The 113,728-nt window shown below is 72.2% G+C and carries 105 protein-coding genes, 2 tRNA genes, 1 other RNA gene and 3 pseudogenes (1 of these 111 cut by a window edge); 72 read left to right on the top strand and 39 right to left on the bottom strand.

Going from position 1 to position 113,728, the window contains the following annotated elements; translation table 11 throughout:
• Positions 1-597: the 3' portion of a response regulator transcription factor gene (locus P0Y31_RS17955; RefSeq protein ID WP_275871917.1), read on the top strand. It extends 120 nt beyond the left edge of the window; only the last 597 of its 717 coding nucleotides appear in the window; its start codon lies off the left edge, out of view; it ends in the stop codon at positions 595-597.
• A gap of 80 nt (positions 598-677) precedes the next feature.
• On the top strand, positions 678-2,051 hold the full coding sequence (locus tag P0Y31_RS17950) for a potassium transporter TrkG (protein ID WP_275871915.1): 1,374 nt from the start codon (positions 678-680) through the stop codon (positions 2,049-2,051).
• A 49-nt stretch (positions 2,052-2,100) separates the two neighbouring features.
• On the opposite strand, the gene P0Y31_RS17945 is transcribed toward P0Y31_RS17950, so the two are convergent.
• Positions 2,101-2,457, bottom strand: a complete 357-nt coding sequence (locus tag P0Y31_RS17945; RefSeq protein ID WP_275871913.1) for a metalloregulator ArsR/SmtB family transcription factor — start codon at positions 2,455-2,457, stop codon at positions 2,101-2,103.
• Positions 2,458-2,599: 142 nt separating this feature from the next.
• On the opposite strand from P0Y31_RS17945, the gene arsB reads away from it, so the two are divergent.
• Positions 2,600-3,694: an ACR3 family arsenite efflux transporter gene (gene arsB / locus P0Y31_RS17940; protein WP_275871912.1), complete on the top strand. Its 1,095-nt coding sequence runs from the start codon at positions 2,600-2,602 to the stop codon at positions 3,692-3,694.
• 29 nt (positions 3,695-3,723) lie between these two features.
• Positions 3,724-4,137: an arsenate reductase ArsC gene (locus P0Y31_RS17935; protein WP_275871910.1), complete on the top strand. Its 414-nt coding sequence runs from the start codon at positions 3,724-3,726 to the stop codon at positions 4,135-4,137.
• 20 nt (positions 4,138-4,157) lie between these two features.
• Here the strand turns inward: P0Y31_RS17935 and P0Y31_RS17930 are convergent, their stop codons facing one another.
• Together P0Y31_RS17930 and P0Y31_RS17925 are read right to left on the bottom strand one after the other, a co-directional pair.
• Positions 4,158-5,237, bottom strand: a complete 1,080-nt coding sequence (locus tag P0Y31_RS17930) for an ArsO family NAD(P)H-dependent flavin-containing monooxygenase (RefSeq protein ID WP_275871908.1) — start codon at positions 5,235-5,237, stop codon at positions 4,158-4,160.
• A complete protein-coding gene (locus P0Y31_RS17925) occupies positions 5,234-5,596 on the bottom strand; it encodes a metalloregulator ArsR/SmtB family transcription factor (RefSeq protein ID WP_275871906.1) in 363 nt (120 codons plus the stop codon). Before P0Y31_RS17925 ends, P0Y31_RS17930 begins: the two co-directional genes overlap by 4 nt.
• 164 nt (positions 5,597-5,760) lie before the next feature.
• Between P0Y31_RS17925 and P0Y31_RS17920 the strand changes: the two genes are divergently transcribed.
• The 3 genes from P0Y31_RS17920 to P0Y31_RS17910 are packed head-to-tail and all read left to right on the top strand — an operon-like array spanning position 5,761 to position 8,925.
• Positions 5,761-7,245 carry an FAD-dependent oxidoreductase gene (locus P0Y31_RS17920; protein ID WP_275871904.1) on the top strand — a complete coding sequence of 495 codons (1,485 nt, stop codon included), beginning with the start codon at positions 5,761-5,763 and terminating at the stop codon, positions 7,243-7,245.
• Positions 7,242-8,555 (top strand): MFS transporter, encoded by a 1,314-nt coding sequence (locus P0Y31_RS17915; RefSeq protein ID WP_275871902.1) that lies wholly within the window; start codon positions 7,242-7,244, stop codon positions 8,553-8,555. The genes P0Y31_RS17920 and P0Y31_RS17915 overlap by 4 nt, the downstream gene beginning before the upstream one ends.
• A 34-nt stretch (positions 8,556-8,589) precedes the next feature.
• On the top strand, positions 8,590-8,925 hold the full coding sequence (locus tag P0Y31_RS17910; RefSeq protein ID WP_275871900.1) for a DUF3703 domain-containing protein: 336 nt from the start codon (positions 8,590-8,592) through the stop codon (positions 8,923-8,925).
• 26 nt (positions 8,926-8,951) lie between these two features.
• Here P0Y31_RS17910 and P0Y31_RS17905 read toward each other — a convergent pair whose 3' ends face one another.
• Both P0Y31_RS17905 and P0Y31_RS17900 read right to left on the bottom strand, forming a co-directional pair.
• A complete protein-coding gene (locus P0Y31_RS17905; RefSeq protein WP_275871899.1) occupies positions 8,952-10,181 on the bottom strand; it encodes a hypothetical protein in 1,230 nt (409 codons plus the stop codon).
• A gap of 155 nt (positions 10,182-10,336) precedes the next feature.
• The gene (locus P0Y31_RS17900; RefSeq protein WP_275871897.1) at positions 10,337-11,836 is read right to left on the bottom strand and encodes a carboxylesterase/lipase family protein; all 1,500 of its coding nucleotides are present in this window, start codon (positions 11,834-11,836) and stop codon (positions 10,337-10,339) included.
• 100 nt (positions 11,837-11,936) lie between these two features.
• Here P0Y31_RS17900 and P0Y31_RS17895 point away from each other — a divergent pair, with 100 nt between their 5' ends.
• Entirely contained in the window at positions 11,937-12,896 is a 960-nt protein-coding gene (locus tag P0Y31_RS17895) for a DUF389 domain-containing protein (protein ID WP_275871895.1), read from the top strand.
• Between the two features lie 79 nt (positions 12,897-12,975).
• On the opposite strand, the gene P0Y31_RS17890 is transcribed toward P0Y31_RS17895, so the two are convergent.
• The 4 genes and pseudogenes from P0Y31_RS17890 to P0Y31_RS17875 form a co-directional block, all read right to left on the bottom strand.
• Positions 12,976-13,599 carry an antibiotic biosynthesis monooxygenase gene (locus P0Y31_RS17890; protein WP_275871893.1) on the bottom strand — a complete coding sequence of 208 codons (624 nt, stop codon included), beginning with the start codon at positions 13,597-13,599 and terminating at the stop codon, positions 12,976-12,978.
• Between the two features lie 149 nt (positions 13,600-13,748).
• A complete protein-coding gene (locus P0Y31_RS17885; RefSeq protein WP_275871891.1) occupies positions 13,749-16,136 on the bottom strand; it encodes an excinuclease ABC subunit UvrA in 2,388 nt (795 codons plus the stop codon).
• 161 nt (positions 16,137-16,297) lie between these two features.
• Positions 16,298-16,399: pseudogene (locus P0Y31_RS17880) on the bottom strand (VOC family protein); the annotation flags it as partial.
• Between the two features lie 3 nt (positions 16,400-16,402).
• A pseudogene (locus tag P0Y31_RS17875) lies at positions 16,403-16,559 on the bottom strand (AraC family transcriptional regulator); the annotation flags it as partial.
• 84 nt (positions 16,560-16,643) lie between these two features.
• Between P0Y31_RS17875 and P0Y31_RS17870 the strand changes: the two are divergent.
• A complete protein-coding gene (locus P0Y31_RS17870; RefSeq protein WP_275871952.1) occupies positions 16,644-17,636 on the top strand; it encodes a hypothetical protein in 993 nt (330 codons plus the stop codon).
• Between the two features lies 1 nt (position 17,637).
• Here P0Y31_RS17870 and P0Y31_RS17865 read toward each other — a convergent pair whose 3' ends face one another.
• On the bottom strand, positions 17,638-17,859 hold the full coding sequence (locus tag P0Y31_RS17865) for a hypothetical protein (protein WP_275871888.1): 222 nt from the start codon (positions 17,857-17,859) through the stop codon (positions 17,638-17,640).
• 415 nt (positions 17,860-18,274) lie between these two features.
• Between P0Y31_RS17865 and P0Y31_RS17860 the strand changes: the two genes are divergently transcribed.
• Positions 18,275-19,141, top strand: coding sequence for a DUF1996 domain-containing protein (locus P0Y31_RS17860; RefSeq protein WP_275871886.1), 867 nt, complete (start codon positions 18,275-18,277; stop codon positions 19,139-19,141).
• 115 nt (positions 19,142-19,256) lie between these two features.
• Here P0Y31_RS17860 and P0Y31_RS17855 read toward each other — a convergent pair whose 3' ends face one another.
• Both P0Y31_RS17855 and P0Y31_RS17850 read right to left on the bottom strand, forming a co-directional pair.
• On the bottom strand, positions 19,257-19,967 hold the full coding sequence (locus tag P0Y31_RS17855; protein ID WP_275871884.1) for a DUF2625 family protein: 711 nt from the start codon (positions 19,965-19,967) through the stop codon (positions 19,257-19,259).
• A 54-nt stretch (positions 19,968-20,021) separates the two neighbouring features.
• On the bottom strand, positions 20,022-22,049 hold the full coding sequence (locus tag P0Y31_RS17850) for an adenylate/guanylate cyclase domain-containing protein (protein ID WP_275871882.1): 2,028 nt from the start codon (positions 22,047-22,049) through the stop codon (positions 20,022-20,024).
• A gap of 648 nt (positions 22,050-22,697) precedes the next feature.
• On the opposite strand from P0Y31_RS17850, the gene P0Y31_RS17845 reads away from it, so the two are divergent.
• The 3 genes from P0Y31_RS17845 (at position 22,698) to P0Y31_RS17835 (ending at position 24,465) form a co-directional block, all read left to right on the top strand.
• Positions 22,698-23,444: a hypothetical protein gene (locus tag P0Y31_RS17845; RefSeq protein ID WP_275871880.1), complete on the top strand. Its 747-nt coding sequence runs from the start codon at positions 22,698-22,700 to the stop codon at positions 23,442-23,444.
• Between the two features lie 77 nt (positions 23,445-23,521).
• Complete coding sequence (locus tag P0Y31_RS17840; protein ID WP_275871878.1) at positions 23,522-23,812, top strand: hypothetical protein; 291 nt, start codon at positions 23,522-23,524, stop codon at positions 23,810-23,812.
• Between the two features lie 173 nt (positions 23,813-23,985).
• A complete protein-coding gene (locus tag P0Y31_RS17835) occupies positions 23,986-24,465 on the top strand; it encodes a DUF4265 domain-containing protein (RefSeq protein WP_275871876.1) in 480 nt (159 codons plus the stop codon).
• Positions 24,466-25,244: 779 nt separating this feature from the next.
• Here P0Y31_RS17835 and P0Y31_RS17830 read toward each other — a convergent pair.
• Positions 25,245-25,321: transfer RNA gene (locus P0Y31_RS17830), tRNA-Ile, on the bottom strand.
• A 283-nt stretch (positions 25,322-25,604) separates the two neighbouring features.
• Between P0Y31_RS17830 and P0Y31_RS17825 the strand changes: the two genes are divergently transcribed.
• Together P0Y31_RS17825 and P0Y31_RS17820 are read left to right on the top strand one after the other, a co-directional pair.
• Positions 25,605-26,120, top strand: coding sequence for a DUF3145 domain-containing protein (locus P0Y31_RS17825; protein ID WP_275871874.1), 516 nt, complete (start codon positions 25,605-25,607; stop codon positions 26,118-26,120).
• Positions 26,121-26,217: 97 nt separating this feature from the next.
• Positions 26,218-27,132 carry a hypothetical protein gene (locus P0Y31_RS17820; RefSeq protein WP_275871872.1) on the top strand — a complete coding sequence of 305 codons (915 nt, stop codon included), beginning with the start codon at positions 26,218-26,220 and terminating at the stop codon, positions 27,130-27,132.
• A 20-nt stretch (positions 27,133-27,152) separates the two neighbouring features.
• Here the strand turns inward: P0Y31_RS17820 and P0Y31_RS17815 are convergent, their stop codons facing one another.
• The 8 genes from P0Y31_RS17815 to aceE all read right to left on the bottom strand — a co-directional run bounded on the left by P0Y31_RS17815 (position 27,153) and on the right by aceE (position 36,629).
• The gene (locus P0Y31_RS17815) at positions 27,153-27,719 is read right to left on the bottom strand and encodes a hypothetical protein (RefSeq protein ID WP_275871870.1); all 567 of its coding nucleotides are present in this window, start codon (positions 27,717-27,719) and stop codon (positions 27,153-27,155) included.
• 125 nt (positions 27,720-27,844) lie between these two features.
• Positions 27,845-29,089, bottom strand: a complete 1,245-nt coding sequence (fabF, locus tag P0Y31_RS17810; protein WP_275871868.1) for a beta-ketoacyl-ACP synthase II — start codon at positions 29,087-29,089, stop codon at positions 27,845-27,847.
• 90 nt (positions 29,090-29,179) lie between these two features.
• A complete protein-coding gene (locus P0Y31_RS17805; RefSeq protein WP_275871866.1) occupies positions 29,180-29,428 on the bottom strand; it encodes an acyl carrier protein in 249 nt (82 codons plus the stop codon).
• An 81-nt stretch (positions 29,429-29,509) separates the two neighbouring features.
• Positions 29,510-30,529 (bottom strand): beta-ketoacyl-ACP synthase III, encoded by a 1,020-nt coding sequence (locus tag P0Y31_RS17800; RefSeq protein ID WP_275871864.1) that lies wholly within the window; start codon positions 30,527-30,529, stop codon positions 29,510-29,512.
• A 3-nt stretch (positions 30,530-30,532) separates the two neighbouring features.
• Positions 30,533-31,495 (bottom strand): ACP S-malonyltransferase, encoded by a 963-nt coding sequence (locus tag P0Y31_RS17795; protein ID WP_275871862.1) that lies wholly within the window; start codon positions 31,493-31,495, stop codon positions 30,533-30,535.
• 78 nt (positions 31,496-31,573) lie between these two features.
• Positions 31,574-32,806: a helix-turn-helix domain-containing protein gene (locus tag P0Y31_RS17790; protein ID WP_275871860.1), complete on the bottom strand. Its 1,233-nt coding sequence runs from the start codon at positions 32,804-32,806 to the stop codon at positions 31,574-31,576.
• A gap of 48 nt (positions 32,807-32,854) precedes the next feature.
• On the bottom strand, positions 32,855-33,736 hold the full coding sequence (locus P0Y31_RS17785) for an NAD(P)-dependent oxidoreductase (RefSeq protein WP_275871858.1): 882 nt from the start codon (positions 33,734-33,736) through the stop codon (positions 32,855-32,857).
• 127 nt (positions 33,737-33,863) lie between these two features.
• Positions 33,864-36,629 carry a pyruvate dehydrogenase (acetyl-transferring), homodimeric type gene (gene aceE, locus P0Y31_RS17780; RefSeq protein ID WP_275871855.1) on the bottom strand — a complete coding sequence of 922 codons (2,766 nt, stop codon included), beginning with the start codon at positions 36,627-36,629 and terminating at the stop codon, positions 33,864-33,866.
• Positions 36,630-36,855: 226 nt separating this feature from the next.
• Between aceE and P0Y31_RS17775 the strand changes: the two genes are divergently transcribed.
• Positions 36,856-38,970: an acyltransferase family protein gene (locus P0Y31_RS17775; protein ID WP_275871853.1), complete on the top strand. Its 2,115-nt coding sequence runs from the start codon at positions 36,856-36,858 to the stop codon at positions 38,968-38,970.
• A gap of 20 nt (positions 38,971-38,990) precedes the next feature.
• Here the strand turns inward: P0Y31_RS17775 and fdhD are convergent, their stop codons facing one another.
• A complete protein-coding gene (fdhD, locus tag P0Y31_RS17770; protein ID WP_275871851.1) occupies positions 38,991-39,833 on the bottom strand; it encodes a formate dehydrogenase accessory sulfurtransferase FdhD in 843 nt (280 codons plus the stop codon).
• Positions 39,834-39,879: 46 nt separating this feature from the next.
• On the opposite strand from fdhD, the gene P0Y31_RS17765 reads away from it, so the two are divergent.
• From P0Y31_RS17765 to P0Y31_RS17730, 8 genes are all read left to right on the top strand, one after another.
• Positions 39,880-40,401, top strand: a complete 522-nt coding sequence (locus P0Y31_RS17765; RefSeq protein WP_275871849.1) for a PH domain-containing protein — start codon at positions 39,880-39,882, stop codon at positions 40,399-40,401.
• Positions 40,398-41,813, top strand: a complete 1,416-nt coding sequence (locus tag P0Y31_RS17760; protein WP_275871847.1) for a PH domain-containing protein — start codon at positions 40,398-40,400, stop codon at positions 41,811-41,813. The genes P0Y31_RS17765 and P0Y31_RS17760 overlap by 4 nt, the downstream gene beginning before the upstream one ends.
• Before the next feature lie 118 nt (positions 41,814-41,931).
• Positions 41,932-42,360 (top strand): DUF3052 domain-containing protein, encoded by a 429-nt coding sequence (locus P0Y31_RS17755; RefSeq protein ID WP_275808477.1) that lies wholly within the window; start codon positions 41,932-41,934, stop codon positions 42,358-42,360.
• Between the two features lie 22 nt (positions 42,361-42,382).
• On the top strand, positions 42,383-42,865 hold the full coding sequence (locus tag P0Y31_RS17750; RefSeq protein ID WP_275871845.1) for a peroxiredoxin: 483 nt from the start codon (positions 42,383-42,385) through the stop codon (positions 42,863-42,865).
• A gap of 59 nt (positions 42,866-42,924) precedes the next feature.
• A tRNA-Val gene (locus P0Y31_RS17745) sits at positions 42,925-42,997 on the top strand.
• A gap of 1 nt (position 42,998) precedes the next feature.
• Complete coding sequence (locus P0Y31_RS17740; RefSeq protein WP_275871843.1) at positions 42,999-43,859, top strand: Nif3-like dinuclear metal center hexameric protein; 861 nt, start codon at positions 42,999-43,001, stop codon at positions 43,857-43,859.
• Positions 43,814-44,596, top strand: coding sequence for a C4-type zinc ribbon domain-containing protein (locus P0Y31_RS17735; RefSeq protein WP_345803650.1), 783 nt, complete (start codon positions 43,814-43,816; stop codon positions 44,594-44,596). The genes P0Y31_RS17740 and P0Y31_RS17735 overlap by 46 nt, the downstream gene beginning before the upstream one ends.
• A 5-nt stretch (positions 44,597-44,601) precedes the next feature.
• Positions 44,602-45,756 carry a bifunctional RNase H/acid phosphatase gene (locus P0Y31_RS17730; RefSeq protein WP_275871841.1) on the top strand — a complete coding sequence of 385 codons (1,155 nt, stop codon included), beginning with the start codon at positions 44,602-44,604 and terminating at the stop codon, positions 45,754-45,756.
• Between the two features lie 19 nt (positions 45,757-45,775).
• Here the strand turns inward: P0Y31_RS17730 and P0Y31_RS17725 are convergent, their stop codons facing one another.
• Positions 45,776-46,879, bottom strand: a complete 1,104-nt coding sequence (locus tag P0Y31_RS17725; RefSeq protein WP_275871839.1) for a sulfite oxidase — start codon at positions 46,877-46,879, stop codon at positions 45,776-45,778.
• Between the two features lie 119 nt (positions 46,880-46,998).
• On the opposite strand from P0Y31_RS17725, the gene P0Y31_RS17720 reads away from it, so the two are divergent.
• Positions 46,999-47,418: a rhodanese-like domain-containing protein gene (locus tag P0Y31_RS17720; protein WP_275871837.1), complete on the top strand. Its 420-nt coding sequence runs from the start codon at positions 46,999-47,001 to the stop codon at positions 47,416-47,418.
• Positions 47,415-48,590, top strand: coding sequence for an O-succinylhomoserine sulfhydrylase (locus P0Y31_RS17715; protein ID WP_275871948.1), 1,176 nt, complete (start codon positions 47,415-47,417; stop codon positions 48,588-48,590). Before P0Y31_RS17720 ends, P0Y31_RS17715 begins: the two co-directional genes overlap by 4 nt.
• 79 nt (positions 48,591-48,669) lie before the next feature.
• Here P0Y31_RS17715 and P0Y31_RS17710 read toward each other — a convergent pair whose 3' ends face one another.
• Positions 48,670-49,416 (bottom strand): peroxide stress protein YaaA, encoded by a 747-nt coding sequence (locus tag P0Y31_RS17710; protein ID WP_275871835.1) that lies wholly within the window; start codon positions 49,414-49,416, stop codon positions 48,670-48,672.
• Positions 49,417-49,534: 118 nt separating this feature from the next.
• Between P0Y31_RS17710 and P0Y31_RS17705 the strand changes: the two genes are divergently transcribed.
• On the top strand, positions 49,535-50,986 hold the full coding sequence (locus P0Y31_RS17705; RefSeq protein WP_275871832.1) for an RNB domain-containing ribonuclease: 1,452 nt from the start codon (positions 49,535-49,537) through the stop codon (positions 50,984-50,986).
• Between the two features lie 133 nt (positions 50,987-51,119).
• Positions 51,120-53,039 carry a glycoside hydrolase family 15 protein gene (locus tag P0Y31_RS17700; RefSeq protein ID WP_275871829.1) on the top strand — a complete coding sequence of 640 codons (1,920 nt, stop codon included), beginning with the start codon at positions 51,120-51,122 and terminating at the stop codon, positions 53,037-53,039.
• Positions 53,040-53,089: 50 nt separating this feature from the next.
• Here P0Y31_RS17700 and P0Y31_RS17695 read toward each other — a convergent pair whose 3' ends face one another.
• From P0Y31_RS17695 to P0Y31_RS17685, 3 genes are all read right to left on the bottom strand, one after another.
• The gene (locus tag P0Y31_RS17695) at positions 53,090-53,566 is read right to left on the bottom strand and encodes an RDD family protein (protein ID WP_275871826.1); all 477 of its coding nucleotides are present in this window, start codon (positions 53,564-53,566) and stop codon (positions 53,090-53,092) included.
• A gap of 5 nt (positions 53,567-53,571) precedes the next feature.
• Positions 53,572-54,810 carry a hypothetical protein gene (locus P0Y31_RS17690; RefSeq protein WP_275871824.1) on the bottom strand — a complete coding sequence of 413 codons (1,239 nt, stop codon included), beginning with the start codon at positions 54,808-54,810 and terminating at the stop codon, positions 53,572-53,574.
• Between the two features lie 113 nt (positions 54,811-54,923).
• Positions 54,924-55,766: a class II glutamine amidotransferase gene (locus P0Y31_RS17685; RefSeq protein ID WP_275871822.1), complete on the bottom strand. Its 843-nt coding sequence runs from the start codon at positions 55,764-55,766 to the stop codon at positions 54,924-54,926.
• A gap of 139 nt (positions 55,767-55,905) precedes the next feature.
• Between P0Y31_RS17685 and rnpB the strand changes: the two genes are divergently transcribed.
• Positions 55,906-56,303, top strand: an RNA gene (rnpB, locus tag P0Y31_RS17680) — RNase P RNA component class A.
• Positions 56,304-56,363: 60 nt separating this feature from the next.
• Here rnpB and P0Y31_RS17675 read toward each other — a convergent pair.
• The 3 genes from P0Y31_RS17675 to P0Y31_RS17665 all read right to left on the bottom strand — a co-directional run bounded on the left by P0Y31_RS17675 (position 56,364) and on the right by P0Y31_RS17665 (position 58,986).
• A complete protein-coding gene (locus P0Y31_RS17675; protein ID WP_275871819.1) occupies positions 56,364-56,735 on the bottom strand; it encodes a VOC family protein in 372 nt (123 codons plus the stop codon).
• A gap of 101 nt (positions 56,736-56,836) precedes the next feature.
• Entirely contained in the window at positions 56,837-58,540 is a 1,704-nt protein-coding gene (locus tag P0Y31_RS17670) for a DUF5671 domain-containing protein (RefSeq protein ID WP_275871817.1), read from the bottom strand.
• Positions 58,537-58,986 (bottom strand): hypothetical protein, encoded by a 450-nt coding sequence (locus P0Y31_RS17665; protein ID WP_275871815.1) that lies wholly within the window; start codon positions 58,984-58,986, stop codon positions 58,537-58,539. The genes P0Y31_RS17670 and P0Y31_RS17665 overlap by 4 nt, the downstream gene beginning before the upstream one ends.
• 329 nt (positions 58,987-59,315) lie before the next feature.
• Between P0Y31_RS17665 and P0Y31_RS17660 the strand changes: the two genes are divergently transcribed.
• A complete protein-coding gene (locus P0Y31_RS17660; RefSeq protein ID WP_275871812.1) occupies positions 59,316-60,428 on the top strand; it encodes a hypothetical protein in 1,113 nt (370 codons plus the stop codon).
• A 64-nt stretch (positions 60,429-60,492) separates the two neighbouring features.
• Here the strand turns inward: P0Y31_RS17660 and P0Y31_RS17655 are convergent, their stop codons facing one another.
• Complete coding sequence (locus P0Y31_RS17655; protein ID WP_275871810.1) at positions 60,493-60,990, bottom strand: hemerythrin domain-containing protein; 498 nt, start codon at positions 60,988-60,990, stop codon at positions 60,493-60,495.
• 59 nt (positions 60,991-61,049) lie between these two features.
• The gene (locus tag P0Y31_RS17650) at positions 61,050-62,291 is read right to left on the bottom strand and encodes an amino acid permease (protein ID WP_275871808.1); all 1,242 of its coding nucleotides are present in this window, start codon (positions 62,289-62,291) and stop codon (positions 61,050-61,052) included.
• Positions 62,292-62,354: 63 nt separating this feature from the next.
• Between P0Y31_RS17650 and P0Y31_RS17645 the strand changes: the two genes are divergently transcribed.
• The 4 genes from P0Y31_RS17645 to P0Y31_RS17630 all read left to right on the top strand — a co-directional run bounded on the left by P0Y31_RS17645 (position 62,355) and on the right by P0Y31_RS17630 (position 65,663).
• Positions 62,355-63,011: an MBL fold metallo-hydrolase gene (locus P0Y31_RS17645; RefSeq protein WP_275871806.1), complete on the top strand. Its 657-nt coding sequence runs from the start codon at positions 62,355-62,357 to the stop codon at positions 63,009-63,011.
• A 72-nt stretch (positions 63,012-63,083) separates the two neighbouring features.
• Positions 63,084-63,263, top strand: a complete 180-nt coding sequence (locus P0Y31_RS17640) for a hypothetical protein (protein ID WP_275871804.1) — start codon at positions 63,084-63,086, stop codon at positions 63,261-63,263.
• 58 nt (positions 63,264-63,321) lie between these two features.
• A complete protein-coding gene (locus tag P0Y31_RS17635) occupies positions 63,322-64,113 on the top strand; it encodes an ABC transporter ATP-binding protein (protein ID WP_275871802.1) in 792 nt (263 codons plus the stop codon).
• The gene (locus tag P0Y31_RS17630; RefSeq protein ID WP_275871799.1) at positions 64,089-65,663 is read left to right on the top strand and encodes a hypothetical protein; all 1,575 of its coding nucleotides are present in this window, start codon (positions 64,089-64,091) and stop codon (positions 65,661-65,663) included. Before P0Y31_RS17635 ends, P0Y31_RS17630 begins: the two co-directional genes overlap by 25 nt.
• A 28-nt stretch (positions 65,664-65,691) precedes the next feature.
• Here the strand turns inward: P0Y31_RS17630 and P0Y31_RS17625 are convergent, their stop codons facing one another.
• On the bottom strand, positions 65,692-66,453 hold the full coding sequence (locus P0Y31_RS17625) for a polyphosphate--glucose phosphotransferase (protein ID WP_275871797.1): 762 nt from the start codon (positions 66,451-66,453) through the stop codon (positions 65,692-65,694).
• Positions 66,454-66,537: 84 nt separating this feature from the next.
• On the opposite strand from P0Y31_RS17625, the pseudogene P0Y31_RS17620 reads away from it, so the two are divergent.
• Positions 66,538-66,753 (top strand): annotated as a pseudogene (locus P0Y31_RS17620) (DUF3224 domain-containing protein); the annotation flags it as partial.
• A 28-nt stretch (positions 66,754-66,781) separates the two neighbouring features.
• Here P0Y31_RS17620 and map read toward each other — a convergent pair.
• A complete protein-coding gene (gene map / locus P0Y31_RS17615; protein ID WP_275871794.1) occupies positions 66,782-67,645 on the bottom strand; it encodes a type I methionyl aminopeptidase in 864 nt (287 codons plus the stop codon).
• A 52-nt stretch (positions 67,646-67,697) separates the two neighbouring features.
• Here map and P0Y31_RS17610 point away from each other — a divergent pair, with 52 nt between their 5' ends.
• Complete coding sequence (locus tag P0Y31_RS17610; protein ID WP_275871791.1) at positions 67,698-67,886, top strand: methionine aminopeptidase; 189 nt, start codon at positions 67,698-67,700, stop codon at positions 67,884-67,886.
• Positions 67,887-67,910: 24 nt separating this feature from the next.
• Here P0Y31_RS17610 and P0Y31_RS17605 read toward each other — a convergent pair whose 3' ends face one another.
• Both P0Y31_RS17605 and P0Y31_RS17600 read right to left on the bottom strand, forming a co-directional pair.
• On the bottom strand, positions 67,911-68,558 hold the full coding sequence (locus P0Y31_RS17605) for a class I SAM-dependent methyltransferase (protein WP_275871789.1): 648 nt from the start codon (positions 68,556-68,558) through the stop codon (positions 67,911-67,913).
• Between the two features lie 19 nt (positions 68,559-68,577).
• Positions 68,578-69,609: a TIGR03557 family F420-dependent LLM class oxidoreductase gene (locus P0Y31_RS17600; protein WP_275871787.1), complete on the bottom strand. Its 1,032-nt coding sequence runs from the start codon at positions 69,607-69,609 to the stop codon at positions 68,578-68,580.
• Between the two features lie 46 nt (positions 69,610-69,655).
• On the opposite strand from P0Y31_RS17600, the gene P0Y31_RS17595 reads away from it, so the two are divergent.
• The gene (locus P0Y31_RS17595) at positions 69,656-70,990 is read left to right on the top strand and encodes an ArgE/DapE family deacylase (RefSeq protein ID WP_275871785.1); all 1,335 of its coding nucleotides are present in this window, start codon (positions 69,656-69,658) and stop codon (positions 70,988-70,990) included.
• 13 nt (positions 70,991-71,003) lie between these two features.
• Here the strand turns inward: P0Y31_RS17595 and panB are convergent, their stop codons facing one another.
• The gene (gene panB / locus P0Y31_RS17590; protein WP_275871783.1) at positions 71,004-71,891 is read right to left on the bottom strand and encodes a 3-methyl-2-oxobutanoate hydroxymethyltransferase; all 888 of its coding nucleotides are present in this window, start codon (positions 71,889-71,891) and stop codon (positions 71,004-71,006) included.
• A gap of 22 nt (positions 71,892-71,913) precedes the next feature.
• Entirely contained in the window at positions 71,914-73,656 is a 1,743-nt protein-coding gene (locus P0Y31_RS17585; protein WP_275871781.1) for an NAD+ synthase, read from the bottom strand.
• A 213-nt stretch (positions 73,657-73,869) separates the two neighbouring features.
• On the opposite strand from P0Y31_RS17585, the gene P0Y31_RS17580 reads away from it, so the two are divergent.
• The 16 genes from P0Y31_RS17580 to P0Y31_RS17505 all read left to right on the top strand — a co-directional run bounded on the left by P0Y31_RS17580 (position 73,870) and on the right by P0Y31_RS17505 (position 93,524).
• Positions 73,870-76,095 (top strand): immune inhibitor A domain-containing protein, encoded by a 2,226-nt coding sequence (locus tag P0Y31_RS17580; RefSeq protein ID WP_275871779.1) that lies wholly within the window; start codon positions 73,870-73,872, stop codon positions 76,093-76,095.
• A gap of 149 nt (positions 76,096-76,244) precedes the next feature.
• Positions 76,245-77,792, top strand: a complete 1,548-nt coding sequence (locus tag P0Y31_RS17575; protein ID WP_275871776.1) for an NAD(P)/FAD-dependent oxidoreductase — start codon at positions 76,245-76,247, stop codon at positions 77,790-77,792.
• Between the two features lie 55 nt (positions 77,793-77,847).
• Positions 77,848-79,185: a type I glutamate--ammonia ligase gene (gene glnA / locus P0Y31_RS17570; protein ID WP_275871774.1), complete on the top strand. Its 1,338-nt coding sequence runs from the start codon at positions 77,848-77,850 to the stop codon at positions 79,183-79,185.
• Between the two features lie 43 nt (positions 79,186-79,228).
• Positions 79,229-82,258, top strand: a complete 3,030-nt coding sequence (locus tag P0Y31_RS17565) for a bifunctional [glutamine synthetase] adenylyltransferase/[glutamine synthetase]-adenylyl-L-tyrosine phosphorylase (protein ID WP_275871772.1) — start codon at positions 79,229-79,231, stop codon at positions 82,256-82,258.
• A 47-nt stretch (positions 82,259-82,305) separates the two neighbouring features.
• Complete coding sequence (locus P0Y31_RS17560; RefSeq protein ID WP_275871770.1) at positions 82,306-83,562, top strand: MFS transporter; 1,257 nt, start codon at positions 82,306-82,308, stop codon at positions 83,560-83,562.
• A 96-nt stretch (positions 83,563-83,658) separates the two neighbouring features.
• On the top strand, positions 83,659-84,990 hold the full coding sequence (gene hisD / locus P0Y31_RS17555; protein WP_275871767.1) for a histidinol dehydrogenase: 1,332 nt from the start codon (positions 83,659-83,661) through the stop codon (positions 84,988-84,990).
• Entirely contained in the window at positions 84,987-86,183 is a 1,197-nt protein-coding gene (locus tag P0Y31_RS17550) for a histidinol-phosphate transaminase (RefSeq protein ID WP_275871765.1), read from the top strand. The genes hisD and P0Y31_RS17550 overlap by 4 nt, the downstream gene beginning before the upstream one ends.
• A complete protein-coding gene (gene hisB, locus P0Y31_RS17545) occupies positions 86,180-86,788 on the top strand; it encodes an imidazoleglycerol-phosphate dehydratase HisB (protein WP_275871763.1) in 609 nt (202 codons plus the stop codon). Before P0Y31_RS17550 ends, hisB begins: the two co-directional genes overlap by 4 nt.
• Before the next feature lie 3 nt (positions 86,789-86,791).
• Positions 86,792-87,430: a hypothetical protein gene (locus P0Y31_RS17540; protein ID WP_275871761.1), complete on the top strand. Its 639-nt coding sequence runs from the start codon at positions 86,792-86,794 to the stop codon at positions 87,428-87,430.
• Positions 87,427-88,071, top strand: coding sequence for an imidazole glycerol phosphate synthase subunit HisH (gene hisH / locus P0Y31_RS17535; RefSeq protein WP_275871759.1), 645 nt, complete (start codon positions 87,427-87,429; stop codon positions 88,069-88,071). The genes P0Y31_RS17540 and hisH overlap by 4 nt, the downstream gene beginning before the upstream one ends.
• Before the next feature lie 84 nt (positions 88,072-88,155).
• Positions 88,156-88,893, top strand: coding sequence for a bifunctional 1-(5-phosphoribosyl)-5-((5-phosphoribosylamino)methylideneamino)imidazole-4-carboxamide isomerase/phosphoribosylanthranilate isomerase PriA (gene priA / locus P0Y31_RS17530; RefSeq protein ID WP_275871757.1), 738 nt, complete (start codon positions 88,156-88,158; stop codon positions 88,891-88,893).
• Complete coding sequence (locus P0Y31_RS17525) at positions 88,890-89,312, top strand: Rid family hydrolase (RefSeq protein WP_275871755.1); 423 nt, start codon at positions 88,890-88,892, stop codon at positions 89,310-89,312. Before priA ends, P0Y31_RS17525 begins: the two co-directional genes overlap by 4 nt.
• Positions 89,309-90,037, top strand: coding sequence for an SseB family protein (locus P0Y31_RS17520; RefSeq protein ID WP_275871753.1), 729 nt, complete (start codon positions 89,309-89,311; stop codon positions 90,035-90,037). Before P0Y31_RS17525 ends, P0Y31_RS17520 begins: the two co-directional genes overlap by 4 nt.
• A gap of 32 nt (positions 90,038-90,069) precedes the next feature.
• Positions 90,070-91,317: an MFS transporter gene (locus P0Y31_RS17515; protein ID WP_275871750.1), complete on the top strand. Its 1,248-nt coding sequence runs from the start codon at positions 90,070-90,072 to the stop codon at positions 91,315-91,317.
• Positions 91,318-91,413: 96 nt separating this feature from the next.
• Positions 91,414-93,027, top strand: coding sequence for an NAD(P)/FAD-dependent oxidoreductase (locus tag P0Y31_RS17510; protein ID WP_275871748.1), 1,614 nt, complete (start codon positions 91,414-91,416; stop codon positions 93,025-93,027).
• Positions 93,024-93,524, top strand: a complete 501-nt coding sequence (locus P0Y31_RS17505) for an SRPBCC family protein (RefSeq protein ID WP_275871746.1) — start codon at positions 93,024-93,026, stop codon at positions 93,522-93,524. The genes P0Y31_RS17510 and P0Y31_RS17505 overlap by 4 nt, the downstream gene beginning before the upstream one ends.
• A 12-nt stretch (positions 93,525-93,536) precedes the next feature.
• On the opposite strand, the gene P0Y31_RS17500 is transcribed toward P0Y31_RS17505, so the two are convergent.
• A complete protein-coding gene (locus P0Y31_RS17500; protein WP_275871744.1) occupies positions 93,537-93,914 on the bottom strand; it encodes a DUF1844 domain-containing protein in 378 nt (125 codons plus the stop codon).
• Positions 93,915-94,188: 274 nt separating this feature from the next.
• On the opposite strand from P0Y31_RS17500, the gene infC reads away from it, so the two are divergent.
• From infC to tyrS, 19 genes are all read left to right on the top strand, one after another.
• A complete protein-coding gene (infC, locus tag P0Y31_RS17495; protein ID WP_275871946.1) occupies positions 94,189-94,818 on the top strand; it encodes a translation initiation factor IF-3 in 630 nt (209 codons plus the stop codon).
• A gap of 52 nt (positions 94,819-94,870) precedes the next feature.
• A complete protein-coding gene (rpmI, locus tag P0Y31_RS17490; RefSeq protein WP_275808318.1) occupies positions 94,871-95,065 on the top strand; it encodes a 50S ribosomal protein L35 in 195 nt (64 codons plus the stop codon).
• Positions 95,066-95,146: 81 nt separating this feature from the next.
• Positions 95,147-95,524, top strand: coding sequence for a 50S ribosomal protein L20 (gene rplT / locus P0Y31_RS17485; RefSeq protein WP_275808316.1), 378 nt, complete (start codon positions 95,147-95,149; stop codon positions 95,522-95,524).
• Positions 95,525-95,557: 33 nt separating this feature from the next.
• A complete protein-coding gene (locus tag P0Y31_RS17480) occupies positions 95,558-96,376 on the top strand; it encodes an RNA methyltransferase (RefSeq protein WP_275871742.1) in 819 nt (272 codons plus the stop codon).
• 10 nt (positions 96,377-96,386) lie between these two features.
• Positions 96,387-97,499: an ATP-binding protein gene (locus P0Y31_RS17475; protein ID WP_275871740.1), complete on the top strand. Its 1,113-nt coding sequence runs from the start codon at positions 96,387-96,389 to the stop codon at positions 97,497-97,499.
• Positions 97,500-97,814: 315 nt separating this feature from the next.
• Complete coding sequence (gene pheS / locus P0Y31_RS17470; protein ID WP_275871738.1) at positions 97,815-98,909, top strand: phenylalanine--tRNA ligase subunit alpha; 1,095 nt, start codon at positions 97,815-97,817, stop codon at positions 98,907-98,909.
• The gene (gene pheT, locus P0Y31_RS17465) at positions 98,909-101,482 is read left to right on the top strand and encodes a phenylalanine--tRNA ligase subunit beta (RefSeq protein ID WP_275871736.1); all 2,574 of its coding nucleotides are present in this window, start codon (positions 98,909-98,911) and stop codon (positions 101,480-101,482) included. The genes pheS and pheT overlap by 1 nt, the downstream gene beginning before the upstream one ends.
• Entirely contained in the window at positions 101,479-102,216 is a 738-nt protein-coding gene (locus tag P0Y31_RS17460) for an SDR family oxidoreductase (protein ID WP_275871734.1), read from the top strand. The genes pheT and P0Y31_RS17460 overlap by 4 nt, the downstream gene beginning before the upstream one ends.
• A gap of 45 nt (positions 102,217-102,261) precedes the next feature.
• Positions 102,262-103,311, top strand: coding sequence for an N-acetyl-gamma-glutamyl-phosphate reductase (gene argC, locus P0Y31_RS17455; RefSeq protein ID WP_275871732.1), 1,050 nt, complete (start codon positions 102,262-102,264; stop codon positions 103,309-103,311).
• On the top strand, positions 103,308-103,718 hold the full coding sequence (locus P0Y31_RS17450; RefSeq protein WP_275871730.1) for an ACT domain-containing protein: 411 nt from the start codon (positions 103,308-103,310) through the stop codon (positions 103,716-103,718). Before argC ends, P0Y31_RS17450 begins: the two co-directional genes overlap by 4 nt.
• Positions 103,715-104,866: a bifunctional glutamate N-acetyltransferase/amino-acid acetyltransferase ArgJ gene (gene argJ, locus P0Y31_RS17445; protein ID WP_275871728.1), complete on the top strand. Its 1,152-nt coding sequence runs from the start codon at positions 103,715-103,717 to the stop codon at positions 104,864-104,866. The genes P0Y31_RS17450 and argJ overlap by 4 nt, the downstream gene beginning before the upstream one ends.
• Positions 104,863-105,864 carry an acetylglutamate kinase gene (gene argB / locus P0Y31_RS17440; RefSeq protein WP_275871727.1) on the top strand — a complete coding sequence of 334 codons (1,002 nt, stop codon included), beginning with the start codon at positions 104,863-104,865 and terminating at the stop codon, positions 105,862-105,864. The genes argJ and argB overlap by 4 nt, the downstream gene beginning before the upstream one ends.
• Positions 105,864-107,075 carry an acetylornithine transaminase gene (locus tag P0Y31_RS17435; RefSeq protein ID WP_275871725.1) on the top strand — a complete coding sequence of 404 codons (1,212 nt, stop codon included), beginning with the start codon at positions 105,864-105,866 and terminating at the stop codon, positions 107,073-107,075. Before argB ends, P0Y31_RS17435 begins: the two co-directional genes overlap by 1 nt.
• Complete coding sequence (argF, locus tag P0Y31_RS17430; RefSeq protein WP_275871723.1) at positions 107,072-108,007, top strand: ornithine carbamoyltransferase; 936 nt, start codon at positions 107,072-107,074, stop codon at positions 108,005-108,007. The genes P0Y31_RS17435 and argF overlap by 4 nt, the downstream gene beginning before the upstream one ends.
• Complete coding sequence (locus P0Y31_RS17425) at positions 108,004-108,504, top strand: arginine repressor (protein WP_275808281.1); 501 nt, start codon at positions 108,004-108,006, stop codon at positions 108,502-108,504. Before argF ends, P0Y31_RS17425 begins: the two co-directional genes overlap by 4 nt.
• Positions 108,505-108,559: 55 nt before the next feature.
• A complete protein-coding gene (locus tag P0Y31_RS17420; RefSeq protein ID WP_275871721.1) occupies positions 108,560-109,765 on the top strand; it encodes an argininosuccinate synthase in 1,206 nt (401 codons plus the stop codon).
• Positions 109,766-109,796: 31 nt separating this feature from the next.
• A complete protein-coding gene (gene argH, locus P0Y31_RS17415) occupies positions 109,797-111,239 on the top strand; it encodes an argininosuccinate lyase (protein ID WP_275871719.1) in 1,443 nt (480 codons plus the stop codon).
• A 1-nt stretch (position 111,240) separates the two neighbouring features.
• A complete protein-coding gene (locus P0Y31_RS17410) occupies positions 111,241-111,873 on the top strand; it encodes a DNA-3-methyladenine glycosylase (RefSeq protein ID WP_275871717.1) in 633 nt (210 codons plus the stop codon).
• 60 nt (positions 111,874-111,933) lie between these two features.
• The gene (gene tyrS, locus P0Y31_RS17405; RefSeq protein ID WP_275871714.1) at positions 111,934-113,196 is read left to right on the top strand and encodes a tyrosine--tRNA ligase; all 1,263 of its coding nucleotides are present in this window, start codon (positions 111,934-111,936) and stop codon (positions 113,194-113,196) included.
• Positions 113,197-113,728 lie beyond the last annotated feature (532 nt).

Here is a 113,728-nt window from a genome sequence, read left to right as displayed (position 1 = left end):
TTCCACGAGGAACGTCCTGACCTCGTGGTGCTGGACCTGGGCCTGCCGGACCTCGACGGTGTCGAGGTCCTCCGCCGCCTCCGTCAGGTGGCCGACGTGCCCGTGATCGTGCTGTCTGCCCGAACCGACTCGGTCGACAAGGTCGAGGCACTCGACGAGGGCGCTGACGACTACGTCACCAAGCCGTTCGGGATGGAGGAGCTCCTCGCGAGAGTGAGGGTCGCACTGCGGCGGCAGGGGGAGACGTCGGAGGCGGTGCAGCCGCCCTTCGTCACCGACTACTTCGCACTGGACTTCACCGAGCGGCGTGCCGTGGTCGGGCGGGAGGTGGTGCGCCTCACCCCGACCGAGTGGCGGCTGCTGGCGGTGCTGGCCCGCACTCCCGGGCACCTGGTCGCTCAGCAGGAGCTGCTGCGAGAGGTGTGGGGTCCGGCATACGGCAGGGAGTCGAACTACCTTCGCGTGTATGCGAACCAGCTCCGGCGCAAGCTGGAGCCCGACCCGGCCCGGCCGCGGTACCTGCTGACCGAGCCCGGCCACGGCTACCGCCTCGTGGGAGCCGTCCCCACACGACCGCAGCGTCCGACACCGGCGTGAGAGCGGAGGGCGTGGAATCTTGACGCGTTTCTAACGTCCACAGCTTCGGCGGGGCGCCGCTCCTGCGCGAACCTCGTGACGTGACCCTCGAGACCACCGACTCAGGGCGCTGGTCCGGGCTCCTGGGCTTCCTCACGCACCCGGTGCGCGTGGTGGCCTCAGGGTTCGCTGCGGCCATCGCCGTCGGCACGACCCTGCTGATGCTGCCCGTCGCGACGGAGGGCGAGCGTGCCACGGGGCTGGTCACGGCCCTGTTCACGTCGACGTCGGCCGTCTGCGTGACCGGCCTCGTGGTCGTCGACACCCAGACCCACTGGTCCGCCTTCGGGGAGGTGGTCATCCTCGGGCTGATCCAGGTCGGGGGCTTCGGGGTCATGACGCTCGGCTCGCTGCTCGTACTGCTGGTGGGGCGGCGCCTGAGGGCGCGCGCCGGGATGCTCACCGAGACCGAGGTGCACCATGACGGGGGCGGCCTCGACACACGCTCGGTGGTGCTCGGGGTGGCCCGCACCAGCCTCCTCGTGGAGGCGGTGGTGGCGGTCCTGCTGGCGACGCGCTTCGCCGTCGGCTACGGCGAGCCCCCGTCACGGGCGCTCTACCTCGGGGTCTTCCATGCCGTCTCCGCGTTCAACAACGCCGGGTTCGCGCTCTGGAGCACGAGCCTGGAGCGGTTCGCGACCGACGTGTGGATCTGCCTGCCCATCGCCGGCGCGATCGTCCTCGGGGGACTGGGTTTCCCCGTGCTGGTGGAGCTGCGGCGGAACCTGCGCCACCCGTGGGCATGGACGCTGCACACGCGCCTGACCCTGTCGACGACGCTGGTGCTCCTGGTGGCCGGCTCGGCGGTCTTCACGGCGGTGGAGTGGGACAACGACGGCACGCTCGGGCGGCTGCCGGAGGGGGCGCGGTTCCTGGCCGGGGCCTTCCACGCGGTGAACACCCGCACCGCCGGATTCAACAGCGTGCCCACCGGAGAGCTGCGCACTGAGAGCCTGCTGGCGAGTGACGTGCTGATGTTCATCGGCGGGGGTAGCGCCGGCACGGCAGGCGGGATCAAGGTGACGACGTTCGCGCTGCTCGCCTACGTCATCTGGGCCGAGCTGCGCGGTGACCGTCGGGTCGCGGCGTGGGGCAGGGGCGTGCCAGCGGCGTCGCAGAGGCAGGCGGTCACCGTGGCGCTGCTGGGAGTCGCCGCGGTCGTGGGCGGCACCTGGTGCCTGCTCGCGATGTCCAGCCTCTCCCTCGACGTGCTGCTGTTCGAGGCCACCTCGGCCTTCGCGACCGTCGGACTCTCCACGGGCGCGACGGGGGAGCTGCCGGTGACCGGGCAGGTGCTGCTGGCCGTCCTGATGTTCATCGGTCGGCTCGGCCCGTTGACGATGGGGGCCGTGCTGACGCTGCGCTCCCGTCCGCGCTCGTTCGAGTTCCCGGAGGAGCGTCCGATCGTCGGCTGACGGTGCCACACCCTGTGGGTTGCAGCTGTGTGTCGCAGCCCGGCCCGGGTCAGTCCAGGAAGCTCGAGATCTCCGACAGCTGGTCCGGCACGAGCGTGTACCAGGCCCAGGTTCCGCGACGTTCCCGCGTGAGCACGCCTGCGTCGACGAGGACCTTCAGGTGGTGGCTCACCGTGGGTTGCGAGAGCCCGACCGCATCGGCCATGTCGCACACGCACGCCTCCCCGGACTCGGAGGCTCGGACGATGGACAGCAGCTGCAGCCGTGCCGGGTCGGCCACCGCCTTGAGCAGGGTGGCCCGCCGCTCGGCCTCGCCCCGGGCGATGGGGGCAGGTGCCGTTGCCCCGCACTGGGATGCCGTGCCCGTCACGGCATGTGGCGTGGTGGTCAGCGTCGTGAGACCCATCTCAGGGCTCCTCTCTTCCATCCACGAGTCTCTATGTTGACAGGTGTCTATGCAATTGGGAGGCTCAGGCATCGACACAAATCGATCCAGTGGCTGCGCGACGTCACGTCCCGGCCGATGACCCTGGAAGGGCCACCACTTCGTGAGCACCGGCACCACCGACCCCCTTGCAGCCCCACGACACCAGCCCGTCGCGGCCCGGCTGTCGACCCTCGACCGCTTCCTGCCCCTGTGGATCGGCCTGGCCATGCTCGCCGGACTGCTGCTCGGCCGGCTGGTCCCAGGGCTGGGCGACGGGCTCTCGGCCGTCGAGGTCGACGGTGTCTCGCTCCCCATCGCGCTGGGGCTGCTGGTGATGATGTACCCGGTGCTGGCGAAGGTCCGCTACGACCGGCTCGACGCCGTGACGTCCGACCGCCGGCTCATGGCGGGGTCCCTGCTGCTCAACTGGGTCGTGGGGCCGCTGTTGATGTTCGCGCTCGCCTGGGTCTTCCTCCCGGACCTTCCGGCGTACCGCACCGGCCTGATCATCGTCGGCCTGGCCCGGTGCATCGCCATGGTGATCATCTGGAACGACCTGGCGTGCGGTGACCGGGAGGCGGCGGCGGTGCTCGTCGCGCTCAACTCGGTGTTCCAGGTCTTCGCCTTCGCGGCGCTGGGCTGGTTCTACCTCCAGGCGCTGCCCGGCTGGCTCGGCCTCGAGCAGACCGCCCTCGACGTATCGGCGTGGGACATCGCCCGCTCGGTGCTGATCTTCCTCGGGATCCCGCTGGTCGCCGGTTACCTCAGCCGCCGGCTGGGGGAGAGGGCCAAGGGGCGCGCCTGGTACGAGCAGCAGTTCCTTCCCAGCATCGGGCCGTGGGCGCTGTACGGGCTGCTCTTCACCATCGTCATCCTGTTCGCGCTCCAGGGCGAGGCGATCACCTCCAACCCCCTCGACGTCGCCCGCATCGCGGTGCCGCTGCTGGTCTACTTCGCGCTGATGTGGGGAGGTGGCTTCGCGCTGGGAGCCGGGATGAAGCTGGGCTACGAGCGCACCGCCACGCTCGCCTTCACCGGGGCCGGCAACAACTTCGAGCTTGCCATCGCGGTCGCCATCGCCACCTTCGGCGCGACGTCCGGGCAGGCGCTCGCCGGGGTCGTCGGGCCGCTCATCGAGGTTCCCGCGCTCGTGGCCCTGGTGTACGTGAGCCTCGCCCTGCGCCGGAAGTTCGCAGGCCATCGCACCATGTCCTGACCCGCTCCCTTGAAGAAAGGCTCCACGTCATGAGCGACAAGCCCAGCGTCCTGTTCGTCTGCGTCCACAACGCCGGCCGCTCCCAGATGGCGGCCGCCTACCTGCAGCACCTCTCCGGTGGTGCAGTGGAGGTGCGCTCGGCCGGGTCGGCCCCGGCCGACCAGGTCAACCCCTCGGCCGTCGAGGCGATGGCGGAGGAGGGCATCGACATCACGGCGGAGACGCCGAAGATCCTCACGACCGAGGCCGTGAAGGACTCCGACGTGGTCATCACCATGGGCTGCGGCGACACCTGCCCGATCTTCCCCGGAAAGCGCTACGAGGACTGGGAGCTCGAGGACCCGGCCGGCAAGGGCGTCGAGGCCGTGCGGCCCATCCGTGACGAGATCAAACGCCGGATCCTCACCCTCCTCGAAGAGCTCGACGTCCCCGCACGCGCCTGAGGCGCGGGAAGCGGCCTCCGTCAGCGCAGTGCCGCGGTGATCTCGGCGACCGCTTCGCGCGCCGTGCGGCCCACCCCGATCAGGGTGGCCGAACCGGGTCCGGTCCAGTCGCCGTACCCGAGCAGGTGCAGGCGCGGCTCGGCGAGCGCGCGTGCGCCCGCGACCTCGATGCGCCCGTCGGGACCGCGCAGGCCCAGCGGGGCGAGGTGACCGAGGTCGGGGCGGAAGCCGGTGCACCAGAGGACCACGTCGGCGGGCTGCTCGGTGCCGTCCGCCCAGGCGACGCCGCCCTCCGTGAGCCGCTCGAACATCGGCAGCGCGACCAGGGCACCCCGGTCGCGGGCCGCCCTGACGGGCGGGACCATGACGACGTCGCCGAGCGAGGCCACTCCGCCCGGGTCCGCGTCTCCGGCGTCGAGGGCGCGGCGCCGCGCGGTCGCCACGGCGAACAGCGCGCGACCGTCGACGTCGTCGGGCAGGAAACGCGGTGGCCGCAGGGTCACCCACGTGGTGGTGGCGACCTCGGAGAGCTCGGCCAGCAGCTGGGCGCCGGTGTTGCCGCCGCCGACGACGACCACCCGCCGGCCCGCGAAGCCCTGCGGGCCCCGGTATGCCGCGCTGTGCAGCTGGTGGCCACGGAACCGTTCGACCCCGGGGTAGTGGGGCACGAAGGGACGCCCCCAGGTGCCGGTGGCGCTCACCACGGCACGCGCGGCCCAGGCGCCGTCGGCGGTGCGCAACACGAGGGGGCCACGCGGCTCGGTGTCGGCGCGGCACACCTCGAGCACCCGGGTGCCGTGGTGCACCGGCAGCTCGTAACGCTCCTCGTAGCGGGTCAGGTAGTCGACCACGTGCTCGGCCGGTGGAAAGCCGGCCCCGCTCGGCGTGGGCATGAGCCACCCCGGCAGTGACGAGTACTCCGCGGGCGAGAACAGCCGCAGCGAGGGCCACAGGTGCTGCCACGCACCGCCCGGGGCAGGGTTTGCGTCGAGCACGACGTAGCCGGTCCCGGGCTCCAGTCCTGCCCGGCGCAGGTAGTAGGCGGTGGCCAGCCCGGCCTGACCGGCGCCGATGACCGCGACGTCGACCGGGTGCGTCACCGGCCGATGCTGAGGGCGTCGACGACGGCCGCGAGCCGCCCCGGCACGGCACGGTAGTAGACCCAGGTGCCGCGCTTCTCGCTGATGGCCAGGCCTGCGTCCCGGAGGATCTTCAGGTGGTGGCTGGCGGTGGCCGCACTCTTGCCGATGCCCTCGGAGATGTCGCAGGCGCAGACCTCCTCGGCCGTGAGGAGCATCGCCATGATCTTCACCCGGGCAGGGTCGGCCAGCGCCTTGAACATGTCGGCCAGGGCCTGGGCGTTCTCGTCGGCCACAGCTGCCTGTGCGGGCGCGCAGCACGCGGTCAGCACCGTGAGCTGGGCGCGCGAGGACTCTGCGGGACTCGTTGTCGTGGCCACGGCTGGAGCCTACCTTCGTCGAGGGGATTCTTCGAAAAACTTCGAAGGAATGGTTCCACGTCTGTCGAAGTTCTGATTTGATGAACGTCGAAACAGTCGTGGCTGTTCCACCGGGCGGTCCGCCCGCCGGAACCCCGTCGGAGCCAACCCAGAAGGAGACCAGCATGGCCCTCACTCCCACCGCCGAGGCCCTCGAGGTCCTGACATCCGCCGCCGATGAGGCAGACCTGCCCGTCGTCGTCATCGGGGCCGGCCCCGTGGGACTGGCTGCCGCAGCACATCTGGTCGCCCGTGACCTGCCGGTGCTCGTCCTCGAGGCCGGCGAGGCCGTCGGCGCGGCGATGCGTGAGTGGGGCCACATCCGCACCTTCACGCCCTGGCAGTACATCGTCGACCCGACGGCGGAGAGGCTGCTCGCCGACGCCGGCTGGACGCGCCCCGTGGGGCGCCAGTCGCCGACCGGCGCCGAGATCGTCGAGCAGTACCTCGTGCCCCTGGCCGATGTCCTGGGCCCCCGGGTCCGCACCGGCACGCGGGTGCTGGCGGTCTCGCGCAGGGGGCTGGACCGGTCGCGCACGGTGGGCCGCGCCGAGAGGCCCTTCGTCGTCAGGGTCGCCAATCTCGACGGCACGGTCGAGGACCTGTCTGCTCGCGCGGTGATCGACGCCTCCGGCACCTGGCACCAGCACAACCCCCTCGGGGCCTCGGGGCTGCCGGCGCTGGGGGAGGAGCAGGCGCGCGAGGCGGGGTTCCTCGTCGGCCCGCTGCCCGACGTGCTCGGGGCCGAGCGTGAGCGCTTCGCAGGCCGCTCGACACTCGTGGTGGGCATGGGCCACTCGGCAGCCAACACCCTCGTGGCCCTGGCCCAGCTGGCTCGCGAGGTGCCCGGCACCCGCGTCGTCTGGGCCATCCGCGGCACCAGCGCCAGGCGGGCCTTCGGTGGCGGGTCCTCCGACCAGCTGCCCGACCGCGGCAGGCTGGGGTCCGACCTCGCCGACCTCGTCGCGGGCGGGGCGGTGGAGTTCCTCACCGGTTTCTCCACGCGCGAGCTGCGCGTCGACGAGGAGACGGGGACGCTGACCGTCGTGGGCGACACCGCAGCGGGAGGGCAGGAGGTCCCGGGCCTGCACAACGTCGCCGCCGCGACCGGGTTCCGGCCCGACCTCGACATGGTGTCCGAGCTCCAGCTCGACCTCGACCCCGGGCTGCAGTCGCCCCGGGTTCTCGGGCCGCTCGTCGACCCGCAGGCACACTCGTGCGGCACGGTCGCGCCGCACGGCTGGCGCGAGCTCGCCCACGACAACGAGCCGGGCTTCTTCGTCGTGGGCATGAAGTCCTACGGACGGGCGCCGACCTTCCTCATCACCACGGGGAACGAGCAGGTGCGCTCCATCGCCGCACACCTCGCCGGTGACGACGCCGCGGCCGACGAGCTGCAGCTCGTCCTGCCCGAGACGGGGGTCTGCTCGTCCACCAACGCGCTCTCGGACGCGGAACTTGCGGCCACGGTGCCCCTGGAGGCGGTCCGGCTCGGCTTCGCCACGGCCGTGCCGGGCGGTCGGGCCGGCGACGCGCTGGCGCAGGGCCACGGCAAGCCACTCGCCCTGGCAGATGTGTCGCCGGGCCGGGCCGGCGGCTGCTGCGGGTGAGCAACGCCGCCTCCCGTGCCCTCGCCGGGCCGATCATCCGGACGGGGGCGCGAGGCAGGAAGGGGCGCCGGGTCTTCCACGGGTGGCGCATCGTCGGCGTGCTGGCGGTCACCGAGACCGTCAGCTGGGGCATCCTGTACTACGCCTTTGCCGTCTTCCAGGTGCCGATGGCGGCCGAGCTCGGGTTCACCTCCGCCGAGCTCGGCGGGGCCTTCTCGGTGGCGGTCCTGCTCACCGGGGTCGCCTCGGTGCCGGTCGGCCGCTGGCTGGATGCGCGGGGCCCGCGCGGGCTCATGACTGCGGGGGCCCTCGTGTGCGCCGCGCTCGTCGTGGCGTGGTCGCGCGTGCACACCGTGGCGGGCCTCTACCTGGTGATGGCCGGCATCGGGCTGGCCAGGGCCTGCGTGCTCTACGAGCCGGCCTTCGCCGTGGTCGTGCGCTGGTTCCACGTCAGGCGGTCCGCCGCCCTGCTCGCGGTCACGGTCGTGGCCGGTTTCGCGTCCACCGTGGCCCTGCCCACGTCCAGTGCCCTCATCGCGGCCCTCGGCTGGCGTGACGCCCTGCTCGTCCTCGCCGTGGTGCTTGCGGTGGTGACCGCCGGGCCCCACTGGCTCGTGCTCCGCACCGAGCCGGCGGACCTCGGCCTCCACCCCGACGGGGCGGCCACACCACCGGATCGGCCCGCAGGGACGGCGGAACCGCAGCGGCCCGGGCTGCGCGCGACGGCCGCGTGGGCCGCCCGCCAGCCGGAGCTCCGTTGGTATGCCGCGGGATTCGCCGCGCAGGCCACGGCCGTCATCGTCGTCGCCGTGCACCTCGTGCCCTTCCTGCTGGAGCAGGGACACTCGGCCGGCTTCGCCGCAGCGGCGACTGGCGCGCTGGGGGCACTCTCCGTCTCGGGGCGGCTGGTGCTGACCGGCATGGCCCGTCGCCGATCGGCCGCAGCAGTGACGGCTGCGATGTTCCTCGTGCAGGGTGCCGGGGTCGTGGTGCTCCTGCTTGCCGGTGACTCGGTGCTCGGCGCGGTGGCGTTCGTCGCCCTGTTCGGGCTGGGCTTCGGTGCCGGCACGATCGCCCGACCGGTCCTGCTGGCGAGCAGTCACGGCTTGGCGCGCTACGCCTCGCTCGCCGGCCTGATGGCCCTCATCATCACCCTCGCCACCACCGCAGGACCCCTGCTCGCAGGCCTGGCGCGCACGGCATACGGCTCCTATGAGCCCGTGCTGGTCGCGGTGCTGGGACTGTGCGCGGCAGGGGCCGCCAGCCTGCGGATGGCCGGACGGGGTGCTGCAGGCGCCCAGAACCCGTGAAGACCCAGAGAAAGGACCCACCATGCACGGTCGCATGCCCGCGCACATCAGAGCCGCGTTCCACGACGAGCTCGTCACGGCCAGGCGCGCTGCCACCACCCGTGAGCGGTGGGCGGCCCTCGAGCGGGCCCACATCATCTCCCAGCCGTGGCCGTGGCCCCACACCCGTGCACACGCCGTCATGCTCCAGGTCGCCTGGCGCGAACGCGACCGGCGCGAGGCCGTCGGACAGGTCGTCCGCCTCCTGGTCGCGGCGCCGGGCTCGGCCCTGGGGCGCTACCCCGAGGGCAACACCGGCCGCGCGACGGTCCCGCTGACCCAGCCCATGCCCCTGCCGCAGGACCTCGCCGAGCTGCTGGCCCGGCGCTGAGCGACCGGCCGGGCGTGGACGAGCGCCTAGCCTGACGACGCCAGCAGGGCGCTCACCAGCCTCGCGGCCTGCTCGTTGGTGGCGTGGTTCTGGTGCAGCTCGTAGACCTGCATGTCGCCGAGGTGGCGCTCGAGCATGCCCGACAGCCGCTGTCGCAGCAGCAGGTCGCTCAGGTCGAAGAGGGGGAGCAGGGCGTCCTCGCCCTTGGCGTCGAGCCCGACGTAGCACTCCGACAGCAGGCTGGCGGCGTGCTCGACGCTGCCCGGGACGAGCCGGGGCTCGGTGAGCTCGAGGTCGAAGACGGGCACCAGCAGCAGGTGCAGGGGAGCGATGGCCGTGATCGAGGTCTGCAGGAGGTGGCTCAGCTCGCTGGGGAGGATGAGGATCTTCTCCTTCCGAGTCCTCAGCTGCTCCGGGGTGTTCGACGCCGCGATGCGGTGCACCTCGTCAGCGCTGGGCGTGGCGAAGAAGGGGTGTTCCTCGCTGGCCACCCAGTCGAGCAGAGGCGGAAGCACCGCAGCGGTGCCGATGCGCACTCCGGCCTTGCCGGGAAGCCCGCAGACCTCCAGGTGCGCGCCCGTCTCCCGGAGCAGGAACTTGTCGATCGCGACCAGGTCGCAGCCACTCCTCGCGAGGAGGTTGAGCAGGGTGCTCGTCTTGCCCGAGGCCTTTCCTCCCGCGATGCAGACGGCCCGACCTGTGTGGGCGACGCAGGCGGAGTGCATGGGGACCCAGCCCCGCTCCAGGAGCAGCCACTTGGTGAGCGCGCGTACCGTCTGCATCGCCTCCTCCCTGCGCACCTCAGGCCTCCCGGTGGTGACCAGGACGACCCTGCGCTGCTCGGCGAACAGCAGCGTGAAGACGTCTTCCTGCGACGACACCTTGGTCGCCCTCGTGCGGACCAGCGTGACCCCGTCGTCGACCGAGACGGTGGTGTGGTCCTTCCTCCCCGAGGCCGAGGCCGAGGCCGAAGCCGCACCCGGTTCCGCACCCGCACCTGGTGACTGGGACGCCCAGCGCCCCAGCGCGCGGTACAGCCGTGGGTCCTCGGTGGCGAAGAGCGTGGCATCGGGTCGGTCGCCGTGCGAGGGGCGGAAGTACCCCTCGAAGAACGTCGACATCCACGCGCCGCTTGCGGCCTCGTCGCTGTGGTAGGCGGTGGACACGCCGGCGTAGGCCAGCTCGAGGTGGTGGCCGCGCGCCAGCAGGCCGGCGACGACCTGTTCCCCTGCCTCCACGATGTCCTGCGCTGTCATGGCGAGTCCTTGGGTCCGGGGCCCTCCCGCCCCGCACTCCTGCCCGGGGCCGCCTTCCGGGCGAGCTGTGCGGAGTGCGGGCGTGGATCCAGTGTGCAGCGAGGTCGGGCGTTGCGACAGGGCCGCGCGGGAGTGCCGGCCCGTGACGAGTCGGGTCAGCGGATGCCGTGCCAGAGGTCCCTCTCCCACGCACGGGGGTCGTCGACGACCAGGGGGTCGGTGTCGAACCGCATGGTCGCCCGCCGGTCCGGGCCGTAGCGTGGCCATCCTGGGTCTCCCGTGGTGGCGAACGAGATCCAGGCACGGTGCATGGTGTCGGCGAGTCCCTGCGGCGCGGTGTCGCCGACCAGTGGCCCGAAGAGCGGGGCGTCGGCCCCGAGGGTGTCGAAGACGAACGGGATCTCCAACCCGTGGACCGCACCGAGTCCCGGTGCAGGCCAGGCGAACTCGTACATGTAGGTGCCTGACCGCTGGTTGACGTGCGCCTCGGCCAGCCGGATGGCCGGGACCCGGGTCCACCAGTCGGTCTGCACGGCCGCGAGCAGCTCACCCGGGGCGGCACCGGGATGGTGGGCCCGGTACGCGGCGAGCCCCTTCTCGACCGGAAGGCCGTATGCAGCCAGGGTGCGGAACCCGTGTAGGCCGACGGGCCCTGTCAGATGTTCCTCGGTGATCCGGGCGATCTCTCCGGTGATGGCCAGGAAGAGTCGCCACTCGTCGGTGTTGGTGCCTGCCAGTACGTCGACCTGGGCTGCCGACCCGCCTGCGATCAGCTCGATGGGCGTGCCGGGAAGGGTTCTCCCATCGATGACCGGCTGCCACGGCAGCATGCTGGCGACGACGTCGCCTCCCCACAGGTCGGGGTCAGGGTGCGCCAGGAGCTCGGCCTTGAGCTCCGCCTGCGCCTGCAGGAGCCGTTCGACGGGGAGGGCGGCGATGGCGTCCCGACGGGGCGGCACTCCCAGCCGGTCCACCAGGGAGCGCCCGACCCGTGCAGCCGTCTCGGCAGAGAGGGCCTGGTGGGCGGCTCCGCTCTGCAGGACCGCCCGACGGAACAGGCCCCTGGCGGCCGGCATGGCGAGCATCACCCCGATGCTCATGGCCCCGGCGGACTCTCCGAAGACCGTGACGTTGTCCGGGTCGCCACCGAAGGCGGCGATGTTGTCCCGCACCCACTCCAAGGCGGCCACCTGGTCGAGCAGCCCCAGGTTCGCGACGCCGTCGTCGAGGTAGAGGAACCCGTCCGCCCCGACGCGCCAGTTGATGACGACGCAGACGACTCCGTCACGCGCGAAGTGCCTGCCGTCGTAGGCAGCCGTGGCCCCGAACTCGAACATCCCACCCTGGACCCACACCATGACGGGCAGCCCGGCGGCCCCCGGGTCCGGCGTCCAGACGTTCAGGGTCAGGCAGTCGTCGCCGATCGCCTCGGTGTCCCAGCCGGACCCGCCGCCCTCGGGAGGGGCCACCTGTGGCGGTGACGGCCCGATCTCGGTCGCCTCGCGGACGCCGCTCCACGGCTCGACCGGTTGCGGTTTGCGCAGGCGGTGTGGGCCGACGGGCGGGGCCGCGAACGGCACTCCGAGGAAGGCGTGGACCCCGTCGACCTGCGTGCCGTGCAGATGACCCGCTGCGACCTTCACCGTGGAGCCCATGGCCACCAGCCTCAGACCGGGACAGGGGGCTCAGCAGAGCCGAAGGTCCCGGAGCGGTGCGGGGCCCTGCACAGAGGGAAGAGCGGGCACACTGTGCCGCATGCTGCACGTGCGTATCGCCTCGCCTGCGTCCTTGACCGAGGAGGTGCTGGGGATGTTGTCGGAGGACCCGGCGGTCAGCAGCCTCTCGGCCGTCCGGGGCGCCTCGCTGCGACCTCCGGGTGACCTGGTGTACGCGGACGTCGCGCGCGAGGCTGCGAACGACGTCGTGGACCGGCTCCGCGGGATGGGAATCCAGCACGAGGGGAGCGTGCACCTCGAGCCGGTGCGGGCCTGGTTCTCCCAACGAGGCTACGACGCCGAGCGGCGGGCGCCGGGCAGCAGCGCCGACTCCGTCGTCTGGGCCGATGTCACCCAGCGCGCGTACGAGGAGTCGGAGCTCAACTGGACCTACACGAGCTTCATGGTGCTCGCCACGCTGATCGCCGGGATCGCCATCGTCCTCGACTCGCAGATCCTCGTGATCGGGGCGATGGTCCTCGGCCCGGAGTTCGGCGCGGTCGCTGCGCTGGGCGTCGCGCTGGTCCGTCGGCGCGGGTCGCTGCTGCGCCTCGCGGCCCGCACCCTGCTCATGGGCTTCGTCGTGGCCATTCTCGCGACCACCCTGGCCACGCTGGTGGGGAAGTCGTTCGGGTGGGTAACCCTCGACGACGTCACGGGGTCACGGCCCGAGACCGCCTTCATCTACACGCCTGACAGGTGGTCCTTCATCGTGGCCGTCATCGCCGCCGCAGCCGGTGTGCTGTCGCTGACGTCGGCGAGGGTTGGTGGGCTCTCGGGCGTCTTCATCTCGGTGACCACGGTGCCCGCAGCCGGGAATGTGGCGTTGGGTCTGGCGTTCGGGGCGTGGCACGAGGTGTGGGGCAGCTCGCTCCAACTCGCGCTCAACCTCTCTGGGATGGCGCTGGCGGGCTGGGCGACCCTGGCCCTTCAGCAGGCCGTCTGGGCGCGCGTCTCCGCGCACCGGGCGCGGCTCGTCGGACGGCTTCGGCGGCGCTGAGCGAAGGGGAGCAACTACCGGCGGTGACCGTGGCCCCTTCCGTGTGTCGGTGGTCGTGAAACGGGGCGCGCCGTGGGCGTCACACCATCTCAGGGATGTGGAGGTGGGCGAACGCGAGCTCCATCTCGGCCACGTCGTCAATGGTGGCGCCGAGCTCCCGTGCGGCTGCCTCCCGAAGTCCGCGCGCGGCGTCGCGGCTGGCCTCGAGCTGCTCGCGGGTCTCGAACGTCGCCGTCCCCACCGCCCGTCCGGTCTCCCGGTTGATCATGAAGCTGGCGCTGCAGAAGCCCTCGAGCTCCTGGAGCCGGGGGAGGACCCCCATCTTGTAGAAGTCGACGGCCCGCTCGGCCGTCTCAGGGACGCCGCTCAGCCACGTGACACGGGCGCAGGCGCCGTCGGGCGCGGCGTGGTCGCGGTGGACGACGGCGATCTCCCAGACGTCGACCTCACTCGTGTCGCTCCCCAGGGCCTCGATCGCCCCGGCACGGAGCGAGAGCACCTTGTCGGCGGAGTCGCGCACCGCGGCTTCCGACTCCCAGGCGGTGGTGGCGATGCACCGGCCGGACGTGCGGTCCGCCAGCAGCGACATGCCGATGCAGCCACTCATCGCACTGACCGCCGGGAACACCTCGTCACGGACGTAGGCGATGCCTGCGTCGATCTTGTCGATGTCGGCCTGAATCGTGGTGGTGCGTGCGAGCATCGTGGGCTCCTGTTCTCGGGGCAGCGCCCCGGTGGCGCCGCGCTCCCATCAACGCTGCTCGCGGCGAACCCCCGGGGCAATAGTCACCTCGGGCCCCGGGGGAAGGCAGACCTCGGAAACCTCGCAAAACCACCGCAGGGGGCCCTCGCTCAGGTGCCGACGTAGTCCGCGAGGTGCGCGCCGGTGAGGGTGGCGCGGGCGCCGACGAGGTCGGTGGGTGTGCCCTCGAAGACGACCCGGCCGCCGTCGTGACCGGCGCCGGGACCGAGGTCGATGATCCAGTCGGCGTGCGCCATCACAGCCTGGTGGTGCTCGATGACGACGACGGACCTGCCGGAGTCGACGAGCCGGTCGAGGAGGCCGAGCAGGTTCTCGACGTCGGCGAGGTGGAGGCCGGTGGTGGGCTCGTCGAGGACGTAGACCTCACCCTTCTCCGCCATCTGGGCGGCGAGCTTGAGACGCTGCCGCTCGCCGCCCGACAGCGTCGTGAGCGGCTGTCCGAGCGTGAGGTAGCCGAGCCCGACGTCGGCGAGGCGGTCGAGGATCGTGTGGGCGGCCGGGGTGCGTGCCTCGCCGTGGTCGAAGAACTCCTCGGCCTCGTTCACCGACATCGCGAGCACGTCGGCGATGTTCCTGCCCCCCAGCGTGTACTCCAGCACCGATGCCTGGAACCGCTTCCCCTCACACTCCTCGCAGGTGGACTCGACGGTGGCCATGACACCGAGGTCGGTGTAGATGACGCCGGCCCCGTTGCAGGTGGGGCAGGCGCCCTCGGAGTTGGAGCTGAAGAGCGCCGGCTTCACGCCGTTGGCCTTCGCGAACGCCTTGCGGATCGGGTCGAGCAGCCCGGTGTAGGTCGCCGGGTTGCTCCGGCGCGAACCACGGATGGCGCCCTGGTCGATCACGACCACGCCGTCACGGCCTGCGACCGAGCCATGGATCAGGGAGCTCTTGCCCGACCCCGCGACGCCGGTCACGACCACGAGCACGCCGAGCGGGATGTCGACGTCGACGTCGCGCAGGTTGTTGGTGCTCGCGCCCCGCACCTCCATCACCGCGGCGGGCGTGCGCACCGATGGCTTCAGGGAGGCTCGGTCGTCGAGGTGCTTGCCGGTGAGCGTGCCGCTGGCGCGCAGCCCCTCGACCGTGCCCTCGAAGACCACCTCGCCACCCTCGGTCCCGGCGCCCGGACCGAGGTCGACGACGTGGTCGGCGATGGCGATGCTCTCCGGCTTGTGCTCGACGACCAGCACGGTGTTGCCCTTGTCGCGCAGCTGCAGCAGAAGGTCGTTCATCCGCCGGATGTCATGGGGGTGCAGCCCGATGGTGGGCTCGTCGAACACGTAGGTGACGTCGGTGAGCGAGGAGCCGAGGTGCCGGATCATCTTGGTGCGCTGCGCCTCTCCGCCGGACAGGGTGCCCGACGGCCGGTCGAGCGAGAGGTAGCCCAACCCGATCTCGGCGAACGCGTCGAGGAGGTGCTGCAGGCCGGCCAGCAGGGGTGCCACGGACGGCTCGTGGAGCCGCCGCACCCACTCGGCGAGGTCGCTGATCTGCATGGCGCACAGGTCGGCGATGTTCCTCCCCTCGATCTTCGACGACCGGGCCTCCTTGCTGATCCGGGTGCCGTCGCACTCGGGGCAGGTGGTGAAGGTGATGGCCCGCTCCACGAAGGCGCGGATGTGCGGCTGCATCGCCTCCGGGTCCTTGGAGAGCATGGACTTCTGGATCTTGGGGACCAGGCCCTCGTACGTGAGGTTGATGCCCTCGACCTTGATCTTGGTGGGCTCCTTGTAGAGGAGGTCGTGCAGCTCCCGCTTGGTGTACCTGCGGATCGGCTTGTCCATGTCGAAGAAGCCGGAGCCGCTGAAGATGCGCCCGTACCAGCCGTCCATGCTGTAGCCGGGGATCGTGAGCGCGCCCTCGGCGAGCGACTTGGTGTCGTCGTAGAGCGCGGACAGGTCGAAGTCGGTGACCGAGCCCATGCCCTCGCAGCGCGGGCACATGCCGCCCACACGGGTGAAGGTCACCTTCTCGGCCTGCGTCTTGCCGGCCCCACGCTCGACGGTGATCGCACCGCTGGCCCGGACCGAGGGGATGTTGAACGAGTACGCGTTGGGCGAGCCGATGTGCGGCCTCCCGAGCCTGCTGAAGAGGATGCGCAGCATCGCGTTGGCGTCGGTGGCGGTGCCGACCGTGGAGCGCGGGTTGGAGCCCATCCGCTCCTGGTCGACGATGATCGCGGTCGTCAGCCCTTCGAGCAGGTCGACCTCGGGCCGTGACAGCGTCGGCATGAAGCCCTGCACGAAGGCGCTGTAGGTCTCGTTGATCAGCCGCTGCGACTCCGCGGCGATCGTGGAGAACACCAGCGAGCTCTTGCCCGAGCCGGAGACGCCGGTGAAGACCGTGAGCCGGCGCTTCGGGAGCTCGACGTCGATGTCCTTGAGGTTGTTCTCGCGCGCGCCGTGGACGCGGATCAGGTCGTGGCTGTCGGCAACGTGGGGTGCAGGCGACTGCGTGCCGGTCCTCGTGGCCATGGTCTGGTTCTCCCTCCGTCCGGCGCGCGGCCGCCCCTCGGTCCCGGCCGGCGTGGTATGCCGTGGTCAGGCTAGCCCGAGGAGGGGCGCGGCACGTCGGGTGGGCGCAGGGAAGGGAGCGTGCGCGACTGCGCCTTCCGTGACCCCGCAGGCAACCACGTGCGCTGGTCCTCGGTGATGCCCGGCTCGGGGTCCGGAGGGTGCAGGACGGTGGAGGTTTCGGGCTGCCCGATGGGGCCGACGGTGTTCCAGCGCATCCCGCCGTTGATCGGTCTGGTGACCTGTTTGGGTCACGCATGACGGCATCCCGACCGCCGCCTGCGGGGCGGCGCGGCGGTAGGCGCTGGGCGGCATACCCACGAGCTCGGTGAAGCGCGTGCTGAAGGTCCCCAGGGACGAGCAGCCGACCGTGAAGCACACCTCGGGCGTTTCCAAGGCAGCCGTTCCGGCAGCACGACGTCCGGAAGGCGTCCTACCCTGTCTCGCGTGGCTGACAACGCGCCGGACATGAACGCCGCGACGCCGCACGTGACGTCGCCCCGACAGGTCGAGTGGTTGGTCGAGGCGGACCCGGCGATCCGGTGGCAGGTCATGCGCGACCTGACCGACGCACCGGCTGACGCCATCACCGCGGAGCGAGCCCGCGTGGCGACCGAAGGCTGGGGCGCCCGCCTGCTGGCCGCTCGTGACCCGGACGGTCAGTGGATGGGCGGTGCGTGCTTCCCGGGGCGCGGCGACCCGCCGGAGGACGGCAGCCAGCCGTGGACGTCGACGCTGCCGGCCATGATGGAGCTCTACGACTACGGGCTCGACCCCGCCACCGACACCGCTCGGGAGATGACCGCGCTGGTCGCTGCGAACTGCCGCTGGGAGTATGACGAGCAGCCCTTCTTCGACGGTGAGGTCGAGCCGTGCATCAACGGCCGAACGGTGACCCTGGGCGCCTACTTCGGCGCCGATGTCGACGGCATCGTCACTCGCCTGCTCGCCGACCAGCTCGCGGACGGGGGCTGGAACTGCTGGGTCGAGCACGGCGCGACCGTGTCGTCGTTCGACTCGACGATCTGCGTGCTCGAGGGCCTGCTGGAGTACGAGGGTGCAACCGGCGGATCGGTGCAGCTCGCCGCTGCCCGCCGGCGCGGTGAGCAGTACCTGCTGGAACGTTCGTTGTTCCGCCGCAAGAGCACGGGGGAGGTGCCGGTCGACGCCTGGCTGCAGTTCTCGTTCCCGACCCGGTGGCACTATGACGTGCTGCGTGGGCTGGAGTACTTCCGCAGGGCCGACGTCCCGGATCCGCGGCTCGGGGAGGCGATTGAGCTCGTCCGCTCCAAGCGTCAGGGAGACGGCACCTGGCTGCTCGAGAACACCCACCCCGGCGCAGTCCACTTCGCGCTGGAGGACGGCGACGGCCGCCCGAGCCGGTGGAACACCCTGCGGGCGTCCCGCGTCCTCGACTGGTGGGACGCGAGGGGTGCCGCGACCGATGGACCCCGGGAGTGAGTCACGACCAGTGCCTGCGTATCCGTGACCATGTCAGGCGTGCGAGGTCGTGCACCAGCGCGAGGGCCGCGACGCCGGCGAGCACCGCCGGGATGGCATTGAGGGTTTCGCCGTCGAGCCAGGGCCACGTGAGGAACAGGATGACCCCGACGGCAAACAGGATCGCCCGCCACAGGGGAGGGTCCTGCAGCTCGCGCCATTCGTCTCGCCAGATCTCGAACATACGTCCTCGTGGGTGTGGTCGCTGTTTGCGCGGTGTTGCGCGGCCAGCATTCTGCCCGTCGCGTGGCGGGAGTGGTGGCCGTTTGCAGACGTCGGCGGCCTCGGAGCGCACGCCCGCGGGCCAGGCGGCCGCGATGAACGGGACTGCGCGCCTACGCAGAGATGTGGGGGCTCTTCTGCTGACCGCAGTTACGGACCTTGGTGGAGGTGCGACCCCCACCCGTCGGGCACCATGGTCCTGCCTTCCCTCGGCGCTCGCCACCCTTGGTCCGCCGAGCGGCGGGGTGTGACAGCCACAGGCAAGAGGGGCCTACGGCCTCATCCGAGACCGCCGAAACTGGGCGCAGGAGTGGGGGGGGCCGATGGCCGGTCAGGAACAGCCGGGTCGACGCCACCGCGGGAGAAGTCGCACACGGATGGCGCTTCCCGCGTTCGCCGCCATCCTGAGCAGCTTCGTCGCGGCGACGGTGCTCTTCCCGACGACCGCGAGCGGGCTGGCGAAGATCCAGTGCAAGCAGACCACTGGAACAGCAGCCGTCGATCCGATCGTCTACCACAACCTGAAGGTCGGCTCTGGTCACGTGCACCAGTTCTTCGGCAACAACGCGTTCCTGTCGCTGGCCAACCCCAATGCTGCGAACTACACCGACCTGGTCGGCAAGGGCACCAACTGTGAGGACCCCGCGGACACGGCGGGCTACTGGACTCCCACGCTGCACAACATGAAGACCGGTGCGGCCGTGCCAGTCGCGGCGTTCACGGCCTACTACAGGAGCTGGAACTCACGGACGACCGGCGAAGGCGTGCCCTACCCGGCCGATGCCCGGCTGATCGCGAGCCGGATGGACTGGACCTGTGGGCAGCGGGAGCGTGTCAAGCCATCCCCGTCCATCCCCGACTGCTCCATGGCCGACGGAAAGAGCGGCTCACGCCTCACCGCGCACATCGACTTCCCCTCCTGCTGGACTGGGGTCCTTCCGCGCCACTGGAGCACCCAGGTGGGCAACACCAACGACAACGCACTGTTCGCCTACCGGCTGGACAGCGAGAACTGCCCGCCCGGCTTCCCGGTCAAGACCGTTGAGCTGCGCATGACGATCCAGTTCCAGTACACCGGAACGGGAACGGACCTGATGCTCTCCTCCGACCACATGGCGAACACCACGGACGGCCGATCACTTCATGCCGACTTCTGGAACACCTGGGTCCAGACGGGCTTCCAGACCATGGTGCGCAACTGCATCAACCCTGGCCTGAACCGCACGACTGCCCTCTGCAGGTGACCGAGGACGACCTTCCCGCCAACGACGTGGTCGCGAGCGCACACCGAACTGTCCAAGAAGGCTCGGACGTTGTCGCCCATCCGCTGGAACGACGCCCCGGCGGCGGCTGCATCGCTCAGTCCGTCACCCGGAACTCGATTGGTCCGTCGTGGTCTCCGAGGGTTGCGGCGAGTTCCTGATGGAAGCCCACCAGTTCCGTGAAGGGGACTGCCATCTTGGAGACGGCCGCGAGGTCTCTGCCCTGTTCCGTCGACGGTGGCGGATAGAGGGACAGTCCCTGGTCGAGTCCGAGGCGGGAGGTCTCGTGCTGCCAATCAGGCCATCTGAGGTCCGTGTAGAAGTCTTCTGTGCCGCCGGTGAGGGCCCATGCCACCAGGTCGCCGTGTCCCGCGATGCCCAGTGGGGTCCACTCAAGGAGGTCAGGCCCCCAGTAGCAGATCTCCCCGAGCTCGCCAGTCAGGCCGCCGCCGTTGACCGCGAAGATCCCACCAAGGACATCGTGGGCCACGACGAGATGAGCCGGCGGGCCCTGATGGGCGGTGGGGTCCGAGAGGTCGTTCGCCGTGGCAAGGTCGACCAGCTCGCTGGTTCCTCCGCCGAGGATCCGCAACCAGCCGTGGTCGACGACGAGCCCGCCGCAGGCGTATGCCAGCGCCCCGGTGGGGGAGCGCGTGGTCACCTGCAGTCGGAACAGCGTCTGCGCTGCTCGGTTGGGCTCCCGCTCGAGGATCTGGGTCCGGCCCCCGTCCTGCGCCCACTCGACGATCTGCGGCCACGCCGGTTCTTCGACGTCGGCCAGCTCCTGGACGCTTCGGATGATCCCCATGGGCGCCCACTGTGCCACGCGCGTCTGCTCAGTGGTCGCCCACGAGGAGGCACGTCACCGCCAGCCGATGGACGCGACTTCGACGGGTTCGCTGAAGCCCTTGAGCTTGACCGACCGACGATCGACCGCCACGTCGCGGCGCCGCGACGACTGCAGCGTTGCAGCGCTCACCAGCACCTCGGAACCCGCGGCGGCCGCACCGATGCGCGCGGCGAGGTTGACGCCGCCACCGATGTAGTCGAGGCCGGTCCGGCTCGCCTCCGCCCTGTGGACACCGATGCGCACGTGGGGTGCGAACCCGTACTCACGTCGTTGGTCGTCCAGCCGTCGTTGGATCGCGAGCGCCGCGTCGATGGCTTGGTCCACATCGTCGAAGGCGAGGAAGAACCCGTCGCCCGTCGCCTTGATCTCCTCGCCTCCGTGCTCGGCGACGACACCGCGCAGCGCCTTGTCGTGCCAGTCGAGGACCCGGGACCACGACTCGTCGCCAAGCAGCTCGGTCAGTTTCGTCGAGTCGACGATGTCGGTGAAGACGAATGCCCGCACGACCCGCTGTGTGCCGGCCACACCCCGTGCGCTGTCCCCGGCACCCCCGCGGGCACGCGGGTCGGTCGCGGCCTCGAGCGTGACCAGCAAGCGTGTGGTCCGTTCCACGTCAGGGGTCGCGCCGAGGTGCTCGAACCCCGCCCGGGCAGCTCTCGCCTCGACGATGGCCGCATCCGGCTCACCGGCGGCTGCGTGGACCTCGGCCAGTCCACGCCGCGCGACGGCGAGCTCATAGGGCGCGTCGGCCGCTGAGTACAGCTCGGCGGCGCGCTGCAGGTCCCGCCGCGCCGCGTCGAGCGCACCCTCACTCGCCTCGACCGCACCCATCGCGGCAGCCGCGGCGGCCGCAGGCACCCGCGTCCCGAACTGGTCCGCGATGTGCCCGATCTCCTCGGCAGCCGTCCGCGCCGTCGCGCTGTCGGACCCGGCCAAGGCGATCTCGACCTGCGCCTCGAGCAGTGGCAGCCGGTAGAGACCCGTATCGGGCGTCGCCCTCCAGGCCGGCGTACGCGCAGGGCCGTCGAGCGCTCGGCGGATCTCCATGGCGGCCACGGCGACCTTTCCCTCGGCGAGCCGCAGCAGGGACAGCGCAGGCTCGGGGTCGGTTCCCAAGGCGTGCGCCTCGACGAGGATGGCCTCGGCACCGGGTAGGTCACCGCGCCGCAGCCGGATGTCACCGATCTGGTACAGGGCGGTGCCCACCGCCGCCGGCACGTAACCGCGCAGCTCCACCGATGCCTGCCGGGCCTCCGCCTCGGCCTCGAGCCAGGCACCCCGACGACGCTTGATCTCGGAGCGGAACACCCGACACATCCCCGGGTAGCCGTTGATGCCCTCGCGCCGGCACCACCGGTCCTGCGCCTCTGTCCACTCCGCCGCCCGCGTCCACTCCCCGAGCGCGCTGCAGGTCTCGATCGTCGTGCAACACACACCCCCGGCAACGGCCGGCTCGAGCTCGCCCGAGATGGCGGCGACCGTGGCCTCGTCGACCAGGTCGAGCCCCTCCGCCACCCTGCCGGTCGACACCAGTGCCGCACCGCGCTCGGCCAACGCGAACGACTCGAGGTTGCGGTCCTGGAGGCGTCGCCCGATCTCGAGCGCACGGGTCGCGTTGGCAAGCGCCCCCTCGTCGTCACCGACCACCGCGTCGTGGAAGGACTGTGTTGCGGCCAGCCACCCGTGCCCGATGCCCTCGTCCGCGTGCTCCAGGATGCGCTCCGCTCGGCGTAGCCACGCGTTGGCGACGGGCCCGGCGTTCCGGAACAGGTGGTTCCGGGCCAGCATGACCGCGAGCATGGCGGCGGCCTCGTTGTCGTGTGCCCTGGTCGCGGCGGCATACGCGCGCTCGAGGGCGTCGATCGCGACGGGCAGCCGCCCGACCCACCAGGCCGCCTGGGCCAACAGCCCCAGCTCCGCAGGAGCCAACCTGCCCGCCTCGTCCTCGCCGTTGAGCAGGTCGAACGCCTCACGCCACGAGTGGCGCGCCAGCGCCTCCTGGGCGCGTTCAACGGGTGAGGCCTCGACCACGTCCGACATTGGACTCCTTCAGCCAGCGCTTCATTCTCGCACCGGACAGCACGGTCGTCGGCAGATCCGTGCATCTCGCGGTCGAAGCGGATGCGCGTTCGCCCGCTCGAGTAGGGGGATCAGCTTCGGCGCGATTCGAGCGGGACGCGGCAGATCCGCACTTCCCCACGTCAGTCGGGATCGATCACGAACTGCACTCGGGTTGGGAACTGCCCATCGTCGACAAGAACGACGAGCCGGCGACTGCCCCGCACCCACGCGAGGGCAGCAGGGATGACCCCGGCAGGGTCCTCGACCTCGAACGCGTCTGCGATCTCGAACACTTCATCTGCGACGCGGAGTGGCACGGGATCGAGAGGCGTCCCGATCCAGACCTCGCACCGCACGGGCCCCTCGACTGCGGGTTGCACGCGAGGATGGCTGAGCTGCGGTCGAAGTACCAATGGCTGTCTGGTGGTGCGTTCGACACATCACCGTCGGACTCGCTGTCCCGCACGACGACGCACCCATGACGCGACTCGAACTCGAGGCGACCTGCAACGTGGACATCAGCCCGAAACCTATCCGCGGGGGCTGGGGTCCGCTCATCGGCGCGACCGCACGCCGCGGGGAGCGTGACGATCTGCGCCCAGGCAGGCAGCTGGGCAGGATGAGCACATGGGATCGCCAGGGTGGCTCGAGCGGTATCGCGGTGGGGCACGTGAGCAGGTCTGGCACGAGCTGAGGCAGTACGGGCAGCAGGTTCGCGAACCCGGTCTCGAGGCGGAGGCGCAGTCCGTCTGCGATGAGATGGCTCGCCGGGCACGGCACAACGTCGAAGTGATCGTCGCGCGGCTCCACGAGCAGGGGTACCGGTTCCACTCCAACGACGACGCGCAGGAGCCGGTGGAGGCTCTGCGACCACCGGGACCGGACGCAAGTGCGCTGGTGCCGTGGCTGAGGGACACCTTCGGTGAGGTTCCGATGGTCGTGTCGTCCTGGCTGCGTGTGGTGGGCGATGTGTGGCTGGTCGGAACTCATCCGAGCTGGCCGCAGTCGGCGGCGGCTGATCCGCTGGTGATCGAGCTGGAGGGAACCCGCCACCCGGACGCGTCGATCCGCGACTACTACGACGGTGAGCTCGACGCGTGGCGCGAGTGGAGCCAGGAGGACGCCGAGGCAGGTGGATTCGTGCTTCCGGTGGCTCCCGACCGTCTCCACAAGGCCAATGTCAGCGGTGGGGGGCCGTACGGTTTCCGGCTCCCGGACGGCACCGCGGAGGGACTCTTCGTCGGTGAAGTCGCCATGCCGTTCGTCTCCTACCTGAACTGGGTCTTCCGCCACGGGGGCTTCCCCGGCGATGCGCCAGGGGATCAGCAGTGGAGGGTCAAGCAGAGCCTCGCCGACGGACTGTTGGCACTCTGAAGCGCACTCGATGCGCATGCAGTGCGTGGTGGAGCCGAAGCCTGTCATGATCGGCGACCATGACGAGGCTGGTTGAGGTGATCTCGAGCCTCGATGACCTTCCGGTCCTCGAGGCGGCCGACGTGGCGCCCACGATCTTCGCGCGCAAGCCCTGGACGCCGGCCTCTCCTTGCCTGGTGCTCGCCGAGGAGGCAGTTGGCGGGCGCGCCAGATCCGCCCCGGACTATGCCTACCTCCTCGAGGTCGACGTGGCCCGCGAGGTGCTGGCGGTCTGGTCTGACTGGCGCTCTGGCGTCGCACCGAGCCCAGATGAGGCCGCTCGCGCAGTGATCCATTACGCCGAGCACGACGCGTACGAGCCGCCTTAGCCGCGGAGCGGGTTCGACGTCGTCTGCTATCGGCGTGGCCTCACCTTCCCTGTCTGCGGCAGACGCGGATGTCTCACCGCCATCCGTCGCGCTGCCCCGTGAACGGGGGATCGAGGCTGCGCCGGTGACGCTTGCTGGCACACTCGCGTCGACCGACCTGAACGGGGGACACCATGACCGCGAATGCCGAGCCGGTGAAGATCCGGTTCTCGCTGGAGGCTGGCGACGACGGGTGGCCGCCGGTCGGCAGCGAAGGCGTGTGGGCGGCTTCCCTCGGCGGCGACCTCTATCGGCTGGACAACACGCCGTGGTTCGCGCGCGGCGTCGCATACGGCGACGTGGTCGAAGCGATGTCGGGGTCGGATGGCATTCCGTGGGCGACCCGGCTGGTCCAGTGGAACGGACACCTGACCATCCGCGTCATCCCGTTCAGGGCCGGCCCGCTGGCCGGTGACCTCCAAGCTGTCCTCGACGCCTTCGCGCCCTACGGCGTCACCGGCGAAGGTGCCGAGCCGTCGTACGCGATCGTGGCCCTCGACGTGCCCCCGAACGCGCCGCTCCGAGACGTCAAGAGCCTCCTGCGTGAGGGCCAGGCTGACGGCCGCTGGGAATACGAGGAGGGCTGCGTCAGCGACGAGTGGGAGGCCCTGTAGGGCGTCCGGGGGCAGATCCGGACGTTGGATCGCCTTCGCCCCGCGTTGAGGATCGCCTGACCGGCTCGTCGGGTTGGTCCGCGGACGCAGCCGCGACTCTGGGGCCATCGGGCCGTGGGCGCGGCGATCTTCGACCTCATGCCGGCGGAGCCCAGATGCCGTCAGGCGGACCACCCCTGCGAGCGGCATACTCGCCATCGTCGTCGAGGACGCGCTGCCAGGGCTCGCGGGCACCCCCCCCGCATCTCTCCAGCGTCTGCCAACGCAAGCCCCTTGATGCGCAGGTACTGCGCGCGGTTGTACGCACGCGACCGGGCGAGCCTGCGCTCAAAGTCGGCGCGGCCGTCGGCATCCCAGTTGGGCAATCTGAACCAGTCCTGGGCCGCGGGCGCAGTGTTTCGCCGCAGGAGCTCGCACGCTCGCGCAAAGGCCTGAGTGAGCATTTCGGTGTCGCGTCGGGAATGCCTGCCCGCCTTCACCGGCGTCCGGTTCGGTGAGCTGACCGCTCTCCGGGTGGCGCGGGTCGACCTCGCGCGCCTGGCACACGGCGGTCTCGTTGGCCATCGCCGCCGGGGTCAACGTCAAGGCGTGCAGTGGATGCTGGGGCACTCCTCGGCCGCCATGACGCCGACAACTACGCGGGCCTGTTCGGCGACGACGTGGATACCGTGGCGGCCCTGCTCGATTCCCATGTGCCACAAATGCGCCACAGCGGTGGAATCGAGGCGCCTCAGGGAGGTCGCAAGACGTCGCACAGGCCGCTGACCTGCGGATACGTGTGGTGGGGCAGGTCGGGCTTGAACCGACGACCGACGGATTATGAGTCCGCTGCTCTGACCGACTGAGCTACTGCCCCGGATGCTGCTGGCGCCGCACGGCGCCCGCGTGCGGCGATGCTATCGCGGGGTGCCCGCGGGACTTACACAGGTGCGGAGGCGCCGAGCCGGTCCCTCGGGTGGCACCCGTGAGGCGCAGGCGTTGCACGAGAACTGTGATTTCTCTGGTGCACATGTGGCTGTTGGTGCACAATAGGCTTCGTTGACCGCTCGCGGTCGACATGCAGACCGGTTGGACAGCAGCTGGGCCGAGAAGTGCAGAGGTCGTTGGGGAAGACGTCCCTCGCACACAGGAGGTCCCGGATGTCTGTCGCGATGCCGCGTGTCACGACCCGCGGGGTGGTGTTCATTCACTCCACCCCCAAAGCGCTGTGCCCGCACATCATGTGGGCCCTCGAGTCGGTGCTGGGCCAACGGCTCCACCTCGACTGGACCCCTCAGCCTGCCGGTGCCGCGCTGGTGCGCGCGGAGATCTCGTGGACCGGCGAGCCCGGCACCGGCGCCAAGCTCGCCTCGGCCCTGCGCGGGTGGGACAACCTGCGCTACGAGGTGACCGAGGAACCGAGCCCCGGCGCCGACGGTTCACGGTGGTCGCACACGCCGTCACTGGGGATCCACCACACCTGGACCTCCGCCGCTGGCGACGCCGTCGTCAACGAGGACCGCCTCCGCGAGGTGATCCGGCTCGCCCAGGGCTCGCCCGAGGCGATGGCCGAGATGCTCGACGAGCTGCTCGGGGTGGACTGGGACAACGAGCTCGAGCCCTTCCGGTATGCCGGTGACGGGGCCCCCGTGCGCTGGCTCCACAAGGTGGGGTGAGGGCGCAGAGAGGCCCAGCGCCGGGCGCTCACTTAGCCATACCGGGCTGCCTCCGGTAGCGTGGCCGGCCGATCCGGACCGACCCGGGAGGTCATTCGTGTACACCCTCGTCGTCCTGGCCGCCGTCGCCGCCGTTGTCGGCCTGCTGGGATTCGTGCTCACCTCGAGCACCAGCGACCGCCAGAGCCGCCACTCCGCGGGAACCGCCGCCGTGCCACGAGCGGGTGCCGCCACCTTGGCCCTGGGGCTTGCGGCCCTGCCCCTGGCCTTCGTCATGGACCGCACCGAGGTGGCGTTGTCCGCGCTGGCGCTGTGGTGGCTGACCCTGCCCTGGCTGGCCCTCACCTCCAGGCTCAACGCGTGGGCCCACGCCGCCTGGAGCCATGGCGCGGCTGGCGCCGGCGCAGGACTGGTGCTGCTGGCGTGGCAGGCGGTGACCCAGCAGCGCCCACTGGCCGCCGCCGTCGGCGTCTGGGCCCTATGGGGGCTGACCGCCGTCAGCGCCGTGCTGCTGCTCGCCTTCCTGCGCGAGGTCGCCGCGGAAGGGGGCCGTTGCAGGCTGGTGCCGCACCCGGCCTTCGGAGGCCTGTGGGCTGCCGGAGCGGCTGCTGCGCTCGTGCTGGGCATCGTGGCCCAGCCCACGCCGGAGGGGTCCACGCAGGCCACGGCCGCGCATCAGCCGACGGTTCCGGCCGCCACCGCACCCACGTCGCCGGGCGGCGGCCAGGCCGAGCACACGACGCACGCCCGGCCCAGTCCCACGACCACCGCGCCCTCGCGGACTGTCGCCACGACACCTGCAGCCCGGTCCGACCAGCGGACGCCGCGACCGACGACCACGACGTCCGCGACGCCGCGCACGACGACCAGTTCGCCGCGCTCCACGAGCACGACGGGTGAGCCCTCCACCGCGCAGCCGACGACCTCGTCGTCGACCACGACGAGCCCGCTCGACCTCGACATCTGGCCCACCCCGAAGAACCGCACACACACTCCACCCGGCAAGAAGTAACGGGCGGGCCCGCCGGACGGTCAGGGGCAGGGCGCCTTCAAGGCAGGACGGTGCCCCACCCTGGACATGATCAGCTCGTAGTCCTGACGGGTCACCAGCTCCATCGGCAGCGCCATGACCGCCTGGTTGGTGGGCTTGATGACCAGGACGTCGCCGAAGCGGACGACGCGGTCGATCGCGGTGTAGGGGATCTCGTAGCTGATGTCCGGTGTGGTCACGCGCAGCGTGCGTGGACCGAACGAGCTCGTCAGCAGCGACCCGGTGCGGGCCTGACCCTCCACCGCCCTCCTGACCTGGCTGGCGAGCGAGAGCTCCCACCACAGGTAGGAGACCGCGTAGAAGACGCAGAAGGCGGCCAGGCCGACGGCGGCGATGTCGTCCACCGACGCGGGACCGTGCCAGATCGGCGACTGGTGGAAGAACCAGAGCAGCACCGCCGTCAGCACCGCGGCGTTCAGGACGCGCGACACCCAGGTCCCCGGGTCGCGCCGCGCGAAGGCCTTCAGGGCTGCCATCTCGCGGCCGGGCAGGGACTCGTCGGCAAAGTACCGGTTGACCCCTGCCCCCTGGTTCCACGTCACACTCACTGCCGCCCGCCCCCTGTCCAAGCTGACTCACGCTATGGCCTGGTGAGAGGTGTCGGCCCCCAACGCCCGCAGGGTCACCCAAACGGGTGACCCTGCGGATGGGACGTCCTGGCGAGGTGGCTCGGCTAGACGCTCTTGAAGGTCAGGGCCACGTTGTGGCCGCCGAATCCGAAGGAGTTGTTGAGCGCCGCGATGTCACCTTCGGGCAGCTTGCGCGCCTCGTCCTTGACGACGTCGAGGTTGATCTCGGGGTCGAAGTCCTCGAGGTTGATCGTGGCCGGCGCCACCCGGTGGTGCAGGGCGAGCACGGTCAGCACCCCCTCGAGTGCACCGGCGGCCCCGAGAAGGTGACCGGTCATCGACTTCGTCGCGCTGACCGGCATACCGTCGGCCGCGTCGCCGAAGGCGCGCCGGATCGCGTTGGACTCCGCCACGTCGCCCACCGGCGTGGAGGTGGCGTGCGCGTTGATGTGCACGATGTCCGAGGCCGTGAGCCCGCCACGCTCGACGGCCTCCACCATCGCCCGCGAGGCGCCGGCGCCCTCGGGCTCGGGGGCGGCGATGTGGTGCGAGTCGGCCGACATGCCCACGCCGGCGATCTCGGCGTAGACCTTCGCGCCGCGCGCCCTGGCGTGCTCCTCGCTCTCGAGGACGATCACGGCCGCCCCCTCGCCGAGAACGAAGCCGTCGCGGCCAGTGTCGTAGGGCCGGGACGCGCGCTCCGGCTCGTCGTTGCGCTTCGACAGCGCCTGCATCGCCGCGAACCCGGCGAAGGGCAGCGGGTGCACCGCTGCCTCGGTGCCGCCGGCGACCACGACGTCGGCGCGGCCCGAGCGGATCATCTCCAGGGCGAAGCCCATGGCCTCGGCGCCGGACGCGCACGCCGACACGGTGGAGTGGGCGCCGGCGCGGGCGCCGAGCTCGAGCGAGACGTTGCCGGCAGGGCTGTTGGCCATGAGCATCGGCACCGCGAGCGGGAACACCCGCCGGGGGCCCTTCTCGCGCAGGTTGTCCCACTGGTCGAGAAGGGTCCAGACGCCGCCGATCCCGGTGCCGATGGCCACGGCGAGGCGCTCGGGCTCGACCTCGGGGCTTCCCGCGTCGGCCCACGCCTCGCGGGAGGCGATCATGGCGTACTGCGCGGACGGGTCGAGGCGGCGCGTCTCGACCTTGGTCAGCACCTCGGTCGGCGGGGTCTTGATCGTGGCGGCGAAGGTGACCGGGAGCTCGTACTTCTCCACCCAGTCGAACGTCATGGGGCGGGCGCCGGAGCGGCCCGCGAGGATCGCGTCCCACGTCTCGGCCACCGTGCCGCCGAGGGGGGTGGTGGCACCGAGGCCGGTGACGACGACACGTCGGGTGGCGGTCATGGGCGGTTCTGCTCCTTCGTCGGGGTCACGAGTGGTGGGGGGCGGGGCCGCGCTGGCCGTGGGGCCAGCGCGGCCGCCGCACGCGGGGGCTCAGCCCTGGTTCTTGGCGATGAAGCTGACGGCGTCGCCCACCGTGGTGAGGTTCTTGACCTCGTCGTCGGGGATGCGGACGCCGAACTTCTCCTCGGCGTTGACGACGATCGTCATCATCGACAGCGAGTCGATGTCGAGGTCCTCGGTGAAAGACTTGTCGGACTGGACCGAGTCGGTCGGCAGGCCGGTCTCCTCGTTCACGATCTCGGCGAGGCCCTCGAGGATCTCCTGCTCGCTCTGTGCCATCTGTCTGCTCCTTGAGTGTTGCGTTGGGTGGTTGCGTCTGTGCTGTGGCCCGATACACCCGTCAGGCCGGCGGGAGTCACGTCAGGGCAGGACCACGACCTGTGCGGCGTAGACGAGCCCGGCACCGAAGCCGATCTGGAGCGCGAGGCCCCCGCGGGGCGCCGACCCCTCACGCAGCATCCGCTCGGTCGCCAGGGGGATGGAGGCGGCGCTGGTGTTGGCGGTCTCGGCGATGTCGCGGGCCACGGCGATGTCGGAGGGCAGCTTGAGCTGCTTGATCATCGCGTCGATGATCCGCATGTTGGCCTGGTGCGGGATGAAGGCGTCGAGGTCCTCGGCGCGAACGCCGGCTGCGTCAAGGGCCTTCTGAGCGACCGGGGCCATGCCCCAGACCGCCCAGCGGAACACCGACTGCCCGGCCATGGTGATGGCGGGGAAGTCGATCTGCTTCTCGCGGGTCTCGATCCAGCTGTCGCGCTGGGAGATCGTCTTCCACTGCGAGCCGTCCGAGCCCCAGACGGTGGGGCCGATGGCCGGGGTGTCCGACGGTCCGACGATCGCGGCACCGGCGCCGTCGCCGAAGATGAACGCGCTGCCGCGGTCGTAGGGGTCGGTGAAGTCCGAGAGCTTCTCGACACCCACGACCAGCACGTGCGTGGCGCTGCCTCCACGGACCATGTCGTTGGCCAGCGCGATGCCGTGGCAGTAGCCGGCGCACGCGGCCGAGATGTCGAACGCGGCCGCCTGGATGCCGAGGCGGTCGGCGAGGATCGGCGCCGCGGCCGGCGTCTGGTAGGGGTGGGTGACCGTGGCGAGGACGACGGCGTCGATCTGCCCCGCCTCGAGCCCTGCCATGGCCAGCGCCTCGCGCGTGGCGTGCTCGGACATGTCGACGACCGTCTCGTCGGGGGCGGCGAAGCGGCGGCTGATGATGCCGGAGCGCTCGCGGATCCACTCGTCCGAGGAGTCGATCTTCTCGATCACCTCGGAGTTGGGGACGATCCGTTCCGGGCGGTAGGCGCCGATGCCCATGATGCGGGCGTGGGCCGCCCCCGTGGTGGTGACCGGGGTGCCGGTGCCCTTCGGGGCGAGAGGGGTCATGGCTCAGGCTTCCTGCTCGACAGAGGGGGAGGGGGCGGGCTGGCCGCCGTGCTCGCGGAGCATGCGCCGGGCGGCCTCGAGGTCGTCGGGGCTCTTCAGCGCGAGGGTCTCGACGCCCTTGAGGCCCCGCTTGGCCAGGCCGACGAGGGTGCCCGCCGGCGGCAGCTCGATGAGGCCGGAGACGCCGAGGTCGGCCAGCGTCTGCATGCACAGGTCCCAGCGCACCGGGTTGCTCACCTGGCTGACCAGGCGTGCGAGCACCTCGGCGCCGTCCCGCACCACCGCGCCGTCTGCGTTGGACACCAGCGCGACCGTGGGGGTGCTGGGGCTGAACCCTGCGGCCTGCCGCCCCAGCGCCTCGACAGCCGGGCCCATGTGGGTGGTGTGGAAGGCGCCCGCCACCTGGAGGGGGATGACGCGGGCGCGGGCCGGGGGGTCGGCCGTGAGCGCAGCGAGCTGCTCGAGGGTGCCCGCCGCGACGACCTGTCCGGCGCCGTTGTTGTTGGCCGGCGTCAGGCCGTGGCGCTCGAGGGTGGCGGCCACCTCTTCGGGGTCCCCGCCGAGGACGGCGCTCATGCCCGTGGGCGTCACGGCGCTGGCCGCCGCCATGCCGCGGCCCCGCTCCCGGACGAAGGCCATCGCGTCGGCGTCGGAGAGGACGCCGGCAGAGGCCGCCGCGGTGATCTCGCCCACCGAGTGCCCCGCCGTCACGGCCACGGCCGACGCGGGGTCGGCGTCACCGAAGAGGGCGGGGAGGCTGGCCAGGCCGGCCGCCACGATGAGCGGCTGGGCGACGGCCGTGTCCTTGATGGTGTCCGCGTCCGAGGTCGTGCCGTGGGCCACGAGGTCCAGGCCGGCCACCTCCGAGAGCGCCTCGAGCCGGGCGCGCACCGCGGGCAGCTCGAGCCAGGGCGTCAGGAAGCCGGGGGTCTGGGAGCCCTGTCCAGGGCAGACGATCGCGAGCACACCCCCAGCCTTCCGTCCGGGCCGTGACCGCACCGTGACCGAACGCCACCAACATCACGTGCCGGTGTTGGAGGATTCCTACAATTGCGGTGCGTCGGCGGCCGGGGCACTCTGACCCGTCCGCGGCGCGGGGCCGGCGCGGTGCGGGGGTGTGGCGAGCCGCCCCAGCGCCAGGGCGATGCGCACCGTGTGGGCGTCGTGGGCGTCGGTGAGGTCGTACCCGGTGAGGTCGGCGATCTTGCCCAGCCGGTAGCGGACGGTGTTGGGGTGCACGAACAGCAGGCGCGCCGTGCCCTCGAGGCCGTTGCCGCCCTCGAGGTAGACGGCCGCGGTCTGCAGGAGGTTGGCCCCGCTGCTGTCCGACAGGGGCCTCCAGATGCGCTCGAGCAGCTGCACGCGGGCCGCGGCGTCGCCGACGAGCACCCGCTCGGCCAGCAGGTCGTCGGCCGAGACCGGACGAGGGGCCTCCGGCCACGCGTGGGCGCACGACTGGCCCGAGAGCGCGGCACGGGCCGACCGTCCCGCGGCGAACAGGTGTGGCACCGTCGGGCCGACGACGATCGCGCCGTCGCCGAAGTGCCCGCCGAGCTCGCCGGCGGCGGCCAGCGCGTCGTCGACGTTGCCGAGGATGCACACCAGGCGTCGGCCCTGCACAGCGGCGAGCAGGTCGACCCCGAGCTTCGCCGCCGAGCGGCGCAGCCCGTCGACGACGCCCGCGGAGCCGCCCGGAGGGCTGCTGCCGGCGACCACGGCGACGCGTGTCGTGGAGCCCCACCCGAGGGCCGCCGCCCGCGACTGCATCGAGTCGTCGGCCTCCCCGCGCAGCACCGCGTCGACGACCAACCCCTCGAGCCGGGCGTCCCACGCGCCCCTGGCCTCGGCCGCGTGCGCATAGACCTCGGCCGCGGCGAAGGCGATCTCGCGGCTGTACCGCAGCACCGACTCGCGCAGCGCCTGCTCGCCCCCGGGCTCGGCGAGCTCGGTCGCGTGCTCCTCGACCGCGTCGACCACCGAGCGCACGAGGTCGAGCGTCTGCTTCAGGCTGATCGAGCGGGTCAGCTCCCGCGGGGCGGTGCCGAACACGTTGGCGGTCACCGGCTGCTGGCCTCCGCCGTCGCGCAGCCAGGAGATGAAGGCGGCGATGCCGGCCTGGGCGACCAGCCCCACCCACGAGCGGTCCTCGGCGGACAGGGCGCGGTACCAGTCGTGGCTGGTCTCCATCCTGCGGATGGCGGCGCTCGACAGGTCGCCCGCGCCACGCTCGACACGGCGCATCGTGGCGGCTGACACGGGCGCCTGGGCGGACGGCATACCCGCACTCTATTTGTATGCCGCCCACAACGGCGCCGTGGGCGCCGGTCAGGCTCCGGCCGCGTCCCGCCAGGAGTGCTCGGGCTCGTAGCCCAGCACACGCCGTGCCTTGTCGATGCACAGCAGGGTCTCGTGCTCGCCCAGGCTGCGGCGGACCTCGACGCCGGGGAACACCTCGGCCATCAGCTCGCCACTGGAGCGGCCCATCACCGTGTCTGCGTTGGCGATGACGAAGACGTCGGCCCCGGTGGCGTCGTGCTCCAGCGCCCGGCGCACGGCCTGGGCGCCGTCGCGGGCGTCGATGTAGCCCCACAGGTTCCACCTGCGCAGCTGAGGGTCGCGGTCGAAGTCCGGGAACCGTTCGTAGTCCTCGGGATCCATGACGTTCGAGAACCGCAGGCCGACCATCTTCAGGCCCGGGTCCCACCGGCAGAACTGCCGCGCCATCTCCTCCTCGAGCGTCTTGCCGAGCGAGTAGGTCGACTCCGGCCGGGGCGTGTACTCCTCGTCGACCGGCGCGTAGGGCGGCGGCGTGTCGAACGGCAGGCCGAGCACGGTCTCGCTGGAGGCCCAGACGACGTTGCGGATGCCGGCGGCCCGGCAGGCGGCGAAGACGTTGTAGGTCGACGGGACGTTGTTGGCGAAGGTGGTCGCGTTGGGCACCAGCCCGGGCGCGCGGATCGCCGCGAGGTGCACCACCGCCGCCACCGGCCCGTGCTCGTCGACGCCGCCGGTCAGCGCCGGCAGCACCTGCCCGTAGTCGGTGAGGTCGACGTCGAGGTACTCGCCGGGGTCGCCCTCCGGCAGCCGGCGGTCGAGGGCGAGGACGTCCCAGCCCTGGTCGCGCAGGTGGCGGACGACGGCGCGGCCGAGCTGCCCGGCCGCGCCGGTGACGGCGACGCGTCGCGGGTCGGGGGAGTGGTTCGACATGCCACCCATCCTGGCGTCGCGCGAGCACGCCCGCACGGCGGGGAGCGGAACGTCCCGGGCCCAGACGCAGGTATGCCGCCCGATCAGGTGAGCGGGCGGCATACCGGGTGGTGCCTGGTGGGGAGGGTCAGGCGTCGCCCCCGGCATTGCCCGACGTGCCGGCGGTGACGTCGAGCAGCCGGTAGCGGGATGCCGCCTCGCGCGCGGCGCTGGCGTCGACCTCGCCGCGGGCGGCCAGCATCTGCAGCGCCCGCACCGCGACGGACGGGCCGTCGATGTGGAAGAAGCGCCGGGCAGCCGGACGGGTGTCCGAGAAGCCGAAGCCGTCGGCGCCCAGGGAGGCGAAGTCGGTCGGTACCCACGGCTGGATCTGGTCCTGGACCTGCCGCATGTAGTCGGACACGGCCACGACCGGCCCGCGGGTCTCGCGCAGGCGCTGGGTGACGTAGGGAACCGGTGCGTCCTGGTCGGGGTGGAGGAACCTCTGCTCGTCGCAGCGCAGGCCGTCGCGCCGCAGCTCGTTCCAGGAGGTGACCGACCAGACGTCGGCCACGACGCCCCAGTCGTTGCGGAGCAGCTCCTGCGCCTCGAGCGCCCACGGCACACCGACGCCGGAGGCCAGCAGCTGCACGCGCGGCGGCGTCTCGCCCAGGCCCTCGCTTTTGCCGGGGGCGTAGAGGTGCATGCCCTTGAGGATGCCCTCGCGGTCGACGTGCTCGGGCTCGGCCGGCTGGGCCATCGGCTCGTTGTAGACCGTTAGGTAGTAGATGACGTTCTCCGGGCTCTCGCCATACATGCGCCGGAGGCCGTCCTCCATGATGTGCCCGATCTCGAACGCGAACGCCGGGTCGTACGTGACGACCGCGGGGTTGGTCGCGGCGAGCAGCGGGCTGTGGCCGTCGGCGTGCTGCAGGCCCTCGCCGGTCAGCGTGGTGCGGCCCGCGGTGGCGCCGATGAGGAACCCGCGGGTCATCTGGTCGGCGGCCGCCCAGATCGAGTCGCCGGTGCGCTGGAAGCCGAACATCGAGTAGAAGACGTAGATCGGCACCATCGGCTCGCCGTGCGTCGCGTAGGACGTGCCGGCCGCGGTGAACGCCGCCAGCGAACCCGCCTCGTTGATGCCGAGGTGCAGGATCTGGCCCTGCGCCGACTCCTTGTAGGCGAGCATCAGCTCGGCGTCGACCGAGGTGTAGTGCTGCCCGTGCGGGTTGTAGATCTTGATCGTCGGGAAGAACGAGTCCATGCCGAACGTGCGGGCCTCGTCGGGGATGATCGGCACGACGCGCTTGCCGAACTCCTTGTCGCGCATGAGCTCCTTGAGCAGCCGCACGAACGCCATGGTCGTGGCGACCTGCTGCTTGCCGGTGCCCTTCTTCACGACCGCGTAGGAGTCGTGCGACGGCAGCTCGAGCGGCTTGTGGTCGACGACGCGCTTCGGGAGGGAGCCGCCGAGCTTCTGGCGCAGCTCCTTCATGTACTGGATCGTCGGGTCGTCCTCACCGGGGTGGAAGTACGGCGGACGGTAGGGGTCGGCCTCGAGCTGCTCGTCGGTGATCGGCAGCTTGAGGCTGTCGCGCAGGCCCTTGAGGTCGTCCAGCGTGAGCTTCTTCATCTGGTGCGTGGCGTTGCGGCCGGCGAAGTGGCTGCCGAGGCCGTAGCCCTTGATGGTCTTGGCGAGGATGACCGTCGGCTGGCCGGTGTGCTCCGTCGCAGCCTTGTAGGCGGCGTAGACCTTGTGGTAGTCGTGCCCGCCGCGCTTGAGCTTCCACCAGACGTCGTCGTCGCTCCATTCCTTGACCATCTCGCGGGTGCGCGGGTCGCGGCCGAAGAAGTGCTCGCGGACATAGGCGCCGTCGTTGGCGCGGAAGGTCTGGTAGTCGCCGTCGCTCGTCTGGTTCATGATGTTGACCAGCGCACCGTCGCGGTCCTGGGCCAGCAGCGGGTCCCAGCCGCGGCCCCAGACGACCTTGATGACGTTCCAGCCGGCGCCGCGGAAGAACGACTCCAGCTCCTGGATGATCTTGCCGTTGCCGCGCACCGGGCCGTCGAGCCGCTGCAGGTTGCAGTTGATGACGAAGGTGAGGTTGTCGAGCTCCTCGCCAGCCGCCAGCTGCAGCAGGCCGCGCGACTCCGGCTCGTCCATCTCGCCGTCGCCGAGGAAGGCCCAGACGTGCTGCTGGCTGGTGTCCTTGATGCCGCGGTTCTGGAGGTACTTGTTGAACTGGGCCTGGTAGATGGCGTTCATCGGGCCGAGGCCCATCGACACCGTGGGGAACTCCCAGAAGTCCGGCATCAGGCGCGGGTGCGGGTAGGACGGCAGCGCGAGCGGCTTGCCGTCGACGAGGTGGCTCTTCTCCTGGCGGAAGCCGTCGAGCTGCTGCTCGCTGAGCCGTCCCTCGAGGAACGCGCGGGCGTACATGCCGGGGGAGGCGTGGCCCTGGAAGAAGATCTGGTCGCCGCCGCCCGGGTGGTCCTTGCCGCGCCAGAAGTGGTTGAAGCCCACCTCGTAGAGGGTCGCGGCCGACGCGTAGGTGGAGATGTGGCCGCCCACGGAGATGTCGGGGCGCTGCGCGCGGTGCACCATGACCGCGGCGTTCCAGCGGAGCCAGGCGCGGTAGCGGCGCTCGACCTCCTCGTCACCGGGGAACCAGGGCTCACGCTCCGGCGGGATGGTGTTGATGTAGTCGGTCGCGGTCAGCGACGGCACACCGAGCTGCTTCTCCCGCGCACGCTGGATCAGCTTGAGCATCAGGTAGCGCGCACGGGTCCGGCCACCCTCCTCGATGGCCCCATCGAGGGAGTCGAGCCACTCCTGGGTCTCGTCTGGGTCGATGTCCGGCAGCTGGCTGGGCAGGCCGTTCAGGATGGGTCCGGCCTGATCGCGTGCGGCCACGTCGTCGGTCCTTTCTCGGGCGTCGACCGCTGGTGTGCCGAGCGGCCACCAACCATCTTCCCCCCAAAGGAGGTGGACGTCACAACCAGGGTCGGCTACTGGGTGGTACCCCGCTCTGTGCTGGGGGAACACCCGCGAGGGGAGTCGCGCCCGAGGCCCTCCGCGGCCCGGTGGGGCCGTCTCGATTGGCCAGCCGGGAGCCGAGTTCGGAATACTCGTCGCCCGTATGTGCCCTGCGACCACGACCAGACCAGAGCCGGCGCCACCCCAGACGAGGCGCCAGCTGCGCAACCGCTTCCGCGGTGACATCGAGGGGATGCGGGCCATCGCCGTGCTCCTGGTCGTCGTCTTCCATGCCGGTGTGGGCGCGGTCAGCGGGGGCTTCGTCGGCGTCGACGTCTTCTTCGTGCTCTCCGGCTTCCTCATCACCGGGCTGCTCGTGGACGAGATCGCGCGCACCGGCACCATCTCGCTGGCCGACTTCTACGCCCGTCGCGTGCGCCGGCTCCTCCCGCTCTCGACGCTGGTGCTGGCGGCCACCGCGCTGGCGTCCTACCTCCTGGTGCCGCCCATCGACCGCAAGGGCATCGCGGTCGACCTCGCCGGCGCCGCCCTGTGGGGTGCCAACTGGCGCTTCGCAGCCGAGTCGACCCAGTACATGGCAGACACCGACAAGAGCCCGGTGCTCCACTACTGGTCGCTCAGCGTCGAGGAGCAGTTCTACATCGTCTGGCCGCTGCTCCTGATCTTGCTGGTGGGCCGGTCCGGGCTCGCCAAGCGGGCCTGGGGTGTGGCGGTCCGGCGGATCACCCTGGCGCTCACGGTCCTCATCGCGGTCTCGCTCGTCGCCTCCTGGCAGCAGACCGCGTCCGGCAGCGCCTTCGCCTACTTCGGGCTGCACACCCGCGCCTGGGAGCTCGGGATCGGGGCGGCCCTCGCCCTCGCCCGGCCCGTGCTGCCGCGCCTCCCGCGCCTGGCCGCCCACGCCGCGGCCGTGACCGGCGTCGTCATGATCGTGGGCTCGGCCCTGGTCATGGACGAGGCGACGCCGTTCCCGGGCACGGCAGCCCTGGTGCCTGTGCTGGGCGCCGCCCTGCTGGTCGGCGCGGGAGCCCGGCTGCCCGACCAGGGCGTCGCCCGGGCCCTGTCACACCCCGTCCTGCGCTACATCGGGCGGGTCTCCTACGCGTGGTACCTCTGGCACTGGCCGGTGCTCGTGCTGGTCAACGCGCGCTTCGGCACACCCAGCGCGACGGGCACCGGCGCGGCGCCCTGGCCGCTCGTCCTCGCTGCGGTCGCGTTGTCCTTCGCGCTGGCCGTCATCAGCCACTACCTGGTCGAGCAGCCCATGCGCAGCGCGGGCTTCCTCAAGGTCTCGAGGGGGCGCTCGCTGCGTGCCGGGGGCGCGCTCGTGGGCGTGGCGCTGGTCACGAGCTGTGGCCTCGCCGTGGGCTCCACGGTCTCCGAGGAGACCGTCGTGGCCACGCCGGGCACCTCGAGCACGGCCCCCGCCGGGAAGGTGTCGCCGACCCGGCCGGAGGAGGCCCGCAAGGACTCCCCGCCGGTGGACGGCTGCTACAACGGCCATGGTGGGGCCCAGGTCCCCGCGGCGGCGAAGTGCCGGGTCGGTCCTGCCGACGGTGGCAAGCGCACCATCGCCCTGGTGGGCGACTCGCACGCGACCAACTGGCGCGCGGCGATGACCAGCGCGGCCAAGGCCAAGGGCTGGACCGTCTACTTCTTCGGCAAGGCGTCCTGCAGCATCAACGACGTGCCGGTGTGGCTCGACCAGGAGAAGACCGAGTACGAGTCCTGCACCGAGTGGCGCGAGAAGGTCCTCGAGCGCCTCGCCTCCATCCCCGACCTCGACGCCGTCGTCGTGGGCCGCTACAAGAACTACGACACCCGGGTGGTGCTGCCCGACGGGTCCCTCACCACCGAGAAGACGGTCGGGCCGGTGTGGCAGGAGGGCGCCGAGCGCTCCTTCGCCGAGCTGGGGAAGATCGCCCCGCGCATCGTCGTGCTGCGCGACGTGCCCTGGCCCGGGCAGGACGTGCCGTCCTGCCTCTCGAAGCACCCCAAGGACGTCGAGCGGTGCTCGTTCGAGCGTGCCACGAACGCGCACCAGGACGAGGTGCTCTACGAGGCTGAGCGCAAGGCGGCGGCCGGCAGCAAGGGCATCGGCTTCGTCGACATGACGGACGTCATCTGCCCCGCCGAGCGCTGCCAGGTGGTCAGCCCCGAGGGCCGCATCATCTACCGCGACACGCACCACCTCACCGAGGGGTTCAGCGCGTCGGCGGGCCGGGCACTCGCCCAGCGGATCGAGGCGTCCCTCTAGGGAGCGGGCGCCCGTCTGGGTCAGAGTCCGAGGCGGTGGCCGCCGGCGTAGACCGTCAGGCGGGGCGGCCGGACGAACCCGACCAGCGTCATGCCCGCCTCCTGGGCCAGGTCGACGGCCAGCGACGACGGAGCGGACACCGAGGCGAGGGCGGGGATGCCGGCCATGACCGCCTTCTGCGTCAGCTCGAAGCTCGCCCGTCCACTGACGACGAGCACGTGGCCCGTCAGCGGGAGCAGGCCCTCGCGGCCGGCCCAGCCGACCACCTTGTCCACGGCGTTGTGGCGCCCCACGTCCTCGCGCACGGCCAGCAGTTCGCCCGCCGCGGTGAAGATGCCCGCAGCGTGCAGGCCGCCGGTGCGGTCGAAGACCTTCTGCTGCGTCCGGAGCGCGTCGGGCAGGCCAGCCACCACCTCCGGTGACAGGCGCACCGGGTCGTGCGCCACGGCATACCGGCTCTTGGTGGTGATCGCGTCGATGCTGGTCTTGCCGCACACCCCGCACGCGCTGCTGGTGTAGCTGCCCGAGCGCTCGGTGCGCGAGGTGTCGACCACCGTGCCGGGCGCGAGGGTGATGTCGACGACGTTGAAGGTGGGGGAGCCGGTCTCGTCCTCGTCGAGGCAGTGCATGGCGTGGTGCACCGCATCGGCGCCGGGCACGATGCCCTCGGTCAGCAGGTAGCCGATGGCGAGGTCGAAGTCGTCGCCCGGGGTGCGCATCGTGACGTACACGGACGTGCCTTCGACCCGGATCTCGAGCGGTTCCTCGACCGCGAGGGTGTCCGGGCGGCTCGACACGGCCGGGCCTCCGGGCTCGTCGACCACGACCCGGGTGCTCGGCACACGCCTCGTGACCCGTCCCACGACACGCACTGTATGCCGTGGGGGAGCCATGGCCGATAGTGGAGCCGTGGACAGGGAGCAGGGGAGGGAGCAGGGCTGGGAGCCGGTGGCGCTCTACGGTGACGAGGGGCCGACGTGGCGTGGGGTCTCGCCGAAGCTGGCGACGGCGAGGTCGGTCCTGGCCTCGGCGGTATGCGGCGTCGTGCTCGTCGCCGCCGTCGCCCTGTGGGCGGTGTCGGCGTGGTCGCCGCTGCTCGTCGTGGCAGGGGGCGCCGTCGCGGCCTGGCTGTGGCTGCTGTGGCTGGTGCGCCGTCAGGTCGCGGCGATCAGCTGGGCCGAGCAGGCCGAGGAGCTCGTCATCCGCCGTGGACGCCTCTGGCGCAGCCTGGTCAGCGTCCCCTACGGCAGGCTGCAGCTTGCCGACGTGCAGTCGGGCCCGCTGGCCCGGCACTTCGGCCTGGCCAGCGTGCAGATCCACACCGCGTCGCCCCGCAGCGGCGGCAGCATCCCCGGGCTGCCGGTCGAGGAGGCCGAGGCCCTCCGGGCGCGGCTGACCGAGCGCGGCGAGTCGCAACGGGCCGGTCTGTGACCCGACCCGACCCCGCCCCGCCGACCGACGGCTGGCGTCGCCTGCACCCGCTCTCGCCGCTGCTGCGCGGGGGGCTTGCCCTCGTCGCCGCCGGCGCGTGGCTGGTCAGCAACCAGCTCGACTCCTGGATGTCCGCATCGGAGCTCCAAGAGGGGCCGCCGCTGACCCTGCTCGGGGTGCTGGCCGCGGCCGGCCTGCTGGTCCTGGTGCTCACCTCGTGGCTGTCGTGGCGGGTCTCCCGGTTCCGGATCGGCGCGAGCACGCTCGAGGTCCGCACGGGGCTCGTGCTGCGCCAGCACCGGCAGGTCCGCTACGACCGGATCCAGGCCGTGGACCTGCGCCGCCCCCTCCTCGCCCGGCTCGCCGGGCTGTCCGAGGTGCGCGTGCAGTCGGCCGGGGCGGGATCGGACGCCCGCCTCGCCTACCTGCCGGACGCGGACGCCCACGAGGTGCGCCGCCGGCTCATGGCCCTGGCCGGCCGCGGTGACGAGCGCGCCCCGGAGGAGACGGCATCCCTCCCCGACGACCGGTCCGCGGACCGGGGCAGCCTGACGCTGGTGCGCGTGCCGGGCCGGCGGCTGCTGCAGGCGACCCTGTTCCGAGGTCGCACCCTCGCGGTGCTCGTGGGCGTGCCCACCCTGCTGTGGGCGCTGGCCACCGGGCGCGGCGGAGTCGTCGCGGTCGTCGGCCCCGCCCTGCTGGCCTTCGGCGGCAACACGGTCCAGGAGCTGGTCCGCGAGTGGGAGTTCCGCCTGCAGCGCGACCACGACGGCATCCACGTCAGCCACGGGCTGACCGAGCTGAAGGCGAGCAGCGTGCCGGTGCACCGTGTCCAGGCGGTTGCCCTCCGTCAGCCCGTGCTCTGGCGGGCACCGGGCTGGTGGCGCATCGAGGTCAACGTCGCCGGCGTCGGCGAGGGCAGTGACGACGGAGCCACCGTGCTGCTGCCGGTGGGGACTGTGCAGGAGGCCCTGACGACCCTGCGGGTGCTGCGGCCCGACCACGACGTGCGCGCCGCGCTGGCCGGCATGACCGGCGCGGGCGTGGCAGCGCCGGAAGGGGAAGGTGGTCTCCCACCCGGCAGCACGGCATACACGGTGGCGCCGCCACGGGCGGTGTGGCTCAGCCCGCTGGTCCGCCGGCGCCATGGGTATGCCGTGACACCGGACGCGCTGCTCGTGTGCGGCGGACGGGTGCGCCGCTTCGTGGAGGTCGTGCCCCACGCCCGGGTGCAGTCGCTGCGGCTGCGGCAGGGGCCGCTGCAGAGGCGGCTGGGGCTGGCGACGGTGGAGGTGCTGACCACCCCCGGGCCAGCGCGGCCACGTGCGCGACACCTCGACGCCGGCGAGGCCACCCGGCTGCTGAACGCGCAGGTCGGCCGCTCGAGCCGGGCGCGGGAGCGGGTGCAGTGAGGCCGGCGCTGCCCAAGGGATGGCCAAACGGGTGGGAATCTCGGCAATCGGTTGCGCGAAGGGCCTCGAACCGGGTGGACTGTGCGGCACAGGTCGAGAAGCGAGGACGGAGAAGGGTGTGAGTACCTCCGCGCAAGCGGCGGCGCCGGGGAGTGCGGCGGGCAAGCTGGGTTTCACCGTGGGGCAGGTCATCCAGGAGTTCGGCTACGACTCCGATGTCGATGACGACCTGCGCTTCGCCATCGAGGACCTCACGACGAACGAGCTCGAGGACGAGGACTACGGGGACGTCGCGGATGCCGCCATGATCTGGTGGCGTGACGACGACGGCGACCTCGTCGACATGGTCGTGGACGCCCTCACCAACCTCGCCGACCACGGCTTCATCGTCGTGCTCAGCCCCAAGGCGGGTCGTTCGGGCCACGTCGACGCCAGCGACATCGAGGAGGCGGCCACGACGGCGGGCCTGCACACGTCGGGCACGGTGAACGCCTGCGAGGACTGGACCGCCACCAAGCTGGTCGCACCCAAGTCGGCGCGGCGCTGAACTGGCTGGCACACTGGCCGGCATGACGCAGACGACCCACCCGACGGCGCTCGCCGTGGGCGCCACCGCCCCCGACTTCACCCTGAAGGACCAGAACGGCCAGGACATCTCTCTGTCGGAGTTCCGGGGCCAGAAGAACGTCGTGCTCGTCTTCTACCCCTTCGCCTTCTCGGGCATCTGCACCGGTGAGCTGTGCGAGATCCGCGACGACCTCGGGTCGTTCGTCTCCGACGACGTGCAGGTGCTCGCCATCTCGTGCGACCACATGTTCAGCCAGCGCGCCTGGGCCGACAAGGAGGCCTACTTCTTCCCGCTGCTGTCCGACTTCTGGCCGCACGGCGAGGTCGCCCAGGCCTACGGCGTCTTCAACGACAGGGCCGGCGCAGCGCTGCGCGGGACCTTCCTCATCGACCGCGACGGCACCGTCCGCTGGAGCCTGGTGAACCCGATCGGCGAGGCGCGCGACTTCTCCGGCTACCACGAGGCCCTCAAGCAGCTGGCGTGAGGCCGTGCTGACAGAATGACCCACCACACCCGGCGGGCCGGCCCGTGCCTGCCCGCCCGGGGCCTGTAGCTCAGTTGGTAGAGCACCGCGTTTACACCGCGGGTGTCGTCGGTTCGAGCCCGGCCGGGCCCACGTGCAGCACCAGCAGCCGACCCTGGCCGACGTCGTCGGCGCCCTGGAGGGCCTCTACCCGCCCTCGACCGCGCAGTCGTGGGACCAGGTGGGCCTGGCGGCCGGCGACCCCGCCCAGCCCGTGCGCCGCATCCACTTCGCGGTCGACCCCACCCTGGCCGTGATCGAGGAGGCCCGGGAGTGCGGTGCCGACCTGCTGGTCACCCACCACCCGCTGCTCCTGCGGGGCGTGCACAGCGTCGCGACCACCACCGCCAAGGGCGCCAGCGTCACGAGCCTGGTCAGCGGGGGAGTGGCGCTCTACGTCGCGCACACCAACGCAGACATCGCCTCGCCCGGAGTCTGCGACGCGCTCGCCGCGGCGTGCGGGCTCACCGCCCTCGAGCCCCTGGCCGTCGTCGAGGGCCAGCCCCTCGGCCGGGTGGGCATGCTCCCGGGCCCGACGTCGCTCGCCGACTTCGCCACTTTCCTGTGTGCCGCGCTGCCCCGGGCTGCGGGCGGCATCCGGGTGGCCGGGCCCCCCGACGCGACCGTGCGACGGGTGGCGGTCGTGGGTGGTGCCGGCGACGACATGTTCGAGCACGTCCGCACCAGCGGCGCCGACGTGTACGTCACCGCCGACCTGCGCCACCACCCGGTGCTCGAGGCGCGGGAGGAGTCCCGTGGCGGGCCGCCCTACCTCGTCGACGCCGGCCACTGGGCGACCGAGTCGGTGTGGCTCACCAGTGTCGAGGAGCGGCTGCGGGCGGCACTTGCCGAGCTCGGGGACGCGGGCACTACGGTGGAGACCCACATTTCCAGATTGCGCACCGACCCGTGGGACTTCGTGGTCGGGGCCGAGGCTCCCGGAGGTACGTCCTGAAAGCCGACCCGTCCCGCCAGTGGCGACTGCTCGACCTGCAGGCCATCGACACCCGCCTGGACCAGATCGCCCACGCGAAGAAGACGCTCCCGCAGATCGCGACCCTGAAGGACCTGCACACGCAGGCCGAGCTCCTCGACACCGAGCTCGTGCGGGTCCGCACCGAGCTCAGCGACGTGCAGCGCGAGGTGGCGAAGGCGGAGGCCGACGTGCAGCTCGTGCGCGACCGGGCGGCCCGCGACCAGGCTCGGCTCGACTCGGGCACCGGGACCGCCAAGGACCTCCAGGCACTCCAGCACGAGATGCAGTCCCTCGCCCGGCGGCAGGCCGAGCTCGAGGACGTCGAGATCGAGATCATGGAGCGGGCCGAGGCGGTCGAGACCGAGCTGGCGCGGCTGGAGGGCAAGCACGCCGAGCTGGCGGGCAAGCTCGAGGAGGCCCAGGCCGCCCACGACTCCGCCGTGGCCGACCTCGATGCCGAGGCGGTGCGCGTGGCAGCTCCCCGGGCGGACGTCGTGGCCGGCGTGGGTGAGGACCTCGTCGCGCTCTACGAGAAGGTGCGGGCTGCCAGTGGCGGCCTGGGCGCGGCTGCCCTGAGCCACCGGCGCTGCGGCGGTTGCCAGCTCGAGCTGAACTCCGTGGACATCAGCCGCATCAAGGCGGCCGCGGCCGACGAGGTGCTGCGCTGCGAGGAGTGCCGCCGCATCCTCGTGCGCACCGCCGAGTCGGGCCTCTGACGGGCGTGGGCCGCGCACTCGTCGTCGAGGCGGACGGGGGCTCGCGGGGCAACCCGGGAGTGGCCGGCTGGGGCGCGGTGGTGCTCGACGGCACGAGTCGCGACCTGCTGCACGAGGGCTGCGCACCGCTGGGCCAGGCCTCCAACAACGTCGCCGAGTACACCGGCCTCATCGAGGGCCTGCGGGCCGCGCAGGGCATCGACCCGGCGGCGGACATCCGGGTGCGGATGGACTCCAAGCTGGTCGTCGAGCAGATGTCGGGCCGCTGGAAGATCAAGCACGAGGACATGAGGCGCCTGGCGCTGGTGGCCCGTGACGTGGTGGCCGAGATCAGCCGCGCGGGCGGGTCCGTGACCTTCGAGTGGATCCCCCGCGAGAAGAACAAGCTCGCCGACGCCCTGTCCAACCGCGGCATGGACGGCGTGACGCTCAGCCGCCTGGTCGCGATCGAGGAGGGCACGCCCGACACCAGCGTCGCAGAGGCCGTCGACGAGGTGGTCGACCCGGCGCCCTCGGGCACCGCGGCCCCGGTCGGGGTGGGCCCCGACCTCGGCACCCCGACCCGGATCCTCCTCGTGCGGCACGGCGTCACGGACTTCACCGCCGAGGGCCGGCTCGACGGCCGCGGCGGCGCCGACCCCTCGCTGAACGCCTCCGGCCGGTCGCAGGCCGCGGCGGCCGGCCGGGCCGCCGCCCATCTGCTCGGTGGCGCCCCGGCCCGGCTGGTGACCTCGTCGCTGACCCGGGCCGTCGAGACGGGGGCGGCCGTGGCCGAGGCCACCGGTCTCGAGCCCGAGGTCGACCCCGACTGGGACGAGCAGAACTTCGGCGACTGGGACGGAGCCAGCGTCGCCGACCTCGTGCGGGAGGACCCGCAGGCCCTGCAGGCGCTGCGCAACGACCCCGGCTACGCCCGGCCCGGGGGAGAGACGCACGAGCAGATGGCCAAGCGGGTGCTGGCCGCCTTCGAGCGCTGCGTCGCCGCCGGCGGCATCACGGTGGTGGTCTGCCACCGCAAGCCGATCATGACCGTGCTGGCACACCTGCTGAAGATGCCGCACGAGACGATCTGGCGGCTGGCCGCGGCCCCGGGGTCGCTCACCGCGGTGGAGGTCTGGGCCGACGGCAACGCGTCGGTGGCCTTCACCAACCGCACCTGACGCGGCCTCGACGTGTGCCTCAGGCGTCGAGGACGTGGACGACCACCGGCTGGTCGGCGTTGTTGGTGAACCCGCCGAGGTTCCAGCGGGGTGCCAGCGGCTGCTCGCGCCCGGTGTTGTCGCGGGCGCGGGCGCGCAGCACGTGGGTGCCGCGGGTCGCGGTCCACGGGAGCGAGAACCGGCGCCAGGCCCAGCGGTGGTCGCCGGCCTCGACCTCGGCCTCGGCCCAGGTGTCCCCGTCGTCGGTGCTGACCGACACAGCCACCACCGGGCCCCAGCCCGACCACGCCCTGCCGGTGAGGGTGACCGGCCCCGGCCGGAGGATGCGCTCGCGCGTGAGGAAGTCGGGGTCACCGGGCGGCACCAGCAGGGCGCGGGGCTCGATGCGGGTGACCGGGTCGCCGGGCTCGTCGGGCTCCTGCCGCAGCCGGTAGCCGACCGCGTTCTGGTAGCCGTCGTAGGGCTCGTCGAGGACCCGGATGTGGACGAGCCACTTCACGTGGGCCATGCCGTACCAACCGGGCACCACGAGCCGCACCGGGAAGCCGTGCTGGGGCGGCAGGGGAGCGCCGTTCATCTCGTAGGCCACCAGCACGTCGTCGGCGAGCGCGTCGGTCAGGGACAGGCCTCGCTCGTAGTCCTGCTCGACCCCGCGCTCGAAGCCGTGGTCGGCCCCCGTGAAGGCGACGTCGACGGCGCCACCCGTCGGCGCCGCGTCGCGCAGCAGGTCCTTCAGCGGCACCCCGGTCCACTCGGCCGTCCCCACCGCGCCTGAGAGCCACGGCTGGCTGACCGGCCGTGGGGCCAGGGCGGCCCGGCCGTTGCCCGCGCACTCGAGCGTCACCCGCACGGTGTGTGCGGGCATCGAGCGCAGCGACTCGAGGTCGAGCTCGAGGGGCCGTTCGACGCAGCCGTCGAGGCGCAGCCGCCAGGTCGCCGGGTCCACCGCGGGGATGTCGTAGTGGGTGAGGACGTAGTGCAGGCCCGGTGGCGTGAGGTCGTCCCGCAGGGCCTCCTGCGGCATCGCGTGGTTCCGGCTGGCGAGCAGCAGCTCCTCGAGGCTGATGCCCTCGCCCGGCCCGGCGACGCGCCCCGGTTCGAGGCGGCTGGGAGTGACTGCCATGGTGACCACCTCCGCCCCTAGAGCGTACGCCGGGAGGCGAGGGCCGGGGAGAGGGCTGAAGGGCGTCCACGACGTGGGCCGACGGTCTCGGCATGTGGCCACTCACCTACGCTGGGCGCATGAACGAGAGCTACGCCGGTGACGTGACACCGCAGGAGGCGTATGCCGTGCTCGGCAATGACGGGGACGCGGTCCTCGTCGACGTGCGGACCACCGCCGAGTGGAGCTACGTCGGGCTGCCGGACCTCAGCGTGCTGGGCCGGAAGGTCCTCTGCGTGGAGTGGCAGCGCTACCCGGACGGCTCGGTGAACCACGGCTTCGTCGACGAGCTGCGCTCGGCCGGGCTGCCCGACGGGGCGCCGCTGTACTTCCTGTGCCGCTCAGGGGTGCGGTCGGTGGCCGCCGCGAAGGCCGCGACCGCGGCCGGCCTCGGACCGGCATACAACGTCCTCCACGGTTTCGAGGGGCCGCACGACGAGCACGGCCACCGTGCGGTCGCCGGCTGGAAGAACGAGGGGCTCCCGTGGCGGCAGGGATGAGCGGGGAGGGCCTGCGCCCCGACACCCTGGCGGTGCGGGGCGGGCTGATGCGCAGCGGCTTCGACGAGACGGCCGAGGCCATCTTCCTGACCTCCGGGTTCGTCTACGACAGCGCCGAGCAGGCCGAGGCGGCGTTCAAGGACGAGATCGACAAGTTCATCTACTCGCGCTACGGCAACCCCACGGTCGCCATGTTCGAGGAGCGGCTGCGGCTGCTCGAGGGCGCCGAGGCGTGCTTCGCCACCGCCTCCGGCATGTCCGCGGTCTTCGTGGCGCTGTCGGCGCTGCTCGGCCAGGGTGACCGGGTGGTCGCCTCACGCGGGCTGTTCGGCTCGTGCTTCGTGATCCTCGACGAGATCCTGCCGCGGTGGGGCGTGGAGACGGTGTTCGTCGACGGCCCCGACCTCGACCAGTGGAAGGACGCGCTCTCGGAGCCGACGACCGCGGTCTTCTTCGAGACGCCGAGCAACCCCATGCAGGAGCTCGTGGACATGCGGGCGGTCGCCGACCTCGCGCACGCCGCCGGCGCCCAGGTGGTCGTCGACAACGTCTTCGGCACCCCGGTCTTCTCGCGGCCCCTGGAGCACGGCGCCGACGTGGTCGTCTACTCCGCCACCAAGCACATCGACGGGCAGGGCCGCGCGCTCGGGGGAGCCGTCCTCGGTCGTGCGGAGTTCATCGACGGGCCGGTGAAGAACCTCATGCGGCACACCGGGCCGGCGATGTCGCCCTTCAACGCCTGGGTGCTCGTCAAGGGGCTCGAGACGATGTCGCTGCGCGTGCACCGCCAGGCCGAGTCCGCGCTCACGCTCGCCCGCGCGCTGGAGGCGCACCCGCGCGTGCGCCGCGTGGTCTACCCGTGGCTGGAGTCGCACCCGCAGCACGAGCTGGCCAGGGCACAGATGTCCGGTGGCGGCACCGTCGTCACCTTCGAGATCGACGGTGGCAAGGACGAGGCCTTCGCGGTGATGAACGCCCTGCGCATCGTCGACATCAGCAACAACCTCGGCGACGCCAAGTCGATGGTCACCCACCCGGCGACCACGACGCACCGCCGGCTGAGCCCGGAGGCGCGGGCGGCCGTGGGAATCACCGACGGCACCATCCGCATCTCCATCGGACTCGAGGACCCGGCCGACCTGGTCGAGGACGTCACCGCAGCCCTGGGCTGAGGCTCGCTCCTGCTCGTTCGGGGTATTGCCGTGCATGATGACGCGCGCGAATACCCCGAACGGGGCGGGGAGGCCGTCGTCAGCGGGCGGTGGCGTCGAGCACCCACGGCTGGCCGGGGCGCCGTGGCTCGGTGACCCGCACGTCGAAGGCCTGCTCCAGCGTGGTCGCCAGGGCCGGCACGGTGCGTGGGTCGGCGCCCACCTGGCAGAGGTGGCGGGCCACCAGCCCGCGGGTGTGCTTGGCCATGTGGGTGGCTCCCGGCACCCGGACCTGCACCCAGCGGTCGGCGAGGTCACTGCTGGGAGCCCACGCCGCGGCATACGTGCTCGACCGGCAGTCGACGATGACGCCCCGGCCGGCGGCCTGGGGCAGCACCTGCGCCAGCTCCGGCTTCCACGTGCTCGCCAGAGGCCCCACGCCGGGCAGGTTGACGGCCATGGACAGGCGGTAGGGAACGATCGAGTCGCTGGGTCGTACCGCGCCGAACAGCGCAGAGACGGTGACGAGCCAGCGGTTGGCGCGGCGCTTGGCGGCGGTGTCGAGCGAGGCGAGGTCGAGGGCGTCGTAGAGCACCCCGGTGTAGACCTTCGCGGCGGGCAGGGCAGGCGCGGTGTCGAGGACGAGGTTGCGCGCGACCTCGGCCGTCAGGGCGGGGGAGACGCCCAGCAGCGCCGGTGTGTCGGGGTGCGCCGAGACCTTCGCCAGGGCGGACATCACCTCGCGGCGGGTGTCGCTGAGCTCGGGGAAGGAGAGCGACCCGAGGTCGAGGGGGCGGCCCCGCTTGCGACCGGTCTTGGACTCCGAGGGTGGCAGCAGGATCAGCACGCGCACCAGCCTAGGCGGGCCGTCTGGGGGGTGCTGGCACTGCCCTCGGCCCGTGCCGGGACCCGGGGCCCGGCAAGCGTGACGGGCCGGTCGGCGTGACGCTCGGTAGGTTGCTGGCATGCCTCGCCCCATCAAGCTCGCCCCACCCGGGTCGGCGACCAGCGTCGCCCAGTCCGAGCAGCTCCGCGCCCGCTTCGACGCCATCCGCGCCGAGCAGGGCGTGCCCGAGGCGTTCCCAGCCGGGGTGCTCGCCGAGGCCCGCGCGGTGGCCGCATCCGCAGCGCTGCCCGACCGCGACGAGACCTCCGTGCCCTTCGTCACCATCGACCCGCCGGGGTCGATGGACCTCGACCAGGCCCTACACCTCGCGCGTGACGGCGAGGGCTACCGGGTGCGCTACGCGATCGCCGACGTGCCGGCGTTCGTCGCGCCCGGAGGCGCCCTCGACGACGAGGCGCGCCGGCGCGGCCAGACGATCTACGCCCCCGACCGGCGGACCCCCCTGCACCCACCGGAGCTCAGCGAGGGCGCCGCCAGCCTGCTGCCCGCCCAGGTGCGTCCGGCCTACGTCTGGGACCTGCGGGTCGCCCCGGACGGGGAGGCCACGTCCGCCGAGGTCTATCGGGCCCTCGTCCGCAGCCGGGAGCGGCACGACTACGACGGGGTGCAGGAGGCCGTCGACGCTGGCGCGGCCGACGAGGTCCTGGTGCTGCTCAAGGAGGTGGGGGAGAAGCGGATCGCGTTGGAGCGCAAGCGCGGTGGCGCCAGCCTTCCGATGCCCGAGCAGGAGGTGTCCGAGGACGGCGAGGACCACTACCGCCTGCACTTCCGTCCCCTGGTGGCGGCCGAGGACTGGAACGCGCAGCTGTCGCTGATGGCCGGCATGGCCGCCGCCGAGATCATGCTCAAGGGTGGTGTCGGCATCCTGCGGACCATGCCGACGCCCGAACCCGGCGCCATGGCGCGCTTCCGCCGTGAGGCCCGAGCCCTCGGCGTGCAGTGGCACGAGGAGCAGCCCTACGGGGAGTTCCTCCGGTCGCTGGACCGCACCAACCCGCTGCACCTCGCGCTGGTCCACGAGGCCACCGCCCTGTTCCGCGGCGCGGGCTACACCCCGTTCGACGGTGAGGCCCCACCGGCACCCGAGCACGCCGCCGTCGCCGCGCCCTACGCGCACGTCACGGCGCCCCTGCGCCGACTGGTCGACCGGTTCGGCCTGGTGGTGTGCGAGGCACTGTGCCGCGGCGCCGAGGTGCCCGCGTGGGCCCGCGAGGCGTTGCCGAGGCTGCCCGAGGCCATGCAGGCCTCCGACCGGGTGGCCGGGGCGGTCGAGCGTGCCTGTGCCGACGCGGTCGAGGCGGCGGTGCTCGTCGACCGGGTGGGCGAGGTCTTCGACGCCGTGGTCGTCGACGACCGCAACAGCTCGGGGGTCCTGGTCCAGCTGCACGAGCCCGCCGTGGTCGCCATGGCCGACGGCCGCGCCGAGCTCGGCAGCACGGTGCAGGCCCGCCTGGTCGCGGCCGACATCGCGACGAGCACGGTGCGCTTCGCGGTGGCCGGCCAGGCCTAACCGCACAAGCGGCCGGTATGCCGCGTGGCCGGGCCACGCGGCACACCCGCCTCGTCCTCCGGGGGTGAGGTGTGGCGCCCGGGGGTGCTCCGAGAGTGGTCAGGACAGACCGCGACCGGACCGGAGGACTGACATGACCGACTACCCGCTCATCGCCGACCACGGGCTCATCGGTGACCTGCAGACGGCAGCACTGGTGACGACCGACGGGTCGATCGACTGGTTCTGCGCCCCCAGGTTCGACTCGGGCAGCATCTTCGGGGCGCTGCTGGACCACCGTCGGGGTGGCCACTTCAGGGTGCGGCCGACCGCCGAGGCGTTCACCCGCAAGCAGCTCTACTTCCCGGACACGGCGATCCTCGTGACGAGGTACATGACCGAGGCAGGGGTGGGGGAGGTCGTCGACTTCATGCCGGTGTCGAGCAGCACGGTGGCCACCAACCGCCACCGGATCGTGAGGATGGTGCGCTGCGTGCGGGGGCAGATGACCTTCGCGGTCGACCTGGCCCCCCGGTTCGACTACGGGCGTGAGCGGCACGAGACCCGGTTGACCGAGGTGGGGGCCGTGTTCAAGGGCGCTCGCACCGCCATGACGGTGCACCTGGTGCGCGAGCCCGAGGACGGCCAGCTTGCGCAGATCTCGGCCGGTGACAACGGTGACGTGCACGGCGAGCTCACCCTGCTGGCCGGGCAGATGCGCGGCCTGGTGGTCGAGACGGGCAGCGAAGGGCCGCCACGGCAGATGCGCGTCGCCGAGGTCCGCCACCTGTTCGACGAGACGGTGGCGTTCTGGAGGCACTGGCTGGCGCAGTCGACCTACACCGGTCGGTGGCGCGAGGCCCTGCACCGCTCGGCCATCACCCTCAAGCTCATGACCTACGCCCCCAGCGGCGGCCTCGTCGCAGCACCCACCGCCGGGCTGCCCGAACAGATCGGCGGGGAGCGGAACTGGGACTACCGCTACACCTGGATTCGCGACGCCTCCTTCTCGGTGTACTCGCTCCTCGGGCTGGGGTTCCGCGACGAGGCGGCGGCCTTCGCCATGTGGCTGCGCGACCGGGTGCACGAGCAGGCCGGGACGGCGACGGGGCCCTTGCAGATCATGTACCGCGTCGACGGGTCGTCCGACCTCAGCGAGGAGGTGCTCGACCACTGGGAGGGCTACCGCGGCTCGGCGCCCGTGCGCATCGGCAACGGCGCGGCCGACCAGCTGCAGCTCGACATCTACGGCGAGGCCATCGACAGCCTCTACTTCGCCGACCAGCGCGGCATCCAGGCCGGGCATGGCGGCTGGCTGCGCATGGCGCACCTGCTCGACTGGCTCGCCGAGAACTGGGACCAGCCCGAGGAGGGCATCTGGGAGACCCGTGGTGGCCGGGAGAACTTCACCTACGGGCGGCTGATGAGCTGGGTGGCGCTCGACCGCGGCATCCGGCTGGCGACCAGCCACGGCCGGCCCGCGCCGGTGGACCGGTGGCGGAGCCAGCGTGACGCCATCTACACGCAGATCATGGAGCAGGGGTGGAGCGCGAAGCGGCAGGCCTTCCGCCAGCACTACCGCACCGACGTGCTCGACTCGTCGCTGCTGCGCGCGACCGCCGTCGGGTTCATCACCCCGACCGATCCGCTGTGGACCTCGACGCTGGCGGCGATGGAGGACGAGCTCGTCACCGACAGCCTCGTCTACCGCTACGACCCCGCCGCGTCGCCCGACGGCCTGCAGGGCTCCGAGGGCACCTTCTCGCTGTGCACCTTCATGTACGTCGACTCGCTCGCCCGCGCAGGGCAGCTCGACAAGGCGCGGGTCATCTTCGAGAAGATGCTCACGTACGCCAACCACGTCGGCCTCTACAGCGAGGAGATCGCGCTCACGGGTGAGCAGATCGGCAACTTCCCGCAGGCGTTCACCCACCTCGCGATGATCGACGCCGCGATCACCCTCGACCGGCAGCTGGACAGCGGTATGCCGGCCCTGACGGTGCCGCACCCCGCGGCCCAGGTGCCGGGCTGGGTCCCGCAGGAGAGTGCCAAGGGGGCGCACGTCTCGGCCTGACCGCACGCGTGACGCCGGTCCCCGGGCCCGGGGACCGGCCTTGCCTCGAATCAGTGTCGGGGCTGCCAGTCGTAGAGGACGGACGTGCGCAGCACGATGTCCTGGACCGAGCGGTTCTCGCGGTTCACCGCCACCCAGAGCAGGCCGATGGGGAAGAAGGCGCAGAACAGTGCGCGGACGAACGCCCCGACAAGTCGCATGTTCGTCCCGCTGTAGTTCACCACCCGCAGCCCCATCACGTGGCAGCCGTAGGTGCGCCCGGCGATCCACCACGAGACGGTGAGGTAGACGATGAGGACCCAGAGCGCAGCGGCCAGGCTGAAGAACAGGCCCGGCTCCGGGAAGGAGAAGGTGCGCGGGTCGATGAGGAACCGAAGGGTGGCGAAGCCCGCGTAGCCCAGCAGGAGCGCGAGGCCGACCAGAAGGGCGTCGATGCCTGCCGCCACCAACCGAGTGACCAGCCCTGCGCGGTGTCCCTGGTAGGGCCGCGCCTCGGCCGGGAGTGGGGAGATGCTGCTCGTGGTCATGGTGCTCACCGCTGTCCCGGACCAGGTGGTTCCGGACCTGGCCCGGATGGTCCCTGGTCCACGAGGTGGTCGCTCTGTCCTCCGGGGTGCCGGCGGCCACGCCGGAGCAGGATCCGGTCCACGGCCCGGCTGACGGCCTCGTCGGCGTGGATGCCCTGCAGGCGCGCTCCGCGCACGGTCTCCGAGGCCATCGACCCCGTGGACTCCCGGATGATCTCGGGCAGGTCGACCGCGTCGATGACCTCTTCGGCCAGGCCGACGAGGTCGATGCGTGCCAGGACGGCGTTGACGAGCGCGTCGAGGTCAACCCGGTTCAGCACGATGGCCGTCAGGTCGAGCCGGTCGATCACGGCCTCCACGTCGAGGCGCCGGGCGATGTCGTCGAGGTTCACGCCCGCGACCACCGCGTCGAGGTCGACGCGCTGCTGGACCAGCGCGGTGAGGTCGAGGCGGTCGAGGATGGCGTCGATGTCCAGTTGTGCTGCAATGGCATTCAGGTCGACCCGTTGCTGGACCAGCGCGGTGAGGTCGAGGCGGTTCAGGATGGCCTCGACGTCGATGCGAGCGGCGATGGCGTCGAGGTCGACGCCCGCGACAATGGTGTCGAGGTCGACGCGCTGCTGGACCAGCGCCGTGAGGTCGAGCCGGTCGAGGATGGCGTCGATGTCCACATCGGCGACGATGGCGTCGAGGTCGACGCGCTGCCGGACGAGGGCCGTGAGGTCGAGCCGGTCGATCACAGCGCCGATGTCGACCCGGCGCACGATCGCGTCGAGGTCCACTTCCTCCACCACGGAGTCGAGGTCCACGCGGTCGCGCACCAGCTCGGTGAGGTCGAGCCGGTTCAGCACCGCCTCGATGTCCAGGCGTGCGGCAGCCGCGTCGAGGTCGACGCCAGCGACGACCGCGTCGAGGTCGACCTGACGCAGGACGACGTCGGTGAGGTCCAGGCGCCCGAGGATGACCTCCGCCACCACGGGCACGACATCGTCGAGCAGCCGCGAGACGGCCTGGTCGAGCGAGCCACGCCGGGCGGAGCCGATCCGCCCCAGCCTCTGGACCACCCGCGCCGGTTGCAGGAACGACGGCACTCCGGGCGGTCGCAGCACCAGGCCCGCGGCAGGGCGCACCACGGACGACCCGGCGTGGACGAGCCGGCCCGCGAGTCCGAGGCCGAGGGCTGACGCGCCGAGCGCCACGTCACCCAGCGAGGGCACCGCGTGGTCGTCAGGGCTCAGGGGCACCAGGCGTGGCCCGCCAGGCCCGACGTCGGGTCCGGGCCGTGCCGCGCCGGGCGGAGCCGGGAACGCGTCCTGGCCGCCGAGGTGCCGAGCCGTCGCCACAGGTCACCGCCCGGTCAGGCCGCGGCCTGAGGGGTGGTGGGCGCGAACGAGTCCAGCCGCATCTGGGCCCCACGAACGGTCAGGAACGTCGCCTCGGGAACCTCGTGCCACACGCCCCTCAGGTCGCCCAGCGGCTCTGACACCACGAGGCGGGCATCGTCGGAGAGCTCCTTGAGCATCGGGTGGTCCGGGTACTGCTCCCGCAGGGTCAGGATGTCGGCGCTGTGGAACAGGGACCGCGAACGACCCTCGCTCGAGTACCGGAACGCCCAGGTCGTCTCACCGTCCGTCGTCGCCACGGTCATCTGGATGGGCCAGGCGACCCCGTGGCGCTTCCCGACGTCCTCCACGAACCCGACAGCCCGGGCCATCGCGGCCGGCGGGTCGTCCTTCAGCCCGAAGGTCATCGCCAGGAAGAACAGCACCTCTGAGTCCGTCGACCCGTCGATGGCGGGGTAGAGCTCCGGGTCGACGGCCATCACGAGGTCGCGCTTGACCGTGCGGAAGTCGGCGATGGAGCCGTTGTGCATGAAGAGCCAGCGGTCGTGGCGGAAGGGGTGGCAGTTCGACTGCTGCACCGGGGAGCCCGTGGACGCCCGGATGTGGGCGAACACGCGGCCGGCCTGCGCGTGGGCGGCCAGTTCGCGCAGGTTGCGGTCGTTCCACGCCGGCTCGATGCTGCGGAAGACCCCGGGCGTCTCGAAGCGGCCGTACCAGCCGACGCCGAACCCGTCGCCGTTGGTCGTCTCGGCGCCCAGCTGCGAGTGCTTGCTCTGGACGACCAGCGAGTTCTTGGGCTTGAAGAGCAGGTCCTCCAGGTTGACGGGGGAACCCGAGTATGCGAGCCATCGACACATGACGACCTCCTTGCACCCATGTCAGCAGGAGGTCGGGTCCCGCGGATCATCCCCCGGGGGTGAGCGCACGTCGCCGCACGCGGCGAGGTACGCCGCGTGGCGGGCCCCGCGGCATACCTGCCCTATCCTTGGTGGTGGATGAGTCGGCCAGGCGGTCGCGTCGGTGAGCAATCACCGCCGAGGAACGTCCGGGCTCCACAGGGCGCAGTGGTGGCTAACGGCCACCCGGGGTGACCCGCGGGACAGTGCCACAGAAAGCAGACCGCCACGGCGAACCGCTGGTCTTCGGACCAGAAGGCGTCGTGGTAAGGGTGAAACGGTGGTGTAAGAGACCACCAGCGGCCCCGGTGACGGGGTCGGCTCGGTAAACCCCACTGGGAGCAAGCTCAGACAGTGTGCGTTCGAGGGCGGCCCGCCCGAGCACACGGGTAGAGCGCTGGAGGCAGTCGGCAACGGCTGTCGTAGATGGATGACCGTCGCCGCGCCGCTGGTAACGGCGACGTGGAACAGAACCCGGCGTATCGGCCGACTCATCCACCCAGGTCGGTCACGACCGTGTCGCAGCAGGGCTTCAGGCAGGCCCGTGCGTCGGCCGGGTCAGGACGGCACGATGATCTGCTGCAGCGCCCAGCGGTTGCCGTCCGGGTCGACGAACCGCACGAACCGGCCCCAGGGCTGCTCGTCGACGTCGCTGCACTCCACCCCGCGAGCTCGAAGGTGGGCGCAGGCCTCGTCGGCGTCCGCGACCACCACCTGGATGAACTGCGACGAGCCTTCGGGCATCATCTCGAGCCCCGTCCCGAAGCAGATGGAACAGGCCGATCCCGGCGGGGTGACCTGAACGAACCGCAGCTGCGGACTGACGGTCCGGTCGTGGTCGACGCTCCAGCCCAGGCCGTTGCCGTAGAACTCGACCGACCGGTCGACGTCCGACACCGCCAGCGGGATCAGCTCGATCTTGAAGTCCATCCTGAGCTCCTCTCAGTGGTCCCGACTCCGGGACTGCTCGTCCCACGAGCGTACGAAGAGGCACCGACAGGTGTGCCCGCCCTGCAGCCCACGCCGCACGGTCAGGTGCGGTGCACAGGAATGGCGTGCAGGCCCGAACGGTCCGACAGGACCAGGAGCTCGTCGTGCGGCGTCGCCGAGCCCAGCGCGGCCATCACGGATTCAACGGTCCACGGGGCGCCGCCGTCCTCAGTGGTCCACGCCAGCACGAGCCCGCCGGTCTCGTGCGCCACGGCCTTCGCGATCTGGGGGTCGGGCGGACCGACCAGCAGGACGAAGCGCGGGCCGTGTGGCGCGGGCAGGGCGACACCGCGACCGCTCTGGTAGACGGACCAGTGGTATGCCGCGATGGCGCCGGTGCTCAGCAGGACACCGATCGGGACGCGCATGCTGCGGATGGTCTCGGCGCCGAAGGTCCCCTGGACCATGTCCTCGAACAGCAGGTACACGCCGACGAGCAGGGCGACCACCGCCGCGATCCCGCCCGCGCCGAAGAGCAGGAGCAGGTAGACCCGTCGCGTGGGGGAGGCGTGCTCCTCGGCGGGGGCCGAGACCGCTGCCTGCTGGATCCGGTGCCAGTAGAACCACCACACCGGGGCGCCCACCACGAGGAGCGTCGCCGAGGCCAGCAGGGTGTTGACCGCGCTCTGGCCGAGGATGACCGCCTCGGTCCTGGTGAGGGCCTCGATACCGGCCACCACCAGGGTCGTCAGGCCGGCAGCGGCTGCGAGCAGGCCGATGGCGGACATGAGGTACTCGTAGACGCGGCGGACCTCGGTCCGGGCCTCCAGGTGGGCCTCCTCGAGCACGGCCTGGTGGTACCACCAGACCAGGGCGCCGGTGGCCGCTGCCCCGGCCGCCCAGGGGGCGTCGTTGAAGTGCCGAGCCGTGTCGCTGAACTCGGGGTCCCCGAGGAGCCACACCAGTAGGTCGTACACCAGGGTGCTGGCGGAGACGACGGCCATCACCAGGCCACCTCCGACCCCGGGGAGGAGGACGTAGCCCAGCCACAGCGGGTCGCGCTCCGCCCTCGACGCCGTGCGGACCCAGTAGAGGAGCCACACGGGGGCGGCGACCGCCAGCGTGACGCCGGCAGTCAGCGCCTCGTCACCGCCGCTCAGCACGACGTCGTTGCCCGAGAAGAACAGGCTCCACAGCGCGGCGCCGAGGAGGCTTGCCAGACCGGTGACCGCGGTGACGAGGCCGACGAGCGATCCCGCCAGGTGGTGGACCTGGGAGCGGCCGGCCGGCACCAGCCGGAGGTGCACCCACCAGTGGAGGCCCCACGCCAGCCCCCAGACGAGCAACCTCGCCAGGGCGCGGGGGGCGTCGGGACCGACGCCAACCGCCCACGACAGCGTGGCGTGCAACCCGGTCATGGCGACGACGAGCGACGTGATGGACGCCGCCGTGACGTAGAAGGCCCAGCCCAGGGACAGCCGCTCCAGGGGGTCCTCCAGGAGCCGACGACGGGACCACAGCGCGACTGCGGCGTAGAGCGGGACGCCCACCACGGTGAAGGCCAGGCTGCGGGCCAGCTCGACGTCATCGGCCGCCACGATCGGGTCACGGTCGAGCGCGCGGCCCAGCAGGCCCGAGAAGCCCACCGCCACCACGACGAGCAGGCCGAAGAGCAGCAGGTACTGGAAGAACCGACGGATGGCATGAGCCTCGGTCACGGGACCGCGTTCCCTGCCCATCGCTTTGCGGGCGCCGAGGACCACCACGGCGACCAGCACCACCAGGAGAAGCAGACCAACGATCACTTCACGTCTCCCTCGCACTCGTAGAGCGGCCATGGCGTGCCGGTCAGCAGCCAGCCCTCGCCCGACTTCGTCAGGCGGAAGATGTGGGTCTCGGAGAAGTCGGTGGAGTCGAACGGGCCGCCGCCTGAGGGAAACGTGACCTCGACCCTGACCCGGGCCGTGTCGCCCTCGACCTGGCTGTCGACCAGGTAGGCCCGGGCCGACCCGGGGCGACCGGTGCGGTCGAGGTCGTCGACGTCGCAGGCGCCTGCGGGGTCGAGCGCCTCGGCGGCCTTGGCGTTGTCGCCCTCGGTGACGGCCGTGAGGTAGGTCTGGACGGCAGCCTCGGGGCTGCCCGGTTCGAGCTCCGCGGTCGAGCGGTTGGCCGAGAACAGCACGACCACCGCGGCCAGAACGACCATCGCCCCGACCACGACCGCGAGGATCCGGTTGGGCCTACCTCCCACGTGACCATCCTCCTTCCGCGGCCTGCCGAAGGGGCAGAGGCCTAGGTCCCTGCCTGCGGGCAGACTGCGGGCGATCGGGTCGCGTCGCGCGACGGTCGTGGGGCCCCCACAAGGGGTCGAACGACGCGTCGGCGAGCCGGTGGCCCGGGCGCGGGAGGCGTTCCGCCGGGTCGGGCTGGACGTCACCTGAAGGGGTGCCCGTCCTGCTGACGGGTTGCCGGTCATTGGACCGCCCGTGCAGGACCTAGGGCCCTGCAGGCACCCCCGACCCGCTGTTGCAATGAAGGACAGTCCGCAGGGTGCGGGCGAGCCGAGCGGAGGTGGGCGAGATGAGCGTGAGCATGCCGCAGGGGACGAGTGCCGAGCCACTGGGCCACGTCGACCTGTTGTCCACCGAGGACGTCCGGCAGCTCGTCCGTACGCCGGGACCGTGCGTGTCGCTGTTCCTGCCGACCGCCCGCTTCGGCCCGGAGACGCTCAGCGGTCCGGCGCGCCTGCGCGAGCTCGTGGCGCAGGCGGCTGCGCACCTGTCCGATCTGGGAGTGGACCAGAAGCAGGCCGAGGACCTGATCGCTCCAGCGCGTGAGCTCATGGGCAACGAGCCCTTCTGGCAGCGCCAGAGCGACGGCCTCGCGGTGTTCAGCGCTCCGGGGCACTTCGCGCACTTCCGGGTGCCCATCGCCTTCCCCGAGGAGGCGGCGGTGGGGGAGGCCTACCGGATCCGGCCGCTGCTGCCGATGGTCTCGGCCGACGGGGTCTTCTACGTCCTCGCCCTGTCGCAGAAGTCGGTCAGGGTCTTTCAGGCGACGCGCCAGACCGTGGGGGAGATGGACCTGGCCGGGATGCCGCGCTCACTGGAGGAGGCGATCCCGCAGGAGGAGATGCAGCGCTACGGCCAGGCGCACTCCACCGGCCGCACGAGTGCCTCCTTCCACGGGCAGGGCAACGAGGCCGACTACGACAAGGCGGCGCTCGAGCGCTACTTCCGCGCGGTGGACACACCGCTCACCTCCGCCCTCGGCAACGGCGCCGCGCCCCTGGTGCTCGCGTGCGTCGGCTACTACCGGCCCATCTACACGCAGGTCAGCCGCTACCCGCACGTCTGGGAGCGTGCGGTCGAGGGCAACCCCGAGGCGCGGTCGGCGGCCCAGCTCCACGATGCGGCATGGCCGCTGGTGTCCGACCACTTCGCCGAGAAGGAGCAGCGCCACCTCGACCGCTACCGCGAGCAGGCGGGCACGGGCCGCACGGCGACCGGGGTCGTCGAGGTGCTCGCCGCGGCCCGCGACGGCCGGGTGGACACCCTCATCGCCGAGGCAGGGGCCAACGGCAGCCACGAGCTCGACCGTGCCATCGCCGAGACCCTGCGCCACGACGGCACGGTGGTCTCCCTCGCGGAGGCCGACCTCGGCGGGGAGCCCGCGGCGCTGCTGCGCTACTGAGCCGCTGCTGCCCTGACGACGCGGGCCCCGGGCGTGCACGCCCGAGGCCCGCGCACCGAGGTCCTCAGGCGATGACGGCGTCGATCGTCTTCTTCAGCGCGCTCGGCTGGGTCGGCTTCTTCGGTGCGCGCTTCTTGGCGGCCGCCAGCTCAGCGCCGATCTCCTGAAGGGCCTTGCGCCCCAGACCCGCCCGCACCTTGGGGAACCACTCCTGCTCCTCTTCCTCCATGTGGTGCTCGACGTTCTCGATGAGCACCGTCGTCTTGGCCTCGAAGCGCTCGTCGGTGGGCCGCATCATCGACAGCTCCATGACGAGCACGTCGGCGACGTGGTGCTCCTCGTAGGACTCGAGGACGTCGTCCTCGAGGTTGGGGAGCAGCCGGCGCACCTGCGGGTACATGACCTCGTTCTCGATGTAGGTGTGCGCGGTCAGCAGCTCGATGATCTTCTTGACGGTCTTGCCCTTCTGGGCCGTCGTCGCCTTGGGGCTCTGGAACTGCTTGAACTGCTTGCGAATCTCCTTGTGGTCGTTCTTCAGCAGCACGATGGCGTCGGTCGACATGCGTTCTCCCCGTCTGGTCGCGTCCCGAGGGACGGTGGCACTGGGCCGGTGAGCCGATGCTAGCCCCGCCCCTGCGGACCCGCGCGAAATCGCAGCAGCCACAGGGCCGCTCCGGCCGTGAGCACCCCGACACCGGCCAGCACGGAGCTGACGGGCAGTGCGAGACCCACCGCGACACAGCCGACGACCCCGAGCGCCGGCACCAGGCGAGCGCGCACCGAGGAGTCCAAGGTCCACGCGCTGGCGTTGGCGATCGCGTAGTACGCCAGCACACACACCGACGAGAAACCGATCGCCTGGCGCAGGTCGCCTGCCAGCACGGCGAGCCCCACGACGACGCCTACGGCGACCTCGGCCCTGTGGGGCACGCGGTATGCCGGGTGCACCCGGTCGAGGGCTGGCGGGAGGTAGCCGTCGCGAGCCATCGCGAACGTGGTGCGCGACACCCCGAGCACGAGCCCGAGGAGGGATCCGGTCGCGGCGAGCACCGCCCCCGCCCGCACCACAGGAAGCAGGGCGCCCGCGCCCGCCGCGGTGACCGCGTCGGCCAGGGGAGCGCTGCTGGCGGCGAGCCCGTCGACGCCCAGGGCACGCGCGGTCGCGAGGCCCACCGCGGCATACACGACGGCGGTGATGGCGAGGGCGAGGGGGATGGCGCGCGGGATGGTGCGCGCCGGGTCGCGCACCTCCTCGCCGAGGGTGGCGATGCGGGCGTAGCCGGCGAAGGCGAAGAAGAGGAAGCCCGCCGCCTGCAGCACGCCGACCACAGAGGCGTCGGGGGCGCCGGCGCCGACGGCGTGCGCGACGGGGGCGCGCCAAGCCGCCACCACGACCACTGCCAACGCCAGGAGCACGAGGGCGACGATGACGCGCGTGGCGACGGCGCTCTTGTGCACCCCGACGTAGTTGAGCGCCGTGATCGCCGCGACCACGGCGAGCGCGACGGGGCGCATCGCCTCGGGCCACAGGTAGGCGCCCACCGTCAGCGCCATCGCCGCACAGCTCGCCAGCTTCCCCGCCACGAAGGCCCAGCCCGCGAGGAACCCCCAGAACCGCCCGAGCCGCTCGCGGCCGTAGACATAGGTGCCACCGGACTCGGGGTGGAGGGCTGCCAGCCGGGCCGACGAGGTGGCGTTGCAGTAGGCGACGACCAGGGCGACGGCCAGTGCCAGCCACACGAGGGGACCCGCGGCGGACGCGGCTGGGGCGAAGACCACGAACACGCCGGCTCCCACCATCGAGCCCAGCCCGATGACGACGGCGTCGGCCATGCCGAGGCGGCGGTCCAGCGTGTGCTGCATGGCCGCCACCGTAGGGGCAGCGTTGACGTCGACGGTGTACGGCACCCGGCATACGGTGGGGCCATGCGCCTCACCCACCTCGGACACGCGTGCCTCCTCGTGGAGGTCGCCGACGCCCGGCTGCTCATCGACCCGGGCATGTGGTCGCCCCGGGCCTTCGACCAGCGGGACCTCTCCGCGGTGCTCATCACCCACCAGCACCCGGACCACGTCGACCAGGAACGGCTGCCCGAGCTGCTGCGAGCCAACCCGGCGGCCGCGCTGTTCGCCGACCCGGGGACCGCGCGTCTCCTGCGCGAGTCCGGGCTCGACCCGGAGGCGTTCGAGGAGGGTGACGAGGTGGGCATCGGGGAGGCGAGGGTCGCGGGGGCCGGCCAGAACCACGCCCTGATCCACGACGACATCCCCCGCATCTCCAACACCGGCGTCCGCGTGAGCGCCCCCGGTGAGCCGACGCTTTTCCACCCCGGCGACGCCCTCGACGCGGAGCCCGGCCCGGTGGACGTGCTCGCCTTCCCGCTGAACGCGCCGTGGATGCGCAGCCGTGAGATGACCGGCTTCCTGCGCCGGTTCAACGCGCCGCACGCCGTGCCGATACACGACGGCCTGCTCAACGAGCGGGGGCGCACGCTCTACCTCACCCAGGCGGCCAACCTCGGCGGCCACGACACCCGGATCCGCGACCTGGCCGACGGCGAGCCGGCGGAGTTCCGCCGCTGACCGCGTCTGCACCCAGGTCTCTCCGCGAGACGCGTTTTGCAGGTTAGGAGAGCCTCACCTACCCTCGAGCGCGTGCCCAAGGTGACCGCCAAGAAGAAGTGTTGCAAGGACAAGCCCCGCTGTGCCAAGTGCCCGGTGGTCCTGATGCGCCTCGAGAAACTCGGTTACGCCGAGCAGGGCAAGGACAAACGCGACTACAAGGTCGACAAGAACGTCCCGAAGAAGGTCATGCTCGTCGCGCGCCAGCGCTGAAACCCAGCCCGGCGAGGCGGGGAAGGGTCGGCCGGGGGCCGCTGCTAGCGTCGCGCGCATGATCGGGGGACCAGACAGCACGGAGCACAGCAGACCGGCCCTGCAGATCCGCGGGCTCACGAAGCAGTTCGGCCAGACCGTCGCCGTCGCAGGCATCGACCTCGACGTGCCGCGCGGCTCCTTCTACGGTCTGGTGGGCCCCAACGGCGCGGGAAAGACGACGACCCTGTCGATGGCGACCGGCCTGTTGCGTCCCGACCGCGGCACGGTGCACGCGCTGGGCGCCGACGTCTGGGCCGACCCGGTCGCGGCCAAGGCCCGCATCGGGGTGCTGCCCGACGGGCTGCGCCTGTTCGACCGCCTCACCGGCCTGCAGCTGGTGACGTATGCCGGCCTCCTGCGGGGGATGGACCGCGCCGACGTCGTGGAGCGGGCCGGCGAGCTGGTCGCCGCGCTCGGGCTCGAGGAGGCGGCCGACAAGCTCGTCGTCGACTACTCGGCCGGCATGACCAAGAAGGTCACCCTCGCCTGTGCGCTCGTGCACGGCCCCCGGCTGCTGGTGCTCGACGAGCCGTTCGAGGCAGTCGACCCCGTCTCGGCGAAGACGATCCGGGGCATCCTCACCCGCTACGTCGAGGGCGGCGGGACGGTGGTGCTGTCGAGCCACGTCATGGACCTCGTCGAGCGCATGTGCAGCGACGTCGCCATCATCGCGGGCGGCCACGTCCGCGCCGCCGGTCCGATCGAGGACGTGCGCGGCGGGCTCAGCCTGGAGGACCGGTTCCTCGACCTCGTCGGCGGCTCGACGGACGTGAAGGGGCTGGCGTGGTTGCACACCTCGTCGGACTGAAGCTCCAGCTCCTGCGCAACACCCTGCGGCGCAGTCCGGCCGCCCTCATCGGCCTGGCCGTGGGCGTGGTCTACGGCGGCGGCCTGCTGGTGCTCGCGGCGGTCGGCCTGGTGTCCCTCCGCCTCCTGCCCGACGTCGAGGCCAGCCGGGTCGCGCTCACTCTCGGCGGCGCCCTCCTGGTGCTCGCCTGGGGTGTCGTGCCCGTGGTGGCCTTCGGCACCGACCCCACCCTCGACCCGCACCGGTTCGCGACCTTCGCCGTGCCCGCGCGCCAGCTGGCGCTCGGGCTCGCGGTGGCCGGCCTGATCGGGCTGCCGGGACTGGCCACCGGCGTGCTGGTCCTCGCCTCCTTCGTGACCTGGTCGCGCAGCGTGCCCGCCCTGCTGGCCGCCGTGGTCGGCGGTCTGCTCGCGCTGGCCACCTGCGTGCTCCTCAGCCGCGTCGTCACCGCAGCGGCCGCCGCGGTGCTCTCGAGCCGTCGCGGTCGCGACGTGGTGGCGGTGCTCGGCTTCCTCCTGCTTGTCGGGCTGGGCCCGGTCACCAGCGTCGGGGGCAGCTTCGAGCTCACGCTCGCCGACCTCGCCGGCCTCACGAGTGCGGTCGGCTGGACGCCTCTCGGGTGGGCCTGGGCCGCTCCCGCCGATGTCGCGCAGGGCCAGCACCTCGCCGGGCTCGGGCGGCTCGCGCTCGCCGCGGTCCTCGTCGGCGTGCTGCTGACCGTGTGGCAGCGCCAGCTCTCGCGCGTGGTCCACGACCCCCGCGGCGCCGCCCAGGGCGGCTCCGAAGCCACCCAGGGCGGCCTAGGGCTGTTCGCGCTCCTGCCGGGCACGCCCCTCGGCGCCGTCGCCGCCCGGTCGGCGGTCTACTGGCGCCGCGACCCCCGGCTGGCCTTCCCGGCGCTCATCACGACGCTCTTCCCCGCCGGGCTGGTGTTCGCCTGGTACTTCGGCGGCTCGGAGGTCGCGCTGGTCGCGATGCCGCTCGCGTCGGCCTACATGCTGGGCTGGGGGCAGCACAACGACGTCGGCTACGACTCCACGGCGTTCTGGCTCCACGTGGCCAGCGGGGTCGACGGCACGAGCGACCGGGTCGGCCGGCTCTTCCCCTCAGCGGTGCTCGGCGCGGTGTGCGTGCCCGCGTATGCTGTGCTGGGCGCCGCCCTCGGACGGCGCTGGGACCTGTTCCCGGCCACCCTGGGTGTGGGGACCGCCCTGTTGCTGGCCGGTTTCGGTGTCGCCAGCCTGGCCAGCGCGGTGAAGCAGTACCCCGTGCCGCGTCCCGGGGAGAGCCCCTTCGCGACCCCGCCCGGCGGCGCCGGCATCACCCTCGTGGTGCAGGCCGTGGTGGGCCTGGCGGTGCTGGTGGTGGCCCTGCCGGCGCTGGCCCTCGGGGTCCTCGCCTGGTTCGGGCACGCATGGGCCGCCTGGGCCGCCCTGCCCGTCGGCATCGGCGTGGGTGCCGCAGCCGCGGTGGCCGGGGTGCGGGTGGGGGCTGGGTTGTTCGAGCGGCGTTCGCCCGAGCTGCTGCAGGACCTCGTCAGCATCCGCTGACGTGCGTCGCCGTCGCTGGGCGGGGGGCTCAGCGTGCGGAGGTCGCGGCCAGATGGGCGGCACCGATGATGCCGGCCCGGTTCTCGAGCTGGGCCGGAATGATCGGGGTGCGCAGGTCCAGCAGCGGGAGGTACCTGTCGGCCTTCTTGGAGACGCCTCCGCCGACGACGAAGAGGTCGGGCCACAGCAGCGCCTCGAGGTGGGTGTAGTAGCGCTGCAGCCGGGCGGCCCACTCCTCCCACGTGAGCTCCTCGGCCTCGCGCACGCCGGAGGAGGCCTGCGTCTCGGCGTCGTGGCCGTCGATCTCGAGGTGGCCCAGCTCGGAGTTCGGCACCAGCACGCCGTCGTGGATCAGCGCCGTTCCGATGCCCGTACCGAGGGTGGTGAGGATGACCAGGCCCTCTCGCCCTCGGGCCGCGCCGTGGTACATCTCGCCGATGCCCGCAGCGTCGGCGTCGTTGACCGCGATCACCGGGTGGTCGAGCAGCTCGTGCAGGTGCGCCACCACGTCGAAGTCGATCCAGGCCTTGTCGATGTTCGCTGCCGAGCGCACCACGCCACGAGTGACGACGCCGGGGATCGTGACGCCGATGGGGGAGTGGCCCTGGGTGCCGTCGAAGTGGTCGACGATCTCGGCGATGACCTCGCAGACGGCCTGGGGGGACGCCCCGGCCGGTGTCTCGATGCGCAGCCGGTCGGCAGCGAAGTCGCCCCGGTCGAGGTCGACAGGGGCGCCCTTGATGCCGCTGCCGCCGACGTCGATGCCGAGGGCGATGCCGGGTCCTGACATGTGCTGCTCCTCTCGGTGCCTCCCACACCCTAGGTCGTGCCGGACGCGAATGCCTGTCAGCGGCAGACCTAGGGCGACCTCACGGGCACCTCACGCGGGGCGATGCTGTCGGCCGGCGACCCGTCCAGCGGCTCGGCGGGCAACGTCGTCATCGAGGTGGTCGACGGAGCCCTGTCCGGCCGGCACGGCACGTTCGCCCTGCAGCACAGCGGCACGATGCACGAGGGCCGGCAGCGGCTGGCGATCAGCGTGGTGCCCCGGCAGCTCACCCACCGCCACGCGCTGCGCTACCGGCTGTGAGCGCCCACCGCGCTCAAAGTCGGGGCCATCAGGGGAGGGTGAGGATCTCGTTGCCGCTCTCGGTGATGAGGATGGTGTGCTCGAACTGCGCCGACCGCTTGCGGTCCTTGGTCACCACGGTCCAGTCGTCGTCCCACATCTCCCACTCGTGGGTGCCGAGGTTGAGCATGGGCTCGATGGTGAACGTCATCCCCGGCTCGATGACCGTGCTGTAGGCCGGCGCCGCGTCGTAGTGGGGGATGATCAGGCCGGAGTGGAACTCGGTGCCGATCCCGTGGCCGGTGAAGTCGCGCACCACCCCGTAGCCGAACCGTCGTGCGTAGGACTCGATGACGCGTCCGATGATGTTGACCTCACGACCCGGCTGGGCGGCCTTGATGCCGCGCATCATCGCCTCGCGGGTGCGCTCGACCAGCAGGCGCGACTCCTCGTCGACGTCCCCGCACAGGTAGGTCGCGTCGGTGTCGCCGTGCACGCCACCGATGTAGGCGGTGATGTCGATGTTGACGATGTCGCCGTCCTCGAGGCGGCGACTGTCGGGGATGCCGTGGCAGATGACCTCGTTCACCGACGTGCACAGCGACTTGGGGAAGCCGCGGTAGCCGAGCGTCGAGGGGTAGGCGCCGTGGTCGAGCAGGAACTCGTGGCCCACCCGGTCGACCTCGTCGGTCGTGACGCCGGGCGCGATCACCGCTGCGGCGGCCTCCATCGCCTGGGCGGCGATCCTGCCGGCGACGCGCATCTTCTCGATCGTCTCGGCGTCCTTGACCTCCGGTCCGTGGCTCCTCGCCGGCGCCGGACGGTCGACGTACTCCGGTCGCGCGATCGAGGCGGGAACGGGGCGGCGCGGGGACACGGTCCCGGGCGCAACACTTGCGTACGTCAACGGCATACGGTGGAGTCTAGGCAAGGCTGACCCGCACGCGGACACGGAGGCGCTCTCGATGGCTTACTGGTACAACATCAACACCGGCAAGGTCGAGACCGAGGAGAACCGCAGCCCCGGGGAGGACCTCATGGGTCCCTACGCCAGCGAGGAGGAGGCCTCCCGCGCCCTCGAGATCGCCCGCGCCAAGACCGAGCGCTGGGACGAGGAGGACCGCGCGTGGGAGGACGACGACGTCGACGACTGACGGGCTCGCCCCACGCCCGCAACCTCAGTCGTTGCGGCGGTGGATGCTGACGACGTAGCCGGAGTCCGGCCGCCAGGGCTCCTTGTCCCATGTGCTGTAGCGGCGGATGAACGACAGGTCGGCGACCGTGCAGGCCCGGTCGTAGTCCTCGAGCGGGGTCACGGGAATGCCCGCAGGAAGGTGTGCGGCATCGAGGCCGAAGCCGGCGACCACGAGCCCTCCCGGCTCCACGTGGGCGGCGATGCGCTCCATGGCGGCGAGCAGCGTCCCCGGGGCCAGCAGCGGCACGACGTTGCCGGCGAGCAGCACCAGCTCGAAGGCCTGTGAGCGCAGCTGGAGCCGGCTGAGGTCCTGCTGCACCCAGGTGGTGGCCGGGTCGCGGCGCTCGGCGACCGCGACCATGTCTCGGTCGGCGTCGACGCCGACGCAGTGGTAGCCGAGCGAGGTCAGCTGGGTGGCCACGCGGCCGGTGCCGCAGCCGGCGTCGAGGACGCGGGCCGGGGCGGGCAGCAGCGACTGCACGAAGGTGGCCTCGCCGTGCACGTCGAGGCCCTTGGCCGCCATCTCGTCGAAGTGCCGTTGGTATGCCGTGGCGGCACCGATGCCGCCGGAGACCTCCGACCAGCGGGTGCGCGGCTCGCTCTCGGGGACCGGGATCTCGTGCTCGCTCATGGGGACAGCCTAGGTCCGCTCACCGGGTGAGCTTCGGCAGCACCTCGCGGCCGAAGACCTCGATCCACTCGCGCTGGTTGCGGCCCACGTTGTGCAGGTAGACCCGGTCGAAGCCGAGGTCGACGAAACGCTGGATCTCGGCCCGGTGGGCGTCCGGGTCGGACGAGATGACCATGCGGCCCTCGAAGTCCTCGGGCCGCACCAGCTTGGCCATCTGCTCGAACTCGAACGGCGAGCGGATGTCGGCCTTGGGGAACTTCATCCCGCCGTTGGGCCACTCGGTGACGGCGTTGTGCAGCGCCTCCCCGTCGCTCTCCGCCCACGACAGGTGCAGCTGTAGCACCTTGGGCATCGTCGACGGGTCCTTCCCGGCCTCGCGGGCGCCCTCGTCGAACTTCGCGAAGAGGCCCTCGATCTTCTCCAGCGGCGCGCCGACGGTGATCATGCCGTCGGCGAACTTGCCCGTCTTCTTCGCGTTGATCGGCCCGGCCGTCGCGACCAGCACCGGGGGAGCGGTCTCGGGCATGGTCCACAGCCGGGTGGTCTCCATCTTGAAGAACTCACCGGCGAACTTGGTGTCCTTGCCCTTCAGGGAGGCGGTGAACAGCTGGTTGACGAGCTCGACGGCCTCCCACATCCGGCGGGAGCGTTCGCCCGCCTCGGGCCAGTAGCCCGGGACGACGTGCTCGTTCAACGCCTCGCCGGTGCCCAGGCCGAGCCACGTGCGACCGGGGTTCATCGCCTCCAGGGTGGCGGCCGCCTGGGCGACGATCGCAGGGTGGAACCGGAACGAGGGGCAGGTCACCCCCGGGCCGAGGTCGCCCTGCGTGCGTTCGCCCACGGCCGCCAGGACGTTCCAGACGAACGACGCCTGGCCCTGCCGCGGCACCCACGGCTGGAAGTGGTCGGCGGCCATGCACCCCGAGAACCCGTGCTGCTCGGCGAAGGCCGTGAGGTCGACCGCCTCACGCGGCGCGAACTGCTCCAGCATGGCGGCGTAGCCGACCGTGAGGGAGCCGTCGGGGGTCATCGCGTGGGTCCGGTCCGTCATGCGGTCACGCTATCCCTCGGGCAGCGGGGATGAGAGCCTCGGGGCCATGCGCCTCGACCACACCGCAGGCCCCGACCTCGGCAGTGCCCACCTGACCGCCACGGAGCGCGCCGTGCTCGACGCCATCGACGAGCAGGGCCTGCTCGCAGACCTCGCCGCGCTGGTGGCCATCCCGTCCACGGGCGGGAGCCCGGCCGAGGCGGAGGCGCAGGAGTGGTGCGCGAGGCGGCTGCGCGGTCTCGGCCTCGCGGTGGACGAGTGGGAGGTCGACGTCGCCGCTGAGCAGGGAGCCCTGGGGTTCCCGGGCATGGAGGTGGACCGCAGCCGGGCGACGGGTGTCGTTGCTGTGCTCCACGGGGACGCCGCGCCCACCGGCGCGGACGGGGAGGGTGTGCCGGCACTGGCCCTGTGCGGGCACACCGACGTCGTGCCGCCGGGCGACCGCTCGGCGTGGCCCGACGGCGGTCCGTGGCGGCTGCGGCTGGTGGACGGGGTAGCCGCTGGTCGCGGGACCTGCGACATGAAGGGCGGGCTGGCGGCGGTGCTGGCCGCGGTCGCGGCGCTGGCCGAGACCGGCGCGCGGCTCGCGCGACCCCTGGCAGTGCACGCCGTCAGTGCCGAGGAGGACGGTGGGCTGGGTGCCTTCGCCACCCTGCGCCGTGGCCACCGGGCCGAAGCCTGTGTCATCGCAGAACCGACGTCCGGGGCGGTCGTGCCCGCCAACGCCGGATCGCTCACCTTCCGGCTCGAGGTCCGGGGCCGGGCGACCCACGGATCGACCCGCACGAGGGGCGTCAGCGCCATCGACCTGCTGGCACCGGTGCAGGTGGCCCTGCGCGAGCTCGAGATCGCCCGAAACGTCAGCGCCCCAAGCCTGTTCGACCACCTCGACCTGCCTTGGCCCCTGTCCATCGGTGTGCTGCGCGCCGGTGACTGGGCCAGCACCGTGCCCGACCGGCTGGTCGCCGAGGGCCGTTACGGGGTGCGGATCGGGGAGTCGCTGGAGGACGCGCGCACCGCGTTCGAACAGGCTGTGGGGCGGGCCTGCGCGGCCGACCCGTGGCTGTGCGAGCACCCCGTGGAGGTGGCCTGGCCCGGAGGTGCCTTCGCGTCGGCAGGGCTGACCGCTGATGATCCCCTGGTGCGTGATGTCACGAGCTGCGTTGAGGCGCAAGGAGATTCGACGCCTGAGGTGGTCGGCGCGCCCTACGGGTCGGACCTGCGGCTCTACGTCGCAGCCGGGGTTCCCACGCTGCAGTACGGGCCCGGCGACGTCCGCCACGCCCACGCGCTGGACGAGCACGTGGCGGTCGCCGACCTGCTCCGGTGCGCGCGTGTCTACGCCCTGCTGGCGCTCCGGCGCTGCGGCGTGGCCACCTGACACACCTCGGGGCCTACTCCTCGAATGAGTGCTCGGCGGTGGGGAAGGCGCCCGAGGCGACCTCCGCGGCATACGTCCTCGCCGCCTCCGAGAGGGTGCCGCGCAGGTCGGCGTACTTCTTGACGAAGCGGGGGCTCCTGCCACCGCGCAGGCCGGCCATGTCGGACCACACCAGCACCTGGGCGTCACAGTCGGGGCCGGCGCCGATGCCGATGGTCGGTATGGACAGCACCTCGGTCACCCGGGCCGCGAGCGGGGCCGGGACCATCTCCATGACGACGGCGAAACAACCTGCCTGCTCGAGGGCGACCGCGTCGTCGACGAGCCGGTCCGCGGCCTCTCCCCGGCCCTGCACCCGGTAGCCGCCGAGGACGTGCTCGCTCTGCGGGGTGAACCCGACGTGCCCCATGACGGGGATGCCTGCCCGCACGAGCAGCTCGATCTCGGGGACCATCGCCTTGCCGCCCTCGAGCTTGACCGCGTGGGCGAGGCCCTCCTTCATGAAGCGGGTGGCGGTGCCCAGGGCCTGCTCCGGGCTCGCCTGGTAGGAACCGAACGGCAGGTCGGCCACGACCATGGCCCGCTTCGCAGCTGTGGTGACCGCCTTGACGAGGGGGAGCAGGTGCTCGACCGTCACCGGCACCGTGGTCTCGAAGCCGTAGACGTTGTTGCCGGCCGAGTCGCCGACGAGCAGCACGGGAATGCCCGCCTCGTCGAAGATCTCGGCGGAGTACTGGTCGTAGGCCGTGAGCATGGCCCACTTCTCGCCCCGCTCCTTCATGGCCTGCAGGTGCGGTATCCGGATGCGCCGGACGGGTGCGGCGCCTGCCGGGGCCTGCGAGGCCTGGGGGCCGCTGCCGTAGGGTGCCGAGATCTCGCCGGTCGCGGAGGAGTCGCTCATAGCCGCGATCCTAGGACGCGCCTCAGGAGTCCTGCTCGCGCCACCGGCTCGTGATCGGCAGGCGGCGGTCGCGCCCGAACGCCAGGGCGGAGATCTTGGGCCCGGGCGCGAACTGCCGGCGCTTCCACTCAGCCCGGTCCACCAGCGAGACGACCTTGTCCACGACGGCCGCGTCGAAGCCGGCCTCGATGAGCTGGGCGCGACCCTGCGCACCGGCGACGTACAGCTCGAGGATGGCGTCGAGGGTCTCGTACGGCGGCAGCGAGTCCTGGTCGACCTGACCGGGGCGCAGCTCGGCCGACGGCGGCTTGGTGATCGAGTTGGGCGGAATGGGCATCGTCTCGCCACGACGCTCCGCCTCGGCGTTCCGCCAGGTCGCCAGCTGCCAGACCAGGCTCTTCGGCACGTCCTTGAGCGGCGCGAAGCCGCCCACGCTGTCGCCGTAGATCGTGGAGTAGCCGGTGGCCAGCTCGGACTTGTTGCCGGTGGCCAGGGTGAGGTGGCCCTCCTGGTTCGACAGGCCCATGAGGATGACGCCGCGGCAGCGCGCCTGGAGGTTCTCCTCCGCGACACCGGTGAGGTCGAGCTCGCCGAGGAACGCCTCGACCATCGGCTTGATCGGCTGCACCCGGTAGCTCAGGCCGGTGCGCTCGGCGAGGTCGGCGGCGTCGTCCTTGGAGTGGTCGGAGGAGTAGACGCTGGGCATGGAGACACCGTGGACGTTGTCGGCGCCGAGCGCGTCGCACGCGATGGCGGCGACGAGCGCCGAGTCGATGCCGCCCGACAGGCCCAGCACGACCGAGCGCATCCCGTTCTTGCGGACGTAGTCGCGCAGGCCGAGCACGAGCGCCTCGTAGACCTCGCCGACCGGGTCGAGGCGGGGGGCCTCGGAGGCCTGCCGCGCGGCATACGGCTCGGTGGGGTCCTCGCTCACCGAGGTGAAGGCGACGCCCTCGGTGACGTCGGTGGGGTCGAAGGTCGACTCGTGGACGTCGAGGTCGACGACGAGCAGGTCCTCGGCGAACTGCGGACCACGTGCGAGCACGGCTCCGTCGGCCGAAACGACGACCGAGTCGCCGTCGAAGACCAGCTCGTCCTGGCCGCCGACGAGGTTGAGGTAGGCGAGCACGCACCCGGCCTGGCGGGCGCGACGGGCGGCCAGCTCGAGTCGCACGTCGTCCTTGTCGCGCTCGTAGGGCGAGCCGTTCAGCACCAGCAGCAGCTCGGCGCCGGCCTCGCGGGCCATCGACACGGGGCCGCCCTCCTGCCAGATGTCCTCACAGATGGCCAGCGCCACGTCGACCCCGCGGACGCGGACGACGGCCAGGTCTTGCCCCGGGGCGAAGACGCGGGCCTCGTCGAAGACTCCGTAGGTGGGCAGGTGGTGCTTCGCGTACCGCGCGACGACCTCGCCGCGGTGCAGGACGGCGGCGCAGTTCTGGGGCAGCTCACGGCCGGGGTCGGCGTCGGCGCTGCCGGGCGTCGCGCGGTCGAGGTAGCCGATGACGACCGGCAGGTCGCCGTGTCCGTCGGCGGCGAGGCCGGCGGCCAGTGCGGTCAACGCTGCTCGCGAGGCGTCGACGAAGGAGGTCCGCAGGGCGAGGTCCTCGACGGGGTAGCCCGTCAGTGCCATCTCGGGGAAGGCCACGAGGTGTGCGCCCTCGGCGGCGGCCCTGGCGGTCCACTCGCGGACCATCGCGGCGTTGCCTGCGAGGTCTCCCACCGTGGCGTTGACCTGGGCGAGGGCGAGTCGGAGCTGGGCCATGCCGGAACCCTACCGAGGGCCGGCGCGGCGGGGCTCCGGCGCCGTCCGCCAACGCTCTGACCAGCGCAGTCGGGGGTCACGACAGGTCTGTGATTTTTTAACAACTCCTTACCCGAGGCCCATCGGAAATGCCGACAAATCGTGTTCTGATCGGCTCTTGTGCGCCAGGGACGGCGCGCGAACACCACTGGAGGATTTGTGAAGAGACGTCATGTGAGCGTCCTGTCCGGTGTGGCGGTGGCTGCCGTCGCACTGAGCTTGGCGCCCGCCCAGTCACAGGCAATCCCTGTGCAGGGCGACAAGGAGCCGAAGGCTGCGAACCGCGACCACGACCTGCCCAACCCGCTCGGCGACGCCGCGCGCGAGCTGCGCAAGGAGGCGGTCGAGAAGCTCGTCAAGGGTGAGGCCACGACCGAGACCCGCGGCGGCCAGCGCGTCATCAAGCTGGCGGGCAAGACCGACGCCCGCGGCCAGAGGACCGCAGACCGCTACGTGTCCTACCCGGTGGAGCGGGAGGAGTCGATCTTCACGATCCTCTCCAGCTTCAGCGACATGCAGCAGAACGAGATCCCGGAGCCTGACCGCTCCATGGACAACTCGACGTACTGGACCGAGAACTTCGACCGGGCGCACTACCAGGACATGATGTTCGGCGAGGGCGAGTCCTTCCGCGACTTCTACCTCAAGCAGTCCAACGGCCGTTTCCTGGCCAAGGGCGACGTCTCCGACTGGGTCCAGGTCAAGGGCGAGGCCGCCACCTACGGCGACAACGCCAACGAGCGCGAGGGCTACTGGTCCTACGTGCAGGACACCGTCAACGCCTGGTACGAGGCGCAGGTCGCGGCGGGCAAGTCGTCGGCCGAGATCAACGAGTACCTCAAGCAGTTCGACAAGGTCGACCGCTACGACGCCGACGGTGACGGCAACTTCAACGAGTCCGACGGTTACATCGACCACTTCCAGGCCATCCACGCCGGTGAGGGCGAGGAGGCCGGCGGCGGCACGCTCGGCGAGGACGCCATCTGGTCGCACCGCTGGTACGTCAACTCCACCGACATCGGCAAGACCGGCCCCGGCGAGAACAAGCTCGGTGGCGCCCGCATCGGCGACGCCGACATCTGGGTCGGCGACTACACCACGGAGCCGGAGAACGGCGGACTCGGCGTCTTCGCCCACGAGTTCGGCCACGACCTCGGCCTGCCCGACCTCTATGACACCTCCGGTGGCGACAACACCACCGGCTTCTGGACGCTGATGTCCGGAGGCTCGTGGCTCAACTGGGGCAAGGACTCGATCGGCACCACGCCCGGCTACATGGGCCCGTGGGAGAAGCTGATGCTCGGCTGGCTCGACTACCAGGTGGTCAAGCACGGCGCCGACACCACGGTGAAGCTCGGCCCGGCCGACCTCGACGCCTCGACCAACAAGCAGGCCGTCATCGTGACCCTGCCCGAGAAGACGATCACCACCGAGTACAACACCCCGCACTCCGGTGCGGCTGAGTGGTGGAGCGGCTCGGCCGACGACCTGCAGAACACGCTGACCCGCTCGGTCGACCTGACCGGCAAGTCCAGCGCCACCCTGTCGGCCTGGCTCGAGCACGACATCGAGGCCGACTACGACTACCTGTACGTCGAGACCTCGACCGACGGCGCGAACTGGACCCAGGTCGGCACCCCGATCGACGGCCAGAGCAGCGGCTGGGTCCAGAAGACCTGGGACCTCTCCTCCCTCGCCGGCAAGAGCGGCCAGGTGCGCTTCCGCTACGCCACCGACGGCGGCGTGCACCTCGACGGTGCTTTCCTCGACGACCTGTCGATCACCGCTGACGGCGCGGAGGTCTTCGCCGATGACGTCGAGAGCGGCGACAACGGCTGGGTCGCGAAGGGCTTCTCGCGCATCGACGGCTCCACCACAAAGCAGGCCAGCCACTACTACATCGCCGAGAACCGCGTCTACAGCGGCTACGACGCGACGCTGAAGACGGGCCCGTACAACTTCGGGTTCGCCAACACCAAGCCCGACTGGGTGGAGCGCTTCCCGTACCAGAACGGCATGCTCGTCTGGTACATCGACAACGAGTACTCGGACAACAACACCCGCCAGCACCCCGGCGGTGGCCAGGTCCTCAACGTCGACGCCCGTCCGACCCCGGTGAAGTTCTACGACGGCTCGCGCCTGGGCAACCGCCGCCAGCCGTTCGACGGCACCTTCGGCCTCGAGGCGACCGACGCGGTGACGTTCCACAAGAACGGCATCCCGACGACCGTCGGGTCGCAGCCCGCGATCCCGACGTTCGACGACAGCGACCCGAACCGCTACTACGACGCCACCAACCCGATGGGTTCGGTCAAGGTCGCGGGCTCCGGCACCACCATGACGGTTGCCAAGTCCGTGGACGGTGGCAACGAGCTGCAGGTCAAGGTCGAGTTCAAGTGACGCACCACCTCGGCTGACCGGTCGACGCGACCTGTCACACCGAGACGGCGGGGCCCCGGGAGACATCCCGGGGCCCCGCCCGCGTCCCGGTCTGTCGTTCCTGCGCGTGCGAGCCCGGTAGCGCGCCCTGCCGCCCTAGGGTGGGCGGCGTGAACCACGACTACGACGACGTCGTCATCGGTGCAGGGCACAACGGGCTGACCGCCGCGGCCTACCTGGCGCGGGCCGGCAGGCGGGTGCTCGTCCTCGAGGCTGCCGACCATGTCGGGGGTGCCGCGGTCTCGGCGCAGGCCTTCCCGGGGGTCGACGCCCGTCTCTCGCGGTACAGCTACCTCGTCTCGCTCCTGCCGCACCAGGTCGTCACCGACCTCGACCTCGACCTGCACCTGATCCGGCGCCGGTACTCCTCGTTCACGCCGCTGCCGGCGGACCCGCGCCGCTCGGTGCTCGTCGACAACGGTGACCCCGCCGCCACGGCCCGGGCGTTCGCCGCCCTGACCGGCTCGGAGGACGCCCACCGCCAGTGGGAGCAGTTCTACGACCGGATGGCGGGCCTGGCCCGTGCCGTCTTCCCGACGGTGCTCGAGCCGCTGCGCTCCGCCGACGAGCTGGCCGAGCGGGTCGGCGACGACGAGCTCTGGCGGGCGGTGACCCAGCGACCGCTCGGCGAGCTGCTGGAGGAGACCTTCGCCGACGACACCCTGCGCGGCATCGTCGCCACCGACGCGCTGATCGGCACGTTCGCCGACCTGCGGGGCGCGGACCTGCGCCAGAACGTCTGCTTCCTCTACCACCTCATCGGCGGCGGAACCGGCGACTGGGACGTGCCCGTCGGTGGCATGGGAGCCCTCACCAGCGCCCTCGCCGGGGCAGCCGCCGACGCGGGCGCCGACATCCGCACGAGTGCGCGGGCCCTCAGCGTCACCCCGGATGGGGAAGTGACGTGGGAGGGCGGATCCGCCCGGGCCGGGGCGGTGCTCGCCGCCTGCGCGCCTGTGGTGCTCAACGAGCTGCTCCGGGCCGGGGGGGCGGACCCGGTGCCGACCGAGGCAGCGCCGGAGGGAGCCCAGCTGAAGGTCAACATGCTGCTGTCGCGCCTGCCCCGCCTCAGGGACCCGCACGCCGACCCGGCTGCCGCCTTCGCCGGCACCTTCCACATCAACGAGGGCTACCAACAGCTCCAGGACGCGTATGCCGTTGCGGCGAGCGGGCACGTGCCTCGGCTGCCGCCGTGCGAGATCTACTGCCACAGCCTCTCCGACCGCAGCATCCTGGGCGCCGACCTGGCTGCGTCCGACGCGCAGACCCTGACGCTGTTCGGCCTCCACATGCCGGCCCGGCTGTTCCGCGAGGACCACGACGAGATGCGCGACCTCGCCCTCAGCCACACGCTCGAGTCGCTCAACTCCGTGCTGGCAGAACCGATCCAGGACGTGCTCCTGCGCGACGCCGACGGTGCGTTCTGCCTGGAGGCCAGGACACCGGTGGAGCTCGAGCAGGACATCGGCCTGCCTGGTGGGAACATCTTCCACCGTTCGCTGCAGTGGCCGTGGGCCGAGTCGGCCGACGAGGTCGGCCGCTGGGGTGTGGAGACGCCGTACGAGAAGGTGCTGCTCGCCGGGGCCGGGGCGCGCCGCGGAGGCGGGGTGTCCGGCATACCCGGGCACAACGCGGCCCAGGCGGTCCTGGGCGGCTGAGCCGCCCGGCGGTGCCGTAACGACCCGGAAACACGAGTAGGGCAGGATTCGTCACATGGATCGTCAGCAGGAGTTCGTCCTCCGCACCATCGAGGAGCGCGACATCCGCTTCGTGCGGCTGTGGTTCACCGACGTGCTCGGGACGCTCAAGTCCGTGGCGGTCGCCCCCGCCGAGCTCGAGGGCGCCTTCGCGGAGGGCATCGGCTTCGACGGCTCGGCGATCGAGGGCTTCGCCCGGGTCTACGAGGCCGACATGCTGGCCAAGCCCGACCCGTCGACGTTCCAGGTGCTGCCCTGGCGCGGCGAGAGCCCGGGCACCGCACGGATGTTCTGCGACATCACGCTCCCGGACGGCACCCCGAGCTGGGCCGACCCCCGGCACGTCCTGCAGCGGGCTCTGGGCCGAGCGGCCGACCTGGGGTTCACCTTCTACACCCACCCGGAGATCGAGTTCTTCCTCCTCAAGCAGGGGTTCAGGGCGGGCGAGCAGCCCGAGCCCGTCGACCAGGCCGGCTACTTCGACCACGTCCCGCACGGCACGGGCCACGACTTCCGCCGCGCGGCGATCACGATGCTGGAGTCGATGGGCATCTCGGTCGAGTTCAGCCACCACGAGGGCGCGCCGGGCCAGAACGAGATCGACCTGCGCTACGCGGACGCGCTCTCGACGGCCGACAACATCATGACCTTCCGGACGGTCATCAAGGAGGTCGCGCTCGAGCAGGGCATCTTCGCCTCCTTCATGCCCAAGCCGTTCTCCGACTACCCGGGGTCGGGCATGCACACCCACATGTCGCTCTTCGACGGCGAGAGCAACGCCTTCTACGAGGCCGGTGCGCCCTACCAGCTCTCCAAGGTGGGACGGCAGTTCATCGCAGGCCTGCTGCGCCACGGGGCCGAGATCACGGCCGTCACCAACCAGTGGGTGAACTCGTACAAGCGCCTCTGGGGCGGCGGTGAGGCGCCGGCGCACCTGACGTGGGGGCACAACAACCGCAGCGCCATGGTGCGTGTGCCCATGTACAAGCCGGCCAAGGGCCAGAGCAGCCGTGTCGAGCTGCGCACCCTCGACTCGGCGTGCAACCCCTACCTCGCCTTCGCCGTCATCCTCGCCGCCGGGCTCAAGGGCATCGAGGAGGACTACGACCTCCCCCCGGAGACCGAGGACGACGTGTGGGGCCTGACCGGCTCGGAGCGCCGGGCCATGGGCATCGAGCCGCTGCCGTCCACGCTGCACGAGGCGATCGGCGTGATGGAGAAGAGCGAGCTGGTGGCCGACACCCTCGGCGAGCACGTCTTCGACTTCTTCCTGCGCAACAAGCGCGCCGAGTGGGACGACTACCGCGGCGAGATCACGCCGTTCGAGCTCAAGCGCTACCTGCCCGGTCTCTGAGCCCGGACCGGAGAGGCCCCCGCGCCCCCGCTAGGTTGGGGACGTGAGCTCCCGCCAGCCCTCCCGCGCCGCCACTCTGGCGCGACTGGGCTTCGCGGAGGCGGCTCGTGCCGAGCAGCTCCTCGCGGACCCCGCACTGGGCGGGCTCGTCGACCCGCTCGACGACGTCTTCAGCGACGGGCTGCCCGATGCCCTGGGCGGCACCTCCGACCCCGACCTGGCGCTGCTCAGCCTGGTGCGGCTCATGGAGGCGGTGCGGGCCGACGAGCCGCGCCGTCGCGACGTCGACGCCGGCCCGGAGGCCTCGCTCTCGGGGCTCATCGCCGCCCTGCGCCACCGCGGGCCCGAGCGCGACCGGCTGCTCGCGGTGCTCGGCGCCTCCACGGCGTTGGCCGACCACCTCGTCGCCCACCCCGAGCACTGGCGGGACGTCACCGAGGCGCAGCCGCGCACGGTCGCCCAACGGGTGCAGCACCTCACCGAGGCGGTGCGCACCCACGGCGAGGCCACGGCATACGACGCCCTGCGCGTGGGCTATCGACGCGAGCTGCTCGGCATCGCGGCCCTGGACCTGACGTCCCACGGGCCGGCGCAGACCCTGCCGGAGACCGCCGCGGCCCTGGCCGACCTGGCCGAGGCCGCCCTGGAGGCGGCGCTCGTCATCGCCCGGGCGGAGCTGGGCGCGCAGGCAGACGCCTGCCGGCTCGCGGTCATCGGCATGGGCAAGACGGGTGGTCGCGAGCTCAACTACGTCAGCGACGTCGACGTCATCTTCGTGGCCGAACCGGCCGACGGCGCCGACGAGACCACCGCCCTGGCGGCGGCGACCGCGCTGGCGACGCACCTCATGCGCGCCTGCTCCACCTCGACCGCCGCGGGCGTGCTCTGGCCCGTCGACGCCGCGCTGCGCCCCGAGGGCAAGCAGGGCCCGCTCGTGCGGACCGTCGCCAGCCACCGCGCGTACTACGAGCGGTGGGCCAAGACCTGGGAGTTCCAGGCCCTGCTCAAGGCCCGCCCCGTGGCCGGCGACCGCGCGCTCGGCGAGGAGTACCTCGAGGCCGTCAGCCCGCTCGTCTGGCAGGCCGCCTCGCGGGAGAACTTCGTCGAGGACGTGCAGGCGATGCGCCGCCGGGTCGAGCAGCACGTGCCGGCCGCAGAGGCCGAGCGGCAGCTGAAGCTGGGCCCAGGCGGGCTGCGCGACGTCGAGTTCAGCGTGCAGCTGCTCCAGCTGGTGCACGGCAGGGCCGACGACTCGCTGCGCTCGGGCACCACCCTCGAGGCGCTAGGGGCCCTGGCCCGCGGCGGCTACGTCGGCCGCGACGACGCGGCGGCGCTCGACGAGAGCTACCGTTTCCTGCGCACCCTCGAGCACCGCATCCAGCTCCACCGGCTCCGGCGCACCCACCTCATGCCGACGGCCGAAGCCGACCTGCGCCGCCTGGGACGAGGCCTGGGCTACCGCCGGGAGGCGCAGTCCGAGGTGGTCGCCCGGTGGCAGCAGCAGGCCCGCGAGGTCCGCCGGATCCACGAACGGCTGTTCTACCGGCCGCTGCTCGCCGCCGTGGCGCGGCTGAGCACCTCCGAGGCCCGTCTGGCGCCGGAGGCGGCGCGCGAGCGGCTCGCGGCGCTCGGTTTCCGCGACCCGGCCGGGGCCATGCGCCACCTCGAGGCGCTGACGGCGGGGGTGAGCCGCCGGGCGGCGATCCAGCGGACCCTCCTGCCGGTGATGCTCGGCTGGTTCGCCGACGAGGCCGACCCCGACGGCGGCCTGCTCGCGTTCCGCAAGGTGAGCGACGACCTCGGCTCCACGCACTGGTACCTGCGCCTCCTGCGCGACGAGGGCTCGGCCGCAGAACGCCTGGCCCACACCCTCGCCCGCAGCCGCTACGCCGCCGACCTGCTCATGGGCGCGCCGGAGGCCGTCGCGATCCTGGGGGAGAGCGGCGGGCTCGCCCCGCTGGCGCGAGAGGACCTGCTGCGCCGGATGGCGGCGGCCGCCGGGCGCAAGGGCGACCCCGAGCGCGCGGTGCACGCGGCCCGCAGCGTGCGCCGGCACGAGCTCTTCCGGATCGCGGTGGCCGACCTGACCGGCCAGCTCGACCTCGAGGGCGTCGGGGGAGCCCTGAGCGACGTGACGTCGGCGCTGGTCGAGACGAGCCTCGACGTGGCCCAGCGCGTGGTCGCCGAACGCAGCGGCGGCCGGCTCGTCACCTCCGTGCTCGTCGTCGGGATGGGCCGGCTCGGCGGGGCCGAGACCGGCTACGGCAGCGACGCCGACGTCATGTTCGTCCACCAGCCGCGCGACGGCGCCTCCGAGGACGAGGCGCAGGCCCAGGCACTGGAGGTGGTGCAGGAGCTGCGCCGCCTGCTCGGCAGCCAGGGCCCGGACCCGCAGCTGGGCCTCGACGCCGACCTGCGCCCGGAGGGCAAGAACGGCCCGCTGGTGCGCAGCCTCGACAGCTACCGCGCCTACTACGAGCGCTGGTCCCTGACCTGGGAGTCACAGGCGCTGTTGCGGGCCCGTCCGATCGCCGGCGACCCGGAGCTCGGGCGGCGCTTCGTGGAGCTCATCGACCCGCTGCGCTGGCCCGAAGGCGGCCTCGGCCCCCAGGAGGTGCGCGAGATCCGGCGGCTCAAGGCCCGCATGGAGGCCGAGCGGCTGCCCCGCGGCGCCGACCCCAAGACGCACTTCAAGCTGGGCAGGGGCGGGCTGAGCGACGTGGAGTGGACGGTGCAGCTGCTCCAGATGTGCCACGCGCACCACGTCCCGGGACTGCGGACGACCTCGACCCTGGGGGCGCTGGCGGCCGCGGTCGACGCGAAGCTCATCGACGCGTCCCACGCCGACGACCTGCGCGCGGCGTGGACGCTCGCGTCCCGCATGCGCAACGCGTCCGTCCTGTTCCGCGGCCGTCCGGTCGAGGGCGTGCCGTCCGACCTGCGGGTCGCCGACGGCGTCAGCCGGATCATGGGGATGGAGCCGGGCAGTGGCGGCGAGCTCGCCGAGACCTACCGGCGGGTCGCGCGACGCGCCAGGGCAGTTGTCGAAGTCGACTTTTACGAGGCCCGTTAGGGGGGTACGGTTCGCCCATGCGGCAGAGGGGCTGGAGGGGGGACGGTGTGCCGTCCTACAGGGAGGTCTTGCGGGTACCCGCGTTCCTTCCGTTCTTCCTCGCCTCGTCCCTGTCGACCTGGGGCGACTACATCGCGCGGATCACCGTGGCGGCAGTGGTGTTCGAGCGCACCGGGTCCGCCGTGGCCACCGCCGCCACCTTCGCCGTCTCGATGCTCCCGAGTGTCTTCGGCCGCATGGTGCTCTCGCCCTTCGCCGACCGGCTGCCCTACAAGTACGTGCTCATCGGCAGCCACCTGGTGCGGGCGGCTTTCGTCATCGCGCTGCTGGCGGCCACCGTGTCGTCGGCGCCGGTGGGCCTGCTGCTGGTGCTGCTGTTCCTCCTCGAGCTCGCGGGCGGGCCGACGGTCGCGGCCAACCAGATGCTGCTCACCGACCTCTTCACCGACCGGCGCCTCTACAGCAAGGCCTTCGGGCTCACCACCCTCGCCGAGCAGACCAACCAGGCGATCGGCCTGGCCGTCGGTGGCCTGGTGGTGACGATGACCAGCCCGGTGCAGGGCCTGTTCTTCGACCTCGTCACGTTCCTCGTTGCCGCGGCGGTGCTCGCCGTGGTGGTGCCGCGACGTGACCCCGTCGGCATGGCCCAGGAAGGCATCTCCGGGTTCGTGCGCGACGTCCTCGAGGGTGGGCGCCACCTGTTCCACAACCGGGTGCTCACCTCGCTGCTGCTGCTCAGCATCACGAGCACCCTGGCGATGGCCGCTCCCGAGGCCGTCGCGATCCCCTACGTCAACACCCACACCGACCAGCCCGGCTGGGGCGGCATGCTCATGGCGGCCCCGATCCTGGGCGCGGTCGTTGGCCTGCTCGTGGTGAGCCGGTTCGGCGCCGAGGAGCAGAACCGCTCCGTCCTGGCCATGGCACTGGTGATGCCGCTGCCGCTGCTGGTGACCGTGTTCGAGCCGCCGCTGCCGGCCATCTGGGGCGCCTGGTTCGCCTGCGGCGCCCTGCAGGCCTACATGCTGCCGCTGCAGTCCACGTTCACCCTCATGGTGCCCGCCGAGCTGCGCGGCCGGGTCTTCGGCCTCGCCGGCGCCCTGTCCGTGGCCGCGACCGGCGCGTTCTACCTGCTTGCGGGGTGGATCTCCCAGCACACCACCCCGGCGGCCGCCATCGGTGTCTGCGCGATCGCCAGCCTCGGCGGCCTGGTGCTGGTCGCCGCGCGCTGGCCGCGCACCGAGCTGGCCGACGCGGTGCACCGCACCTTCAGCCTCCCCGAGGGCACCTCCCGCGCTGCGTGAGGCCTGCCCGGCCGCAACGGCGGTCACCACGGCCACCGCCTCCCGGAGGCTGGACCGCGGACCAGGGGCCCGCCGGCGCCGCCTAGAATCGTGCCCATGATGTCCACGATCGACCTGCGCGGCCGCGTGCTCAGCACGCGGGAGCTGCGTCAGGCCCTGCCACGCGCCGAGTTCGACGTCGAGGCGGCACTGGAGACGGTGCGCCCGATCTGCGAGGCCGTGCGTCATCGTGGAGCCGAGGCGCTCTACGAGCTGGGGGAGCGCTTCGACGGCGTGCGCCCCCACTCGCTGCGGGTGCCCTCCGAGGTGCTGTCCGCCGCCCTCGAGGCCCTCGACCCCGCCGTCCGCGCAGCCCTGGAGGAGTCGATCCGCCGAGCCCGGGTCGTGCACGCCGACCAGCGGCGCACCGACACCACGACCGAGGTCGTGCCGGGTGGCCAGGTCACCGAGCGCTGGGTGCCCGTCGACCGGGTCGGCCTCTACGTGCCGGGGGGCCTGGCGGTCTACCCCTCCAGCGTCGTCATGAACGTCGTCCCCGCCCAGGCCGCCGGCGTCGGTTCCCTCGCCGTCGCCAGCCCTCCGCAGCGGGAGAACAGCGGCGTCTTCGCCGGCTACCCGCACCCGACCATCCTCGCCGCGTGCGCCCTGCTCGGCGTCGACGAGGTGTATGCCGTGGGCGGCGCCCAGGCCGTGGCCGCGTTCGCCTACGGCTTCGACGACGCCGATGAGACCTGTGAGCCGGTCAGCCTCGTCACCGGTCCGGGCAACATCTACGTCGCCGCCGCCAAGCGCCTGCTCAAGGGCCTGATCGGCATCGACGCCGAGGCCGGCCCCACCGAGATCGCGATCCTCGCCGACGACACCGCCGACGCCGAGCACGTCGCCTCCGACCTCATCAGCCAGGCCGAGCACGACCCGCTGGCGGCCTCCGTGCTGGTCACCGACAGCCCCGACCTCGTCGAGCGGGTCGAGGCCGCCCTCGAGCGCCGCGTCGCCCAGACGAAGCACACCGAACGGGTCCGCACCGCCCTCACCGGGCGGCAGTCGGGCACGGTGCTCGTCGACGACGTCGAGGCCGGGCTGGCCGTGGTCAACGCGTATGCCGCGGAGCACCTCGAGATCCAGACACGTGACGCCGCGGCGGTCGCCGCCGGGGTCCGCAACGCCGGGGCGGTCTTCGTCGGGGCGTGGGCCCCGGTCAGCCTCGGCGACTACGCCGCGGGCTCCAACCACGTGCTGCCCACCGGCGGGTGCGCGGTGCACAGCAGTGGCCTGTCGGTGCAGTCGTTCCTGCGCGGCATCCACGTCGTGACCTACGACGAGTCGGCACTGCGAGAGGTCGCCCACCACGTGGTGACCCTGGCCCAGGCCGAGGACCTCCCGGCCCACGGCGAGGCGGTCACCGCCCGCTTCGGCGACGCGCTGTGAGCCGGCTGCGGGAGCTGCTGCGCCCCGACCTGCGCGGCAAGACCGCCTACGGCGCGCCCCAGCTCGACGTCGCCGTGCGTCTCAACACCAACGAGAACTCCTACCCGGTGCCCGACGACGTGGTGCGCGACATCACCGCCGCGGTCGCCGAGGTCGCGCCGCACCTCAACCGCTACCCGGACCGCGAGTTCACCGAGCTGCGCACCGCGCTGGCCGGCTACCTCAGCTCGACCTCCGGTGTGGAGGTCACGCCTGAGGAGGTCTGGGCCGGCAACGGGTCCAACGAGGTGCTGCAGCACATCCTCCAGGCCTTCGGTGGCCCGGGCCGCACCGCGCTCGGCTTCACGCCGGCATACTCCATGCACCCCATCATCAGCGAGACCGTCGGCACCCGGTGGGTGGACGGTGAGCGGGGCATCGGGGCGGATGCGCCGTTCGACCTCACGGTGGAGTCGGCCGTCGCGCAGGTGCGCGAGCACCAGCCCAACGTCGTGTTCCTCTGCTCGCCCAACAACCCGACGGGCACGGCACTGTCGCTGGAGCTGGTCGAGGCGGTCCACGACGCGGCGACGGACGCCGTCGTGGTGGTCGACGAGGCCTACGAGGAGTTCGCCCGCGAGGGGGTGCCGAGCGCCCTGACCCTGCTCGAGGGGCGCGAGCGCCTCGTCGTGACGCGCACCATGAGCAAGGCCTTCGCGTTCGCGGGCGGCCGGCTCGGCTACCTGGCCGCGGCGCCGGCGCTCACCGACATGCTGCGGCTGGTGCGCCTGCCCTACCACCTGTCGACGCCCACCCAGGCGATCGCGCTGGCCGCGCTGCGGCACGCACCGGAGATGCTCTCGACGGTCGCGGTCATCAAGCGCCAGCGCGACCGCATCGTCGACGGGCTGCGCGAGCTGGGGCTCGACCCGGTGCCGAGCGACGCCAACTTCGTGTTCTTCGGTGGGCTCCCGGACTCCGCGGCGGCCTGGCAGGCGCTGCTCGACCGGGGCGTCCTGGTCCGCGACGTCGGCATCCCCCACTACCTTCGAGTCACGGCCGGCACCCCGGCCGAGACCGACGCCTTCCTGGCGGCGATGGCGGAGGTCGTCCCCGAGCTGCTGTCCTCCGCCGGCACCGCCGGCGACCCGACCCCCGCCAACGTCCCCGGACACGAGACCGTGCCCGCCACCGCACAGGAGCGCCCCGCATGAGCAGCCCCGACCGCATCGCGTCACTGAGCCGGACCACCTCCGAGAGCAGCGTCGAGCTCGAGCTGAACCTCGACGGCAGCGGGGTCGGCGAGGTGAGCACCGGCGTGCGCTTCTACGACCACATGCTGCTGTCGCTGGCCAAGCACTCGCTCATCGACCTGCGGGTCAAGGCCACCGGTGACGTCGACGTCGACGCCCACCACACGGTCGAGGACGTCGCCATCGTGCTCGGTGACGCGGTCCGCGAGGCGCTCGGCGACAAGCGGGGCATCTCCCGGTTCGGCGACGCCACCGTGCCGCTCGACGAGGCGCTCGTGCAGGCGGTTGTCGACGTGGCCGGCCGTCCGTACGTCGTGCACACGGGCGAGCCCGAGGGGCAGGAGTACGTCGTCATCGGCGGCAACTACGTGGGCTCGCTGACCCGGCACGTCCTCGAGTCGTTCGCCTACCACGCGGGCATCGCCCTGCACGTGCGCGTGCTCGCCGGCCGCGACCCCCACCACATCGTCGAGGCGCAGTTCAAGGCGGTTGCCCGGGCGCTGCGGGCGGCCGTGGCGCGCGACCCGCGCGTGAGCGGCATCCCCAGCGCGAAGGGCAGCCTGTAGGCCGTGAGCGTGCCGTGGCAGTCGGCGCGCCACGGGCGGGGGGTGCTCCTGCTGCGCGGTGAGCCGGAGCACGTGGCCCGGTGGGCGGCGCGTGGGCTGGTCGCCACCCGTGTCGTCCCCCTGCCGTCGTGGACGGCCGTCCTCCCGGCGGAGCCGACCTCGCGGGCCATGGCGCCCTACGACGACGCGTTGACCGTCCTGGCCTCCCGGCCCGTCGCGCACCGGCTGCGCGCTGCCCTCGGGCTGTTCGCCATCGACGGCCGTGCCGTGGTGATGGTGCAGGGCCAGGGCTGGCGTGCGGTCCAGCGCTGGGTCGTCTGGCAGCCGGGCCGGGGGGCCGCCCGGGCGCCGGGCCTGCGCGTGGCGCGGCCCGGCGACCTGCTGACGGCAGCGGGGGCGGGCACCCGCGGGGTCTCCTCCACGGTGGGCGCCCTGCTGCGCGACGGCAGCGGCGACGCGCTCGGCATGCTGGGCGACCTGATGACGCTGCTCGGCCTGCCCGGGGGTGGGCTCCTCGTCGACGCCGACCCGAGCGGGGAGGGCGAGCTGGTGGAGCCGGACCACCGTGTCGTCGCCCGCTTCGACGCCCTCATGCTGGAAGAGGCACGCCATCGTGCCGAGACGGGACAGGAGTCCTCATGAACCCCCGAGTCGTCGTGCTCGACTACGGGAGCGGCAACGTCCGCTCCGCCGTCCGCGCCCTCGAGCACGTGGGGGCGGACGTCGAGCTGACCGCCGACCGCGAGGCGGCCCTGTCCGCGGCGGGCCTCTTCGTGCCGGGGGTGGGCAACTTCCACGCCTGCATGGCAGGTCTGCGCCGCGCCGGCGGACCCCTGCTCATCGAGACGCGTCTCGCGGGCGGCCGTCCGGTGCTCGGCATCTGCGTCGGCATGCAGGTGATGTTCGACGGCTCCGACGAGCCGAGTGCCCACCCCGAGCCGGGGCTGTCGGAGTGGCCCGGCACGGTGGCACGGCTCAAGGCCGACGTCGTGCCCCACATGGGCTGGTCCACCGTCCGCCCGCCGACCGGTTCCCGCCTCTTCCAGGGCGTCGAGGACGAGCGCTTCTACTTCGTCCACTCGTATGCCGTGCAGGAGTGGACCATGGCCGAGCCCTCCGGGCACATGGCCGCCGTGGCCCCCCGGGTCACCTGGGCCCACCACGGCGGTGACTTCGTCGCCGCCGTCGAGAACGGCCCGCTGTCGGCGACCCAGTTCCACCCCGAGAAGTCGGGTGAGGCAGGACTCGCCCTGCTCGAGAACTGGGTGCGCACCCTCCGGTGACGCCGGGCGGCTGCCTCCGCCCGCGGCATACCGGACCGCCGCTCCTGACCCCGATCGACCGTCCACCACGACCCGAGGAAACACATGACCGACGCCCCCCGTCTCGAGCTCCTGCCCGCCGTCGACGTGGCCGGAGGTGAGGCCGTGCAGCTGGTGCAGGGCGTGGCCGGCACCGGCGGCCAGTTCGGCGACCCGTGGGAGGCCGCCAAGGCGTGGCAGGACCAGGGGGCCGAGTGGCTCCACCTCGTCGACCTCGACGCCGCGTTCGGCCGGGGCAGCAACCGCGAGCTGCTCGCCGAGATCGTCGGCCGGCTCGACATCAAGGTCGAGATGTCGGGGGGCATCCGTGACGGTGAGTCCCTCGAGGCGGCCCTCGCCACCGGCTGCCGCCGGGTCAACCTCGGCACCGCGGCGCTGGAGGACCCGGAGTGGACCGCCGCCGCCATCGCCGAGCACGGCGACCGGGTGGCTGTCGGCCTCGACGTCCGGGGCACCACGCTCGCGGCCCGCGGCTGGACCAAGGACGGGGGCGACCTGTGGGAGACCCTCGAGCGGCTCGACCGTGAGGGCTGCGCGCGCTACGTCGTCACCGACGTGAACAAGGACGGCATGCTGAAGGGGCCGAACCTCGAGCTGCTGCGCGAGGTGTGCGAGCGCACCGACCGGCCGGTCGTCGCCTCCGGCGGGGTGTCGACGCTCGCCGACATCGAGGCCATCCGCGGGCTGGTGCCGCTCGGCGTGGAGGGGGCGATCGTCGGGTCGGCGCTCTACCGTGGCGCGTTCACGCTGCCCGCGGCCCTGGACGTGGCGGGCCGCCCGTGACCGAGGTGCAGCGGCACAGCACCGGGGGCCCCTGGGAGGACGCCTTCGCGTACTCGCGTGCGGTCCGCTCCGGCGACCGCATCATCGTCTCGGGCTGCACGGCGGTGCGGGACGGCGTCACGCAGCACCTCGGCGACCCGGCCGGTCAGGCCCGCACCGCCTTTCGCACCGCCGTCGAGGCCGTCGAGGCGCTGGGCGGGACGGTCGAGCACGTCGTGCGGACCCGGATGTACATCGTGCACCGCCGGGACGCCGAGGCGGTCGGACACGTGCACGGCGAGCTGTTCGCCGGTGTGCGGCCGGCGGCCTCGATGCTCGTCGTCGCCGGGCTGATCTCGCCCGAGCTGCTCGTCGAGGTCGAGGTCGAGGCCGTCGTGGGCGCGCCCGCGACCGACGCAGGCGGGGAGGCACCGGCGTGACGGGCGGACAGCACGACTCGGCGGGCGTTCCCTGGGGTGGCCGCGAGCTGACGGGCACCGGCTTCGACGACGACACGGGAGCGGCCGACCCGGCCCTCGTCGCCGCTCTCGAGCACCCCGGCGACGAGCCGGCCCTGATGGCTGCCGTGGCTCCGGCACGGCTGCTGGTGCCCATCGTCGCCGAGCCCGTCAGCGTCGAGGAGGTCGGCGGCCTGGTCGCCGAGAAGCAGACCGACATGGCTGCGGTGACCCTCGTGGCACCCGACGGGCAGCGCGCCCTGCCCGTCTTCACGAGCCTGCAGACCCTGCATGCATGGGACCCGCAGGCCCGCCCCGTGCCGGTGACCGCAAGCCGGGCCGCGCAGGCGGCCGTCTCCGAGCGCTGCGACGTCATGGTGCTCGACGTGGCAGGCCCGCGCACCGTGGTGCTGCGCCCGTCGATGGTCTGGGCGCTGGCCCAGCAGCGCGACTGGGTCCCGGCCCACGAGGACCCGGTGGTCGAGCGCGCCGTCGCCGCCGCGGTCCGACCCGAGGAGTCGGTGCGGGCGCACGAGGTCGGGGCCGGACAGCCGGCGGGGCGCGGGGTCCTCGCGGTCACCCTGGAGCTCGAGCCCGGCCTCACGGCCGAGCAGGTGCAGGCCATCGCCACCCGGGTGGGGGAGCGGCTGGCCACCGACGGCGAGCTGCGGGCGCGGGTCGACGGGCTGGCCTTCTCCATCCGCTGACGCGCCCTGCTGAAGCGGGAGCGGAAAAGGTGGTGAGCCGTGTCGGTGGCGGGTGGGATCCTGAGCAGGTGCCGATCCAGCGCTACCGCCGAGTCCTGTCCAGCCCCGCCCTGAGGCAGGCGCTGCTGCTCGGGCTGCTCGTGCGCATGCCGATCTTCGCCGGCAGCGTCGTGCTGACCCTGCACGTGGTGAGCACCCTTCACCGCAGTTACGGCGCAGCCGGCCTGGTGTCGGCCGCGGCCACCATCGCCATCGCCATCAGCGGACCGTGGCGCGGCCGCCTGCTCGACCGCCTCGGCCTGCGCCGGGTGGTGCTGCCCTCGATCGTGGTGGCAGCCGTGTGCTGGTCGATCGCCCCGTTCGTCGGGTACTGGTGGCTGCTGTCGCTGGCGGCGCTCGCCGGGCTCTTCGTCATCCCGTCCTTCTCGATCATCCGCCAGGCGGTCATCGCCTCGGTCCCCGAGGACGACCGTCGCACCGCGATCTCGCTCGACTCGGTGGCCGTGGAGCTGTCGTTCATGGTCGGGCCCGCGCTCGGGGTCTGGGCGGCGACCGTGTGGCCGACGGCGTGGGTGCTGTTCGGCATCGAGATGCTCGGGGTGGCGGCAGGGATCCTGCTGTGGTTCGCCGACCCGGTGATGCGCGAGTCGAGCGCGACCAGCGCGCTCGACGAGAACGGCGCACCCGTTGCCGCTGCCGCCGTGCCCCGCGCCGAGTGGTTCCGGCCGGGCTTCCTGGCGGTCTGCCTCGCGGCGACCGCGACGACCGTCGTGCTGGGAGGGTCCGACATCGCGATCGTCGCCGCCCTCCGGACCTTCGGCGAGCAGGCCTCCATCGGCTGGGTCCTGGCCGTCTGGGGTCTCGGCTCCCTCGTCGGCGGGCTGGTCTACGGCGGGCTGCACCGCTCCATCTCGGCGTTCTGGCTGCTCGGGGGGCTGAGCGTCGTGACCGCTCCCATGGCGCTCGCGGCGGGCGCGCCCTCGCTGGCGGTGCTCTCCTTCGTGGCGGGCCTGCTGTGCGCCCCGACGATCACGGCGACCGTCGACCAGGTCAGCCGGGTCGTGCCGCTGTCCGCCCGAGGCGAGGCCATGGGGTGGCACGGCTCGTTCATGACCGCAGGGATGGCCCTCGGGGCACCCGTCGCCGGCGTCGCGATCGATCGGTGGGGGTGGCAGGCGGGCTTCGCGCTCGTCGCCCTGGTGGGCCTGCTGGCTGCCGGCACCGGCGCAGCGGGAAGCCGGGTGCGGCGTCGCCGGCTCGTGGCGGCGCGCGCCGTGTGACCGGCTCCCGCCGCCGGGCGGGAGCCGGCCACCCGGCATACGGTGGGAGCCCGCCCACCCGGACGTGACTGAGAGCCCGACCAGGAGGACAGCCCCATGCCGGTCTCCGACGCCGTCGTCATCGGCAGCGGCCCCAACGGACTGGTGGCGGCGAACCTGCTGGCCGACCGTGGCTGGGACGTCACCGTGCTCGAGGCGCAGGAGACCCCCGGCGGCGCCGTGCGCTCGGACTCCGACGTGCAGCCCGGCTACGTCCACGACACCTTCAGCTCCTTCTACCCGCTGGCGGCGGCCTCGCCGACCATCCGCTCGCTCGAGCTCGAGCGGCACGGCCTGGAGTGGCTGAACGCGCCGGCCGTCGCGGGGACACCCTTCCTGTCGGGGGAGTGGGCGCTCATGCACCGCACTCCCGACCAGACCGCTGCCGCCCTCGACGCGCTGGCCCCGGGAGACGGGCAGGCCTGGCTCGACCTGTGCGCGGGTTGGGAGAAGGTGGGCGAGGCGGCCGTCCGGGCCCTGCTCGAGCCGTTCCCACCCGTGCGCGCCGGGGCCCGGCTGGCGAGCCGGCTACCCGGCGCCGGTGGCCTGGGCTTCGTGCAGATGATGCTCGCCCCGCTCCAGAGCATGGCGGGCATGCGTTTCACCGGGCGCGGCGCCCAGATGCTGCTCGCCGGCAACGCCGCGCACGCCGACATCCCCATGGACGCCCCCGGCTCCACGATCATGGCCTGGGTCCTGGCGATGATCGGGCAGCACCTCGGCTACCCCGTTCCCCGGGGCGGCGCCGGCCGGCTCAGCGACGCACTGGTCAGGCGGTTCGAGGGCGCCGGTGGTGACCTACGGCTCGGGCACCACGTGCGGCGTGTCGTGGTGCGCGGCGGGCGGGCCGTCGCCGTCGAGACCGACGACGGGCAGGTCTTCTCGGCACGCCGCGCCGTCGTGGCCGACGTCAGCGCGCCGGCGCTGTTCGGCACCCTCGTGGCTGCCGGCGACCTGCCGGCCCGGCTGCTGCGCCGGATGGAGCACTTCGAGTGGGACCCGGGCACGGTCAAGGTGGACTTCGCCCTGAGCGGACCGGTCCCGTGGGCCGCGACGCCGGCGGCTGCGCCAGGCACGGTGCACATCGCCGAGTCGATCGACGAGATCCGCCAGAACGGCGCCCACCTCGCGGCCGGGGCTGTCCCGGCCACTCCCTTCCTGCTCTGCGGGCAGATGGCGGCGGCGGACCCCAGCCGTGCGCCCGAGGGCGCCGAGTCGCTCTGGCTCTACACGCACGTGCCGCACCACACGACCTCGGACGCCGGTGACGGCAGCATCACCGGCCGGTGGGACCGCACCGACGTCGAGCGGATGGCGGACCGGATGCAGGCGCGGATCGAGGCCTACGCGCCGGGCTTCGCCGACCGCATCCTCACCCGCCGCGCCCTCGGGCCGCGCGAGCTCGAGGCGCGCGACGAGAACCTGGTCGGCGGGGCCGTCAACGGCGGCACCGCGAACCTGCACCAGCAGCTGGTGTTCCGCCCGGTGCCGGGCCTCGGTCGCGCCGAGACCCCGGTCGCGGGGCTGTTCCTTGCGTCCGCGTCGGCCCACCCGGGCGGCGGGGTCCACGGCGCCTGCGGCTCCAACGCCGCGCGCGCCGCACTGGCCCACGACCGCCTGAGGTCCGTCCGAGCGCTCATCCCCGTCGGCAGGAAGGACTCCACGCCATGAGCACGACCACCCGCCACCTGAAGTGCCGGCCCGAGGACGTCTTCGACGTTCTCGCCGACGGCTGGAGCTACGCCACGTGGGTGGTGGGGGCCGCCCGCATCCGCGACGTCGACGGCGACTGGCCGGCGGCGGGGTCACGCATCCACCACTCGGTCGGCGCCTGGCCGTTGCTCATCAGCGACTTCACGGCGGTCGAGGAGGTCGACGAGCCGCGCCTGCTGCGACTGCGGGCCAGGGCCTGGCCCACCGGGGAGGCGCGAGTGGTCATCGGCTGCGAGCCCGACGCCGACGGGACGCTCGTGACGATGGAGGAGTGGGTCGTCTCCGGTCCGGCCGACCTGGTCCCGCAGCCGGCGCTCGACCCGCTCCTGCACGCCCGCAACACCGAGGCCCTGCGGCGCCTGGCCTACCTGGCCGAGAGCCGGGCGCGCCGCCACGACGACCGCGGCGGCGACGCCGGGGTCGCCAAGGTGCGCCGGCCGCGCTCGGGCTCCTGACGGTCGCCGCGGTCAGGCCACGGGGCCGGTGAACTTCTCGCCCGGGCCCTGACCCGGCGGGTCTGGCACCAGCGAGGCCTCGCGGAAGGCCAGCTGCAGCGACTTCAGGCCGTCGCGCAGCGGGGCGGCGTGCTGGCTGCCGAGGTCGGGGGCCGCGGCGGTGACCAGGCCGGCCAGGGCGGTGATCAGGCGGCGCGCCTCGTCGAGGTCGAGGTGGTCGGCCGCGTCCTCGCCCTCGGCGAGACCGCACTTGACGGCCGCGGCGCTCATCATGTGGATGGCGGCGGTGGTGATGACCTCGACGGCGGGGACGTCGGCGATGTCCCGGGCATACTGCTGCTGGTCGCCGGCCGCGCCGGCCTGGCCGGGATTGGGATTTTCCGTGCTCACGCTGGTAGCCTTGCAGATCGACCGGCCGTTCCTGCCCGCGGGGTGACCCTGACAGGGACGGTGTGCAAGAGAAGCAGCACCACGCTTCCACCCGCTGTGGCCGAAAGGTTGCCGGGTTCCCCGGGTCCGCAGGGCGTATGCCGCGGAGGCGACTCCACGGCATACCCACCGCCTGCGATCCCCGGGACGGACATGGTGAGGCTTCTCGCGCAACGGCGGCGAGGAGCCTCTTCTCGTTGCTGCGGACGACCCCGTGACGTGAAGGAGCACCACTATCAGCGAGCCTCGCATCAACGACCGCATCCGGGTTCCGGAGGTGCGGTTGGTTGGCCCCAACGGAGAGCAGGTCGGCATCGTGCGCGTCGAGGACGCGCTGCGCCTGGCGGCCGAGGCCGACCTCGACCTCGTCGAGGTGGCCCCGATGGCGAAGCCCCCCGTCGCCAAGCTCATGGACTTCGGCAAGTTCAAGTACGAAGCGGCCATGAAGGCGCGGGAAGCCCGCAAGAACCAGGTCAACACCGTCATCAAGGAGATCAAGCTCCGCCCGAAGATCGACCCGCACGACTACGGCACCAAGAAGGGCCACGTCGAGCGGTTCCTCAAGGGCGGCGACAAGGTCAAGGTGACGATCATGTTCCGCGGTCGCGAGCAGTCGCGTCCGGAGCTGGGTTTCCGCCTGCTGCAGAGGCTGGCGGAGGACGTGATCGAGCTGGGCACGGTGGAGTCGGCTCCGAAGCAGGACGGCCGCAACATGATCATGGTCCTGGCCCCGACCAAGAAGAAGTCCGAGGCCAAGGCCGAGCAGCGGCGCGCACGCTCCGCGGCTGCCGCGGAGGGCGCCGCCGGTGCCCCCGAGGACGGCAACGCCCCGGCGGAGCCGCAGGCTCCCGAGTCGGCGCAGTAGCCGCACGTAGACCCCCACGCAGTACCGAAACGACTGAAGGAGATCGGCTCCCATGCCGAAGATGAAGACGCACTCCGGCGCCAAGAAGCGCTTCCGCCTGACCGGCAAGGGCAAGGTCATGCGCGAGCAGGCCAACGGCCGCCACCTGCTCGAGCACAAGTCCTCGCGCTACACCCGTTCCATCGCGAACGACGTCGAGGTCTCGAAGCCGGACGCCAAGAAGGTCAAGAAGCTTCTCGGCCGCTGAGCCGCCCCCCATCCCTTCCCAGTGTGACGGGGCGGCACAGCAGCCCCGGACAGCTAGACAAGAACAGCAAGGAGAACTCACGTGGCACGCGTGAAGCGGGCGGTCAACGCCCAGAAGAAGCGCCGGGTCGTCCTCGAGCGCGCCAGCGGCTACCGCGGGCAGCGCTCGCGCCTGTACCGCAAGGCCAAGGAGCAGGTCACCCACAGCCTCGGCTACGCCTACCGTGACCGCCGCGCCAAGAAGGGTGACTTCCGGCGGCTCTGGATCCAGCGCATCAACGCCGGCGCCCGCGCCAACGGCATGACCTACAACCGCTTCATCCAGGGCCTCAAGGCCGCTGAGGTCGAGGTCGACCGCCGCATGCTGGCCGAGCTGGCCGTCAACGACGAGGCCGCCTTCGCCGCGCTCGTCGAGATCGCCAAGGCCAACGTGCCGGCGACGGCCGAGGCCAGCGCCTGATCCTGCGCTGACTCTCTGACAGAGCGCCGGGACATGCCCCCGCTGAGCAGCCCGCTGACCAACCCACGGTCGGACCGGGTCAAGGCGGTGCGGGCACTGTCCCGGCGCTCTGTGCGTGCCAGGACCGGCCGGTTCCTGGCCGAGGGCCCGCAGTCCGTTCGCGAGGCGGTGCGCTGGCGGCCCGCTGACGTCGTCGACCTGTACGTGACCGCGGCGGCGGCCGAGCGGCACCCAGACATCCTGGCCCTGGCCCACGAGGCAGGGCTGTTCGTGCACGACGTCACTGAGCCGGTGCTCGCGGCCATGTCCGACACCGAACAGCCGCAGGGCCTGACGGCGGTGTGCCGGGTGGCCCCGGCCTCCCTCGAGGACGTGCTGGGCGCCGGGCCGCGCCTCCTGGTGCTGCTCACCAACGTGCGCGACCCCGGCAACGCGGGAACGGTCATCCGGGGCGCCGACGCCGTGGGCGCCGATGCCGTGCTGGTGAGCGGGAACTCGGTCGACGTGTACAGCCCCAAGGTCGTGCGCTCGACCGCCGGGTCGATCTTCCACCTGCCGGTCGTGACCGGCTTGGAGATCGACGACGCCCTCAGCGCCCTGCACAACCAAGGCGTGCGGCTCCTCGCGGCCGACGGGGCGGGGGATCGCCTGCTGCCCGACGCCGACCTCGACCCGCCGCATGCCTGGGTGATGGGCAACGAGGCGTGGGGTCTCGAGCCGCACGTGCGTGAGCAGTGCGACGAGGTGGTGCGCGTGCCGATCTACGGCAAGGCCGAGTCGCTCAACCTCGCGATGGCGGCCACGGTGTGCCTCTACGCGTCAGCGGGGGCCCTGGGCCCCCGTCGTCGCTAGGGTGGCGGCCATGTTCTTCCGCGACGACGAGCTGCTGGACCCGGCAGCCGCAGCCCGGGCCGTCGAGATGCTGCCCGACGGGCTCGTCGCCGCCGACGGGAACGCCCGGGTCATCTACTGCAACTCGCGCTTCGAGGAGGTCACCGGCCTGGCCGCCGCGGACGTCGTCGGCCACGACGTGCGCGAGGTGCTGACCCTGCAGGAAAGCGACGGCAGCTCGTGGTGGGAGTGCACCAACCCGTGGAACGGCCTGCGCACCCGCACCGGGCACCGCGAGAAGCTGCTCCTCCTCGCCAACGGCCGCGAGGTGCTGGTGACGGCGAGCTACCTCCGGCCAGGCCGCAACGAGCCGGTGAACCGGGTGCTCGTGGCCCTGCGCGACACCGAGCACCGGCGGCGCACCGAGGCCAACCACGCCGCGCTCATCTCGACGGTCGCCCACGAGCTCCGCTCACCCCTGACCTCGGTGAAGGGCTTCTCCTCCACGCTGCTGCGGCGGTGGGAGCGCTTCAGCGACGAGCAGAAGCGCCTCATGATCGAGACCATCGAGGCCGACGCCGACCGGGTCACCCGTCTCATCAGCGAGCTGCTCGACGTCTCGCGCATCGACGCCGGCCGCCTGCAGATCCGCCCGCAGCCGCTCGACGTGACCTCCATCTACGAGCGGCACATCGAGCGTGCCGTGGCGACCGGCCACGACCGCGGCCGGTTCGTGGTCGACGTGCCCGCCGACCTGCCGGAGATCTGGGCCGACCCCGACCGGCTCGACCAGATCCTCGCCAACCTCATCGAGAATGCCCTGCGCCACGGCGAGGGCACCGTCACCCTCGCCGCGACCCCGGCCCACGACGGCGCGGGCGAGGGCGGTGCCCGGCGGCGCCTCGAGGGCTCGGTCGACCTCGTGGTCAGCGACGACGGCAAGGGCATCGACCCGGCCCACCGCGAGCTGGTCTTCTCCCGCTTCTGGCACGGTTCGGGCAGGGGCAGCACCGGCCTCGGGCTCTACGTGGTGAAGGGGCTCGTCGAGGCGCACGGCGGGCGCATCGTGGTGGAGAGCTCTCCCAGCGGCGGCGCCCAGTTCCGCTTCAACCTGCCCGCCGAGCCGCCGGACTACCTGGCCTGAGCCCGTCGGGCGGCCCGGCCCCGCCAAACTCCCTTGCCGTATGCCGTGGGCGCGGGGCACGCTGGAGCCATGACCTCGCGCCGCCAGCGATTTACCGCGCCCTCGGACGCGGCTGCTGCGCTGCGCTGAGGGCACGCCGCCCCGCCCGCCGGACCGGGCGCCCGCCACCTGGTGCGCACACCGCGCCGGTCGGCCACGCGGCATACCGTCACCGCTCCTCGCGCACTGCCTCGCCTCCGAGGGCTCATCGGCCGACCCCTAGACTCGGTGCGCCGCGCCAAGGCAAAGAAAGCATTCTGCGCAGAGTGGATTGAGATGTCTGGACCCAACAAGCAGTACGACCCCGTCGAGGTGGCCGCGCTCGACCCTGCCGCCATCGAGCAGGCCGTGGCCGACGCCGTCGCCGCCATCTCCGCGGCCGCCGACCTCGAGGAGCTGAAGGCAGCACGTCTGGCCCACCAGGGCGAGAAGAGCCCGCTGGCGCTGGCCAACCGCGAGATCGGCGCCCTGCCGCCGAGCGCGAAGGCCGAGGCCGGCAAGCGCGTCGGGCAGGCCCGCGGACAGGTGGCGCAGGCCCTCAAGGTGCGCCAGGAGGAGCTCGAGGCCGAGCGCGACCAGCGCATCCTCGTCGAGGAGACCGTCGACCTCACCGTGCGGGTACCGCGCCGGCGGCTCGGCGCCCGGCACCCCATCAGCCTCGTCTCCGAGCGGGTCGAGGACATCTTCGTCGCCATGGGCTGGGAGATCGCCGAGGGCCCTGAGCTCGAGTCGGAGTGGCTGAACTTCGACGCCCTCAACCTCGGCGCCGACCACCCGGCCCGGCAGATGCAGGACACCTTCTTCATCGACCCGCCCGAGCTCGGCCTGGTGCTGCGCACCCACACCTCGCCGGTGCAGGTGCGCACCATGCTCGACAACGAGCCGCCCATCTACGTGCTGTGCCCGGGCAAGGTGTTCCGCACCGACGAGCTCGACGCCACCCACACGCCGGTCTTCCACCAGTTCGAGGGCCTCGTGGTCGACGAGGGCATCACCATGGCGCACCTCAAGGGCAGCCTCGACGCCTTCGTCTCGCGGCTGTTCGGCGAGGGCACGGTCACGCGGCTGCGCCCGTCGTACTTCCCGTTCACCGAGCCCAGCGCCGAGATCGACTGCCGCTGCTGGATCTGTGGGGGCCAGGACAGCCAGTGCCGCACCTGCGGTGGCACCGGGTGGATCGAGATGGGCGGCTGCGGCATGGTCAACCGCCGCGTGCTGAACGCCAGCGGCATCGACCCCGACCGCTACACCGGCTTCGCCTTCGGGCTGGGCATCGAGCGCTCGCTCATGCTGCGCCACGGGGTGGGCGACATGCGAGACATCGTTGAGGGAGACGTGCGGTTCAGCACGCAGTTCGGGATGGAGATCTGATGCGCGCGCCAGTGTCATGGCTGCGGGAGCTGGCCGACGTGCCGGCAGGGGCCACCGGTGCCGACATCGCCGCGAGCCTGGTCAAGGTGGGCCTGGAGGAGGAGGCGCTGCACGGCGGCGACATCCAGGGCCCGTTGGTCGTCGGGCGGGTCCTCGAGGTGACGCCCGAGAAGCAGAAGAACGGCAAGACCATCAACTGGTGCCAGGTCGACGTCGGCCAGAACGGCCAGATGCTCACCGAGGGCACCCCGCAGGGCATCGTCTGCGGCGCCCACAACTTCAAGCCCGGCGACCACGTCGTGTGCATCCTGCCCGGCGGCGTGCTCCCCGGCCCGTTCGAGATCAGCGCCCGCAAGACATACGGCCACGTCTCCAACGGGATGATCTGTTCCGCGTTGGAGCTCGGCCTCGGCGACGACCACGACGGCATCATCGTGCTCGAGGAGTGGCTGGGCGACAACCCCGAGGTGGTCGCCGGGCTCGAGCCGGGACAGGACGCCATCGAGCTGCTCGGCCTCGCCGACGAGGTCGTCGAGGTCAACGTCACCCCCGACCGCGGCTACTGCTTCTCGATGCGCGGCATCGCGCGCGAGTACGCGCTCGCCACCGGTGGCGGCTTCCGTGACCCCGCCGACGTCGAGGTGCCGGCCCCCAACGACAGCGGGTATGCCGTCAAGCTCGCCGACGGCGCGCCGATCAACGGCAACGCCGGCTGCGACCGCTACATCGCCCGGACCGTGCGCGGGGTCGACGTGAACGCCGCCACGCCGTCGTGGATGCAGAAGCGCCTGACGCAGGTCGGCATGCGCCCGATCAGCCTGGCCGTCGACGTCACCAACTACGTGATGATGCTGCTCGGCCAGCCGCTGCACGCCTTCGACCTCGACACCCTCTCCGGCTCCGTCGGGGTGCGGCGGGCGAGGCCGGGGGAGCGGCTGAAGACCCTCGACGACGTCGACCGCGCGCTCGACGCCGAGGACCTGCTCATCGTCGACGGCAGCGACACCCCGCTGGCCATCGCCGGCGTCATGGGCGGTGAGTCCTCCGAGGTGGGCTCGTCAACGACGAACGTGCTCATCGAGTCGGCGCACTTCGACCCGACGACGGTGGCGCGCTCCTCGCGCCGTCACCGCCTGACGACCGAGGCGTCCAAGCGCTTCGAGCGCGGCGTCGACCCCGAGGTGACCGCGGCCGCGGCCCAGCTCGCGGTCGACCTCCTCGTGTCGCTCGGTGGCGGCACCCCCGACGCCGGCGTCACCGACGTCGACCACCGGGTGGGCCGCGAGCCGTTCGACTTCGACCCCGGGCTGCCGACCCGCTACGTGGGGCTGGAGTACCCCCGCGAGGAGGTGCTCGAGACGCTGCGGGCCATCGGGTGCCGGGTGAGCGGCCCCGGCGGAGTCGCCGAGGTCTCTGACGCGTTCGGGCACGGCGACGTCGTCTCGGTGCTCCCGCCGTCCTGGCGCCCCGACCTGAACGACGGCCCGGACCTGGTCGAGGAGGTCGCCCGGGTGCGCGGCTACGAACAGATCCCGTCGGTGCTGCCCCAGGCCACCGCCGGTCGCGGCCTGACCCACGGCCAGCGCACCCGTCGCGTCATCGCGACGACCCTGGCCCAGCAGGGGCTGGTCGAGGTGCTCAGCTACCCGTTCATCGCCCGCGACCTGTTCGACCGGCTCGGCTACGCCGCCGACGACAGCCGCCGGCGCACGGTCACCGTGGCCAACCCGATGTCGGACGAGGCGCCCCTCATGCGCACCTCGGTGCTCGACAGCCTGCTCGAGACACTGCGCCGCAACGTCGCCCGCGGCAACCGCGACGCCGCCGTCTACGAGCTCGGGCTCGTCACCGTCGGACCCGAGCAGGTCCGCAGCGCGCCCGTGCCGGGCATCGAGTCGAGGCCCGACGAGGCCACGCTCTCGGCGATTCTCGGCGCCGTGCCCGCCCAGCCGCGACACGTGGCCTTCGCCGCGGCCGGCGACGCCGAGCCGGCCGGCCCGTGGGGCGCTGCCCGTCCGTTCGACGCCAGCGACGCGGTCGCGTGGGCGCTGGCCGTGGCCAAGGCGGTGGGGGTCGAGCTCGTGGTCTCGGGCACCGACCGGGCGCCCTGGCACCCCGGGCGGTGCGCCCAGCTCGCCCTCGCCGACGGCACCGTCGTCGGCCACGCCGGCGAGCTGCACCCCAAGGTCGTCGCGGCGCTCGACCTCCCGGCCCGCGCCGTGGCCGGGGAGCTCGACGTCGACGTCCTGGTGGCCGCCACCGGCGAGCCCCTTCAGGCCACGGCCCTGTCGACGTTCCCCCTCGCGCACTCCGACGTCGCCCTCGTCGTCGACGAGGCGGTGCCGGCCGCGGCCGTCGAGGCGGCGCTGCGCGAAGGTGCCGGTCCGTCGCTGGAGTCGCTGGTGCTCTTCGACATCTACCGTGGCGACCAGGTCGGCGAGGGCCGGAAGTCGCTGGCGTTCCGCCTGACCTTCCGCTCCGCCGAGCGCACCCTGACCACCGACGAGGTGAGCGCCCTGCGCGACCGGGCCGTCGCAGCGGCCGCCCGCTCCACGGGAGCCGTCCAGCGGTGAGCGCCCCCGTCGCGGTGGTGACCGGTGCCTCGCGGGGGATCGGCCACCACGTCGCCGAGGGCCTCGAGCAGGCCGGGTATGCCGTGGAGCGCGGCTCGCGCGAGGTCGCCGAGGTGACCGACCGCGAGTCGGTCGAGCGGTGGCTCGGTGAGGTCGCCGCCCGGCACGGGCGCATCGACCTGCTGGTCAACAACGCGGGCGTCATCGACACCGAGGTGCCGATCGAGGAGTCCGACCCCGACGAGTGGTGGCGCACCATCGAGGTCAACGTGCTCGGACCCTACCTCGTCACCCGGTTCGTCATGCCGCACATGGTCCGGGGCGGAGGTGGCCGGGTCGTCAACCTCAACAGCGGGGCCGGCACCCGGGCCGGCGAGGTCGCCTCGGCCTACAACGTGAGCAAGACCGCGCTGGCCCGGATCACCGGGTCCACCCACCTCTCCGGCGCGGCGCACGGCATACGGGCCTTCGACCTCGCGCCGGGGGTGGTCCGCACGGACATGACCCTGTCGATGCCCTCCCACGAGGGACGCACGGAGTGGACGTCGCCGCAGGAGGTCGTCGACCTCGTGCTGGCGCTGGCCTCGGGGGACCTCGACGCGTGGTCGGGTCGGATGGTCCGCGCCGGTGCCGACACCCCCGAGTCGCTGCGCGCGCGTGCGGCAGCCGGGCTCACGGACACCGACCGCACCATCACCCTGGTGCCATGGGGGAGTGACGACCCCCTGGCGTGACCCCACGGTCTGCATAGATTCGCGCTCACATGTATAGTCATGCACATGATCCGGGCAGCGGTGGCAGGAGCGAGCGGCTACGCCGGGGGTGAGATCCTCCGGCTGCTCCTCGGGCACCCCGAGGTCGCGGTCGGGGCCGTCACCGCAGCCTCGAGCGCGGGGCAGCGGCTCGGAGCCATCCACCCGCACCTCACGCCGCTGGCCTACCGGGTGGTCGAGGACACCACCGCGCAGACGCTCGCCGGCCACGACGTGGTCTTCCTGGCCCTGCCGCACGGGCACTCGGCCGCCTTGGCGGCGCGGCTGTCCGACGAGGTCGTCGTCATCGACTGCGGGGCGGACTTCCGCCTGGGCGACGAGGCGGCCTGGACCTCCTTCTACGACACCCCGTATGCCGGGTCGTGGGCCTACGGGATGCCTGAGTTGTGCGTGGGGGCGGACGGCAAGCAGCGGGCCGAGCTGCAGGGCACGCGCCGCGTCGCGGTGCCGGGCTGCTACCCGACAGCCGTCAGCCTCGCCCTGGCGCCCGGCTTCGCCGCCGGCCTGCTCGACCCCGACGACATCGTCGTCGTGGCGGCCTCCGGCACCTCGGGCGCGGGCAAGTCGCCCAAGCCGCACCTGCTCGGCGCCGAGGTGATGGGTGCGATGTCGCCCTACGGCGTGGGCGGGGTCCACCGGCACACGCCGGAGATCGAGCAGAACCTCTCGGGCGTCCGCGGTGACGACGTGACCGTCTCGTTCACCCCGACGCTGGCGCCGATGCCGCGCGGCATCCTCGCCACCTGCACCGCGCGGGTGGTGGCCCCTGGTGACCTCGCCGCCGCCGAGGTCCGGGCTGCCTGGGAGAAGGCCTACGCCGACGAGCCGTTCGTGCACCTGCTGCCCGAGGGGCAGTGGCCCTCGACCGCCAGCGTGCTCGGCAGCAACAGCCTGCACGTGCAGGTCACGCTCGACGAGCGCGCCGGGCGGGTGGTGGCCGTCGCGGCGGTCGACAACCTCACCAAGGGCACGGCCGGCGCCGCTGTGCAGTGCCTCAACCTCGCTCTCGGCCTGCCCGAGACCACCGGCCTCCCGGTCGCGGGGGTGGCCCCGTGAGCCTCGGGATGCACCTCATGCGCCACGAGGCGCCGATCGCCTTCGCCCGTCTCGCCGCCGGCGAGGAGCCATCGTGGGACTGGCGCACCGGGCCGCTCAGCTCGATCACCTACACCGACAGCGAGACCTCGGTCGTCTGCGCCTTCGACGCCGTCCCCGAGGGCGTCGTCAAGCAGGGACCGCTGGTGGGTTTCGAGATCGCCGGGCCCCTCGACTTCACCATGGTGGGTGTCCTCTCCGGTCTGCTCGAGCCGCTCGCCCGGCAGCGCATCAGCATCCTGGCCCTCTCGACCTACGACACCGACTGGATCCTCGTCGACGCCGAGCGCAGCGACGACGCCGAGAAGATCTGGAAGCGCGGCGGGCACGCCGTCGCGCCGGCCCGCCTGAGCGGAGGTGCGTCGTGAGCGTCACCGCCCCCCAAGGCTTCCGGGCGGCCGGGGTCGTCGCGGGCCTGAAGACCAGCGGCGCGCCCGACGTCGCCCTCGTCGTCAACGACGGGCCCGACCACCACGGCGCCGCCGTCTTCACCAGCAACCGTGTGGAGGCCGCACCGGTCACCTGGTCGCGCCAGGTCGTCACCGACGGCCGGGTCGCCGCCGTGGTCCTCAACTCCGGTGGGGCCAACGCCTGCACGGGTCCGCAGGGCTTCGCCGACACCCATCGCACCGCCGAGCACGTCGCGGAGGTGCTGGGGGTCTCCGCCGGCGACGTGGTGGTGTGCTCCACCGGGCTGATCGGCGAGCTCCTGCCGATGGAGCGCCTGCTGGCCGGCGTCGACGCCGCTGCAGCGGGGCTGGCCGCCGACGGCGGACCGGCTGCCGCGACGGCGATCATGACGACCGACACGGTGAGCAAGCAGGCGCAGGCCGAGCGCGAGGGCTGGAGCGTCGGGGGCATGGCCAAGGGCGCGGGCATGCTGGCCCCGGCCCTGGCCACCATGCTCGTCGTCGTGACCACAGACGCCGTGGTCGAGCCCGGCACCCTCGACGAGGTGCTCCGGACGGCCACCGCGGCGACGTTCGACCGCATCGACTCCGACGGCTGCCAGTCGACCAACGACACCGTGGTGCTGCTGGCCTCCGGCGCCTCCGGGGTGGCGGTGCCGGTCGCCGAGCTCACCGAGGCGGTCACCGAGGTCTGCGGGTCCCTGGCCCGCCAGCTCATCGCCGACGCCGAGGGCGCCCACCACGACATCGCCATCGAGGTCCGCTCCGCCGCCAGCGAGGCCGACGCCCTCGAGGTCGGTCGGGCCGTGGCGCGCAACAACCTGTTCAAGTGCGCGGTGTTCGGCAACGACCCCAACTGGGGCCGGGTCCTCGCGGCCGTCGGGACCACGCAGGCTGCCTTCGAGCCCCAGCAGCTCGACGTGTCGATCAACGGGGTCCAGGTGTGCCGTGCGGGCGGGGTGGGGCAGGACCGCAGCCTGGTCGACCTCACCGGCCGCGAGGTGCACGTCCTCGTCGACCTGCACGCCGGCACCGGGCGCGCCACCGTGTGGACCAACGACCTGACCCACGACTACGTCCACGAGAACTCGGCCTACAGCTCATGACCGCACCCACCAGCGCCGCGCAGTCGGCCCAGCCGGGCCCGGCCGCGCGCAACACCATCCGCGGCACCATCGACGCCGCCGCCCTGCGGGTCGCCCAGTCCAAGGCCCAGGTCCTCGTCGAGGCGCTGCCCTGGCTCGAGCGCTTCCGCGGTGCCCTCGTGGTCGTCAAGTACGGCGGCAACGCCATGACCGACGACGCCCTCAAGGCCGCCTTCGCCCAGGACGTCGTCTTCCTGCGGTATGCCGGGCTGCGCCCCGTCGTCGTGCACGGCGGCGGCCCGCAGATCGCCGAGATGCTCGGCCGACTGGGGCTGGAGAGCGAGTTCAAGGGCGGCCTACGGGTCACGACGCCCGAGGTCATGGACGTGGTGCGGATGGTGCTCACCGGCCAGGTGGGCCGCGAGCTCGTGGGCCTGCTCAACCAGCACGGTCCCGTGGCCGTGGGCCTCTCCGGCGAGGACGCCAGCCTCTTCGGTGCGCGCCGCCGCTCCACCGTCGTCGACGGCGAGGAGGTCGACCTCGGCCTCGTCGGAGACGTCGAGACGGTCAACCCGTCGGCGGTGCGCGACATCCTCGACGCCGGCCGGATCCCCGTCGTCTCGACGGTGGCCCCCGACCTCGACGTCGACGGCCAGGTGCTCAACGTCAACGCCGACACCGCTGCGGCCGCCCTCGCGGTCGCGCTCGGGGCGCACAAGCTCGTCGTCCTCACCGACGTGGAGGGCGTCTACGGCGACTGGCCCGACCGCGACTCGCTGCTGTCGGAGCTGTCGGTCTCCGGCGCCAAGGCCCTCCTGGAGAGTGTCGACGCAGGCATGATCCCCAAGCTGGAGGCGTGCGTGCGCGCCGTGGAGCAGGGCGTCCCCCAGGCACACGTCGTCGACGGCCGGCAGCCGCACTCGCTGCTGCTCGAGGTGTTCACCTCCGAGGGCATCGGCACCATGATCGTCCCCGACAACCAGACCGACGACGACGGCCAGCCGGAGAGGGACCGCTGATGGGCGCACGCAACGACGAGCTGCTGGCGCGCTATCAGCGTTCGGTGATGGGCGTCTTCGGCCTGCCGCCGCTGGTGCTCGACCACGGTGCCGGGTGCCACGTCTGGGACGTCGACGGCAACCGCTACCTCGACCTCGTCGGCGGCATCGCCGTCAACGCCCTCGGCCACGGCCACCCGGCCTTGGTGGGCGCCGTCTCCAAGCAGGCGGCCGAGGCGATCCACATCTCGAACCTGTTCACGTCCGAGGCCCAGATCGCCTTGGCCGAGCGGTTGATCTCGGTCGCCGGGGCGCCCGAGGGCTCGGCCGTGTTCTTCTGCAACTCGGGCGCCGAGGCCGTCGAGGCGGCGATCAAGCTGAGCCGGCGCACCGGTCGCACGGGTCTCGTGGCCGCCGAAGGCGCCTTCCACGGCCGCACCACCGGTGCTCTCGCGCTGACGCACAAGCCTGCCTACCGCGAGCCGTTCGAGCCCCTGATCCCCGGCGTGCGGCACGTCCCCCACGGCGACGAGGCCGCGCTGCGCGAGGCCGTGACCGACGAGACCGCCGCGGTGGTCCTGGAGCCCCTCCAGGGCGAGGCGGGCGTCCTCAGCCCCGGCACGGCATACCTGCGCCTCGCGCGGGAGGTGACGCAGGAGCACGGCGCCCTGCTGATCCTCGACGAGATCCAGACCGGCATCGGCCGCACCGGCACGTGGTTCGCGTTCCAGCAGGCCGGTGTCGTGCCCGACGCCGTCACGGTGGCCAAGGGCCTCGGTGGGGGCGTGCCGATCGGCGGGCTCATCGCGTTCGGCGACCACAACGCCCACCTGCTCACCGCCGGCCAGCACGGCTCGACGTTCGGCGGGAACCCGCTGGCCGCAGCGGCGGGGCTGGCGGTGCTCGACGCGATCGAGTCCGAGGGCCTGCTCGAGCACGCACTCGCGGCGGGGGAGCACCTGGCCGAGGCGGTGATCGCGCTGCAGCACCCGCTCGTCACCGGGGTGCGCGGCGCCGGCCTCCTGCGCGCCATCACCCTGGCCGAGGCGGTCGCGCCGCAGCTGGCGGTCACCGCGCGCGAGGCCGGCTTCATCGTCAACCCCGTCGCGCCCGACGCGATCAGGCTCGCACCCCCGCTGGTGGTGAGCCTCGAGCAGCTCGACTCCTTCGTCGCAGCGCTGCCCGCACTCCTCGACGCCTGCACGACCCCCAGCCCGGAGGACACCCCATGACCCGCCACTTCCTGCGTGACGACGACCTCAGCGCGGAGGAGCAGCGCGTGGTGCTGCGCCGGGCGGCCGCGCTGAAGGCCGACCCGTACTCGGACCGGAGCCTGGCCGGCCCACAGTCGGTGGCCATCCTCTTCGACAAGCCGACGCTGCGCACCCAGGCGTCCTTCACCGCCGGGGTGGCGGCCCTCGGCGGCTACCCGATGGTCGTCGACGGCCGGCTGGCCGGCATCGGCGAGCGCGAGTCCATCGCCGACACCGCCCGCGTCCTCGGGCGGCAGACGTCGCTCATCGTGTGGCGCACCTTCGGCCAGGACCGCCTCGAGGAGATGGCCCGGCACGCCGGCGTGCCCGTGGTCAACGCGCTGACTGACCTCTTCCACCCCTGCCAGGTGCTCGCCGACCTGCTCACCGTGACCGAGCACAAGGGCGCGCTGCCGGGCCTCACGCTCGCCTACCTCGGTGACGGGGCCAACAACATGGCCCACTCCTACCTGCTCGGCTGCGCGCTGGCGGGCATGCACGTGCGCATCGGCGCCCCCGCCGGCCACCAGCCCGACCCCGCGGTGCTCGCCCGGGCCAAGGAGATCGCGGACGAGCACGGCGGCTCGGTCACCGTCACCGACGACCCGCAGGCCGCTGCCGCGGGCGCCGACGTGCTCGCCACCGACACCTGGGTCTCGATGGGCCAGGAGGAGCTCAAGGACGCCAAGGCCGGCAAGGGCAGCCCGTTCGTGCCGTACTCGCTCACCGGCGACCTGCTCGGGCACGCCGAGCCCGACGCCGTCGTGCTGCACTGCCTGCCGGCCTACCGCGGGCTCGAGATCGCCGCCGACGTCATCGAGGGCCCGCAGTCGGTCGTGTGGGACGAGGCCGAGAACCGGCTGCACGCCCAGAAGGCGCTGATGTCCTTCCTCCTCGAGGCGTCGTCATGACCGTCGCGACCAGCCGCACCGGGCGCCAGCGGCGCATCGTCGAGATCCTCGGCCGCACCGCGGTGAAGTCGCAGTCCGAGCTGCTCGACCTGCTCGCCGCCGACGACATCGAGGTCACGCAGGCGACGCTGTCGCGCGACCTCGTCGAGCTCGGTGCCGTCAAGGTCCGTTCCGGCCGTGCCCTCGTGTATGCCGTGCCGGGGGAGGGCGGCGACCGCACCGCTCGCCCCGCCCAGGACGGCCAGGAGGTGTCGGCCCGGCTGAAGCGGCTCTGCGAGGAGCTGCTCGTCTCGGCCGAGGCGTCGCACAACCTCATCGTGCTGCGCACCCCTCCCGGTGCCGCGAACTTCCTCGCCTCGGCGATCGACCACGTCGACCAGAAGGACATCCTCGGGACCATCGCCGGCGACGACACCATCATGGTGATCACCACCGGGCCGGCGGCCAGCGAGGAGATCGCCCGCCTGTTCCTCTCGCTCGCGGACAACCGCGAGTAGCCCGCCCACGAACCCCAGACCAGACCGCAGACCGCAGCAACACAAGGAGAAACCCGTGACCGAGCGCGTAGTCCTCGCATACTCCGGAGGCCTCGACACCTCCGTCGCCATCGGCTGGATCGCCGACGCCACCGGAGCCGAGGTGGTCGCCGTCGCGGTCGACGTGGGCCAGGGCGGGGAGGACCTCGAGGTCATCCGCCAGCGCGCCCTCGACTGCGGCGCGGTCGAGGCCTACGTCGCCGACGCCCGGGACGAGTTCGCCGAGGAGTACTGCCTTCCCGCGCTGCAGGCCAACGCCCTGTACATGGACCGCTACCCGCTGGTGTCGGCCCTGTCCCGCCCGGTCATCGTCAAGCACCTCGTCACCGCGGCCAAGGAGCACGGCGCGACCGTCGTGGCCCATGGCTGCACCGGCAAGGGCAACGACCAGGTCCGCTTCGAGGCCGGCATCTCCAGCCTGGTGCCGGAGCTGGCCTGCATCGCGCCGGTCCGTGACCTCGCTCTGACCCGCGACAAGGCGATCGACTACGCCGAGAAGCACAGCCTCCCGATCGAGACGAGCAAGAAGAACCCCTACTCGATCGACCAGAACGTCTGGGGGCGCGCGGTCGAGACCGGCTTCCTCGAGGACATCTGGAACGCCCCGATCGAGGACCTGTACTCCTACACGAAGGACCCGGCCCGCCAGCACGACGCCGACGAGGTCCTCATCACGTTCGAGGCCGGTGTCCCGGTGGCCATCGACGGCAACAAGGTCAGCGTGCTCGAGGCCATCCAGCAGCTCAACGAGCGCGCCGGCAACGCGGGCGTCGGACGTCTCGACATGGTCGAGGACCGCCTCGTCGGCATCAAGAGCAGGGAGGTCTACGAGGCGCCCGGGGCCATCGCCCTCATCGCCGCCCACCAGGAGCTCGAGAACGTCACGCTCGAGCGTGAGCTGGCCCGCTACAAGCGCGGGGTCGAGCAGCGGTGGGGCGAGCTCACCTACGACGGCCTGTGGTTCAGCCCGCTCAAGCGGTCGCTCGACGCGTTCATCGCCTCCACCCAGGAGCACGTCAGCGGCGAAATCCGGATGACCCTGCACGGTGGCCGCGCCACGGTCACCGGCCGCAGGTCCGACAGCAGCCTCTACGACTTCAACCTCGCCACCTACGACGAGGGCGACACCTTCGACCAGTCGCTGGCCAAGGGCTTCATCGAGCTCCACGGCCTCTCGAGCAAGATCGCCGCCGCCCGCGACCAGCGCCTCGCGCAGGGCTGACGTGGTGGTCATCCCTGAGGAGGGGAGCGGTGTGCCGGGCGCTCCGGCAGGTGCCGAGCGGGTGAGCCTGTGGGGCGGCCGGTTCGCGGGCGGCCCTGCGGACGCGCTGGCTGCTCTCAGCAAGTCGACGCACTTCGACTGGCGGCTCGCGCCGTACGACATCGCCGGTTCCCGGGCCCACGCCCGGGTGCTGCACCGCGCGGGGCTGCTGGACGACGCCACCCTCGAGGCGATGCTCGACGCGCTCGGCCGGCTGCTCGCCGACGTGCAGTCGGGGACCTTCGGGCCCGCCGGGGACGACGAGGACGTGCACACCGCCCTCGAGCGCGGCCTCATCGAGCGGGCAGGGCCCGAGGTCGGCGGCCGGCTGCGCGCGGGCAGGTCGCGCAACGACCAGGTCGCGACCCTGTTCCGGATGTACCTGCGCGACCACGCCCGTTCCGTGGCCGCGCTGGTGCTCGACGTGGTCGACGCCCTCGTGCAGCAGTCGCAGCGGCACCCGTCGGTGCCGATGCCGGGGCGCACCCACCTCCAGCACGCCCAGCCGGTGCTGCTTTCGCACCACCTGCTGGCGCACGCCTGGGCGCTGCTGCGCGACGTGCAGCGACTGCAGGACTGGGACGCCCGCACGAACGTCTCGCCCTACGGCTCGGGGGCCCTCGCCGGCAGCTCACTAGGCCTCGACCCGGAGGCCGTTGCCGCCGACCTCGGCTTCGCCGCCGCCGTCGAGAACTCCATCGACGGCACGGCCTCGCGCGACTTCGTCGCCGAGTTCGCGTTCGTCGCGGCGATGACGGCGGTCGACATCTCCCGTCTCGCCGAGGAGGTGGTGCTCTGGGCGACCAAGGAGTTCTCCTTCGTCACGCTCGACGACGCCTACTCCACGGGGTCGAGCATCATGCCGCAGAAGAAGAACCCCGACGTCGCCGAGCTCGCGCGGGGCAAGGCCGGTCGCCTCGTCGGTGACCTGGCCGGGCTGCTGACGACGCTGAAGTCGCTGCCGCTCGCCTACAACCGCGACCTGCAGGAGGACAAGGAGCCGGTCTTCGACGCCGTCGACACCCTCGAGGTGCTGCTGCCGGCCTTCGCGGGCATGGTGGCGACGATGCAGTTCAACACCCACCGACTCGCGTCGCTTGCCCCGCAAGGCTTCTCGCTGGCCACCGACATCGCGGAGTGGCTGGTGCGCGAGGGCGTGCCGTTCCGGGTGGCCCACGAGGTCGCCGGTGCCTGCGTCCGGGCGTGCGAGCAGCGCGGCATCGAGCTGTGGGACCTCAGCGACGACGACCTCGCGTCCATCTCGCCGCACCTGAACCCCGGTGTCCGGGAGGTGCTCAGCGTGCAGGGCTCACTGGCCTCCCGCGACGCCAAGGGCGGCACGGCCCCCGACCGGGTGCGTGAGCAGCTGGAGGCGGTGACCGCCGCCACCGCCTCCGCCCGGGCGTGGGCGGCCGCGGCCGTCAGCGTCCGCTGAGATGCCTCTCGGCCCGGCCCTGACGCGGGAGTTCTTCCGCGAGGACGTGCTCGACGTAGCCCCCGCGCTGCTGGGGGCGACGATCACGCACGCCGGCGTCACCGTCAGGCTCAGCGAGGTCGAGGCGTATGCCGGGGAGCAGGACCCGGGGTCGCACGCCTTCCGTGGTCCCACCCCGCGCACGGAGGTCATGTTCGGCCGAGCCGGTCACCTCTACGTCTACTTCACCTACGGCATGCACTGGTGCGCCAACGTCGTGACCGGCCACGAGGGGGAGGCCAGCGCCGTGCTCCTGCGCGCCGGTGAGGTCGTCGACGGCCACGCGGTGGCCGCGGCCCGGCGGGCCGGCATCGCGCAGCGCGACTGGGCCCGGGGACCGGCCAGGCTGGCCTCGACCCTGGGGCTGCAGGGCGAGCAGACCGGCCTCGACGCCTGCCTGCCCGACGGCCCCGTGGCCTTCCACGCGCCGGCTGAGCACGTGCCCGCCAGCCGGATCCGCACCGGTCCCCGCGTCGGTGTCGCCGGGGCCGGGGGAGACGCCGAGCGCTACCCCTGGCGGTTCTGGCTCGAGGGTGAGCCGAGCGTCTCGGCGTACCGCCCCGCGAAACCGCGTCGCAGGCAAGTTGAGGCATAGGGCAGGCTTGGCACTGCGCCGGGCACCCGGCACACCCAGGACCGAAGGAGCACAAGGAACGTGAGCGACATCCTCGACGAGCTGCAGTGGCGGGGGCTGGTGGCGCAGACCACCGACGAGTCCGCGCTGCGCGAAGCACTCGCCGACGGGCCGATCACGCTCTATTGCGGCTTCGACCCCACCGCGCCGAGCCTGCACATCGGCAACCTCGTGCAGCTCATCACCATGCGGCACCTGCAGCGGGCGGGGCACCGGGTGCTGTGCCTGGTCGGGGGTTCCACCGGCCTGATCGGTGACCCCAAGTCGACGTCCGAGCGCGACCTGCACGACGCCGACACGGTGGCCGACTGGGTCAAGCGGATCCAGCAGCAGGTGCAGCCGTTCCTCGACTTCGACGGCGACAACCCGGCGGTGATGGTCAACAACCTCGACTGGACGGCGCCGCTGTCGGCGCTGGAGTTCCTGCGCGACATCGGCCGGCACTTCCGGGTCAACCAGATGATCAAGAAGGACGCCATCTCCGCCCGCCTCAACACCGAGCAGGGCATCTCCTACACCGAGTTCAGCTACCAGCTGCTGCAAGGGATGGACTACCTCCACCTGTTCCGCGAGTTCGGCTGCACGCTGCAGACCGGGGGAGCCGACCAGTGGGGCAACCTCACCGCCGGGTCGGACCTGATCCACCGGGTGGAGGGGAGGTCGGTGCACCTGCTGACGACCCCGCTCATCACCAAGGCCGACGGCTCGAAGTTCGGCAAGACCGAGTCGGGCACGGTGTGGCTCGACCCCGAGATGATGTCGCCGTACGCGTTCTACCAGTTCTGGATCAACGCCGAGGACGCGTCGGTGATCTCCTACCTCAAGGTCTTCACCGACCGCGGGCCCGAGGAGATCGCCCGGCTCGAGCAGTCGCTGGCCGAGAAGCCGTTCCTCCGCGAGGCGCAGAAGGCGCTGGCCGCGGACGTGACGACCCTCGTGCACGGGGCCGAGCACACGGCCACGGTGCAGGCGGCCTCGGAGGCGCTGTTCGGGAAGGGCGACGTGACGTCCCTCGACGAGCGCACGCTGGTCGACGCCACGGCCGAGCTGCCGGGTGCCGAGGTCCCGGTGGGCACCTCGGTCGTCGACGCGCTGGTGGCCGCCGGGCTGGTGGAGTCGCGCAAGGCGGCGCGTCGAGCCATCGACGAGGGCGGGGCGTCGGTGAACAACGCGAAGGTCACCGACACCGAGGCCGTGCTGGGGGAGGGCGACTTCCTCCACGGCCGGGTGGCCCTGCTGCGCCGTGGACGCAAGTCGCTGGCGGCCGCGCGGCGACCGGCCTGAGCAGGAGCACCCCAACGACGAAGGGGCCCGGTGTGCAGCACGCACACCGGGCCCCTTCGTCATGAGGTCCGGCCGGGGGCTCCACGGGCCCGCAGGCCGCTGACCTGCGGATTTGTCTTTCTCGGCGGGCTCCCCGTAATGTTCTCTTCGTCAGCCCGACAGGGAGGAACGGACACCACCGCGGTCACCACCGCGAAGCAGGCCGGTCCCGGGGCAGACAACCACCAGACCGAATCCCCGGTACCGATGTCGATCGGATCCGCCGGCGGTCACTCTAGCGCCGAGCGCGAGAGGGTGGAACGCCAGGCTGCGCAACCAGGCTCCGCAGAGCGGATTTGGAAGCCGGCAGGGTGAGGAAGTACCTTAGATGAGCCCCGGACGCCGAAGCGAAAAGCTGAAGCAGAAGGTGCGCGTCCGAACCTTGAGAACTCAACAGCGTGTCAAAAATCGATGCCAATTACCTCGTCTCGAGGGGTGTCTGAACCAGCTTGATGGTTGGGGATGTGCTTTTCGATTCGATTTTCCTTTGGTT

Source organism: Knoellia sp. 3-2P3 (genome assembly GCF_029223115.1).
In the GTDB taxonomy this organism is placed as follows: Bacteria; Actinomycetota; Actinomycetes; order Actinomycetales; family Dermatophilaceae; genus Pedococcus_A.
The sequence above is the reverse complement of the archived record's forward strand: the minus strand, read 5'-3'. Positions and strand labels throughout refer to the sequence as shown.

Excerpts from the sequence above, each read along its gene's own strand:
- P0Y31_RS17945 (WP_275871913.1), bottom strand. The coding sequence starts at position 2,457 with ATGGGTCTCACGACGCTGACCACCACGCCACATGCCGTGACGGGCACG.
- P0Y31_RS17935 (WP_275871910.1), top strand. The coding sequence starts at position 3,724 with ATGAGCGACAAGCCCAGCGTCCTGTTCGTCTGCGTCCACAACGCCGGC.
- P0Y31_RS17920 (WP_275871904.1), top strand. The coding sequence starts at position 5,761 with ATGGCCCTCACTCCCACCGCCGAGGCCCTCGAGGTCCTGACATCCGCC.
- P0Y31_RS17910 (WP_275871900.1), top strand. The coding sequence starts at position 8,590 with ATGCCCGCGCACATCAGAGCCGCGTTCCACGACGAGCTCGTCACGGCC.
- P0Y31_RS17905 (WP_275871899.1), bottom strand. The coding sequence starts at position 10,181 with ATGACAGCGCAGGACATCGTGGAGGCAGGGGAACAGGTCGTCGCCGGC.
- P0Y31_RS17900 (WP_275871897.1), bottom strand. The coding sequence starts at position 11,836 with ATGGGCTCCACGGTGAAGGTCGCAGCGGGTCATCTGCACGGCACGCAG.
- P0Y31_RS17895 (WP_275871895.1), top strand. The coding sequence starts at position 11,937 with ATGCTGCACGTGCGTATCGCCTCGCCTGCGTCCTTGACCGAGGAGGTG.
- P0Y31_RS17890 (WP_275871893.1), bottom strand. The coding sequence starts at position 13,599 with ATGCTCGCACGCACCACCACGATTCAGGCCGACATCGACAAGATCGAC.
- P0Y31_RS17885 (WP_275871891.1), bottom strand. The coding sequence starts at position 16,136 with ATGGCCACGAGGACCGGCACGCAGTCGCCTGCACCCCACGTTGCCGAC.
- P0Y31_RS17870 (WP_275871952.1), top strand. The coding sequence starts at position 16,644 with ATGAACGCCGCGACGCCGCACGTGACGTCGCCCCGACAGGTCGAGTGG.
- P0Y31_RS17865 (WP_275871888.1), bottom strand. The coding sequence starts at position 17,859 with ATGTTCGAGATCTGGCGAGACGAATGGCGCGAGCTGCAGGACCCTCCC.
- P0Y31_RS17860 (WP_275871886.1), top strand. The coding sequence starts at position 18,275 with ATGGCGCTTCCCGCGTTCGCCGCCATCCTGAGCAGCTTCGTCGCGGCG.
- P0Y31_RS17855 (WP_275871884.1), bottom strand. The coding sequence starts at position 19,967 with ATGGGGATCATCCGAAGCGTCCAGGAGCTGGCCGACGTCGAAGAACCG.
- P0Y31_RS17850 (WP_275871882.1), bottom strand. The coding sequence starts at position 22,049 with ATGTCGGACGTGGTCGAGGCCTCACCCGTTGAACGCGCCCAGGAGGCG.
- P0Y31_RS17845 (WP_275871880.1), top strand. The coding sequence starts at position 22,698 with ATGGGATCGCCAGGGTGGCTCGAGCGGTATCGCGGTGGGGCACGTGAG.
- P0Y31_RS17835 (WP_275871876.1), top strand. The coding sequence starts at position 23,986 with ATGACCGCGAATGCCGAGCCGGTGAAGATCCGGTTCTCGCTGGAGGCT.
- P0Y31_RS17825 (WP_275871874.1), top strand. The coding sequence starts at position 25,605 with ATGTCTGTCGCGATGCCGCGTGTCACGACCCGCGGGGTGGTGTTCATT.
- fabF (WP_275871868.1), bottom strand. The coding sequence starts at position 29,089 with ATGACCGCCACCCGACGTGTCGTCGTCACCGGCCTCGGTGCCACCACC.
- P0Y31_RS17805 (WP_275871866.1), bottom strand. The coding sequence starts at position 29,428 with ATGGCACAGAGCGAGCAGGAGATCCTCGAGGGCCTCGCCGAGATCGTG.
- P0Y31_RS17800 (WP_275871864.1), bottom strand. The coding sequence starts at position 30,529 with ATGACCCCTCTCGCCCCGAAGGGCACCGGCACCCCGGTCACCACCACG.
- P0Y31_RS17790 (WP_275871860.1), bottom strand. The coding sequence starts at position 32,806 with ATGCCGTCCGCCCAGGCGCCCGTGTCAGCCGCCACGATGCGCCGTGTC.
- P0Y31_RS17785 (WP_275871858.1), bottom strand. The coding sequence starts at position 33,736 with ATGTCGAACCACTCCCCCGACCCGCGACGCGTCGCCGTCACCGGCGCG.
- P0Y31_RS17775 (WP_275871853.1), top strand. The coding sequence starts at position 36,856 with ATGTGCCCTGCGACCACGACCAGACCAGAGCCGGCGCCACCCCAGACG.
- P0Y31_RS17750 (WP_275871845.1), top strand. The coding sequence starts at position 42,383 with ATGACGCAGACGACCCACCCGACGGCGCTCGCCGTGGGCGCCACCGCC.
- P0Y31_RS17725 (WP_275871839.1), bottom strand. The coding sequence starts at position 46,879 with ATGGCAGTCACTCCCAGCCGCCTCGAACCGGGGCGCGTCGCCGGGCCG.
- P0Y31_RS17720 (WP_275871837.1), top strand. The coding sequence starts at position 46,999 with ATGAACGAGAGCTACGCCGGTGACGTGACACCGCAGGAGGCGTATGCC.
- P0Y31_RS17715 (WP_275871948.1), top strand. The coding sequence starts at position 47,415 with ATGAGCGGGGAGGGCCTGCGCCCCGACACCCTGGCGGTGCGGGGCGGG.
- P0Y31_RS17705 (WP_275871832.1), top strand. The coding sequence starts at position 49,535 with ATGCCTCGCCCCATCAAGCTCGCCCCACCCGGGTCGGCGACCAGCGTC.
- P0Y31_RS17700 (WP_275871829.1), top strand. The coding sequence starts at position 51,120 with ATGACCGACTACCCGCTCATCGCCGACCACGGGCTCATCGGTGACCTG.
- P0Y31_RS17695 (WP_275871826.1), bottom strand. The coding sequence starts at position 53,566 with ATGACCACGAGCAGCATCTCCCCACTCCCGGCCGAGGCGCGGCCCTAC.
- P0Y31_RS17685 (WP_275871822.1), bottom strand. The coding sequence starts at position 55,766 with ATGTGTCGATGGCTCGCATACTCGGGTTCCCCCGTCAACCTGGAGGAC.
- P0Y31_RS17675 (WP_275871819.1), bottom strand. The coding sequence starts at position 56,735 with ATGGACTTCAAGATCGAGCTGATCCCGCTGGCGGTGTCGGACGTCGAC.
- P0Y31_RS17660 (WP_275871812.1), top strand. The coding sequence starts at position 59,316 with ATGAGCGTGAGCATGCCGCAGGGGACGAGTGCCGAGCCACTGGGCCAC.
- P0Y31_RS17655 (WP_275871810.1), bottom strand. The coding sequence starts at position 60,990 with ATGTCGACCGACGCCATCGTGCTGCTGAAGAACGACCACAAGGAGATT.
- P0Y31_RS17650 (WP_275871808.1), bottom strand. The coding sequence starts at position 62,291 with ATGCAGCACACGCTGGACCGCCGCCTCGGCATGGCCGACGCCGTCGTC.
- P0Y31_RS17645 (WP_275871806.1), top strand. The coding sequence starts at position 62,355 with ATGCGCCTCACCCACCTCGGACACGCGTGCCTCCTCGTGGAGGTCGCC.
- P0Y31_RS17635 (WP_275871802.1), top strand. The coding sequence starts at position 63,322 with ATGATCGGGGGACCAGACAGCACGGAGCACAGCAGACCGGCCCTGCAG.
- P0Y31_RS17625 (WP_275871797.1), bottom strand. The coding sequence starts at position 66,453 with ATGTCAGGACCCGGCATCGCCCTCGGCATCGACGTCGGCGGCAGCGGC.
- map (WP_275871794.1), bottom strand. The coding sequence starts at position 67,645 with ATGCCGTTGACGTACGCAAGTGTTGCGCCCGGGACCGTGTCCCCGCGC.
- P0Y31_RS17610 (WP_275871791.1), top strand. The coding sequence starts at position 67,698 with ATGGCTTACTGGTACAACATCAACACCGGCAAGGTCGAGACCGAGGAG.
- P0Y31_RS17605 (WP_275871789.1), bottom strand. The coding sequence starts at position 68,558 with ATGAGCGAGCACGAGATCCCGGTCCCCGAGAGCGAGCCGCGCACCCGC.
- P0Y31_RS17600 (WP_275871787.1), bottom strand. The coding sequence starts at position 69,609 with ATGACGGACCGGACCCACGCGATGACCCCCGACGGCTCCCTCACGGTC.
- P0Y31_RS17595 (WP_275871785.1), top strand. The coding sequence starts at position 69,656 with ATGCGCCTCGACCACACCGCAGGCCCCGACCTCGGCAGTGCCCACCTG.
- panB (WP_275871783.1), bottom strand. The coding sequence starts at position 71,891 with ATGAGCGACTCCTCCGCGACCGGCGAGATCTCGGCACCCTACGGCAGC.
- P0Y31_RS17585 (WP_275871781.1), bottom strand. The coding sequence starts at position 73,656 with ATGGCCCAGCTCCGACTCGCCCTCGCCCAGGTCAACGCCACGGTGGGA.
- glnA (WP_275871774.1), top strand. The coding sequence starts at position 77,848 with ATGGATCGTCAGCAGGAGTTCGTCCTCCGCACCATCGAGGAGCGCGAC.
- hisD (WP_275871767.1), top strand. The coding sequence starts at position 83,659 with ATGATGTCCACGATCGACCTGCGCGGCCGCGTGCTCAGCACGCGGGAG.
- hisB (WP_275871763.1), top strand. The coding sequence starts at position 86,180 with ATGAGCAGCCCCGACCGCATCGCGTCACTGAGCCGGACCACCTCCGAG.
- hisH (WP_275871759.1), top strand. The coding sequence starts at position 87,427 with ATGAACCCCCGAGTCGTCGTGCTCGACTACGGGAGCGGCAACGTCCGC.
- priA (WP_275871757.1), top strand. The coding sequence starts at position 88,156 with ATGACCGACGCCCCCCGTCTCGAGCTCCTGCCCGCCGTCGACGTGGCC.
- P0Y31_RS17510 (WP_275871748.1), top strand. The coding sequence starts at position 91,414 with ATGCCGGTCTCCGACGCCGTCGTCATCGGCAGCGGCCCCAACGGACTG.
- P0Y31_RS17505 (WP_275871746.1), top strand. The coding sequence starts at position 93,024 with ATGAGCACGACCACCCGCCACCTGAAGTGCCGGCCCGAGGACGTCTTC.
- rpmI (WP_275808318.1), top strand. The coding sequence starts at position 94,871 with ATGCCGAAGATGAAGACGCACTCCGGCGCCAAGAAGCGCTTCCGCCTG.
- P0Y31_RS17480 (WP_275871742.1), top strand. The coding sequence starts at position 95,558 with ATGCCCCCGCTGAGCAGCCCGCTGACCAACCCACGGTCGGACCGGGTC.
- P0Y31_RS17475 (WP_275871740.1), top strand. The coding sequence starts at position 96,387 with ATGTTCTTCCGCGACGACGAGCTGCTGGACCCGGCAGCCGCAGCCCGG.
- pheS (WP_275871738.1), top strand. The coding sequence starts at position 97,815 with ATGTCTGGACCCAACAAGCAGTACGACCCCGTCGAGGTGGCCGCGCTC.
- pheT (WP_275871736.1), top strand. The coding sequence starts at position 98,909 with ATGCGCGCGCCAGTGTCATGGCTGCGGGAGCTGGCCGACGTGCCGGCA.
- argC (WP_275871732.1), top strand. The coding sequence starts at position 102,262 with ATGATCCGGGCAGCGGTGGCAGGAGCGAGCGGCTACGCCGGGGGTGAG.
- argB (WP_275871727.1), top strand. The coding sequence starts at position 104,863 with ATGACCGCACCCACCAGCGCCGCGCAGTCGGCCCAGCCGGGCCCGGCC.
- P0Y31_RS17435 (WP_275871725.1), top strand. The coding sequence starts at position 105,864 with ATGGGCGCACGCAACGACGAGCTGCTGGCGCGCTATCAGCGTTCGGTG.
- argF (WP_275871723.1), top strand. The coding sequence starts at position 107,072 with ATGACCCGCCACTTCCTGCGTGACGACGACCTCAGCGCGGAGGAGCAG.
- P0Y31_RS17425 (WP_275808281.1), top strand. The coding sequence starts at position 108,004 with ATGACCGTCGCGACCAGCCGCACCGGGCGCCAGCGGCGCATCGTCGAG.
- P0Y31_RS17410 (WP_275871717.1), top strand. The coding sequence starts at position 111,241 with ATGCCTCTCGGCCCGGCCCTGACGCGGGAGTTCTTCCGCGAGGACGTG.